Origin of the sequence: Streptomyces sp. NPDC060366, assembly GCF_042725135.1 — a bacterium.
In the GTDB taxonomy this organism is placed as follows: domain Bacteria; phylum Actinomycetota; class Actinomycetes; order Streptomycetales; family Streptomycetaceae; genus Streptomyces.
Genome location: NZ_JBHXDC010000014.1, coordinates 1 through 110,840, shown reverse-complemented (window position 1 = coordinate 110,840; position 110,840 = coordinate 1). Strand labels below are relative to the sequence as shown.

Below are 110,840 nucleotides of genomic sequence, written 5' to 3'. Positions count from 1 at the left end.
TCACAGGTCACCCCGCGCTCGGCCATCTTGCGCAGCAGCCGCGGATCCTCGGCCGCCCGTACGCCGTGCCCGACCCGGGTCGCGCGCAGATCGTCCAGGCAGTCCCGTACGGACGAGGGCCCGCTCAGCTCGCCGCCGTGCGGCGCCGCGAGCAGCCCGCCCTCCCTGGCGATCGCGAAGGCCCGGTCGAAGTCCCGTGCCATGCCCCGGCGTTCGTCGTTCGACAGGCCGAACCCGACGACGCCCCGGTCCGCGTACCGCACGGCGAGCCGCGCCAGCGTGCGGGCGTCCAGCGGATGCTTCATCCGGTTCGCCGCGACCACGACCCGTATGTCGAGCCCGGTGTCCCTGGCCGCCGCGTCGACCGCGTCCAGGATGATCTCCAGCGCCGGGATCAGTCCGCCCAGCAGCGGGGCGTACGAGGTGGGGTCGACCTGTATCTCCAGCCACCCCGAGCCGTCCCTGACGTCCTCCTCGGCCGCCTCGCGCACCAGCCGCTGGATGTCCTCGGCGGAGCGCAGGCAGGACCGGGCGATGTCGTAGAGCCGCTGAAAGCGGAACCAGCCCCGTTCGTCGGTCGCGCGCAGTTCGGGCGGCTCGCCGCCGGTGAGGGCGTCGGGGAGGTGGACGCCGTACTTGTCGGCCAGCTCAAGCAGGGTCGTCGGGCGCATCGAGCCGGTGAAGTGCAGATGCAGGTGGGCCTTCGGCAGCAGGCGGATGTCGCGGGTGGCGCGGTCGACAGGCGGGGGGCCGGAAACGTTCTCCATCCATGGATCTTGCCGTACTCGGGCGGACTCCGGGAGTCCCTTTCCACCTTCGGGTGGTTGCCCGAACGGAAGAACGGGCCCCCGGACGGCGCCGGGGACCCGTTTTTACGTCTGTGACTCTCAGTCGCGGGCCTCGGCCAGCAGCTTCTGGAGCCGGGCCACACCCTCGACCAGATCCTCGTCGCCCAGCGCGTACGACAGCCGCAGATATCCCGGCGTACCGAATGCCTCACCCGGTACGACCGCGACCTCGGCCTCTTCCAGGATCAGGCCGGCGAGGTCGACCGAGCTCTCGGGGCGCTTGCCGCGGATCTCCTTGCCGAGCAGCGCCTTCACCGACGGGTACACGTAGAAGGCGCCCTCGGGCTCCGGGCAGACCACGCCGTCGATCTCGTTGAGCATCCGGACGATGGTGCCCCGGCGCCGGTCGAAGGCGACCCGCATCTCGTCCACCGCGTCGAGGCTGCCGGTGAGGGCGGCCAGCGCGGCGGCCTGCGAGACGTTCGCCACGTTCGACGTCGCGTGCGACTGGAGGTTGGTCGCGGCCTTCACCACGTCCTTGGGACCGACGATCCAGCCCACCCGCCAGCCGGTCATCGCGTACGTCTTGGCGACACCGTTGACCACGACGCACTTGTCGCGCAGCTCCGGCACGACCGTGGGCAGCGAGGTGAACTCGGCGTCCCCGTAGACGAGGTGCTCGTAGATCTCGTCCGTCATGACCCACAGGCCGTGCGACACGGCCCAGCGGCCGATGGCCTCGGTGTCCTCGCGGCTGTAGACGGCGCCGGTCGGGTTGGAGGGCGAGACGAAGAGCACGACCTTCGTACGCTCCGTGCGCGCCGCCTCCAACTGCTCGACGGAGACCCGGTAGCCGGTGGTCTCGTCGGCCACGACCTCCACCGGGACACCGCCGGCCAGCCGGATCGACTCGGGGTACGTCGTCCAGTACGGCGCCGGGACGATGACCTCGTCGCCCGGGTCGAGGATCGCGGCGAACGCCTCGTAGATCGCCTGCTTGCCGCCGTTGGTCACCAGGACCTGGGCGGGGTCGATCTCGTAACCGGAGTCACGCAGCGTCTTGGCGACGATGGCGGCCTTGAGCTCGGGGAGCCCGCCGGCCGGGGTGTAGCGGTGGTACTTCGGGTTGTGGCAGGCCTCGCTCGCGGCCTCGACGATGTAGCCGGGCGTCGGGAAGTCGGGCTCGCCCGCACCGAAGCCGATCACCGGCCGGCCGGCGGCCTTGAGGGCCTTGGCCTTGGCATCGACGGCGAGGGTGGCGGACTCGGAGATTGCGCCGACTCGGGCGGAGACCCGGCGCTCGGTCGGAGGGATTGCAGCGCTCATGCGGGCCATGGTCCCAGACCGTCCGAGACCTGAGCACAGGTGTTTCGCCGACCGGACAGCTCGCGGACGGAGAGTGGACAGGTTCTGACAAGACCCGGTCCGGTGTTACCTGTTCGACGCCGGGCGCCCGAGCACGTACACTCACTGGTCGTTGGCCCTCACCCGCCACCACCGATCCGCACACACCGTGCTTCCGGTCGGATGCGGTAGGTTGGGGAAAACGCAAAGGGTCGTAGCTCAATTGGTAGAGCACTGGTCTCCAAAACCAGCGGTTGGGGGTTCAAGTCCCTCCGGCCCTGCTACACACTCCTCCGCCAGGATGTGTGCGCATGTACGTACTTCAAAAGCACTGCCGTGCGGCTCCACCGGGCGCGGCACGGCCACGACCCGGAATCAGGTGAGAGAGCGTGACGGACGCCGTGGGCTCCATCGACAAGCCTGATGCTGACGATGACGAGACAGCAGAGTCGAGCAAGAAGACCCGCAAGGGTGGCAAGCGCGGCAAGAAGGGCCCCCTGGGCCGTCTCGCGCTCTTCTACCGTCAGATCGTCGCAGAGCTGCGCAAGGTCGTCTGGCCGACTCGCAACCAGCTGACGACCTACACGACTGTCGTGATCGTCTTCGTCGTCGTCATGATCGGTCTGGTGACCGTGATGGACTACGGCTTCCAGAGAGTAGTCAAGTACGTCTTCGGCTAGAGCCGCGGAGGCGGAGGGCGCCCATCAGGCGTCCCTTTCCGCATGTTCCACCCATCGTGAAGCCAGGAAGAAGCAGCCAACGTGTCTGACCCGAACCTGAACGACGCCAACGAGGCGGTCGAGTCCCGTGCGGACGAGACCGACATCGTGGAGGCGGCGGACGCTGTCGAGCCAGACCAGGCCGAAGCCGCTGACGCCGAGGCCGGCGAGCCGGCCGAGGAGTCGGCGCTGCACGTCGAGGACGATGACGACGCCGCTGACGCCGAGCCCAAGGCTGAGGACGCGGACGCGGACGAAGCTGACGCCGAGCCCAAGGCTGAGGACGAAGACGCGGACGAGGCCGGCGAGGACGACGACATCGAGCTCGTCGAAGAGCCCGCCGCCGCGGCCGACCCGGTCGCCGCGCTCCGCGAGGAGCTGCGCGGGCTGCCCGGCGAGTGGTACGTCATCCACACGTACGCGGGCTACGAGAAGCGCGTGAAGGCCAACCTGGAACAGCGCGCCGTCTCGCTCAACGTCGAGGACTTCATCTACTCGGCCGAGGTGCCCGAGGAAGAGATCGTCCAGATCAAGAACGGCGAGCGCAAGAACGTCCGCCAGAACAAGCTTCCGGGCTACGTCCTGGTGCGGATGGACCTGACGAACGAGTCCTGGGGTGTCGTACGGAACACCCCCGGCGTCACCGGCTTCGTCGGCAACGCCTACGACCCGTACCCGCTGACGCTGGACGAGATCGTCAAGATGCTCGCCCCCGAGGCCGAGGAGAAGGCCGCGCGCGAGGCGGCCGAGGCCGAGGGCAAGCCGGCTCCGTCCCGCAAGGTCGAGGTCCAGGTGCTGGACTTCGAGGTCGGCGACTCGGTCACCGTCACCGACGGTCCGTTCGCGACGCTCCAGGCGACGATCAACGAGATCAACCCCGACTCCAAGAAGGTCAAGGGCCTCGTCGAGATCTTCGGTCGTGAGACTCCGGTCGAGCTGAGCTTCGACCAGATCCAGAAGAACTAGCCCGCAGAGACGCAGAAAGAGGCCCTGACCAGCGGCTTAGCCGTCGGTCAGGGCCTCTTTCATGCCGCTTGGGCCGTCCCAGGGCCGTCATGTGCTTCACCGGCCGCCCGATACATGCTGTCGACCGCCTTCCGGGTGCGTCCCTCACTGCTCGGCATGAGGTGCGTGTACACCCGCAGGGTGAAGCCGGGATCGGCGTGCCCGAGATACGTACTCAGGGCCTTGATGTTCTCCCCGGCGTCCAGCAGAACGGACGCGTAGAAGTGCCTCAGCGCGTGCATGCCATGCTCGCGCGCTGCGTCGTGGCGCTGCCCCTTCTTCGGCTCCGGGATGACGCCAGCGCCCACGAGGGCGGGCTTCCATACGTACGAGTTGAAGTCGTTCCGCCGGACCGCGCTGGCGTCAGGGTTGCTGAACAACAGGGTCTTGGTCACCTTCGGCCCGTCCGACGCCAGCCACGGCAAGGTGACCTTCACGGGCGGGTTCGCCTTCATGTGAGCCGCGAGCACTGCCCGCACCTCGGCGGGCAGCGGCACGTCTCGCACCTTGCCACCTTTCGGAGGGGCGAATACGGGATGGCCGTTGATGAGCTTCACCTGGAAGCCCACGTGCAGCCATCCAGTGAGGAACCCCACCTCGTCCACGGGCAGACCGAAGATCTCCCCCTGACGCAGACCGCACCCCACACCGAGATCCGTCATCGCCTGGAACCGATCGGGCAGGCCAGCCCGGACGGCAAAGACGCGATCGGCCGGCCACGGCTTCACCCGCGCAGGGGCCGACTTCGGCGCCTTGACCGAGTCCGCCCGGCAAGGGTTCTTCGGGATGAGCCCATCGTCCACGGCAGCGGTGAACACTGCCGAGACGTTCCCGAAGATGACCCGGCGATAGGAAGCCGCGGGGAGGGAATCCTCCAGTTCGCGGGACCACATCTTGATGTGGGAGGGCTGGAAGGAACCGAGCGGGCGCGAGCCGATGTACGGGAAGGCGTGCAACCGGAGTCGCATCTCCACGGCGCCGCGCGTCGTCGGGTCGGTGGTCTGGGCGGCAACGAAGCGCTCTCCGTACTGCTGGAAGGTGATCCGGCTCGCCTTCGGGTCGACGTACGAGCCGCGCGCCATGTCCGCCTCGATCTCAGCGAGCCACTGTTCAGCTCGCCGCTTCTGGCGGTCGGGGAAGCTCTTGGACTTCTCGGTCCCGTCCGGGCCGACGTAGCGGGCGCGGTAGCGCATGCCGGTTCCGTGGCGGTCGGTCTTGACGCGGGTGGTTCTGCCGTTGGCGTCGGTTTCGGTCTTGAACCAGCGGTCTTGGATATGGCCTGCCATCTGGTGATGCCTCTCGGTGTCGATTCAGTTGAATTCCGGGGATCGGACGGGACCCCCCTGACTTCGGGGGTCCCGTCCGAGTCACGCGGCTTCGCTAGCCGTCTGTTGGGTGATCCAATCGGCGACGGTGCGGGGGTCGTAGCGGACGTGTCGGCCGACCCGGAAGCCGGTTGGGCCGGTGCGTTTCTTGCGCCAGCCGTAGACGGTTTCGATCGGCACGGCGAGCATCGCGGCGAGGTCTTCGGGGGTCAGGTAGCGGTCGGGGAGTCCGGCGCGCAGGATCGCGCGGGGGTCGGTCGGGTCGGGCATGTGGTCGCTCCTGCGGGTTGTCGGGTCGGGGTGGAGCCGGGGGCGGGGGCTGGTGAGCGCTCACCGCTCACGGGCGCTCACCGGTCGGTGCGGTGAGCGCTCAGGCGTGCTCACGGGCGGGCTGTGAACAGCCCCTGTGCTCACGGGTGTTCACGTGCGCTCACCACAGGGCGCGCGCAGGTCGGGGACATCGGCCGTTCAGGTCGGGCGGTGGGGTCGTGCCGAGGGTGAACGTGCCGTCGTCCAGCCGGACGACCAGCGGGAGCGGCTGCGTGGTGTGCTTCCGGACCTGGTCCAGGCACGCCTTACGGCGGTGGTGGTCGGGAAGTGCCTGGCGGTAGAGCCAGCCGTGGGGTTCCATGCCGGCCGGTCCCGTGTGGTCGGCGCCCAGGTCCCGCCCGAGGTGGATGAGCACCCGTGTGGGGACGCGGGCCGCGCCCTGGCGTACGGCGCGGGACAGCAGCACGGGGTGGGATGCGGTGTGGTGGCGGTGAGCGTCGGAGAGGTAGAGCGCGGCGGCGGCTTCCGGTGTCGTCATGGGGCGGGCGCGGGCGCCCTCGTACCAGAACGACAGGGCGAGGCGGTAGGCGAAGGAGCGGCAGGCGCCCACCTCCCAGAACTCCCCGGCGTCCAGCCCGGCGAAGACGGTCACCGCTTCGGCGAGACCGCCCGGACCGAGTGCGTGAACTGCCCCTAGGAGCGCGGCATACAGGGTGTCGGTGCCGGGCGTCCCGCTGTCGAACAGGTCGTCCGCGCTGACCTCGAACAGGGCGGTGGCCATCTCGGTCGGGGTCAGGTCCAGCCCTCCCGCCGGGACGGTCGGGAAGATTTGCCCGTCCCGGCGGCGGTCGCGGGCGCTCAGCTCGGGGGCCCGCTCGGGTGCGACGTGGGCGAAGATCGCCCGGAGTTGGTCGGTCGCGGTGTTCACGCGGCCACCCCCCAACCGGTCGGGTTGGTGGTGGCCGACTCGTGGCCGTTGGCGGTCGGACTGAGCGGACCGTCCGGTCGGGTGTGACGCGGGGTGTGACCCTGCTCGTCACGCAGGTCAGGGGTCGACCGAGCGGCCGACTCACGGCCCGCCGCGAGTCGGGCCAGCATGAGCCATCCGGCGAGCGTCACGGGGCTGACGGTCGGGCGGTCGGTCGGCCGACTGCGAGCGCCGTACGCGCACAGGATCAGCGCGATCGACAGCGGCAGTCGGTCGGCCTTCGCGTGGTTGCACGGCTGGCACGCAAGCACGACATGGGCAAGAGCGTTGGTGCGGAACAGCGAGCGCGGGACGACGTGGTCGATCGTCGCGCCCACCAAGAGCCGGGTGAACGGCCGGTAGCAGTAGAAACACCGCCTGCCGTCCCGCCGCCACAGCTTGGCCTTCCGGTACCTCTTGAGCTGAGACGGAGTCAGCTTCGGCCGCTCAACGGCCGCGATCTCGCCGCACACGATGACGCTCATGCGCGGACACCGAAACGCTGCGCGTGGATCCTGGCGCGCTCGTGGACCGGGCACAGCATGTCGACCGGCCCGCAGTCCTCGTCGTAGAAGGCCGGGATGGCCCCCGTGCCACGGCAGGGGCACCCTCCGTCGACAGCGATGTCCTCGTCACGGTCGGCGTACGGCTCCGTCATGCCGTCACGGCACACGCTGTTCGCGGCTTCCTGCCTGGCCACGTTCAGCCGCCGGGGCTTGGGGAACCGCACCTCGTGGCGCCGCTGAACCTCGGCCGGAACCAGGCCGCCCATGTCCAACAGTTTGTGCGCGTGAGTAAACGACGCCTGCCGTGCCACCTCCTCATGGCCCATACGCTCGACGCCCTGCGCGATCCACGCCCGACGCTGCTCGGGGGTGTGGTGACGGCGGCCGTTCGGCATGTCCGACGCGTACAGGGCCACAACCCGCTCCCACGTCGTCAGGTCCGCGACGTCGACCCGTACCGAAGGAAGTACCGCAGTCGTGACGTGGTCGGTGGCGCGCTCAAGAACGGTTCCAGGCATCATGGAAGGGCCCCTTCGAGGGTGAGGGGAGCGGCGGTCTTCTTGGCAGTAGGGCGCCGCTCCCACTGGCTTGAGCCAGTTACTGGCTTAAGCCAGTTGAGCACGCCGTGAGAGTGTGCGTCAACCCACTGGCTTGAGCCAGTCGTATGCTGGGGTCATGACGTCACCCGAGAACGCCAGCAGCCAGCCCCCCGCGAGCAGGCGCATCGCCGAAGCTCTGCGGTCGGCTATCGAGTCCGGTGAACTCCGCGCCGGCGACAAGCTCCCGTCGGAACGAACCCTCGCCGAGCAGTACGGGGCCGCTCGTAATACAGCACGCGAAGCGGTTCGCCTCCTGTCCGAGCAAGGGCTGGTGACGGCTCGACACGGTCGGGGCGTGTTCGTCCGGGAACCGCGTCGCCTCTTCCGCTTCGGCAGCGACCGCTACTCGTTGAAGAACCGGGCCACGGGGCTAACCCCCTTCCGCTTGGAGGCCAAGCGGCAGGGCAAAGAAGCGCGCATCGACGTTCCGTCGATCCTCCGCGAAGTGCCTCCGGCTGACGTTGCGGAGCGGCTGAACGTGTCACCCGACGAGCAGAGCGTGGTCCACAGAGAGAACCACTACTTCGCAGATGACGAACCGGTTCAGATCGTGTCCACCTTCGTCCGGTGGGCGGAGGCGCAGGGAACTCTGCTCATGCAGGCGAAGAGTGGTCCCAACGGCATCTACGGGCGCCTTGAAGATCTTGGCCACGTCATGACGTCCATCCGGGACGAGATCATCGCCCGCATGCCGACACCTCACGAAGCTACGGTGCTCCAGCTTCCGCCAGGTGTGCCCGTACTCGAAGTCCTGCACACAAGCCTTGATCAGCACGGAGAGCCGTTCGAGGTCTCCCGGTACGTACACCGGGCGGACCTCACGGGCCTTAAGTACGAATTGCCAGTGCAGTGACGAAGGGGAGGCCATGAATCGCAGCGTTGAAGACTGGGTGGTTGTTCGCCCGCGCACCAGCGCGGATATTGCTCAGGCGTCTTCCGCCTTGGTCGCCGTCCATAATGCCGATGGCTATCCGGTCGAAGGTGTGGATGACCCAGAGGCTTGGCTCTCCCCACCTGGGCTATTGGGCGCGTGGGTCGCCGAGGCTGAAGACCGGGTGGTCGGCCATGTCGCAGTGAGTCGAGCTGCGGGAGAAGGCGCCGTGGCACTGTGGACCGATCGCAGCGGAGCTTCGGAAGACGCTGTTTGTGTACTGGCCAGGCTGTTCGTTCTCTCCCAGGTGCGGAAGCGTGCCGTAGGTGAACACCTTGTCAGGGCCGCCGAGAAGTACGCGAACGATCACAGGCTTAGGCTGGTGCTTGACGTGATGAGGAAGGACACTTCAGCGATCCGCCTGTACAGGCGTCTTGGGTGGCTTGAGATTGGCACCGTTGCTCACCGTTTCGGGGAGGGGCGGCAGCAAGAGGCATTGGCCTTCGTCTCTCCAGAGAGCTAAGTAACGAAGCGTACGGCCCCCCCACCCTCTCAGGTCCGCTACTTCCGCTACCGCCGCTACCGCGCAGGTCAGGGGCATGATCGAGGTAGCGGGAAGGGGTAGCGGTAGCGGCTACTGGACTGCTCCCTTGACCGAACCCGGAGCCGTAGCGTGCGGCTCACAGCGGAAGGGCAGGAAGGACCGCCCTGCCGGGCGGGCGACCTTCGGACGCCCACGCTGGGAGCTCCCGCCGGCGCGTCGGCGGCTGCACCTGAGCGGCCGGACAGGAACACTCTTAGGGGAGTTGCCCCACCCTCCCTAAGAGCCTCACCGCACTGCCTGATGGGCCGTCAGATGGGTGTGTGGCCGGTCTGAGTCGCGGTGAGTCGCGGTGTGCGACTCAGGCGCGCCCCCTCTGACCTGCGATGAGAGTCGTTGAGTCGCGTTGATTCGCGACGCTCAGGAATGTGGGGCGGCCTTCCAAGAGGGTGGCGGTAGCCGCTACCGCTCCCCCTTCCCGCTACCTCGATCATGCCCCTGACCTGCGCGGTAGCGGCGGTAGCGGAAGTAGCGGACCTGGGAAGGTGGAGGGGTGGGTGGCTCATGCCCGTACGACCCGAACGTCTGGGCCGGTCATGGCCAGTGGCAGGTGCAGGGCTGGCCGACTGGTGATCGGTGATCACGGGTCGCTGACCGCGTGTGTCCGAGGTTCGGATTTCTGCGTCACCGCGTCATCAGCGTCATCCAGGCTTCTGAACTGCCGCTTTGCGTGACGCAGCGGTCCAGGGCTGCGTCACCCCCGCGTCATCGGCTGCGTCACCAGGTGACGCAGGATGACGCAGATGACGCAGGATGACGCACAGATTGACGTCTGCGTCACCGCCCGTCGTCGCAGGTCAGGCCCCGTTTTTCGACCCCCAGATGACGCAGTGACGCAGACCTTCCCTACTTAAGACAAAAAGAGGGGCGTCTGTAGTAGTGCGCTCAGCCGTTTCGGAATGAGCAAGAGGAGCACCTGGGCCCTGGGTGCTCCTCTTGCTCATGAGCCCTCAGAGAGAGGCAGTCCCCTCCCGGTTGGGTGCCGACTACTGAGCGTGTGGGGGGAGGCAGAAGGGCCCCGCCGGGATGCTGTTTTCCGGGGTTTCCCGAGGTCAGGCGGGCATGCCTCCCTGTCTCCCTAACCGGGGGTTACCGCAGATCAGCGCCAGAGATGTGACCCAGGGAGGCGGTCAGGGAGCTCTCCCTGTCTCCCTGCCGCCCTCCTTCACTCTGCGTGCCGAGAAGCGGCGGCCACTGCTCCTCTTAAGAGGGGCAGTAGCCCACCAGGTTGCGCAGTCGCCGACGAACGCCGGGAGCTCCCGGCGTGGGCGTCCGACAGTCGCCCGCCCGAAGGGCGGTCCTTCCAGCCCTTCACCCACAACAGCGATTGCGGCGCCCTCCCGAACCCCCTCTACCCCCACTACCTCGCAGCTCAGACCCCACTACCGGCCCCACTATCTCGGTAGAGGGGCCCCGCTACTCGTGAGCCCGCAGTGAGGCTCTGACTGGGAGGCAATGGCCGCCCGAACGTCTAGGTTGGCCAGAGCCAGTAGCACGTCCAGAGCTGACCGACTGGATCATCGGGGATCACGGCTCGGTGACCAAATACGGGACCCTCCAGGCCCGGTCGGGGCCGTCTGTGGGCCGTACGACGCTCGCCAGTGCTGACCAACGACGACCAACGATGACCGCCCGACCGCTGGTCAGGAAGCTGTCCGATAGAGTCTTCCGAGCTGATCGCCGGGCTTCATCAGTCCCAGAAGAACTGACGCGCGGTTCCGCGCGCTCGTAAGCCACTTCCGACCAGGTCAGACAGGCTCTCGCAGGGGGTTTCCGCCCCCTCGCGGGAGAAGGTCTGACCTGCTCGGTTTTTGGCCGTGCAGCTATACCCGTTATCGTTGCGCGGTATGCCCGCATCCGGATGACCGGATGACTGGGCCGGAACACTCTCACTAGGACCCGGAGAGAGCAATGCCTCCCAAGAAGAAGAAGGTCACGGGGCTCATCAAGCTCCAGATCTCGGCCGGCGCGGCCAACCCGGCTCCGCCGGTCGGGCCCGCGCTGGGCCAGCACGGCGTCAACATCATGGAGTTCTGCAAGGCCTACAACGCCGCGACCGAGTCGCAGCGTGGCATGGTCGTGCCGGTGGAGATCACGGTCTACGAAGACCGCTCCTTCACCTTCATCACCAAGACTCCGCCGGCCGCGAAGCTGATCCTCAAGGCCGCGGGTGTGGACAAGGGCTCCGGCGAGCCGCACGTCAAGAAGGTCGCCAAGCTCACGCGTGCGCAGGTCCGTGACATCGCCACGACCAAGATGCCCGACCTGAACGCCAACGACCTGGACGCCGCCGAGAAGATCATCTCCGGCACCGCCCGTTCGATGGGCATCACGGTCGAGGGCTGAGACCGGCCCGGCGAGCCCACTCGGGCACGCCAAGTGGAAGGGCCATGCGCGGCCCGCACCACGAACTCCACACCTGAATGAATCACCAGGAGCAGAAGTGAAGCGCAGCAAGGCACTCCGCAGCGCGGACGCGAAGATCGACGCGGAGCGTAACTATCCTCCGCTCGAGGCCGTCCGTATCGCCAAGGACACCAACACCACCAAGTTCGACGGCACCGTCGAGGTCGCCATGCGTCTGGGCGTCGACCCGCGCAAGGCGGACCAGATGGTCCGTGGCACCGTGAACCTTCCGCACGGCACCGGCAAGACCGCCCGGGTCCTGGTCTTCGCGACCGGTGACCGTGCCGAGGCAGCGCGCGCCGCGGGCGCCGACATCGTCGGCTCCGACGAGCTGATCGAAGAGGTCCAGAAGGGCCGTCTCGACTTCGACGCCGTCGTCGCCACCCCGGACCTCATGGGCAAGGTCGGCCGGCTCGGCCGCGTCCTCGGCCCGCGTGGTCTGATGCCGAACCCGAAGACCGGCACCGTCACCCCCGATGTCACCAAGGCCGTGACCGACATCAAGGGCGGCAAGATCGAGTTCCGCGTCGACAAGCACTCGAACCTGCACTTCATCATCGGCAAGGTCTCCTTCGACGAGACGAAGCTGGTCGAGAACTACGCCGCGGCGCTGGAGGAGATCCTCCGTCTCAAGCCGTCCGCCGCGAAGGGCCGTTACATCAAGAAGGCGACCCTGGCGACGACGATGGGCCCCGGCATTCCGCTGGACGCCAACCGCACTCGTAACCTCCTTGTCGAGGAGGACCCGGCCTCCGTCTGACACTGACGGCGGTCGCGCATTCGCGTGTCAAGAGCCGGTCCCGGCACCTCTGTTGAGGTGCTGGGGCCGGTTTTCGCATGCGCGGGCTGTCAGATGTGTGCGTTACCGTTCAACCAGGAACATCGAAAAAAGGGGTGGGGTATGACCATGTCGACATGGGGGCGTGTTGGCGTCTCGCTGACGGCACTGGCCGTTGTGGCGGGTGTGGCCGGTTGTCAGAGCGACGACGCGGACACGAAGAAGACCGGCAGTTCCTCTGCCAACGGCGGGGAGCCGCAGTCCCGTTCGGCCGTGACCGAGGTCCTGACGGCGGCGTACGAGAAGACGGCGGCGGCCAAGTCCGCCAAGGTCGGCATGACGATGTCGATGCCCGCCGGCGCGGCGGGGGCCGCCGGGGGCGGCGAGATGGAGATGTCCGGCGTCATGGGCTGGGATCCCATGGTGATGGACATGACCATGACCGGCTCGATGATGCAGGCCGAGCCCGAGGCCCCGGACAAGATCCGGATGGTGTGGGTCGAGAACGCGATGTACATGGACATGGGCGCCGAGGCGGCCAAGGACATGGACGGCAAGCGCTGGATGAAGCTGGACCTCGCCGCGGCGGCGGAGGCCTCGGGTGACCCCGCGGCCGCCAGTGAGCTCACCGGCGGCATGGAGAACATGAACCAGGACCCGGCCCAGCAGCTCGCGCTGCTGCTGGACTCGCCGAACGTGAAGCACGTCGGCTCCGAGAAGGTCGACGGGGTGGACGCGCAGCACTACAAGGGCACGCTCACGGTCGCCGAGATGGTCGAGTCGAACGAGTCGCTCGACGTCCTCAGCGCGAAGGAGCGCAAGGACCTGCTCGCCGGCATCGAGAAGTCGGGCATCGAGGGGTACGACATCGAGGTCTGGGTCAACGAGGACGACTACCCGGTCAAGATGGACGTCGCGATGGACTCCCCGCAGGGCGAGATCAAGATGAGCGCGCGGTACAGCGACTACGGCGCCAAGGCGTCCGTCCAGACGCCGCCGGCCGCCGACACCGTCGACCTGTTCGAGATGCTGGGCGACCTCGGCGGCGAAGCCGGCGCCGGCGCGGACGACTCCGGGATCTGACCCCGGAGTCCGGCCCGCGAACCCGGTTCCGGGAATCCCTTTCCCGGGGCCGGTTTAGGGGCCTGTCCGACGGATTTGCCTGACGCCGACCCCGTCCCGTACTCTTCCGAAGAAGCCAAAGACCGCTGGTCGTCGCCGTGCTCTCGCAAGAGGGTGAGGCGACCGAAGGATCCGCTGGAAGCGGACGACCCGCGTAGGTGACCGAGGAGAGTTCCCAGGTTCGTCCTGGTTGAGCTACGCCCCGTGCGCCTGCGCCGGGGCGTTTCGCTTTGTTCGGCCCCTTCTGAGCGGTCCTCATCACCCGGAAGGAGGCCGACGCTCATGGCAAGGCCCGACAAGGCTGCCGCGGTGGCCGAGCTGACGGAACAATTCCGCAGCTCGAGCGCCGCAGTGCTGACCGAGTACCGGGGTCTCACCGTGGCGCAGCTCAAGGAGCTGCGCCGTTCCCTCGGTGCGAACGCCCAGTACGCCGTGGTGAAGAACACGCTGACCAAGATCGCGGCCAACGAGGCCGGGATCAACACGCTGGACGACCTGTTCGCGGGTCCGACAGCGGTTGCCTTCGTCACCGGTGACCCGGTGGAGTCGGCGAAGGGTCTTCGTGACTTCGCCAAGGACAACCCGAACCTCGTCATCAAGGGCGGTGTCCTTGATGGCAAGGCGCTCAGCGCCGACGAGTTCAAGAAGCTCGCGGACCTCGAGTCCCGCGAGGTGCTGCTCGCCAAGGTGGCCGGTGGAATCAAGGCGTCGATGGCCAAGGCCGCGGCGACATTCCAGGCCCCGCTGTCGGAGTTCGTCCGTACCGCGGACGCCCTTCGCGCCAAGCGTGAGGCCGAGCAGGGCGGTGCCGGTACGCCGGCTCCCGCCGAGGCCGACGCCGAGTAGTTCGGCGCCGCGTCGCGGCGGGCCCGTACGCCCGCCGTTCACATTCATCCGGCACCTGCCGAAATTAGTGGAAGGACCGCCACCATGGCGAAGCTGTCCCAGGACGACCTGCTCGCGCAGTTCGAAAGCCTGACCCTCATCGAGCTCTCCGACTTCGTGAAGGCGTTCGAGGAGAAGTTCGACGTCAAGGCCGCCGCGCCGGTCGCCGCTGCCGCCGCCGGTGGCGCCGCTGTCGTCGTCGAAGAAGAGGTCCAGGACGAGTTCGACGTCATCCTCACGGGTGCCGGCGAGAAGAAGATCCAGGTCATCAAGGTCGTGCGTGAGCTCACCTCGCTGGGCCTCAAGGAGGCCAAGGACCTCGTGGACGGCGCCCCCAAGCCCGTCGTCGAGAAGGTCGCCAAGGAGGCCGCCGAGAAGGCTGCCGAGTCCCTCAAGGCCGCCGGCGCCTCCGTCGAGGTCAAGTGACCTCGTAGGACCCCGCTGACACCCGTTTCCGGGAGCCGTCCAGGCGCCCGGAAGCCGGAGTGACAGCGACCGCACCGCGAGGTGCACAGCATTGACGAGAAGGACGGTCCCCCGTACGGGTGACCGTCCTTCTGCGTTGCCGCGAGGGGTTCCTTGCTCTTCGGTGGGCTGCGAGTATGGTGATCATCGCTGTGCCTTTCGTACGACCGGTGACGATCCGTACGGGACGGGGGGCCTTGACGAACCGCACGCAGCGCGCAATTCTCAGGACGCGTCGCCATATCGATCCGAATCCGAGGCATGGATCGGCGACGAAGAGGGCAGGATCGCTGTGCGCCTACGGCGTGGGTCGATACGCAGTTGAGACAAGGTGTTGAGAACAACGAGGGTCTCGCAAAACCCGGCCTGGACATCAGTGTGCCAAGTGGCTACACTGACCCTTTGCGCTGCCTGTTAGCTGCTCCCTGCCCGTCACCAGGGGCACCCCCATGCATGACATCGTCGGCTGATCAGCCCTTTCCGGGCTTGTCATCCGCTCTGTCCAGCTCGGGACCGGTACGCGCGTAGTGAGTCCGAGCCCTCGGAAGGACCCCCTCTTGGCCGCCTCGCGCAACGCCTCGACCACGAATACGAACAACGGCGCCAGCACCGCCCCGCTGCGCATCTCTTTTGCAAAAATCAAGGAGCCCCTCGAGGTTCCGAACCTCCTCGCGCTGCAGACCGAGAGCTTTGACTGGCTGCTCGGCAACGCCGTCTGGAGGGCTCGTGTCGAGGCTGCTCTGGAGAACGGGCAGGACGTCCCCAGGAAGTCCGGTCTGGAAGAGATCTTCGAGGAGATCTCGCCGATCGAGGACTTCTCCGGGTCGATGTCGCTGACTTTCCGCGACCATCGCTTCGAGCCTCCCAAGAACTCGATCGACGAGTGCAAGGAGCGCGACTTCACGTACGCGGCCCCGCTCTTCGTCACCGCCGAGTTCACCAACAACGAGACCGGCGAGATCAAGTCCCAGACGGTCTTCATGGGCGACTTCCCGCTCATGACCAACAAGGGCACCTTCGTCATCAACGGCACCGAGCGTGTCGTGGTGACCCAGCTCGTGCGCTCGCCGGGTGTGTACTTCGACTCCTCGATCGACAAGACGTCGGACAAGGACATCTTCTCTTCCAAGATCATCCCGTCCCGGGGTGCCTGGCTGGAGATGGAGATCGACAAGCGCGACATGGTCGGTGTCCGTATCGACCGCAAGCGCAAGCAGTCCGTCACCGTCCTACTCAAGGCTCTCGGTTGGACGACCGAGCAGATCCTGGAGGAGTTCGGCGAGTACGAGTCGATGCGCGCCACCCTGGAGAAGGACCACACCCAGGGCCAGGACGACGCGCTGCTCGACATCTACCGCAAGCTGCGTCCGGGCGAGCCCCCGACCCGCGAGGCGGCCCAGACGCTGCTCGAGAACCTCTACTTCAACCCCAAGCGCTACGACCTCGCGAAGGTCGGCCGCTACAAGGTGAACAAGAAGCTCGGCGCGGAAGAGCCGCTGGACGCCGGTGTGCTCACCACCGACGACATCATCGCCACGATCAAGTACCTGGTGAAGCTGCACGCCGGTGAGACCGAGACGGTCGGCGAGAGCGGCACGCAGATCATCGTCGAGACCGACGACATCGACCACTTCGGCAACCGCCGTCTGCGCAACGTGGGCGAGCTCATCCAGAACCAGGTCCGTACGGGTCTGGCGAGGATGGAGCGCGTCGTGCGTGAGCGCATGACGACCCAGGACGTCGAGGCGATCACGCCGCAGACGCTGATCAACATCCGGCCGGTCGTCGCCTCCATCAAGGAGTTCTTCGGCACCAGCCAGCTGTCGCAGTTCATGGACCAGAACAACCCGCTCTCGGGTCTCACCCACAAGCGCCGTCTGAACGCGCTCGGCCCGGGTGGTCTCTCGCGTGAGCGGGCCGGCTTCGAGGTCCGTGACGTGCACCCGTCCCACTACGGCCGCATGTGTCCGATCGAGACGCCGGAAGGCCCGAACATCGGCCTGATCGGCTCGCTCGCGTCGTACGGACGGGTCAACCCGTTCGGCTTCATCGAGACGCCGTACCGCAAGGTCGTCGAGGGCCAGGTCACCGACGAGGTCGACTACCTGACCGCCGACGAGGAGGACCGCTTCGTCATCGCCCAGGCCAACGCGACGCTCTCCGAGGACATGCGGTTCACCGAGCCGCGCGTCCTGGTCCGCCGTCGTGGCGGCGAGGTCGACTACATCCCCGGCGACGACGTCGACTACATGGACGTCTCTCCGCGCCAGATGGTGTCGGTCGCGACCGCGATGATCCCGTTCCTGGAGCACGACGACGCCAACCGTGCCCTCATGGGCGCGAACATGATGCGTCAGGCCGTACCGCTGATCACGGCCGAGGCGCCGCTGGTCGGTACCGGCATGGAGTACCGCTGCGCGGTCGACGCGGGTGACGTCATCAAGGCGGAGAAGGAAGGTGTGGTCCAGGAGGTCTCCGCGGACTACATCACCGTCGCCAACGACGACGGCACGTACACCACGTACCGCATCGCCAAGTTCTCCCGCTCCAACCAGGGCACCTCCGTCAACCAGAAGGTCGTCGTCTCCGAGGGTGACCGGGTCGTCGAGAGCCAGGTGCTCGCCGACGGTCCCGCCACCGAGCAGGGCGAGATGGCGCTCGGCAAGAACCTCCTCGTGGCGTTCATGCCGTGGGAGGGCCACAACTACGAAGACGCGATCATCCTCAGCCAGCGGCTGGTGCAGGACGACGTCCTCTCCTCGATCCACATCGAGGAGCACGAGGTCGACGCCCGTGACACCAAGCTCGGCCCGGAGGAGATCACCCGGGACATCCCGAACGTCTCCGAAGAGGTCCTCGCGGACCTCGACGAGCGCGGCATCATCCGTATCGGTGCCGAGGTCACGGCCGGAGACATCCTCGTCGGCAAGGTCACGCCCAAGGGCGAGACCGAGCTGACGCCGGAGGAGCGCCTGCTGCGCGCGATCTTCGGTGAGAAGGCCCGTGAGGTCCGCGACACCTCGCTGAAGGTGCCGCACGGCGAGACCGGCAAGATCATCGGTGTCCGCGTCTTCGACCGCGAGGAGGGCGACGAGCTGCCTCCGGGCGTGAACCAGCTGGTCCGCGTCTACGTCGCCCAGAAGCGCAAGATCACCGACGGTGACAAGCTCGCCGGCCGTCACGGCAACAAGGGCGTCATCTCCAAGATCCTGCCGATCGAGGACATGCCGTTCCTCGAGGACGGCACCCCGGTCGACATCATCCTCAACCCCCTCGGCGTCCCGTCCCGAATGAACCCGGGCCAGGTCCTCGAGATCCACCTCGGCTGGCTCGCCAGCCAGGGCTGGAAGGTCGAGGGCAGCGAGGACTGGATGGAGCGGCTGAAGGTCATCGGCGCCGACGAGGTCGCGCCCGGTACCAACGTCGCGACACCCGTCTTCGACGGCGCCCGCGAGGACGAGATCTCCGGTCTCTTCGAGGCCACGATCCCGAACCGCGACGGCGAGCGGATGGTCAAGGCCTCCGGCAAGGCCAGCCTGTTCGACGGCCGCTCCGGTGAGCCGTTCCCCGAGCCGGTGTCCATCGGCTACATGTACATCCTCAAGCTCCACCACCTGGTCGACGACAAGCTCCACGCCCGCTCGACCGGTCCGTACTCCATGATCACCCAGCAGCCGCTGGGTGGTAAGGCCCAGTTCGGCGGCCAGCGCTTCGGTGAGATGGAGGTGTGGGCGCTGGAGGCATACGGCGCCGCTTACGCCCTCCAGGAGCTGCTGACCATCAAGTCCGACGACGTGACCGGCCGCGTGAAGGTCTACGAGGCCATCGTCAAGGGCGAGAACATCCCCGAGCCCGGCATTCCCGAGTCCTTCAAGGTGCTCATCAAGGAAATGCAGTCGCTCTGCCTCAACGTGGAGGTGCTGTCCTCGGACGGCATGTCCATCGAGATGCGTGACACGGACGAGGACGTCTTCCGCGCGGCGGAGGAGCTCGGTATCGACCTGTCCCGGCGAGAGCCGAGCAGCGTCGAAGAGGTCTGACGGGTTGGCCGGCCGGATCCCGTATCCGGCCGGCTCTCCCCGGACCCTCCCCCCGCGCCCTGGTGGCGCGGGTGGGAACCCCTCAGACCATTGACTGAAGCGCCCCATATTTCTCGCTCACGCGAGGGGGCTCGAACCCCCGAAAGAGGGATTGACGACAAGTGCTCGACGTCAACTTCTTCGACGAGCTGCGGATCGGCCTCGCCACCGCGGACGACATCCGGACCTGGTCCCACGGCGAAGTGAAGAAGCCGGAGACCATCAACTACCGCACGCTCAAGCCCGAGAAGGACGGACTCTTCTGCGAGAAGATCTTCGGCCCCACCCGGGACTGGGAGTGCTACTGCGGCAAGTACAAGCGTGTCCGCTTCAAGGGCATCATCTGTGAGCGCTGTGGCGTCGAAGTCACACGTGCCAAGGTGCGCCGTGAGCGGATGGGCCACATCGAGCTTGCCGCTCCCGTCACCCACATCTGGTACTTCAAGGGCGTTCCGTCCCGGCTGGGGTACCTGCTCGACCTCGCGCCGAAGGACCTCGAGAAGGTCATCTACTTCGCCGCGTACATGATCACGTTCGTGGACGAGGAGCGCCGTACGCGCGACCTGCCCTCGCTGGAGGCGCACGTCTCCGTCGAGCGTCAGCAGGTCGAGAACCGTCGCGACTCCGACCTCGAAGCCCGCGCCAAGAAGCTCGAGACCGACCTGGCCGAGCTGGAGGCCGAGGGTGCCAAGGCCGACGTGCGCCGCAAGGTGCGCGAAGGTGCCGAGCGTGAGATGAAGCAGCTGCGCGACCGTGCGCAGCGCGAGATCGACCGTCTCGACGAGGTGTGGAGCCGCTTCAAGAACCTCAAGGTCCAGGACCTGGAGGGCGACGAGCTGCTCTACCGCGAGCTGCGTGACCGCTTCGGCACGTACTTCGACGGCTCGATGGGCGCCGCGGCGCTCCAGAAGCGCCTGGAGTCCTTCGACCTGAACGAAGAGGCCGAGCGGCTCCGCGAGATCATCCGTACCGGCAAGGGCCAGAAGAAGACCCGTGCGCTCAAGCGCCTCAAGGTCGTCTCCGCGTTCCTGCAGACCAGCAACAGCCCCAAGGGCATGGTGCTGGACTGTGTGCCGGTGATCCCGCCGGACCTGCGTCCGATGGTGCAGCTGGACGGTGGCCGCTTCGCGACCTCCGACCTGAACGACCTGTACCGCCGTGTGATCAACCGCAACAACCGCCTCAAGCGTCTCCTTGACCTCGGTGCCCCCGAGATCATCGTGAACAACGAGAAGCGGATGCTCCAGGAGGCCGTCGACGCGCTGTTCGACAACGGCCGCCGCGGTCGCCCGGTCACCGGTCCCGGCAACCGGCCCCTGAAGTCCCTCAGCGACATGCTGAAGGGCAAGCAGGGCCGTTTCCGCCAGAACCTGCTCGGCAAGCGAGTCGACTACTCGGCCCGTTCCGTGATCGTCGTCGGACCGCAGCTCAAGCTGCACCAGTGCGGTCTGCCGAAGGCCATGGCGCTGGAACTCTTCAAGCCGTTCGTGATGAAGCGCCTGGTGGACCTGAACCACGCGCAGAACATCAAGTCGGCCAAGCGCATGGTCGAGCGTGGCCGCACCGTCGTGTACGACGTCCTCGAAGAGGTCATCGCCGAGCACCCGGTGCTGCTGAACCGTGCTCCGACCCTGCACCGCCTCGGCATCCAGGCCTTCGAGCCGCAGCTCGTCGAGGGCAAGGCCATCCAGATCCACCCGCTCGTCTGCACCGCGTTCAACGCGGACTTCGACGGTGACCAGATGGCCGTCCACCTGCCGCTCTCCGCGGAGGCGCAGGCCGAGGCCCGCATCCTGATGCTGTCCTCGAACAACATCCTCAAGCCGGCCGACGGCCGTCCCGTCACCATGCCCACCCAGGACATGGTGCTCGGCCTCTTCTTCCTCACCACGGACGAGGAGGAGCGCGAGGTCGTGGGCGCGGGCCGGTCCTTCGGTTCCAGCGCCGAGGCCACGATGGCGTTCGACAACCGGGAGCTCTCGCTCCAGGCGAAGATCGACATCCGCTTCCCGGTGGGCACCATCCCGCCGCGCGGCTGGACCCCGCCGGTCGGCGAGGACGGCGAGACGAACGCCGAGTGGCAGCAGGGCGACCCGTTCCGGCTGCGTACGACCCTGGGCCGCGCGCTCTTCAACGAGCTGCTGCCCGAGGACTACCCGTTCGTCGACTACTCGGTGGGCAAGAAGCAGCTCTCCGAGATCGTCAACGACCTCGCCGAGCGCTACCCCAAGGTCATCGTGGCGGCGACGCTCGACAACCTGAAGGCGGCCGGCTTCTTCTGGGCGACCCGCTCCGGTGTCACCGTCGCCATCTCCGATGTCGTCGTGCCCGAGGCGAAGAAGGCGATCGTCCAGGGTTACGAGGCGCAGGACGAGAAGGTCCAGAAGCAGTACGAGCGCGGTCTGATCACCAAGGACGAGCGCACGCAGGAGCTCATCGCGATCTGGACCAAGGCGACCAACGAGGTCGCCGAGGCGATGAACGCGAACTTCCCGAAGACGAACCCCATCTTCATGATGGTGAACTCGGGTGCGCGCGGAAACATGATGCAGATGCGTCAGATCGCCGGTATGCGTGGTCTGGTGTCCAACGCCAAGAACGAGACGATTCCCCGTCCCATCAAGGCGTCCTTCCGTGAAGGTCTGTCCGTGCTGGAGTACTTCATCTCCACGCACGGTGCCCGTAAGGGTCTGGCCGACACCGCCCTGCGTACCGCCGACTCGGGTTACCTCACCCGTCGTCTGGTGGACGTCTCGCAGGACGTCATCATCCGCGAGGAGGACTGCGGCACCGACCGCGGCCTCAAGCTGCGGATCGCCGAGCGCGGCGCCGACGGTGTCCTGCGCAAGGCGGAGGACGTCGAGACGTCCGTGTACGCGCGGATGCTCGCCGAGGACGTCGTCGTGGACGGCAAGGTCATCGCACCGGCCAACGTCGACCTGGGCGATGTCCTGATCGACGCGGTCGTGGCGGCCGGCGTGGAGGAGGTCAAGACCCGCTCGGTCCTGACCTGTGAGTCCGCGGTCGGCACCTGTGCCTTCTGCTACGGACGTTCGCTGGCCACCGGCAAGCTGGTCGACATCGGTGAGGCGGTCGGCATCATCGCCGCCCAGTCCATCGGTGAGCCCGGCACCCAGCTGACGATGCGTACCTTCCACACCGGTGGTGTGGCGGGCGACGACATCACGCAGGGTCTGCCCCGTGTCGTCGAGCTCTTCGAGGCCCGTACGCCCAAGGGTGTCGCGCCGATCTCCGAGGCCGCGGGCTCCGTCCGCATCGAGGAGACCGAGAAGACGAAGAAGCTCGTCGTCACCCCGGACGACGGAAGCGAGGAGACGCCGTTCCCGATCTCCAAGCGCGCCCGTCTGCTCGTGGGCGACGGTGACCGCGTCGAGGTGGGCCAGAAGCTCACCGTGGGTGCCACCAACCCGCACGACGTGCTGCGGATCCTCGGTCAGCGCGCGGTCCAGGTCCACCTGGTCGGCGAGGTCCAGAAGGTCTACAACTCGCAGGGTGTGTCGATCCACGACAAGCACATCGAGATCATCATCCGGCAGATGCTGCGCCGCGTGACGATCATCGAGTCCGGCGACGCGGAACTGCTGCCGGGCGAGCTCGTCGAGCGCTCGAAGTTCGAGACGGAGAACCGTCGTGTGGTCACGGAAGGCGGCCACCCGGCCTCCGGCCGTCCGCAGCTGATGGGTATCACCAAGGCCTCGCTGGCCACCGAGTCGTGGCTGTCGGCGGCGTCCTTCCAGGAGACGACCAGGGTCCTGACCGACGCGGCGATCAACGCCAAGTCGGACTCCCTGATCGGCCTCAAGGAGAACGTCATCATCGGAAAGCTCATCCCGGCGGGTACGGGTCTCTCCCGCTACCGCAACATCCGGGTGGAGCCGACCGAGGAGGCCAAGGCCGCGATGTACTCGGCAGTGGGCTACGACGACATCGACTACTCACCGTTCGGCACGGGCTCCGGCCAGGCCGTTCCGCTGGAGGACTACGACTACGGTCCGTACAACCAGTAAGACGTGAGTTCGGTCCGATGGGCGGTCACCCCGGTTGGGGAGGCCGCCCATCGGCCGTGTGTGAGGTATCCGAAACCAGGTGCGGCGCATCTTTTTTGACCGGAGTCGATGAGGTAGGTACGCTCAGACCTTGTGCCTGGGGTGTGCCTGGGCTCCTGTGCGTGTCCTCAACCGCATGGCGAGTTCGGACAAAGGCCACCGCGATCTGCGCTTTCCTCGCCTCCAGCGGGATCTTGCAGTATTCGACACACCCGACCGCGTGGGTCGGCGAATGTTCCAGGTTAGTTTTACCGACGGCACACAGAAACCGGAGAAGTAGTGCCTACGATCCAGCAGCTGGTCCGGAAGGGCCGGCAGGACAAGGTCGAGAAGAACAAGACGCCTGCCCTTGAGGGCTCCCCTCAGCGCCGCGGCGTCTGCACGCGTGTGTTCACGACCACCCCGAAGAAGCCCAACTCCGCCCTGCGGAAGGTCGCGCGTGTGCGTCTGACCTCCGGCATCGAGGTCACGGCTTACATTCCGGGTGAGGGACACAACCTGCAGGAGCACTCCATCGTGCTCGTGCGTGGTGGCCGTGTGAAGGACCTGCCGGGTGTTCGTTACAAGATCATCCGCGGCTCCCTTGACACCCAGGGTGTCAAGAACCGCAAGCAGGCCCGCAGCCGCTACGGCGCCAAGAAGGAGAAGTAAACAATGCCTCGTAAGGGCCCTGCCCCGAAGCGCCCGGTCATCATCGACCCGGTCTACGGTTCTCCTCTTGTCACGTCGCTGATCAACAAGCTTCTGCTCAACGGCAAGCGTTCCACCGCCGAGCGGATCGTCTACGGCGCCATGGAAGGCCTCCGCGAGAAGACCGGCAACGACCCGGTCATCACGCTGAAGCGCGCGCTTGAGAACGTCAAGCCGTCTCTCGAGGTCAAGTCCCGCCGCGTCGGCGGCGCCACCTACCAGGTGCCGATCGAGGTCAAGCCCGGTCGCGCCTCCACCCTCGCGCTGCGCTGGCTGGTCGGTTACTCCCGCGCCCGTCGCGAGAAGACCATGACCGAGCGCCTCATGAACGAACTGCTCGACGCCTCCAACGGCCTCGGCGCTTCGGTCAAGAAGCGTGAGGACACGCACAAGATGGCCGAGTCCAACAAGGCCTTCGCGCACTACCGCTGGTAGTCAGCGCCCACATCGAGACCGAGAGAAGATTGAGCCTTATGGCCACCACTTCGCTTGACCTGGCCAAGGTCCGCAACATTGGGATCATGGCCCACATCGACGCGGGCAAGACGACCACCACAGAGCGGATCCTGTTCTACACCGGTGTGAGCTACAAGATCGGTGAGGTCCACGACGGCGCAGCCACGATGGACTGGATGGAGCAGGAGCAGGAGCGCGGCATCACGATCACGTCTGCCGCGACGACCTGTCACTGGCCGCTCGACGATGTCGATCACACGATCAACATCATCGACACCCCGGGTCACGTCGACTTCACCGTCGAGGTGGAGCGTTCGCTCCGCGTCCTCGACGGCGCTGTCACCGTGTTCGACGGTGTGGCTGGCGTCGAACCCCAGTCCGAGACCGTCTGGCGTCAGGCGGACCGCTACGGCGTGCCGCGTATCTGCTTCGTCAACAAGCTCGACCGGACCGGCGCGGAGTTCCACCGCTGCGTCGACATGATCTCGGACCGCCTCGGCGCGGTCCCGATCGTGATGCAGCTTCCGATCGGTGCCGAGGCCGACTTCAAGGGCGTCGTCGACCTCGTGACGATGAAGGCCTTTGTCTGGTCCGCCGAGGCCACCAAGGGCGAGATGTACGACGTCGTCGACATCCCGGACACGCACACCGAGGCCGCCGAGGAATGGCGCGGCAAGCTCCTCGAGGTCGTCTCCGAGAACGACGACGAGATGATGGAGCTGTACCTGGAGGGCCAGGAGCCCACCGAGGAGCAGCTGCACACGGCGATCCGCCGTATCACGCTCGCCTCCAAGGGTGCGGCCGACTCCGTCACCGTCACGCCCGTCTTCTGTGGTACCGCGTTCAAGAACAAGGGTGTTCAGCCCCTGCTCGACGCGGTCGTGCGCTACCTGCCTTCCCCCCTCGACGTCGACGCCATCGAAGGCCACGACGTCAAGGACCCGGAGAAGGTCATCAAGCGCCGCCCGTCCGACGACGAGCCCTTCGCCGGGCTCGCCTTCAAGATCGCGAGCGACCCGCACCTGGGCAAGCTCACCTTCGTCCGGATCTACTCCGGTCGCCTGACGGCCGGCACCGCGGTGCTGAACTCCGTGAAGGGCAAGAAGGAGCGCATCGGCAAGATCTACCGTATGCACGCGAACAAGCGTGAGGAGATCGAGTCGGTGGGCGCCGGCGACATCGTCGCCGTCATGGGCCTGAAGCAGACCACCACCGGTGAGACGCTGAGCGACGACAAGAACCCGGTGATCCTGGAGTCCATGGACTTCCCGGCGCCGGTCATCCAGGTCGCGATCGAGCCCAAGTCCAAGGGTGACCAGGAGCGTCTGGGTGTCGCCATCCAGCGCCTCGCGGAGGAGGACCCCTCCTTCCAGGTTCACTCGGACGAGGAGACCGGCCAGACCATCATCGGTGGTATGGGCGAGCTTCACCTCGAGGTGCTTGTCGACCGCATGAAGCGCGAGTTCCGCGTGGAGGCGAATGTCGGTAAGCCGCAGGTCGCTTACCGTGAGACGATCCGCAAGGCCGTCGAGCGTATCGACTACACGCACAAGAAGCAGACCGGTGGTACCGGCCAGTTCGCGAAGGTGCAGATCGCGTTGGAGCCCATCGAGGGCGGCGACGCGACCTACGAGTTCGTGAACAAGGTGACCGGTGGCCGTATCCCCCGTGAGTACATCCCCTCGGTGGACGCGGGCGCGCAGGAGGCCATGCAGTTCGGCATCCTGGCCGGCTACGAGATGGTGGGCGTGCGCGTCACCCTTCTCGACGGTGGCTACCACGAGGTCGACTCCTCGGAACTCGCCTTCAAGATCGCCGGTTCGCAGGCGTTCAAGGATGGTGCCCGCCGGGCGTCGCCCGTGCTTCTCGAACCGATGATGGCCGTCGAGGTCACCACGCCCGAGGACTACATGGGCGATGTCATCGGCGACCTCAACTCCCGCCGTGGCCAGATCCAGGCCATGGAGGAGCGCAGCGGCGCTCGCGTCGTGAAGGGCCTCGTGCCCCTCTCGGAGATGTTCGGCTACGTCGGAGACCTCCGCAGCAAGACGTCGGGTCGCGCAAGCTACTCGATGCAGTTCGACTCCTACGCCGAGGTTCCCCGGAACGTCGCCGAGGAGATCATCGCGAAGGCCAAGGGCGAGTAGCTCGTCCCGAGCACGCTTTAGGCTTGTCACCGGCAAGCCCTGGGCCGCCGGACACCGCGTACGGGAGACCGTGCGGGGTGACCGGTGTCCCGGGCCCCGGCATCCCAGCAAAGATCACCTGGCGCCGATGAGTAAGGCGTACAGAACCACTCCAGGAGGACCCCAGTGGCGAAGGCGAAGTTCGAGCGGACTAAGCCGCACGTCAACATCGGCACCATCGGTCACATCGACCACGGTAAGACGACCCTCACGGCCGCCATTACCAAGGTGCTGCATGACGCGTACCCGGACCTGAACGAGGCCTCGGCCTTCGACCAGATCGACAAGGCTCCCGAGGAGCGCCAGCGCGGTATCACCATCTCCATCGCGCACGTCGAGTACCAGACGGAGTCGCGTCACTACGCGCACGTCGACTGCCCCGGTCACGCGGACTACATCAAGAACATGATCACGGGTGCGGCGCAGATGGACGGCGCCATCCTCGTTGTCGCCGCGACCGACGGCCCGATGCCGCAGACCAAGGAGCACGTGCTCCTGGCCCGCCAGGTAGGCGTGCCGTACATCGTCGTCGCGCTGAACAAGGCCGACATGGTGGACGACGAGGAGATCCTGGAGCTCGTCGAGCTCGAGGTCCGTGAGCTCCTCTCCGAGTACGAGTTCCCGGGCGACGACCTGCCGGTCGTCAAGGTCTCGGCGCTCAAGGCGCTCGAAGGCGACAAGGAGTGGGGCCAGACCGTCCTCGACCTGATGAAGGCCGTCGACGAGTCGATCCCGCAGCCCGAGCGTGACGTCGAGAAGCCGTTCCTCATGCCCATCGAGGACGTCTTCACGATCACCGGCCGTGGCACGGTCGTCACCGGTCGTATCGAGCGTGGTGTGCTCAAGGTCAACGAGACCGTCGACATCGTCGGTATCAAGACCGAGAAGACCACCACCACGGTCACCGGCATCGAGATGTTCCGCAAGCTGCTCGACGAGGGCCAGGCCGGTGAGAACGTCGGTCTGCTCCTCCGTGGCATCAAGCGCGAGGATGTCGAGCGCGGCCAGGTCATCATCAAGCCCGGTTCGGTCACGCCGCACACCGAGTTCGAGGCCCAGTCCTACATCCTGTCGAAGGACGAGGGTGGTCGTCACACCCCCTTCTTCAACAACTACCGCCCGCAGTTCTACTTCCGTACGACTGACGTGACCGGCGTCGTGACCCTCCCCGAGGGCACCGAGATGGTCATGCCGGGCGACAACACCCTCATGACGGTCTCGCTGATTCAGCCGGTCGCCATGGAGGAGGGCCTGAAGTTCGCCATCCGTGAGGGTGGCCGGACCGTGGGCGCCGGCCAGGTCACCAAGATCAGCAAGTAATTGCCGATCTGACGGTCTGCCGCTCGTCGGCCGGCTGTCCGACCTGGTAGCTCCAACACGAGCAACCAAGAAGTGGGCCCCGCACCGAAGTTGGTGCGGGGCCCACTTCTGTTCGGTCGCCGCTTCTCGTCGCTGGGCCTGAGGACCCGATCGGGGTGTCGGTGGCAGCACCCCCCGGTCCGGGGGCCGGAGCCCCCGCCGTTAATCGATGGATCGGGTTACGCCGCGCTCCTAGGGTTGGCGGGCAAGCAAGCACGGGGGCCACGGGGGAGTGGGCATGCGTACGGCGTATCCGAGGACAGCCCATTTGCCGTGGTCGCCCGGGGTTGCCTCCGACGATGTGCGGGTCGGGGATCTGGGTGGGCTGCGGGGGCGGGAAGTCGTCGTCACCGAGAAGATGGACGGGGAGAACACCACCCTGTACCGCGACGGGGTGCACGCCCGGTCGCTGGATTCCGGGCATCACCCGTCGCGGGCCTGGGTCAAGGCGTTGCAGGGGCGGATCGGGGGGTTGATCCCGGACGGGGTGCGGGTGTGCGGGGAGAACATGTATGCCCGGCACTCGATCGCGTACGAGGATCTGGAGAGCTGGTTCTACGGGTTCTCCGTGTGGGACGGCGAGTGGTGTCTCGGCTGGGACGAGACCGTGCGCGTGCTGCGGGGGCTGGGGATTCCAGCGCCGCCGGTGTTGTGGCGGGGAGTCTTCGATGAACGCGCCCTGCGCGCACTGAAGTTGGACCCCGCGCGGCAGGAGGGGTACGTCGTACGGAGCGTCGAGGGCTTCGGACGCGAGGAGTTCGGGCGGCGGCTCGCCAAGTGGGTCCGGCCGCACCACGTACAGACCGATACGCACTGGATGCACGCCGCCGTCGTGGAGAACGGGCTCGGGGCGGGTGCCGCGCTGTGGGACGTGCGGTCGGGGGGCCCGGTGGACGCGGGGGCCCTCGCGAGGGTCGTGGGCCTGGAGGGGGACGAGCGCGCGGCCCGGGAGGTCGCCGGGCGGCTCGACGCCGGCGGGCGGCGCGGGGACGACCGGCTGGGCGGGGTCCTCGCGGCGCTGTTCCACGACGTACCGCGCGGCCGGCTCGCGGGCTCGCTCGTCGCACCGCTCGGAATGGCGCAGGCCCGGCGCGTCGCCGACCTGGTGGGTCTCCAGGCGGGGTTGCAGCGGCCGTTCCCCGACGACGGGCGCCGGGCCGGGCTCGCGCGGATGGCCGTCGCCGCCGACCTGGGGGTGCTGCACGCCGTCGCCGGTGTGCTCGCCGAGGACGCCCGCGCGCGGGAGCAGGTCGAGTGGTCCGCGCTGCACGCCGAGGAGGCCGGGCTGCTGGACCGCGAGCCGCTGGAGGCACTGCGGCGCGGGCTGCGGGCCGCGCTCGAAGGGCTCGGTGGAGAGGTCGTCGAACGGTGCTGGGCGCAGGCGAGGGACGCCTGGGTCGAGGGGCGCATCCGTACGGTGGAGGAGGCGGTGGCCGCGACCTGGCGGTGGCGGTCGGGGGACTTTCCGCGGCTGATCCAGCTGGTGGGGCCGTCGGGGAGCGGGAAGAGCACCTTCGCAGGAGGACTGACCGGGGTCGGGGCGCGGGTCTCGCTCGACGAGTTGCGGGAGTCCCGTGGCTCCCGCGCCGATCAGCGGGCCAACGGGGACGTCCTGCGGGACGGCCTCGACCGGCTCGACCGGGCGCTCGCGCGGGGCGGTACCGGCGGCACGGTGGTGTGGGACGCCACCTCGCTCAACCGTCAACAGCGTTCCCTGGTCGGCGCGTTGGCGCGGCGGCGCGACGCGTTGGTCACGTACGCCGTGCTGGTCGTGGACGAGGGGGAGCTGGTCAGGCGTAACTCCGTACGCCCGCACCCGGTGCCGTCCGACGTACTCGCGGGCCAGGTACGGCGCTTCGCGCCGCCGTATCCGGGAGACGCGCACCGGACGTGGTACGTCGGAGCGGGCGGCGACATCGAGGACATGGACAGCATCGAGAGCGGGGGAGTCTGATGCGGACCAGCGATCAGCTGTACCACCAGGTGCGTTGGGACCCGCGCTTCGATCCCGCGCGCTTCGTCCTCGGCGTCAGCCGGCGCGGTACGACCCCCGGGCGGATCCCGCTGCCCGCGTTCGTGCCCGGCGGCGACATCCCCTGGCACCGTGTGCTGTTCGTGGAGGCGGACGGCGAGCTGGTCTGGGACCGGGCCACGGGCGTCGACCGGATCGACGCGACGGACGCGGGGCGGGTACGCCAACCACGCCTGCTGCGGGCGCCGTTCTTCACCGCGGGCACTCCTTGTGCGTACGGCTCCGAAGGCTGGCGCCCGGCGCGGGGCGCGCCGTCGACTTCACCCGTCGGCTCGATTCGGGTTCTGACCTGGAACACCCTCTGGGACCGCTACGACAGCGACCGCGTCCGCACCGCCGAGCGCCGCCCCATGCTGCTCGCCGCCCTCGCCGAATCGGACGCCGACGTCATCGCGCTCCAGGAGGTCGAGCTCGATCTGCTCGCGATGCTGTTGAACGCTCCTTGGGTGCGGGCGAGTTACACCGTCAGCAGCGACCCGCGCGGGCGCGACGTGGACGACAACGGGCTGCTGCTCCTCAGCCGGCTGCCCGTGCGCGAGGCGGGGCACCATGTCCTCGGCTCGCACAAGGCCGTCACCGCGCTCACCGTGGAGACCGCCGCCGGTCCGCTCGTCGTGGCCGCCACGCACCTGAGCAGTGACCATTCCACGGACGGTGCGGTCCGGCGCCGTGGCGAACTGGCCTCCATCGCCGAGGGGTTGGGTGGTGTCGACGCTGACGTGATCCTGCTGGGCGACTTCAATGACGGCGCCGGTGGGGGCGAAGGGCCGGCCGCCGCGCTCGGGCTGCGTGATGCCTGGAGCGAGGTGTACGGCTCCGAGGACCACACGCCCACCTTCGATCCGGTCGCCAATCCGCTCGCCGCGGTGGCCTCGCTGTCAGGGCGTGCCGGACGGCTGGACAGGGTGCTGCTGCGCGGGAGCGCGGTGGTGACCGGGGCCGCGCTGCGGGGCGATACGCCGGACGCGAGCGGGCTCTACATCTCCGACCACTACGGGGTGGAGGCGGAAGTCGATCTCGTTGCGGTGGAGGGGAGTTCACCCGCGGACGACGTGCTCGACGTGGCCGCCACCGCCCGTACGGCCGTCGCCTGGATACCGCCCCGCGAGCTGTGGGCTCCGCTCCAGGCCGTACGGCGGGAGCACGACCCGCAGGTCGACCGCTGGCCGCCGCATGTGAACGTGCTCTTCGGCTTCGTCCCGGAGTCCGACTTCGACCGCGCGGCGCCGCTGTTGGCCGCTGCCGCCGCCGAGACCGCGCCCTTCACGGCGCGGCTGGCCGGCGTACACACCTTCGGGCACCGCGAGGACGCCACGCTCTGGCTCGACCCGGCGGCGGACGGCGACGCGGAGTGGACGGCGCTCCGGCAGGCGCTGGAGCGGCGGTTCCCGGGCTGCGGCGGGCGGCGGGCCGAGGGCTTCACCCCGCATCTGACCCTCGGGCGGAGCCGCGATCCGCAGCGGGTCGCGGCGGGCATCGGGGCCCGGCTCGGGGAAGTGTCGTCCCCCGTAGGCGAGTTGGCGCTGCTGTCGCGCAGAGGCGACGAGCCGATGCGCGTGCGGGCGACGGTCGCGCTCGGTACGGGGGAGATCAGTTGGCTCGCTGATCATCAGCCACCGGGGAAGCTGACCGCTGACATCGATGAGACCGCGCGACTGCTCGCGCGCATCCTCGCCGAAGGCGCCGTACACGTCGTGGGATCCCGCCGCATGGGCTGCGCGTCCGCCGGTGCCGATCTGGACCTGGTGGCGGCGCTGCCGGGCGCGGCGCCTGACATGGGCGAGATCCGGCGGCGGGTGACGGCCGCGCTCCCGGTCGGAGCGTCCCCCGTACGCGAGGTGGTCGGGGCACGCGTGCCCGGACTCCGGTTCACGGTGGGTGAGTTGGAAGTCGACCTGGCCGTGGTCGCGACCGGGGACCTGGACCCGGCGCGGGCTGCGGACCGCCGCGCCGGACTGGGCGAGGCGGCGGCCGTCGCGCTCAGCGCGGTGAGCGACGCGGCGGCCGTACGGGACGCGGTCGGCGACCGCCACGGTGCCTTCGCCGCGCTGGCGAGGGAGGTGAAGACCTGGGCGGGCGCCCGTGGCCTGGACTCCGCACCCTTCGGCGGGCTGCCCGGCCTGGCCTGGGCGGTTCTGGCGGCGCACACGACGCGCGAGGCCGGCACCCTCGTGGGCGACGACCTGCTCAGGCACTTCTTCGGGACCTGGGCGGCCTGGGACTGGCGCGTACCCGTCGACCTCACAACGGGCCCATCCAGTGCGGCAGTTGCTGCGCCCGTGACCGTCCTGACCCCGACCGAACCGATCCGCAGCTGCACGGAACAGGTCGGCCCCGGCCACCGTGACCTGCTGGTCCAGGAGCTGTACCGGGCCTGGGAACTCCTGGAGACCGGCGCCGCGCCCACCGCACTGTCGGCAGCGCCACCCCTGCACCGCAGGCACGCCGCCTGGGCGGTGGCGACCGTGGACACGCGCCGCCCCGACACCCTGGGCCGGTTCCGCGGCCGCGTACGGGCGCTGCTCACCGCTCTCGAAGCGGCCGGGGTACGGGACGCGCACGCCTGGCCGCGCCCGTACGCGACGGAGAGGGGCCGTGTGCGCTACGCGATCGGCCTCGGCGCGAACCCGCCGGACGCGGCGGCGCTCGCGGGGATCGTGGGGATCGTGGAGGCGTGGGGCCGGGGTCTGCGGGACGTGGACGTGGTGTGGGCAGGGGGCGGCGACGTACCGACGCTCACCTGACCCGCCTCACCAGCGTTGTCGCAGTCGCGGCAGCACCCCGGTTCCGGGGCGCGGAAGGCGCGTTCGCAGCGGTCGCAGGTCTGGAACGGGTGCGGGCGTGCGACGGCGGGTGTGGGTGGAAGCGGTGGCGGGAGCAGTGCGGTGAGGCGATGGGCCAGCAGGGCGGCCGGGTGGCGCGGGGCGTCGGGGAGGTTCGTGGTCAGGGCGCGGCGTACGGAGTCGGGGGCCGCGCCGCGCTCCAGCCAGGTGGCGACGCCGGGTGCCAGCCGCTGTACATCGCGCTCGGCGAGCAGCAGGCGCGGGTCGTGGCACCGCAGCCCGGCGAGCAGATCGGCGGCGACGCGGTGGCGGTCCGGGTCGGTGGAGAGCGGCTGGGGGAGGGGCGGGGGCGGGGGCTTGTCGGGCGTGGGTGCGGGTTCCGGAGCTGGAAGGTGTACGGGCGCGGGCTTCGGAACCGGTACGCGTACGGGCTCCGCCCTCCGTACCACCCGCGGCGGCTGGTTGTACGACACCGTGTGCGTGACGATCCGCCCGCTCGGCAGCCGCTCGCGCGTCCGCTCCAGATAGCCCGCCGCCTCCAACTCCCGCAGCGCGGCGGCGATACGCGCCTCGCTCTCCGGGAAGCGCGCTGTCAGGCACTTGATGCCGATCCGCGCCCCGGCGGGCAGCGACTGGATGTGGACGGCGAGCCCGATCGCGACGAGAGTCAGCTCACGGTGCTGCGCGAGATGGTTGCCGACGACCGTGTAGCGCTTGGTGTGCCGGGTGTTGGCGTGTACGACGCCGGATCGGGCGACGGGCCGGGGAACTCCGGACGTGGCGCGCGAGGGCGCGCTAAGGTGCTGAACATCCATTGGGAAGGTAGTGCTTCCTGAGTGGTGAGGCCCTCGTTCGGGATGCCAGTCCCGGCCGGGGGCCGCTGTCTGTATTGAGCTGTCGCCGCGAGCATATGCCCGCCAACCCGTAAGAAATCCAGCCCAGTTGAACGAGTTCACCCATGCGGGTGACGGGAGGCTGGTGGGGTTGGGAAGGGTCTTCTGCTCTCCAAGTCATTGAAGGTTCTTTACGTCGCGGACCGCCTCGTCGCGGTCTACCACGTCGCGGCCCACCGGGTCGCGGTCCGCCACGATCCGGTGGCCACGACCCGGTCTAGACCGCGCCCAGTAGGGAGTTTCCGGATGAGTTTCCGGCTGGCGGCCTACGCCGTGTGTGTCGAGGACGGGCGGGTGCTGCTCGCCCGTCACGTACCGCCGAAGGGTGAGAGCAACTGGACCCTTCCGGGTGGCAGGGTCGAGCACGGGGAGGATCCGTTCGACACGGTGATCCGGGAGGTCGCCGAGGAGACGGGCTGTGACGCGGTGGTCGAGCGTCTGCTCGGCGTGGACTCAAGGATCATTCCCGCGGCCGAACGCGCGGTCCCCGGCGGACCGGAACACCAGAACGTCGGCGTCTTCTACCAGGTCCGTATCACCGGTGGCCGGCTCCGGCCCGAGCCTAACGGCGAGATCGCCGAGTCGGTCTGGACTCCGATTCCCGACGTCGCCGGCCTGCGCCGGTCATCGCTGGTCGACATCGGCCTGACCCTGGCGCGGACCCTTCCGGCGACCGGCCACGTCGCTCCCGTCGCGGTCGGCGGCCTGGTCCGGCACTGAGGGCGACGGATGACATGTGTCATGAACAGTGATGACACGCCGCCACTGCTCCCTCCGTCCGTTCCGGCCTAGCTTGGCGGCACAGGGCCCGGTCCTGACGGCCCTCCCGATGCCAACGGATGGAAAGAGTCCATGCGGAACGAGATGCTCATCGTCGAAGACCTGCTGCTCCTGATGTTCGACGACGATTCCGGTGCGATCGCGGGAGAGGGCACGCTGTACTACACGCTCGGCGGCGCCGTTCTCGTGGAGCTCGGCCTCGGGAAGTACGTCAGGGTCGACGAGAACGACCAGGGGTTCAACGGTCTGAAGGTGCACGCCGTCGCCGGTGATCCGCCGGCGGATCCTGTGCTCCGGGCCGCGCATGAGAAGGTCGCCGACCGGAAGCGAGGTGTGCAGACCCTTCTCATCGAGATCGGCACCGGGTTGCGGGAGACCGTGCTCGACCGGCTCGTCGAGCGGGGCATGCTGCGCCAGGAGACGAAGAAGACGCTGGGGCTGTTCCGTACGACCGCGACGAAGGCCGCGGACACCGGGCACAAGAAGGCCCTCATGGAGAAGGTCCGCGCCGTCCTGGTCGACGGCGCGGAGCCCGATGCCCGTACGGCGTCGTTGATCGGACTGCTGCTCGCGAGCGGCACCCTGCCGAACCTGCACCGGTCCATCCCGTGGTCGGGCAAGGTCTACAAGCGCGCGAAGGAGCTGGAGCAGGGCAGTTGGGGCGCCGAGGCGGTGAACGCGGCGGTGATGCGGACCGTGGCGGCGACGTCCGTGGGGACGGTCATCGCGGTCACCAGTTAGAGCCCTCGGGTCGGGACCCGGCCCACCTGACCCCGCTCGCGGAAAACCCAGGAGCCCTCGGCAGGCATGCCATGGAAGGATCTGTCCGACCTACAGGGGGGTGGGGCGTATGGGGCTCGACTACGGATACGAGATATTCGTGCCCGCACAGAACGTCGGCCGGGCACTGATCGCCCTGGCCGAGCTGGCGCCACGAACCGATCGGGTACCGCCGCTCGCGCTCACCCTGCCCGGCGGTCACCGGCTCTCCGTCCCGTTCACGTCCAACTTCAAGAGCGAGCCCGTCGACTGCTCCGCGAGCGGCACGCTCGAACTCGACACCTCCATCATGTTCCGCGCGGACGACGCGGTTCGTGAGTACGTGGAGGGCCGTGGCCTCGAACCCGACGAGCTCGGGAGAGTCCAGATCGGGTACATCTACCTCACGGTGCGGTTCGCGCCCGAGGAGCACCCTGGCTACGCCGGGCTGGAGTTCACCGCGGCCACCTCGGGGATGAGCAGGATGTTCGAGCGGTCCTCGGCCGTCAGAGAGGTGTTCACCGGCCTCACCTCCGCGAGTGGCGGGGTGTGCTGTCTGCTCGACACCGAGAGCGACACCTTCCAAATCTGCTGGCTCAACGGCCGGCCGGTTCAGGACACGGTCCCCGGGCCCAACTTCCCGGGCCACGCGGACCTTGTGGCGACTTGGCCGGGCTGAGACGCGGCCTTCGCCTTGCTCGGGTTGGGTCGGCGGGTCATGCTTGGGTGGTGCCGGGGCAGCGGAAGAGGAAGCGGGAGCGGCAGGCGCGGGGGCGTGACCGGGGGAACGAGGCCGGGCGCTGGGAAGTGGTCTTCGAGACCCAGGACCAGTCGGAGTGGCGTACCCGTCTCCATGAACTCCGCACCGCCGACGAGCCGATCGACTGGGAGTCGGCCCGGATCGACACGCTGTGCGGCCGGCTGACGTATCCGACCACCTACCGGTTGAGCCTGTTCGTACCGGATGCGCGCCCGGCCGGTCCCGGCGTGGGCTGACCGCGAGGCTCACCACCGACGCCCTTAGTCCGTGTCTTCAAAGTCCCGTCTGGCCCGCAGCGGCTGGCACGGCACGCCGCATGCCGCGGGGATCGATGTTCTTCACCATGCTCATGCCGCTCACTTCTCACTGGACGTCGTGCCCGCGCGTCAGATCGCGTACGCGCCCGTGTTCGGCCTTCCGTGTTCGCGGGCGTACGGGGTGAGCGCCACCGCCCCGACCCCGCGCACCGTGTTGTGCGGGCCCAAGTCCAGGGGACTTACGCCCAGTTGATCCGCGAGCTGCGGCGCGAGATACGCGGCGAGATCCGTCCACTCCTCGTCGTCGGCCCCGGCATCCCCCAGGGTGATGCCCTCCTCGACGCAGGCGGCCCGCTCCTCGGGCAGGGGCTCGCCCACCGTGTACCGCGCGCCGTCGTCGTCCCAGTAGGAGCCGAAGCGGCGTACGACGGTCTCGTCCTCGACGACGAGCCACCCCGACCCGCCGCCCTGCTCGCCGAAGTAGTACGCCTGGGCCCGGCGGTATCGGCGGCTCAGCTCCGTGACGACGCGCAGCACGTCATCCGCGCGCTCCGGATCGACCGGATTGCACCAGGGGCCGACCACCAAGGTCCATCCGTCGACCTCCGGGGTGACGTAGACCCTGCCGTACTCGGCGCCGTCGTGACTGTCGTGCATCCCGACGCTCAGGCCCAGCCCGAACGTCGCGGGCCGCGCCTCGAAGAGGTCGAGCGCCTCCACGATCCCCTGCTGATCGCCGGTGGGGACGGCTATCCAGGAGGTGAAGCAGGTGTCCAGGGGCAGCGCCTGGTCGTCCAGCGCCTTGATACGGATCAGCCGCTCCACGGCGGCACGGTCCGCCGGCGACAGGGCCTCCTCGCCGCCGACCGACGCGAGGACGGACAGGGCGCGCGACCGCAGATTCGCGGGTCCATGAACGCGTACCTCGCGCATGCGTTCCACGACACCGGGGCCGAGCATCGTCAGCACCCACTCGGCCCGCTGGGCGACCTCCGGGTCCGGATCCGCGAGCAAGGGAGTCAACGCGTCGATCACCAGGGCGTAGTCCACATCGGGATTCGGCTCCCGGCCGAAGGCCACCGAGCAGGCGCTCTGGATTCCGTACGCGGCGGAGTTCCGTACCTCGGCGAAGGGGTGCGACAGCGCCTCGACGTAACGGTCGACCGCGCGGAAGGAGGTGAACACGCGGCTGACACGGCGGCGCGACTCCTCGTCCTCGGTCGCGGCCAGCGCCGTCAGCACCTCGTCGAAGGCGACCGGTCCGATCCGCTCGGTCAGCACGAACTCGATCTGCCCGTGCGGGACCGGCGAGTTCGCGTCCAGCAACTCGTCGAGCAGCGACCCCACCGCCGCGCTGCCCCTCGCGGCCAGTTCGTCCCGCGCCGCCTCGCGCAGGCCGGGGTCGGCAAGGGCCTTGATCGCATCCACCACGGTCTCCTTCTCGGGCGCGAGCGCTGTTCCAAGAACCCATGGTGGTGCACGGCACTGACAGTCCGTGTCGCGAGGCAGGGCCGGCCGCGGGGTGCGGCCGGCCCTGCCGGGTGTGTCAGCGCGAGCGGGCTACTCCGGGTTCACGCCGCTCGGGGAGGCGCCGCCGTCGTCCCCCAGTTCGAAGTGGAAGACGCCCCAGGTGATGTGCTCCCTGCGGCCGCCGTCGATCCAGTGGCCGAGGCCCTTCTTCATCTGGGCGAGGTAGTCGTGGCTGACCTTCCTGGCCAGCCCTTCGGCCTCCTGACGCCCCGTCTCCTCAAGGACGCGCGCGTAGTGGGTCACCAACTGCCCGCGGTGCTCCTCGAAGCCGCCGTCGACGGGGGAGAAGCCGAGCCGGGTCAGCTCGCGTGTGTAGAAGGCGGGCGAGCCCATGTCGTCCAGGTGAATACGGTCGAGGATCGGCTGAAGGACGCCGGCGGGGCAGCCGTCCGCCGCCATCGGATCGGTGAAGATGAGCCGGCCTCCGGGCCGCAGCACCCGCGCGATCTCCGCCAGCACCTGGACGCGGTTCCCGCTGTGCAGGAACGCGTCCTGGGACCAGACGACATCCACCGAGGAGTCCGGGTACGGGATGTCCTCGAAGGACCCGTCCACGACCTCGATCCTGCCGGTGAGAGCGCGGGCCGAGTTCAGCTCCCTGTGGCGCCGGTTCTCCACCTCGCTGAGGTTGAGCGCGAGGACCCGGCAGCCGTACGTCTCAGCCAGATACCGTGCCGAACCGCCGTAGCCCGATCCGAGGTCGAGCACCACGGACTCCGGTGTCAGCGTCGGCTCCAGCTTCGAGGCCATCCGCCGGACGGTGCGCGCGCTGGCGTCCGCGATGGGCTCCCCAGGGCTCTCGTAGAGGCCGATATGGATGTCCTCGCCGCCCCACACCGTGGCGTAGAAGGTATCGGCGTCGGACGAGTTGTAGTAACTGCGGGCGGTATTGACCGCGCCGGAGTATCGCGCTTCCTCCGCGTCGTCCATCCGATATTCCTTCTCCGCCACATGTACGAGGAAGTCGGGCTCCTCGCCCCGGTAGGTGTGCTGGAAGTCACCGTAAGTCTCGATGCGCTGAAAGCCCACGTCGGACATGAGTCGACGAGCGTACTCCTTGCGCAGCGGGAACATATTGAGGTGATAGACCGAGTCGTCCGCGAAGCTGTACCGCATTCGGCACAGACCCTCGTCTACGTACTCCGGCTCCACGGTGACGTCGTCACCGCAGTAGTAATACGTGTGCTTGCTCGTGTACCCGTCGTCCAGAATCGCATCGTAATTGCGCTGGTCCAGAACGAGGATTCCGTCGTGCTTGAGCATCGCGTAGAATTCGGCCAGCGCCTTGCGCCGGTCGCGCTCCGAGAAGAGATGTGTGAACGAGTTGCCGAGGCAGACGATGGCGTCGTACTCGCCGTGGACGTCCCTGTTGAGCCAGCGCCAGTCCGCCTGTACGACGCGCAGGATATGACCACCCTGCTTGGTGCCGTTCTCGAAGGCCATCGCCAGCATTTCCGCGCTGCCGTCCGCGCTTACTGTTTCGAATCCGGCCGACAGCAGCCGCACGGAGTGAAATCCGGTCCCCGTCGCGACGTCGAGCACGCTCTTCACTCCCCGCTTGCGCAGCAGGTCGATGAAGAAATTTCCCTCGCTCTCCGCCCTCTTCTCCCAGTCTATGAGCGAGTCCCACTTCTCGACGAAGCTGGGAACGTATTCCTCTGTGTAGTGCCCGGTTTCTCGTACTCCAACAGGGTTGTCGCCGAACTCTTGAGCCGGTGGCACAGTGGTGGAACCCTTCGGTTGCGGGGAATCACGCCCGGCGCGGCAGCCCCGCACGGCTCGGGCGACTGCCTCAGGAACCGCACGGTCTGAGCGCATCACTGTCCAGGGCGGAGAGTTCTAAGCGTCCGAAGTTCGTATACATAGGCGAAGTCGACGGGAATCGCCGCGCCGGCCAGCGTTTTTCCGCCCTGAGATTCTTTGGGCGGCAGGAGTCCCAGCTTTTTCCTATATCGGATGCCAAATACCCAACTGGGCCGTCGATGGTGTCCGGCCGGCCGAGGGGGCACCGCGAGGCCCCCCGCACCGGGCGGGCTACGTCGTTTCGAAGATCTCCTCGGCGGAGTCGGCCGTGACGGCATGCTCGAACCATGACTTCATGAGGGCGGAGTCCCGGCAACTGCCAATGCGTTCCCGGACGTCGTCGGAGACCGCGATGCCTCGGACTTCCAGGACGAGGAGGATGTCTCTGGCCCGGCCCTCTGCCCGGCCCTCTTCCCGGATCTCCTCCGCGATGAAGGACGTGTAGAGAGCGATGGGCATGTGAACCCTCACATGCCCATCTCGGGGGGCGGGACTACTCACCCGCGAAGATCTCCTCGACGGAGGACGCGGTGATGGAGCGCAGGAACCACTCCCTCAGGGAATCGGAATCCTCGCAGCTCGTGACGCGCTCGCGAGCGTCGTCCGAGATGTCGATGCCGCGCTGCTCGAGGATCAGCAGGATGTCCTCGGCCCGGGTCTCGGCCCGGGCTTCGGTCCGGGCTTTGGCCCGCGCCTCTTCGCGGATCTCTTCCGAGAGCGGCGAGGTGTAGAAAGAAAGGTCCACGGCCACCAGGTTCCTCCACTGTTGTGCGGCTGGGCGCTTGCCCATGCCCTGTGCGGTGAGTTCGACGAGCGGGCCGGTGAGAGATTCCGGCGCCTCCCGCAGTGCGGCGGACAGCGATTTCAGTATGGCACCGATGTCCGGATCGTCGGCGTGTGTGATCGCCGAAAGGGTGGCAAGCGCCAGGTCCTTGCGCGCCTCGGCAGTGTTCGTGATCAGCGGCATGTTGTGCGGCCCCACGACGAGCGGGCGCAGCGTGAGCGACGCCCACTGCCTGGGCCCGATATGCACCGGGCGGGTCGCCCATTCCGCCGTCGCGCGGTCCTGGCATACGACCAGGAGCACCGGCGGCACTCTGTATTTCGCGTACAGGTACGACAGGTAGTACGACCAACTGGCGTGCTTGTCCAAGTCCTTCTTTCCCTGTGCCTCGACGGCGAGAAGTAAGGGCTGGTCGTCCTCGGTGTCCAGACGCAGGAGCGTGTCCAGCCGGCGCTCCACCGGTCGGGACTCGGTGAGGTCGGTCGGCAGGATCGTGACCGAGGTGGGCGGGGAGAAGGTGACACCCAGCACCTCGGAGACGCGGGAGAACAGTCCCGGATGCTCCTGAAAGATGCGATGCATCGCCTCATGGGGCGAGCTGACCATGCGGGTTCCCGTGGGGTGAGTGGAGTTTGCCTCTGGCACATGCCATGGCTTCGATCCCGTTGAGCATAAGCAGACAATCCGCCCTGTCCGTAGCTCAGTTGGGCATATTCACCCGCAAGGGTGAGGGCGGCCGTACGAGGTCCAGCTCCGCCCACACCGTCTTGCGCGGCACCGGCCCCGGCGTCACCCCCCACCGGTCCGCCAGCACGTCGACCAGCAGCAGCCCTCTGCCCGACTCGGCGTCCGGGGGCGGAGGTTGGGGGTCGAGTCCGGGGAGACGGTCGCCTCGGGTGTCGGTCACCTCGATGCGGAGAACCCGCCCGTCGTCCGTCCTGCACAGCTCCAGCAGGAAGTCCCGCCCGGACAGCCGTCCGTGCGTGGCCGCGTTCGTCGCCAGCTCGGCGGTCACCTGTTCCGCCGTCTCGATCGTCCGGGGCGGCAGGTCCCAGGCGAGCAGATGCGCGGTGGTGAGCCGTCGGGCGAGACGGGCGCCGCGTGGCGTGGGTGACAGGAGTACGCCGAAGTGGCGGTCCGAAAGACCGAGTTGGGTGATTTCTTGATTCACGTCACTCAGCGTGGCGGTCCGTGCATACGCTGACCAGTGATGACTCCGGTACGTACGGTGACTGTCCGGGGCTTGTCCAGTGCTGTCCAGCCTGTCCGGAGGGGACAGCGGTACCAAGGAGGCGGGTGTGCGATGAGCGTGGACACGGACGGTACGGAGCCCAGGACCGAGACGGACGAGCCGGGTTGGGAGGTCGACCCCGACGACGAATCGGGCGCGGCGGTCGTCGCGACGGTCGGCAGGCAGCTACGGATGCGCCGCGAGGCGGCCGGCATGCGGGCGGCGGAGTTCGGCCAGGCGATCGGCTACGGCGAGGACCTGGTCTACAAGGTCGAGTCGGGCACGCGGATTCCCCGCCCTGAGTTCCTGGACAAGGCGGACAAGATCCTGCGGGCAGGTGGATTGATCTCCGCGATGAAGGAGGACGTGGCGGAGGTCCGCTACCCGAAGCGCGTTCGGGATATGGCGCGGATGGAGGCCAGGGCAGTTGAGCTGTTGTCGTACGGCAGCCACAACCTGCACGGTCTGCTTCAGACGGAGGAGTACGCGCGTGCGCTGCTCTCTACGAGGAGGCCCGCACTGTCGGACGGCGAATTGGCGCAGGCAGTTGCGGCGCGAATGGCCCGGCGTTCCATCCTCGACCGTTCGCCGGGCCCCGAGTTGAGTTTTGTCCAAGAAGAGGTCACGCTCCGCCGCCCAGTGGGTGGCAAAATGGTGTTGCGCAGGCAGCTCCAACACCTGCTGCAAGTAGGGCAGTTGCGCAACGTCGAGATCCAGGTGATGCCGACCGCTCATGGGGATCATCCCGGGACGAGCGGGCGGATCCAAGTGCTCAAGTTCGGGGATGGCACGTCGGTCGGACGCACTGATGAGGAGTTCGGTGGCCGACCTGTCTCCGATCCGAGGCAACTAAGGATCTTGGAACTGCGTTATGGCATCATCCGGGCCGAGGCTCTTAACGCGCGTGAGTCTCAGGCCTTCATCGAGGAAGCCCTAGGGGAGACATGATCCGCAGCACCTCAGCCGAGGACGCGAACGAACTGGCGTGGTTCAAGAGCAGCTACAGCGACAGCAGCAACCCCAACGACTGCGTCGAGGTGGCCACCACCGCCACCGCCGTGCTCGTCCGTGACTCCAAGAACCTCCAAGGCCCCCGCCTCGGCCTCTCACCCACCGCGTGGGCGCGCTTCGTGTCGTACGCGTCGGAGCGCTGACAGCCGTGCTCCCCGAGCCGGCGTGGTTCAAGAGCAGCTACAGCGACAGCAGCGACGGCAACGACTGCGTCGAGGTCGCCGCCACCCCCGTCACGGTTCACGTCCGTGACTCCAAGAACCCCCACGGCCCACGCCTGACTGTCCGCCTCGCCGCGTGGGCCGGATTCGTCGCCCATACCGCTCAGCGCTGAGCGTCACGCGTGCTGCGGCATCTCGTCCTTCAGGTTGGACCGGATCTGGGCCCGTAGTTCCGCCGTGTTCTCGTGGCCGTGTGCCGATACCGCGTGTTCGCTCGCGGCGCGGACGACCTCATCCTCCTCGCCGGTGATGGCGAGGGTGCAGTTCGTCTCGCTCGGCATGTCACGGCAATCGACTACTTTGCGCATGATCCACACCTCCATGTACCAGTATCCTCCCGTTCGGGTGGCTATGGCCATGGTTCACGCGGGCCCCGCGTCAGCCCCAGGGTTCGCCCGTCACCCCGTGGGGTACGCTCTCCGGCCGCGATTGGCCAGGGCTCCAGGCCATATGGCACACTGCTCAGGTTGCTCGGTTGAGTGCCGATGCTGCGCGCCTCCCGCCGGGAGGACCGGAAGCGAGTCCCACAGTACTCGTCGGCCCATCTGCCTCTCACGGCAGCGCTGGGACGGACGTACGGGAATCTTCCGGGAAGTGTCAGTGCGGTACCGGCCAGGCACCCGGTGGGCGTTCGTCCCCGGACTCGCGGTTTCAGGCCCGCACCCCTTGGCAGGGAAATCCTTCGGGATCTCTAGGTAAAGGGAATGCGACACGCCCGACCGCGTGGGTCGGAGACAAGCAGTGCGTGGACACATGGCGCACACCCCACCAGGGGGCCAGAGCGTTTCGAGAGAACAGGACTACTGAGTAGCCATGGCGGGACAGAAGATCCGCATCCGGCTCAAGGCCTACGACCACGAGGTCATCGACTCTTCGGCGAAGAAGATCGTCGAGACGGTGACTCGCACTGGTGCGTCGGTCGCGGGCCCGGTGCCGCTGCCCACTGAGAAGAACGTGTACTGCGTCATCAAGTCGCCGCACAAGTACAAGGACTCGCGCGAGCACTTCGAGATGCGCACGCACAAGCGCCTGATCGACATCCTCGACCCGACGCCCAAGACCGTTGACTCGTTGATGCGCCTGGACCTTCCGGCGGGCGTCGACATCGAGATCAAGCTCTGAGAGGCGCGGAAGAGATGGCAAAGCAGATCAAGGGTGTCCTGGGCGAGAAGCTCGGCATGACCCAGGTCTGGGACGAGAACAACCGTGTCGTCCCGGTGACCGTGGTCAAGGCCGGACCCTGCGTTGTAACCCAGGTCCGTACGAATGACTCCGACGGCTACGAGTCGGTCCAGATCGCCTTCGGCGAGATCGACCCGCGCAAGGTGAACAAGCCCCTCAAGGGCCACTTCGCCAAGGCCGACGTGACCCCCCGCCGCCACCTGGTGGAGCTCCGCACCTCCGACGCGTCCGAGTACACGCTCGGCCAGGAGGTCACCGCCGCTGTGTTCGAGTCCGGCGTCAAGGTTGACGTCACGGGCAAGAGCAAGGGCAAGGGCTTCGCCGGTGTCATGAAGCGTCACAACTTCAAGGGACTGGGCGCCGGTCACGGAACCCAGCGCAAGCACCGCTCCCCCGGCTCCATCGGTGGCTGTGCCACCCCGGGCCGTGTGTTCAAGGGCATGCGGATGGCCGGCCGGATGGGCAACGAGCGGATCACCACTCAGAACCTGACCGTCCACGCCGTTGACGCGGAGAAGGGCCTGCTCCTCATCAAGGGCGCGGTCCCCGGTCCGAACGGCGGCCTTGTCCTGGTCCGCACCGCGGCGAAGGGGGCCTGAAGCCATGAGCACCATCGACATCATGTCGCCCTCGGGCGACAAGTCCGGGACCGTTGAGCTCCCGGCCGAGATCTTCGACGCCAAGGTCAGCATCCCGCTGATCCACCAGGTCGTCGTCGCGCAGCTGGCCGCCGCCCGTCAGGGCACGCACAAGGTCAAGCGCCGTGGCGAGGTCCGTGGTGGTGGCAAGAAGCCTTACCGCCAGAAGGGCACCGGCCGCGCCCGTCAGGGTTCGACCCGTGCGCCGCAGTTCGCCGGCGGTGGCGTCGTACACGGCCCCACCCCGCGTGACTACTCGCAGCGGACCCCGAAGAAGATGAAGGTCGCCGCCCTGCGCGGGGCCCTCTCGGACCGGGCCCGCAACGCTCGTATCCACGTCGTCTCCGACGTGGTCGAGGGCGCGGCGTCCACCAAGGCCGCCAAGTCCCTGCTCGGCAAGGTCAGTGAGCGCAAGCACGTGCTCCTGGTCGTCGAGCGGAGCGACGAGGCCGCGTGGCTGTCCGCGCGCAACCTCCCCGAGGTCCACCTGCTGGACCCGGGACAGCTCAACACGTACGACGTGCTTGTCTCCGACGACGTGGTCTTCACCAAGGCCGCCTTCGAGTCCTTCGTGTCCGGCGGGGCTGCGCGACAGACTGCCGAGACCGAGGGGAGCGAAGCCTGATGGCCGAGATCACCAGCAAGACCTTCACGGACCCGCGTGACGTTCTCGTCAAGCCCGTGGTTTCCGAGAAGAGCTACGCGCTGCTCGACGAGAACAAGTACACGTTCATCGTCGCGCCCGGCTCCAACAAGACCCAGATCAAGCAGGCCGTGGAAGCGGTCTTCTCGGTCAAGGTCACCGGGGTCAACACGATCAACCGGCAGGGCAAGCGCAAGCGCACCCGCACCGGTTTCGGCAAGCGCTCGGACACCAAGCGCGCCATCGTGACCCTCGCCGAGGGCGACCGTATCGACATCTTCGGCGGCCCGACTTCCTAACGGAAGTCGGATCGAATCGAAGTCCGGAATATTCCGAGGACTGAGAAATGGGTATCCGCAAGTACAAGCCGACGACCCCGGGCCGTCGTGGCTCCAGCGTCGCCGACTTCGTAGAGATCACGCGGTCCACGCCGGAGAAGTCGCTGGTCCGCCCCCTGCACAGCAAGGGCGGCCGTAACAACGCCGGTCGTGTGACCGTTCGCCACCAGGGAGGCGGCCACAAGCGCGCTTTCCGTTTGATTGATTTTCGTCGTCACGACAAGGACGGCGTGCCGGCCAAGGTCGCGCACATCGAGTACGACCCGAACCGCACCGCGCGCATCGCGCTCCTGCACTACGCGGACGGCGAGAAGCGCTACATTCTCGCGCCGCGTGGTCTGACGCAGGGCAGCCGTGTCGAGAACGGCCCGTCCGCCGACATCAAGCCCGGCAACAACCTGGCGCTGCGCAACATCCCGGTCGGTACGACCATCCACGCCATCGAGCTGCGTCCCGGCGGCGGCGCGAAGTTCGCCCGTTCCGCGGGCACTTCCGTACAGCTGCTGGCGAAGGAGGGCTCCATGGCCCACCTTCGTATGCCGTCCGGAGAGATCCGGCTGGTCGACGTCCGCTGCCGCGCCACCATCGGCGAGGTCGGTAACGCCGAGCAGTCGAACATCAACTGGGGCAAGGCCGGCCGCATGCGCTGGAAGGGCGTCCGCCCGACCGTCCGCGGTGTCGCCATGAACCCCGTTGACCACCCGCACGGTGGTGGTGAGGGCAAGACTTCAGGTGGTCGCCACCCGGTCAGCCCGTGGGGTCAGAAGGAAGGTCGTACGCGTTCGCCGAAGAAGGCGAGCAACAAGTACATCGTCCGCCGCCGCAAGACGAACAAGAAGCGCTAGGAGCGGGTTTAGATGCCGCGCAGTCTCAAGAAGGGGCCCTTCGTCGACGGCCACCTCATCAAGAAGGTGGACGTCCAGAACGAAGCTGGCACCAAGAACGTCATCAAGACCTGGTCCCGTCGCTCGATGATCATCCCGGCAATGCTGGGCCACACCATCGCGGTGCACAACGGCAAGATCCACGTCCCGGTGTTCGTCACCGAGTCGATGGTCGGCCACAAGCTCGGCGAGTTCTCGCCGACTCGCACCTTCCGCGGCCACGTCAAGGACGACCGGAAGTCGAAGCGCCGCTAACGGCGGGGTGGAAACGACTATGACTCACACCGAAGGGACAACCATGGAAGCCAGGGCCCAGGCGCGGTACATCCGCGTCACGCCCATGAAGGCCCGCCGCGTGGTGGACCTCATCCGTGGCATGGATGCCACGGAGGCTCAGGCGGTCCTGCGTTTCGCCCCGCAGGCCGCGAGCGTGCCGGTAGGCAAGGTGCTTGACAGCGCCATTGCCAACGCCGCGCACAACTACGACCACCCAGACGCCACTTCGCTGATCATCAGCGAGGCGTACGTGGACGAGGGTCCGACCCTCAAGCGGTTCCGGCCGCGCGCCCAGGGTCGCGCCTACCGGATCCGTAAGCGGACCAGCCACATCACCGTGGTCGTCAGCAGCAAGGAAGGAACCCGGTAATGGGCCAGAAGGTTAACCCGCATGGGTTCCGGCTCGGTATCACCACGGACTTCAAGTCCCGCTGGTACGCCGACAAGCTGTACGCGGACTACGTCAAGGAAGACGTCGCCATTCGTCGCATGATGACGAAGGGGATGGAGCGTGCCGGTATCTCCAAGGTGGAGATCGAGCGCACCCGTGACCGCGTCCGCGTCGACATCCACACCGCACGTCCGGGCATCGTCATCGGCCGCCGCGGCGCCGAGGCCGACCGCATCCGCGGCGAGCTGGAGAAGCTGACCGGCAAGCAGGTCCAGCTGAACATCCTCGAGGTCAAGAACCCCGAGGTGGACGCTCAGCTGGTGGCCCAGGCCGTCGCCGAGCAGCTGTCCTCGCGTGTCTCCTTCCGTCGCGCCATGCGTAAGAGCATGCAGTCGACGATGAAGGCCGGCGCCAAGGGCATCAAGATCCAGTGCGGTGGCCGCCTCGGCGGCGCCGAGATGTCGCGCTCGGAGTTCTACCGCGAGGGCCGCGTGCCCCTGCACACGCTCCGGGCCAACGTCGACTACGGCTTCTTCGAGGCCAAGACGACCTTCGGCCGTATCGGTGTGAAGGTCTGGATCTACAAGGGCGACGTCAAGAACATCGCCGAGGTGCGCGCCGAGAACGCCGCGGCGCGCGCGGGCAACCGTCCGGCCCGTGGTGGCGGCAACGACCGTCCCGCCGGCCGCGGTGGCCGCGGTGGCGAGCGTGGCGGTCGCGGTGGCCGCAAGCCGCAGCAGGCTCCCGGCACCGAGGCCCCCAAGGCCGAGGCTACGGCTGCTCCGGCCGCGGAGGCCGCGCCCACTTCTACCGGCGGAACGGAGGCCTGACCGAAATGCTGATCCCCCGTAGGGTCAAGCACCGCAAGCAGCACCACCCGAAGCGCAGCGGAATGTCCAAGGGTGGCACGCAGGTTGCGTTCGGCGAGTACGGCATCCAGGCGCTGACCCCGGCATACGTGACGAACCGTCAGATCGAGGCCGCTCGTATCGCGATGACCCGCCACATCAAGCGTGGCGGCAAGGTCTGGATCAACATTTACCCGGACCGTCCCCTCACGAAGAAGCCCGCCGAGACCCGCATGGGTTCCGGTAAGGGTTCTCCCGAGTGGTGGATCGCGAACGTCAAGCCCGGTCGGGTGATGTTCGAGCTGTCCTACCCGAACGAGAAGGTTGCCAAGGAGGCGCTCACCCGCGCCGCCCACAAGCTTCCGATGAAGTGCCGCATCGTTCGGCGCGAGGCAGGTGAGTCGTGATGGCGGCCGTTACCAAGGCGTCCGAGCTGCGTGAACTGGGTGGCGAGGAGCTTGTCGCCAAGCTTCGCGAGGCCAAGGAAGAGCTGTTCAACCTCCGCTTCCAGGCGGCGACCGGTCAGCTCGAGAACCACGGCCGGCTGAAGCTGGTCCGGAAGGACATCGCGCGGATCTACACCCTGATGCGTGAGCGCGAGCTGGGCATCGAGACGGTGGAGAGCGCCTGATGACTGAGAGCAACGTGACTGAGACGACCGAGAAGAGCGAGCGCGGCTTCCGTAAGACCCGCGAGGGTCTCGTCGTCAGCGACAAGATGGACAAGACCGTCGTCGTCGCTGTCGAGGACCGCGTGAAGCACGCCCTGTACGGCAAGGTCATCCGCCGTACGAACAAGCTCAAGGCTCACGACGAGCAGAACGCCGCCGGGATCGGCGACCGTGTCCTCCTCATGGAGACCCGGCCGCTGTCCGCGACGAAGCGCTGGCGCATCGTCGAGATCCTTGAGAAGGCCAAGTAATCCAGGCCAGGTAATCCCTCCCAGGGCATTCCCTAGGAGTAGTTCCGCCAGGCTCGGTGGGGGCCGTACGTACGTCACGGCCCCCACCGGGAACCGGCAGACGATCAGGAGATAGACGTGATCCAGCAGGAGTCGCGACTGCGTGTCGCCGACAACACTGGTGCCAAGGAGATCCTTTGCATCCGTGTTCTCGGTGGCTCGGGTCGCCGCTACGCGGGTATCGGTGACGTCATCGTCGCCACCGTCAAGGACGCGATCCCCGGTGGCAACGTGAAGAAGGGTGACGTCATCAAGGCGGTCATCGTTCGCACCGTGAAGGAGCGCCGCCGCCAGGACGGCTCGTACATCCGCTTCGACGAGAACGCCGCCGTCATTCTGAAGAACGACGGCGACCCTCGTGGCACCCGTATCTTCGGCCCGGTGGGCCGTGAGCTGCGCGAGAAGAAGTTCATGAAGATCATCTCGCTCGCGCCGGAGGTGCTGTAAGCATGAAGATCAAGAAGGGCGACCTGGTTCAGGTCATCACCGGTAAGGACAAGGGCAAGCAGGGCAAGGTCATCGTGGCCTACCCCACGCAGGACCGCGTTCTCGTCGAGGGTGTCAACCGGGTCAAGAAGCACACCAAGGCCGGCCAGACCGCACGTGGTTCGCAGACCGGTGGCATCGTGACGACCGAAGCCCCTGTTCACATCAGCAATGTTCAGCTGGTCGTGGAGAAGGACGGCAAGAAGGTCGTTACCCGCGTCGGCTACCGCTTTGACGACGAGGGCAACAAGATCCGCGTTGCCAAGCGGACCGGTGAGGACATCTGATGACGACCACAACCGCACCGCGTCTGAAGCTGCGCTACCGCGAGGAGATCGCCGGCAAGCTGCGTGAGGAGTTCTCCCTGGAGAACGTCATGCAGGTCCCCGGTCTCGTCAAGATCGTGGTCAACATGGGTGTGGGCGACGCCGCCCGCGACTCCAAGCTGATCGAGGGTGCCATCAAGGACCTCACCACGATCACCGGTCAGAAGCCGGCCGTCACCAAGGCCCGCAAGTCGATCGCGCAGTTCAAGCTGCGCGAGGGGCAGCCGATCGGCTGCCACGTCACCCTCCGCGGTGACCGTATGTGGGAGTTCCTGGACCGTACGCTGTCGCTCGCGCTGCCGCGTATCCGTGACTTCCGCGGCCTGTCGCCCAAGCAGTTCGACGGCCGTGGCAACTACACCTTCGGTCTCACGGAGCAGGTCATGTTCCACGAGATCGACCAGGACAAGATCGACCGGGTCCGGGGCATGGACATCACCGTGGTCACCACGGCGACCAACGACGACGAGGGTCGTGCCCTCCTTCGTCACCTCGGCTTCCCGTTCAAGGAGAACTGACCGTGGCGAAGAAGGCTCTGATCGCTAAGGCCGCCCGCAAGCCGAAGTTCGGCGTGCGCGGTTACACCCGCTGCCAGCGCTGCGGGCGCCCCCACTCCGTCTACCGCAAGTTCGGCCTCTGCCGTGTGTGCCTTCGTGAGATGGCACACCGCGGCGAGCTGCCGGGCGTCACCAAGAGCTCCTGGTAATTCCCGCCCACCCGTCGTCCGACCACCGCCCCTCAAGGGCGGCCCACGGCCGGCGAATTGGATCGGAATCAACCAGGCGCTCTCGGTAAGTAACTGGTCGGCGAAAGCCCTCTCTCCATGCCGTAGGCTTGGAGGGTTGGGCGTTCGCCGCCCGTAACGCATGCGGGCGCAGCCCGCTAAGCAATGCTTACTACGCCGTAGGTCCCCGCACCGCACCCGTCCCGCCACCGAGTGGGGAGAGGGATGGCGCATACAGGAAACCCCGGCGAGAGAGGCCGAAGGCCAATTCATGACCATGACTGATCCCATCGCAGACATGCTGACCCGTCTGCGTAACGCGAACTCGGCATACCACGACGATGTCGTGATGCCGCACAGCAAGATCAAGTCGCACATCGCGGAGATCCTCCAGCAGGAGGGCTTCATCACCGGCTGGAAGGTCGAGGACGCCGAGGTCGGCAAGAAGCTGACCCTCGAGCTGAAGTTCGGCCCGAACCGCGAGCGTTCGATCGCAGGCATCAAGCGCATCTCGAAGCCGGGTCTGCGCGTGTATGCCAAGTCCACCAACCTGCCCAAGGTGCTCGGCGGCCTGGGCGTGGCGATCATCTCCACGTCCCACGGTCTTCTGACCGGCCAGCAGGCAGGCAAGAAGGGCGTAGGTGGGGAAGTCCTCGCCTACGTCTGGTAGTCGGGAACGGAGGAAAAGCTCATGTCGCGAATCGGCAAGCTCCCCATCCAGGTTCCCACCGGTGTGGACGTCACCATCGACGGCCGTACGGTCGCGGTGAAGGGCCCCAAGGGTTCCCTCACGCACACCGTCGCAGCGCCGATCGAGGTCTCCAAGGACGATGACGGCACCCTCAAGGTGCTGCGTCCGAACGACGAGCGTCAGAACAAGGCCCTGCACGGCCTGTCCCGCACGCTGGTGGCGAACATGATCACCGGTGTGACCCAGGGATACACCAAGGCGCTCGAGATCAGCGGTGTCGGTTACCGCGTCCAGGCGAAGGGCTCCAACCTGGAGTTCGCGCTCGGATACAGCCACCCGATCGTCGTCGAGGCCCCCGAGGGCATCACCTTCAAGGTCGAGTCCCCGACGAAGCTCAGTGTCGAGGGCATCGACAAGCAGAAGGTCGGCGAGGTCGCGGCGAACATCCGCAAGCTGCGGAAGCCCGACCCGTACAAGGCCAAGGGCGTCAAGTACGCCGGCGAGGTCATCCGCCGCAAGGTCGGAAAGGCGGGTAAGTAGCCATGGCATACGGTGTAAAGATCGCCAAGGGCAAGGCCTACAAGGCCGCTGCCATCAAGCGCCGTCACATCCGCGTACGCAAGAAGGTCTCGGGCACGGTAGCGCGCCCCCGCCTCGTTGTGACGCGTTCCAACCGCCATATGGTGGCTCAGGTCATCGACGACATCGCGGGCCACACGCTCGCTTCGGCGTCGAGCCTGGACACGTCGATCCGCAGTGGCGAGGGTGACAAGAGCGCCCAGGCACAGCAGGTCGGTGCCCTGGTCGCCGAGCGCGCCAAGGCCGCCGGCGTCGAGGCTGTCGTGTTCGACCGTGGTGGCAACCAGTACGCCGGGCGGATTGCCGCTCTGGCTGACGCCGCCCGTGAAGCCGGGCTGAAGTTCTAAGCCCCGGTTCCGGAGCTAGCGGACGTAACAGAGAGAGGTAATTCCAATGGCTGGACCCCAGCGCCGCGGAAGCGGTGCCGGTGGCGGCGAGCGGCGGGACCGGAAGGGCCGTGACGGTGGCGGTGCTGCCGAGAAGACCGCGTACGTCGAGCGTGTCGTCGCGATCAACCGCGTTGCCAAGGTCGTCAAGGGTGGTCGTCGCTTCAGCTTCACCGCGCTGGTCGTGGTGGGCGACGGTGACGGCACCGTAGGTGTCGGTTACGGCAAGGCCAAGGAGGTGCCGGCCGCCATCGCCAAGGGTGTTGAGGAGGCCAAGAAGCACTTCTTCAAGGTCCCCCGTATCCAGGGCACCATCCCGCACCCGATCCAGGGTGAGAAGGCGGCGGGCGTCGTCCTGCTCAAGCCCGCGTCCCCCGGTACCGGCGTCATCGCCGGTGGCCCGGTGCGTGCGGTGCTCGAGTGCGCCGGCGTCCACGACATCCTGTCGAAGTCGCTCGGTTCGTCGAACCCGATCAACATCGTGCACGCGACCGTGGCGGCCCTCCAGGGCCTGCAGCGTCCCGAGGAGATCGCGGCCCGCCGCGGTCTGCCCCTCGAGGACGTCGCCCCCGCGGCTCTGCTTCGTGCGCGTGCGGGAGCGGGTGCCTGATGGCCCGTCTCAAGATCACGCAGACGAAGTCGTACATCGGCAGCAAGCAGAACCACCGCGACACCCTTCGTTCGCTGGGCCTCAAGCGGCTCAACGACGTGGTTGTCAAGGAGGATCGTCCCGAGTTCCGCGGCATGGCGAACACCGTGCGGCACCTCGTGACGGTTGAGGAGGTCGACTGACATGGCGGAGCAGAAGCCGCTGAAGGTCCACAACCTCCGTCCCGCCCCGGGAGCCAAGACCGCCAAGACCCGTGTGGGCCGTGGCGAGGCGTCCAAGGGTAAGACGGCCGGTCGTGGCACCAAGGGTACGAAGGCCCGTTACCAGGTTCCGGCACGCTTCGAGGGCGGGCAGATGCCCCTCCACATGCGACTGCCGAAGCTGAAGGGCTTCAAGAACCCGTTCCGTACCGAGTACCAGGTCGTGAACCTGGACAAGCTGGCCGAGCTCTACCCGCAGGGTGGCGAGGTCACTGTGGCCGATCTGGTCGACAAGGGTGCGGTCCGTAAGAACAGCCTCGTCAAGGTCCTGGGCCAGGGCGAGATCTCCGTAGCGGTGACGGTTTCGGTTGACGCCGCTTCCGGCTCCGCCAAGGAGAAGATTGCCGCCGCCGGCGGCTCCGTCACCGAGCTCGTCTGAGACGACTCGGACAAGTTGATGGACTGAACACCCAACCGGGGATGCCTCTCATAAGGGGCATCCCCGGTTGGTCGTTCCTAGGGGGGCAGGTACGCCGGTAAGGTGGCGTGCACTGTTGCTGTATTGAACCCGGGGGTCCGCCCCCGGACCCCGAGCCACGCGGACTGTCCGCAGGGGTGGTCGCGTGGCTTTTTGCCTGATATGTATCCGTCGATCCTCAAGACCGTCACCCTTGACGCGCGAGCGCGGGGGTCGCAGGAGGCACCGTGCTCACCGCGTTCGCCCGGGCGTTCAAGACGCCCGACCTGCGCAAGAAGCTGCTCTTCACGCTGTTCATCATCGTGCTGTACCGGTTCGGGGCACATATCCCCGTACCGGGCGTCAGCTACGAGAATGTCCAGACGTGCGTCGATGCAGCCCAGAAGGGCAATAACAGCCTGTTCGGCTTGGTGAACATGTTCAGCGGCGGAGCGCTGCTGCAGATTACGATCTTCGCGCTCGGCATCATGCCGTACATCACGGCAAGCATCATCCTGCAGCTGCTGACTGTGGTCATCCCCCGACTCGAAGCCCTCAAGAAGGAAGGGCAGTCCGGCCAGGCCAAGATCACTCAGTACACCCGATACCTGACAGTCGCCCTCGCGGTGCTCCAGGGCACCGGTCTGGTGGCCACCGCCCGCAGCGGCGCGCTCTTCAGCGGCTGCCCGGTCGCCTCGGAGATCGTTCCCGACCAGTCGATCTTCATCACCGTCACGATGGTCATCACGATGACCGCCGGTACGGCCGCCGTCATGTGGCTCGGTGAGATGATCACCGACAAGGGCATCGGCAACGGCATGTCCATCCTGATGTTCATCTCCATCGCCGCCGGGTTCCCGGGCGCGCTGTGGGCCATCAAGGAGAGCGGCAAGCTCGCTCAGGGCTGGATCGAGTTCGGCACGGTCATTCTGATCGGCTTCGTGATGGTGGGTCTCGTCGTCTTCGTCGAGCAGGCGCAGCGCCGGATCCCCGTCCAGTACGCGAAGCGGATGATCGGCCGCAGGTCCTACGGCGGTACGTCCACGTACATTCCGCTCAAGGTCAACCAGGCGGGTGTGATTCCCGTCATCTTCGCGTCGTCGCTGCTCTACATCCCGGCGCTGATCGCGCAGTTCTCCAGTTCGCAGTCCGGCTGGAAGACGTGGATCGAAGCCCACTTCATCAAGGGTGACCATCCGTACTACATCGCGACCTACTTCGTGCTGGTCGTGTTCTTCGCCTTCTTCTACGTGGCCATCACGTTCAACCCCGAAGAAGTCGCGGACAACATGAAGAAGTATGGTGGCTTCATCCCGGGCATCCGGGCAGGTCGACCTACTGCCGAGTATCTGAGTTACGTACTCAACCGGATCACTTGGCCGGGCTCGCTGTACCTGGGGTTGATCGCTCTTGTCCCAACGATGGCGTTGGCAGGCTTCGGCGGCGCGAACCAGAACTTCCCGTTCGGCGGGACAAGCATCCTGATCATCGTGGGTGTGGGTCTGGAGACCGTGAAGCAGATCGAGAGCCAGCTCCAGCAGCGTAATTACGAAGGGTTCCTCCGCTGATGCGAATCGTCCTCGTCGGACCGCCCGGTGCCGGCAAGGGAACGCAGGCTGCGTACCTCGCCCAGAACCTCTCCATTCCGCACATCTCCACCGGTGACCTCTTCCGCGCCAACATCAGCCAGGGCACCGACCTCGGCAAGCAGGCGAAGAGCTACATCGTCAAAGGGGACCTGGTCCCCGACGAGGTCACCATCGGGATGGCGCTGGATCGGATGGGGCAGCCGGACGCCGAGAACGGCTTCCTTCTGGACGGCTTTCCCCGCAACGTCTTCCAGGCCGAGGCGCTCGACAAGGCGCTCACGGCCGAGGGGTTGCACCTGGACGCCGTGCTGGACCTGGAGGTCGACGAGGACGAGGTGGTCAAGCGGATCGCCGGTCGGCGTACCTGCCGCAACGACAGCTCGCATGTCTTCCACCTCACATACAGCCCGCCGAAGAAGCAGGGTGTGTGCGACGAGTGTGGTGGCGAGCTGTATCAGCGGGACGACGACTCGGAGGAAACGGTCCGCACCCGGCTGGAGGTCTACCACACGCAGACCGAGCCGATCATCGACCACTACCGTGAGCAGGGGCTCGTGGTCACCATCTCCGCGCTGGGCAAGGTCGCCGAGGTGACCAAGCGCGCGATGGCGGCCCTTGAGGAGGGCGGCCGGGCGGCCTAGGCCGGTCCGGTTCACCCACCACCCGCAAGACGCAGGACCCGTACCACCAGCACCACCCAGCACGGCACAGTGATACGGCCGGGGCGCCCCGAGGGGCACCACGGCCGTACTGCTGTCCGGGGACTACCGTAGATGTCCCGGCGGACGCCGCCGGGGCGACAGCGTTTCATCGACCGAGTGAGGCAGGCCGCCGTCATGGTGGAGATCAAGACCCCCGAGCAGATCGCGAAGATGCGTGAGGCGGGACTGGTCGTCGCCGCGATCCACGCGGCCACCGGCGAGGCCGCGGTGCCCGGCGCCACCACGAAGGACCTGGACGAGGTCGCGCGCAAGGTCCTCGCGGACCACGGCGCGAAGCCCAACTTCCTCGGCTACGGCGGGTTCCCCGCGACGATCTGCACCTCGGTCAACGAGGTGGTCGTGCACGGGATCCCGGACACCAAGACCGTACTGAAGGACGGCGACATCATCTCGATCGACGCCGGCGCGATCGTGGACGGCTGGCACGGCGACGCGGCCTTCACCGCGTTCGTCGGCGACGGTCACGCACCGGAGCTGGTCGAGCTCTCCCGTGTGACGGAGGAGTCGATGTGGGCGGGGATCGCCGCGATGCGGGTCGGTAACCGGCTGGTCGACGTGTCGCGCGCGATCGAGACGTACATCCGCCGCCAGCCGAAGCCGGGCGGCGGCAAGTACGGCATCGTCGAGGACTACGGCGGCCACGGCATCGGCACCCAGATGCACATGGAGCCGCACCTGCTGAACTACGTCGCGCGCAAGCGCGGCAAGGGTCCGAAGCTGGTGCCCGGCTTCTGCCTGGCGATCGAGCCGATGGTCTCGCTCGGCACCCCGCACACCGAGGTCCTCGCCGACGAGTGGACGGTCATCACGACCGACGGCACCTGGTCCTCGCACTGGGAGCACTCGATCGCCCTGACGGAGGACGGCCCGCTCGTCCTGACCGCGGTCGACGGGGGCAAGGCGAAGCTGGCGGAGCTGGGCGTCACGGCGGCGCCGGACCCGCTGGGCTGACGGACGGCTCCGTCGGCCGGACGGAGTCCGGGGCGTCGGGGGATCAGACCCGTTCGAGGGATCGGGGGGTTGACGATCTCCAGTGGTGGGCAAACTCAACGGATTCGTCTTTTCGGGAGCCCTGCCGTAGACTGACTCGTCGGCTCTGGTGTACCCGTGTGTCCACATACGGCGGTCCAGAATCGACCAAGGTAGCCGATTCGAAGGGCGAAGCGTGGCCAAGAAGCAAGGTGCCATCGAAATTGAGGGCACCGTGATCGAGTCTCTCCCGAACGCCATGTTCAAGGTGGAGCTCCAGAACGGTCACAAGGTCCTCGCGCACATCAGCGGCAAGATGCGGATGCACTACATCCGAATCCTGCCCGATGACCGGGTAGTGGTGGAGCTGTCTCCCTACGACCTGACGCGTGGCCGGATCGTCTACCGATACAAGTAGATCTTGCCTCACCCCGGTTCCGGGGTGCAGGCACTGACCCGGAGAACCTCACACCATGAAGGTCAAGCCGAGCGTCAAGAAGATCTGCGACAAGTGCAAGGTGATCCGCCGTCACGGCCGGGTCATGGTCATCTGCGACAACCTGCGCCACAAGCAGCGCCAGGGCTGACGCAGCACCACCTGCATCTCGCAGTACTTCGCGCGACGCGAGCGAACACGTATATACGCAGTGTCCGACGTCATCCGCATCAGCTGATGGCGCCGACACCCCCGGCGGAGGCCGGGGACCCGGAGAGAGCACCGATGTCCGGGACAGTCACTGCGGAAGACCTCCGAAATCACTCAGGAGCCATGAATGGCACGCCTCGCAGGCGTTGACCTCCCGCGCGAAAAGCGCGTCGAGGTCGCCCTCACCTATGTCTTCGGCATCGGGCGCACCCGGTCCAAGGAGACCCTCGCCGCCACCGGCGTGGACCCCAACGTCCGCGTCCGCGACCTTGCCGAGGAAGACCTCGTCAAGCTCCGCGAGTACGTGGACGGCAACCTCAAGACCGAGGGTGACCTCCGTCGCGAGATCCAGGCCGACATCCGCCGCAAGGTCGAGATCGGCTGCTACCAGGGTCTGCGTCACCGTCGCGGCCTGCCGGTCCACGGCCAGCGCACGAGCACGAACGCCCGTACCCGCAAGGGTCCGCGTCGCGCCATCGCCGGCAAGAAGAAGCCGGGCAAGAAGTAGTCCTCAGCGGACGCTCATCAGCGGTCTTCGCTGTAGGACCGACCACCTCCCGTAGGAGTAATAGATGCCCCCCAAGGGTCGTCAGGGCGCTGCCAAGAAGGTGCGCCGCAAGGAAAAGAAGAACGTCGCTCATGGGCACGCCCACATCAAGAGCACGTTCAACAACACCATCGTCTCGATCACGGACCCCTCGGGCAACGTGATCTCCTGGGCCTCCGCCGGCCACGTCGGCTTCAAGGGCTCGCGCAAGTCCACCCCCTTCGCCGCGCAGATGGCCGCCGAGTCGGCCGCCCGCCGCGCGCAGGAGCACGGCATGCGCAAGGTCGACGTCTTCGTCAAGGGTCCCGGCTCCGGCCGTGAGACCGCGATCCGCTCGCTCCAGGCCACCGGCCTGGAGGTGGGTTCGATCCAGGACGTCACCCCCACCCCGCACAACGGCTGCCGCCCCCCGAAGCGTCGCCGCGTTTGACCCTCTGTACCCCCTGGGGGTACGGATCGCGGGCGGTACGGGGCCTTTGCTCCGTACCGCCCGTACCCTTGTCCTGTTGGCATCAAATAGTGGGTGCCAAGACTGGAGGCATTTTCCATGCTTATCGCTCAGCGTCCGTCGCTGACCGAAGAGGTCGTCGACGAATACCGTTCGCGATTTGTCATCGAGCCCCTGGAGCCGGGTTTCGGCTACACGCTCGGTAACTCCCTGCGTCGTACGCTCCTCTCCTCGATCCCCGGTGCCGCTGTCACCAGCATCCGGATCGACGGGGTCCTGCACGAGTTCACCACCGTGCCGGGCGTCAAGGAGGACGTCACCGACCTCATCCTCAACATCAAGCAGCTCGTCGTCTCCTCGGAGCACGACGAGCCGGTCGTGATGTACCTGCGCAAGCAGGGTCCCGGCCTGGTCACCGCCGCCGACATCGCGCCCCCGGCCGGTGTCGAGTGCCACAACCCGGACCTCGTCCTCGCCACGCTCAACGGCAAGGGCAAGCTGGAGATGGAGCTGACCGTCGAGCGCGGTCGCGGCTACGTCTCCGCCGTCCAGAACAAGCAGGTGGGCCAGGAGATCGGCCGTATCCCGGTCGACTCCATCTACTCGCCGGTGCTCAAGGTCACGTACAAGGTCGAGGCGACCCGTGTCGAGCAGCGCACCGACTTCGACAAGCTGATCGTCGACGTCGAGACCAAGCAGGCCATGCGCCCCCGCGACGCCATGGCGTCCGCCGGTAAGACGCTGGTCGAGCTGTTCGGTCTGGCGCGCGAGCTCAACATCGACGCCGAGGGCATCGACATGGGCCCGTCGCCGACGGACGCGGCGCTCGCCGCCGATCTCGCCCTGCCGATCGAGGAGCTCGAGCTCACCGTTCGGTCGTACAACTGCCTCAAGCGCGAGGGCATCCACTCCGTGGGTGAGCTCGTGGCGCGGTCCGAGGCGGACCTGCTCGACATCCGTAACTTCGGCGCCAAGTCGATCGACGAGGTCAAGGCGAAGCTGGCCGGCATGGGCCTGGCGCTCAAGGACAGCCCGCCCGGATTCGACCCGACCGCCGCGGCTGACGCGTTCGGCGCGGACGACGACGCGGACGCCGGTTTCGTGGAGACCGAGCAGTACTAGGACCCCGGGCCCGGGGTTGAGGCTCTGTCCTCAGACGCCGGACGGGCTTGATTCGCCTTTCCGCAGACGACCGTCTGCGGGGAACTGACATCGGTACCTGATACGGCCGGTGCAGATATGAAGGAGTAACACCATGCCGAAGCCCGCCAAGGGTGCCCGTCTGGGCGGCAGCGCCGCGCACGAGCGGCTGCTTCTCGCGAACCTCGCGAAGGCGCTGTTCGAGCACGGCAAGATCACGACGACCGAGGCCAAGGCCCGCCGCCTGCGTCCGGTCGCCGAGCGTCTGGTCACCAAGGCGAAGAAGGGCGACATCCACAACCGTCGCCTCGTTCTCCAGACGATCACGGACAAGAGCATCGTGCACACGCTCTTCACCGAGATCGCTCCGCGTTACGAGAACCGCCCCGGTGGCTACACCCGTATCACCAAGATCGGCCCCCGTCGTGGCGACAACGCCCCGATGGCGGTCATCGAGCTGGTCGAGGCGCTGACCGTGGCGCAGAAGGCCACCGGTGAGGCCGAGGCCGCGACGAAGCGCGCCGTCAAGGAAGACGCCCTCAAGAAGGAGGAGTCCTCCAAGGAGGACGCCCCCGTCGAGGCCGTCGAGGACGCCGAGCCGGCCGCCGCGGAGTCCAAGGACTCCAAGGACGCCTGACCGTTTTTTCGAGGTCGCAGAACGGGCCCGCATCACCCTCAGGGGCGGTGCGGGCCCGTTCCGCGTGAATGGGGTGAGTGGTGAGCGAGGAGACCGAGGGTGCGGCGCCCGGGTTCGTACGGGTACGGCTCGACCTGAGTTACGACGGGAAGGACTTCTCCGGGTGGGCGCGGCAGGCCACCCGGCGGACCGTCCAGGGGGACATCGAGGACGCGCTCAAGGTCGTGACGCGGTCCTCGGAGTCGTACGACCTCACCGTCGCGGGGCGCACGGACGCCGGTGTGCACGCGCGCGGACAGGTGGCGCACGTCGATCTGCCCTCCGAGCTGTGGGCCGAGCACCGGGAGAAGCTGCTGAGGCGCCTCGCGGGGCGCCTGGCGCACGACGTACGGGTGTGGAGGGTCGAGGAGGCGCCACCGGGCTTCAACGCCCGTTTCTCGGCGATCTGGCGGCGGTACGCCTACCGCGTCACCGACGATCCCGGCGGTGTCGACCCACTGCTGCGCGGCCATGTCCTGTGGCACGACTGGACGTTGGACGTGGACGCCATGAACGCGGCGTCGGCGGGACTGGTCGGGGAGCACGACTTCGCCGCGTACTGCAAGCGGCGCGAGGGCGCGACGACGATCCGCACGCTCCAGCGGCTGGAGTGGGAGCGGGACGCGCACGGTGTCATCACAGCGACGGTGCGGGCCGACGCCTTCTGCCACAACATGGTGCGCTCGCTGGTCGGCGCGCTGCTGTTCGTGGGCGACGGGCACCGGCCCGTGGAGTGGCCGGCGAAGGTGCTGGCCGCCGGGGTGCGGGACTCGGCCGTCCATGTCGTACGGCCGCACGGCCTCACCCTGGAGGAGGTCGGCTACCCGGCCGACGACCAGCTCGCCGCGCGCAACCGGCTGGCCCGCAACAAGCGGACCCTGCCGGCTGCCGGGGGGACCAACTCAGTCGACGGGTGCGGTGGCTGCTGCTGACGCCTGCGTCTCGCCGCGACGGCGGATCTGGAGGAAGGTGAACTCCGCCACGTCGTCACCGGTGGTGTAGACGTCCTTGTCGGACTTCACGACGTCCTTGCCGTTGGTGAAGCCGCCGACGGTGAAGTACACGTACCTGCCGTACGAGTTGGTGGTCTTGCGGCAGATCGTGCCGCCCCGGCAGAACGTCGCGACACCCGACCCGGAGAGCGAGGCCAGACCGCCGCGCGCCTCCTTCTTCGCCTTCAGCGCCTGTGTCTCGGTGGAGAAGACGGCGACGCCGACGGTCACCGCCGTGCCGCCACGGGTGTACGTGGCGCGGATGACCTGGTCACAGGTGTTGGCGGCGAGGATCGAGCCGAGGTCGCCCTGGGTGGCGCCCGCGCAGTTCGTGGTGCTGTTCGTCGCGCCCTTGGTGTACTCGCGGTCGCCCATCGTCAGCTTCGCGCCGGGGAAGAGGGTGTCGGCGCCCAGCGGCAGCTTGTCCTTGTCCTCGGTGGAGATGAAGTCCTTCGGGTCCGGCGGCGGCAGCGGCTCGGCGTCGGAGAACGACGGCTCGGGCTCGGCGCTCTCGCTGGGCAGGTCGGGCGCCGCGGGCAGCTCGCTCGTGTTCTTGCCGTTCGCGCGGTCACCGCCGTCGCCGTTCGCGGAGACGACGGCCGTGGCGACGATCGCCGCGACGGCGGCGGTCGCGAGTACGCCGCCGCCTATCAGCGTCCACCGCCTGCGGCGGGCCCGCTGTGCCGAGGCGTCGGCGAGCGCGGCCCAGTCCGGTGTCTGCCCCTGCGGGTCCCGCGATCCGTACGGCCCCTGTGGGGGCGGCCCGTAAGGCCCCCCTTGACCAAAGCTCATGGCGGGAGTTTAGACGGCGCGAAGGGGGTTCAGGTTCCGGGCCGGGAACGGAATTGGGTTGGGAGAGTGGGGTTCCGGCCCCCACAATGCGAGGCATGGGACATCTGGAGGCCGCGCACCTGGAGTACTACCTACCGGACGGACGGGTGTTGCTCGGCGACGCCTCGTTCCGGGTGGGCGAGGGCGCCGTCGTGGCGCTCGTGGGAGCCAACGGCGCGGGCAAGACGACGCTGCTGCGGCTGATGGCGGGGGACCTCCAGCCGCACGGCGGGACGGTCACCGTGTCCGGCGGGCTCGGCGTGATGGAGCAGTTCGTCGGCTCCGTACGGGACGAACGCACCGTCCGTGACCTGCTGGTCTCCGTCGCGCAGCCGCGGATCAGGGAAGCGGCACGGGCCGTGGACCGCGCCGAGACCGCGATCATGGAGCGCGACGACGAGGCCGCGCAGATGAGTTACGCGCAGGCGCTGAGCGACTGGGCGGAGGCGCGTGGGTACGAGGCCGAGACGCTGTGGGACATCTGCACGGTCGCGGCGCTCGGCGTCCCGTACGAGAAGGCGCAGTGGCGCGCGCTGAAGACGCTGAGCGGCGGTGAGCAGAAACGGCTCGTGCTGGAGGCGCTGCTGCGCGGGCCGGACGAGGTGCTGCTGCTCGACGAGCCCGACAACTACCTCGACGTGCCCGGGAAGCGGTGGCTGGAGGAGCGGCTGGGGGAAACCCGTAAGACCGTGTTGTTCGTCTCCCACGACCGGGAGCTGCTGGCGCGCACCGCGCAGCGGATCGTGAGCGTGGAGCCGAGCCCGGCCGGGTCGGACGTATGGGTGCACGGCGGCGGTTTCGGTACGTACCACGAGGCCCGCAAGGAGCGGTTCGCGCGCTTCGAGGAGCTGAAGCGGCGCTGGGACGAGGAGCACGCGCGGCTGAAGGCGCTGGTCCACCGGCTGCGGCAGCAGGCGGCGATCAGCCCCGACATGGCGTCGCGGTACCACGCGATGCAGACGCGCTTCAAGAAGTTCGAGGAGGCGGGGGCGCCGCCGGAGCCGCCGCGCGAGCAGGAGATCCGAATGCGGCTCAAGGGTGGCCGGACCGGGGTGCGGGCGGTGACCTGCGAGAACCTGGAGCTGACCGGTCTGATGAAGCCGTTCTCGCTGGAGATCTACTACGGCGAGCGGGTCGGGGTGCTCGGGTCGAACGGATCGGGCAAGTCGCACTTCCTGCGGCTGCTGGCGGGCGATCCGTCGGTCGCGCACACGGGGCGGTGGAAGCTCGGCGCGCGGGTCGTGGCCGGCCACTTCGCGCAGACGCACGCGCATCCGGAGCTGCTGGGACGGAGCCTGGTCGACATCCTGTGGACCGAGCACGCGAAGGACCGGGGCGGCGCGATGAGCGTGCTGCGCCGCTACGAGCTGGAGCGCCAGGGGGACCAGCCGTTCGACAAGCTGTCGGGCGGGCAGCAGGCGCGCTTCCAGATCCTGCTGCTCGAGCTGCGCGGGACGACGGCGCTGCTGCTGGACGAGCCGACGGACAACCTGGACCTGGAGTCGGCGGAGGCCCTCCAGGACGGTCTGGAGGTGTACGAGGGGACGGTGCTGGCCGTGACCCACGACCGGTGGTTCGCGAAGACCTTCGACCGCTATCTGGTCTTCGGTTCGGACGGGGTGGTGCGGGAGTCGTCGGAGCCGGTCTGGGACGAGCGCCGGGTGGTGCGCGCGCGGTAGGGCTCGCGCGGGGCGCATCCGTGGGCGGGGGCCTCGTTTTGACCCGTACGGCGCACCCTGGGTATCCTTCTGGTTCGTTATGCGTATTGGCTTGTTCATTCTCACGTGAGAGGCCCTTACGCCGGTCCACCGGGCCGATGATCCAGCGGCAGGCACGGGTTGCGTCCCCGTATGTCTGCCAGGGCTGTCGTGATCGTCCGGGTGGCCTTGTCAGGACCCACTCACTGAAGAAGCGAAGGCTACGACCGTGCGTACGTACAGCCCCAAGCCCGGCGATGTCACGCGCCAGTGGCACATCATCGACGCGCAGGACATTGTCCTGGGCCGTCTGGCGACTACGGCAGCGAACCTCCTCCGGGGCAAGCACAAGCCGATCTACGCCCCTCACATGGACATGGGCGACTTCGTCGTCATCATCAACGCCGACAAGGTCCACCTGTCCGGCAACAAGAAGACCCAGAAGATGGCGTACCGCCACTCCGGTTACCCGGGTGGTCTGCGTTCCGTCCGCTACGACGAGCTGCTCGCGAAGAGCCCCGAGAAGGCCGTGGAAAAGGCCATCAAGGGCATGATCCCCAAGAACACCCTGGGCCGTCAGATGCTCTCGAAGCTGAAGGTCTACGCGGGGGACCAGCACCCGCACGCCGCTCAGCAGCCGGTCCCGTTCGAGATCACCCAGGTCGCGCAGTAATTCCGGCCACCGCCTAAGACGAAAAGAAATCTGAGGAACATCGTGGCCGAGACCACTGCAGAGACCCCCGTGGACGCCCCCGAGGCGGAGGAGACCTTCGCCGAGGTGACGACCTTCGAGTCGGAGACCCCCGTCGAGGGCGAGTACACCTCCGAGTCGCTGGCGTCCCGCTTCGGCGACCCCCAGCCGGCCGCCGGCCTGGGCCGCCGTAAGAACGCCATCGCCCGCGTCCGGATCGTTCCGGGCACCGGCAAGTGGAAGATCAACGGTCGCTCGCTCGAGGACTACTTCCCGAACAAGGTTCACCAGCAGGCTGTCAACGAGCCCTTCAAGGTGCTCGAGCTCGACAACCGCTACGACGTCATCGCCCGTATCTCGGGTGGCGGCGTCTCCGGCCAGGCCGGCGCGCTGCGCCTCGGTGTGGCCCGCTCGCTGAACGAGGCGGACGTGGACAACAACCGCGCCCCGCTGAAGAAGGCCGGCTTCCTGAGCCGCGACGACCGCGCGGTCGAGCGCAAGAAGGCCGGTCTCAAGAAGGCCCGCAAGGCGCCGCAGTACAGCAAGCGCTAAACGCTGGCTCCGCCCTACCGCGCCATGGCCCTTACGGTCGTACGGCGTTTGTATGGCATATGTTCGCCCCGGCGGCACTCTGTGCTGCCGGGGCGTTCGTTTTCCGGGCTCTTCGGGGCAATTTCTGAGCACTTTTCGGAGGGACAGCTGTGGGACGACTCTTCGGCACGGACGGCGTGCGCGGCATCGCCAACGCGGATCTGACGGCGGAGCTCGCGCTCGGCCTGTCGGTCGCCGCGGCGCATGTACTCGCCGAGGCGGGCACGTTCGAGGGCCATCGGGCGACAGCGGTCGTCGGGCGCGATCCGCGTGCGTCGGGCGAGTTCCTTGAGGCCGCCGTGGTGGCGGGTCTCGCGAGCGCGGGCGTGGACGTCCTGCGCGTCGGTGTGCTGCCCACCCCGGCGGTGGCGTATCTCACCGGGGCGCTGGGCGCCGACCTCGGCGTGATGCTCTCCGCGAGCCACAACGCCATGCCGGACAACGGCATCAAGTTCTTCGCGCGCGGCGGTCACAAGCTGGCCGACGAACTGGAGGACCGGATCGAGAGTGTGTACGACGAGCACCGCACCGGTGCCCCGTGGGAGCGGCCGACCGGCGCGGGCGTGGGCCGGGTCCGTAACTACGACGAGGGCTTCGACCAGTACGTCGCGCATCTCATCGGCGTGCTGCCGAACCGGCTCGACGGGGTCAAGGTCGTCCTGGACGAGGCGCACGGCGCCGCCGCCCGCGTGTCGCCGGAGGCGTTCACCCGCGCGGGCGCGGAGATCATCACGATCGGCGCCGAGCCGGACGGCCTGAACATCAACGACGGCTGCGGATCCACGCATCTGGAGCTGCTGAAGGCCGCGGTCGTCGAGCACGGCGCGGACCTCGGCATCGCGCACGACGGCGACGCCGACCGCTGCCTCGCCGTGGACGCGGCGGGCGAGGAGGTCGACGGCGACCAGATCCTGGCCGTGCTGGCCCTCGCGATGCGCGAGGCGGGCACGCTGCGCGGCGACGCGGTGGTGGGCACGGTGATGTCCAACCTCGGCTTCAAGATCGCGATGGAGCGGGAGGGCATCAGCCTCGTACAGACGGCGGTCGGCGACCGCTATGTACTGGAGTCGATGAAGGAGCACGGTTACGCGCTGGGCGGCGAGCAGTCCGGGCACGTCATCGTCCTCGACCACGCGACGACCGGCGACGGCACGCTGACCGGCCTGATGCTGGCGGCGCGCGTGGCGAGCACGGGCCGTTCGCTGGCGGACCTCGCGGGCGTGATGCGACGGCTGCCGCAGGTGCTGGTGAACGTGCCCGACGTGGACAAGTCGCGCGTCACGACATCGGCGGAGCTGGCGACGGCGGTGACGGAGGCCGAACAGCAGCTCGGCACGACCGGCCGTGTACTGCTGCGCTCCTCGGGTACGGAACCGCTGGTCCGCGTGATGGTGGAGGCGGCCGACATCGAGCAGGCGCGCGCGGTGGCGGGGCGGCTGGCGGACGTGGTGAAGTCGGCGCTGGGATAGGGGAATCGGGGCGGGGCGAGGGCGGCCGGCGCCCCCGCCTCACTCCTCGGCGGCGCCGAGCCTGTCCCGCACGCGTGCGACCTCCCGCGGGGCGTCCTCCACGGGCCAGCTCGCGCTCAGTTCCTCCAGCATGGGGCGATGGTCCTCGATGACCTCGTCCCACATCAGCCCCCATGCCGCGGCGGCTTGAACCTCTACCTCGGGGCAGCGCGTCGCCCGGACGAGCGCGTCCACGGAGTTGGTCCCCGGAGACTCGTCCAGCGCTTCCAGTGCCCTGACACGGTCGTACAACGGCACGTTCTCGTCGCAGGCGACATTCCCGAGCGCCTCGACGAGCCGGCGGTCAGCGTGCTGCGCATCGTTGAACACCGCTTCCACCGCATCGAGAGCCCGGCGGCGAACGTGATCGCTCGCGGCGGTCTCCACGACCTCGGCCAGCAGGGACGGCTCTTCCCCTGCCACGACGTCCAGCGCGGACAGCGCGGTGAGATGCATGGCCTCGGGCCCGTACTCCCGGCTGAAGCCGGCCGATGAGGGAGGCCGCCGCAGAGTCTCCCGGATGCGGTCCAGGACGAGTGCCCTCTCGGGTTCACGTGCTTTGTCGCCGCCCCGCTTCACGGCGCCGTCGGGACTCCACCAGTGGTCGAGGGCGATGCCCACGGCCGCCTGATCGTCGCTTTCCAGCAACGTGCGAAGCGCCCGGTGATACGACTCGTCCACCGTGGGAGCCCTCAGCCGTTTGTGGGCGTGATAGAGGTCCGGGTCCGCCAACCGGTGTCCTTCCCAGTGGACGCTGTGCGGCTTTCCGAAGATCAGCTCGATGGGGTCCTGGCCCCAGGGATGCTGGGGAGCCCGGTCGCCCCAGCTCTCGGCGACCTCCTCCAGGACGGCGCGGTGCCGATCCAGGCCTCCCGTCCCGATCAGGTAATAGGACGCGTAGGCCTGCACCTCCGGCTCACACTCGCGGAGTGCCCGCAGGAGAATGTCGTCCGCGTCCGCGCCGAGGCTGTCGGCCAGGACGCGGATCGCCGTCTCTGTCGTGCCGGACGCGTCGAAGATCAGGTCGCCGAGGGCGGCGACGAGCCCCTCGTCTTTCACCTCGGCCTTGTCGAGCACTCCCCGGGCTGCCCAGACGGCCTCGTTGCGCACCGCGTCCGAGTCCGTACGGGTGAGAACACCCCGCAGGAGGCCGGCGTCGCCGGGCTCGGCGTGCAGGCTCCCGATCATGTTCAGGGCGCTCGCCTCGGCGGGAGACATCGGCCGCCGGAGCACCTCACGAGCGCGGGCCAGCACCTCCGGCAGGTAGGCATCGGCACGTTCCTCGTCCTCCAGGACATGACGCAGGCCTTCCGAGGACTCGTAGTGGTCGAGCGCGATGCCCACGGCGACCGGGTCCTCGCTGCGGAGCAGGGTGGCGAATGCCCGCAGGCATCCCTCGTCGCTGAGCGGGAACCTCAGCTCGTCATGAGCCTTCCGGAGTGCCGGATCGTCCGGTTCGGTGTCTTCCCAGTAGATGCTGTGGAAGCCCTCGAGCGCTTCGCGAACTTGCCCGGCCTCCCAACCCGCGTCCTCGGGCCAGGACTTGGCGAGCCGACCGAGGCGGTCGCGGTGGGCGCGGAGCCGCACAGGCGTCGCGAGGCAAGCCGCCGCGTACATCTGGAGTTCGAGTTCGGACGACTCACTCTGACGGACGATGAGGTTCTCGACCTCCGGGAGATCGAGATCGTCCAAGGCGTGCAGGGCGTCCTTGCGATCCCGCACATCCAGTCTCTCGTCCAGCACCATGGCGGTGATCAGCGCGAGCAGCCGCCGGTCCGGCTCCTCGCTCTCGGTGAGAGCGGTGCCGGCCGCGAGAAGCGCCATCTGTCGCACGCCGGCGTCGGGGGCGCCTTCGAGGGCGTCGGCGATCAACTCCGCGTCCTGCTCCTCGGCGAGATGCCACATCATGGTGAGAGCGCTCTCGTGGCTGTGGCCGGACGGAGGCTGCCCGAGGAGGTCTCGGGCGGCGAAGCGTACTTCGTCGGCCAGTGGCAAGTAGGGGTTGTCCACGCCCCACCTGGTGTCCGCCTGTGCCGACCGGTAGTCGTCGAGAGCCTCCCGGACGATGTCGATGTCGTCGCTCGCCAACCGGGCACTGAACTCGCCGAGCCGGGACTTCTCGTCGTCGCTCACAAGGCCTTCTTCATCGTCGTCATCTCTTCAGGCGGACCGCGCTCAGAGCTTCCGCAGTGACAGCCGCTGGACCTTGTGGTCCGGTCCCTTGCGGACGACCAGGGTGGCACGGCCGCGGGTCGGCGCCACGTTCTCCAGCAGGTTGAGGCGGTTGACGGTGCGCCAGGTGGTGCGCGCGTAGGCGAGGGCCTCGTCCTCCGAGACCTGGGTGTACTTCCTGAAGTACGAGGACGGATTCTGGAACGCCGTCTCGCGCAGCTCCCGGAAGCGGTTCAGGTACCAGGTCTCGATGTCCTCGGCGCGCGCGTCGACGTACACGCTGAAGTCGAAGAAGTCGGCCAGCCCGACGCGGGTGCGGCCGTCCTGGCCGGGGAGGGCGGGCTGGAGGACGTTCAGGCCCTCGACGATGAGGATGTCGGGGCGCCGTACGACGAGCCTCTCGCCCGGCACGATGTCGTACTTCAGATGCGAGTAGACGGGCGCGGTCACCTCGTCCTTGCCGGCCTTGATGTCGGCGACGAAGCGGGTCAGCGCCCGGCGGTCGTACGACTCCGGGAACCCCTTGCGCGACATCAGACCGCGCGCCTGCAACTCCTTCATCGGCAGCAGGAACCCGTCGGTGGTCACCCGCTCCACGCGCGGGTGCTCGGGCCAGCGGGCGAGCAGCGCCTGGAGGAGCCGCGCGACGGTCGACTTCCCGACGGCCACGCTCCCGGCGACCCCTATTACGAAGGGCGTGCCGAGCTGGGCGCCCTGCCCGTTGCCGGCCTCCCCGAGGAAGGTGTTGAGGGCGCCCCGCAACTGGCCGGTGGCCTGCACGTACAGATTGAGCAGCCGGGAGAGCGGCAGATAGACGTCCCGCACCTCGTCCAGATCGATGACGTCCCCGAGCCCGCGCAGCCGCTCGACCTCCTCGGCGCTGAGCGGCAGGGGTGTCTTGTCGCGCAGCGCGCTCCACTCGGCGCGGCTGAGATCGACGAAGGGTGTCGGCCCATGCTCGGCCCGACGCTGGACGCTGCTCCGTGACGGCGAAGACGGTGTGATCACGTCGCCATTGTCGGGGGTGGGGGGTGGTTGTGGGGGGTGGGGTGGATCACGCCGGCCCTGGACACACCGGAACCCCGGCCTCGCAGGCGCTCGGCGCTCTCGCGGCCCGACCGGGCCGCGAGAGCGGTCAGTACGCGAACCGGTTCACCTTCTCCGGGTGGATCACCAGGCGGACCTGGTCCTCGGCCAGGATCCCGGCGAGGTCGGCGGCGCGGGTCGGGTCGCCGAGGTCCCAGTAGCGGGCGGCCAGGCGGGAGGCCAGGTCGTGCGCTCCGTCGGGTTCGATCGTGACGCCGCCCGCGACCGACACCCAGCGCTCGCGTTCACCCACCGGGGCCGCGACGACGATCGAGGCGCGGGGATCGCGGCGCAGGCGCCGTACCTTGACCGTGTCCGGGCCGGTGAACAGCTGGACCGTGCCGTCGGCGGTGGCCTCGAACCACACCGGTCGTGGCTGCGCCGGGATCGGGCCCGCGGCCACGGACAGGAGCCCGTGCAGGGGGCGTTGGAGGAACTCCAGGTCCTCGGTGGTCAGCGAACTGGCGTCGGTGCTCATCACGGGTCCTTCCGATGGGTTTTCGGTTCACACCTGCCTTGTCAGCATGGACCAACGCGCGCGGCACCGCGGAGTGCCGTGCGGATCTCCACCGCCGACGTAGGGACCGCGCCCCCGCCGGGCCGGGCCGGGCCGACACCGGCGTCAGCCCTTCCTGATCCGCCCCCGCCGCCGCCACGCGCCCGTCAGCTGGCCCGCGATGTAGCACGTCGCGATCGTCGACAGTGACGCGCGGAACCAGCCGATGTCCGGGGACCACCAGGCGTACGCCATCACCGGGACGAACAGCAGCAGTGCCGCGACGCGCAGTACCCACCAGCGGGGTCGGCGCGGGAGTGTCGGGCGGCCCGCCGGGTCGCCCGAGAGGGTGTCGACTATGCCGCCGAAGAAGCCGCGCCGGGCCAGGACCCGGGCGTCGGCGAGGGTGGTGAGGACCTCGTCGCGGGTGCCGAAGTCCGCCGGGAGCGGGGGCAGTCCGAGTGCGGCGAGCAGGGCGGACTGGCGGCGGGCCGGATCGTCGGAGCCGCGCAGGAGGTTGGTGACCGGGCGGGTGTCGGCGACGCCGTACACCGTCGTCAGGGTGCCGGCCGTGGCCGCGACGGCGGCGTGGTCCGGGACCGGCGCCGCCGGATCCCAGTCGTGGTCGGCGACCTTCTTGCCCTTGTGGAGCAGTGTGAAGCCGTACCGGTCGCCCGTCCGCCGCAGGACCAGCGCGGGCCAGGGTTCACCGGTGGTGAAGTTGTCGGCGGCGGCCGTGAGCCGGTCCTCGCCGAGGAGTGTGGCGCGCAGGCCGGGCTCGGGGCCGGCGGCGAGCTCGACGTACGAGGACCGACCGGGCGCCGGGGCTATGCGCAGCGGGACACCGCACATGAGCGCGGCGTCGGCGACGGTGTGGGGCGGGGCCGCGACCAGCGCGAGGCAGTGCGGGGTGACAGGGGAGGCCGGAGCGGGGTGGGGGGAGGGCGCGACCGCCTCCGTACGAGCCCCCGGCACCGGCGGTCTCGGCCGCGAGAAGAACGGCACCCGCGCCGCCACATGCATCCGCACCCCCGACCGGAACTCCAGGAACTCCTCCCGCGCGTCCCCGAGATACGCCCACGGGTACTCCGTCGCGTGCACCCCCACCGCCCGGAACTGCTCCAGCGCCTCCCCGTGCCGGTCCGCCAGCACCAGCATCAGCGTCAGATGGTTACGGAGACCCGCCACCTCCGGATCACCCTGCGGGTACGCGTCCGACAGCTCCTGCGCCCGCTTCAGCGCGGCGTGGATCCGCGACCGGTCGATCCGGTCGCCCTCCGCCGGAGTGCCGTCGGCCACCACGTCGTACTCGACGGCCGCCAGCAGCGGCAGCGCGTGCAGCTTGGAGCCCGGCAGAGCGTGCTCCGCCGCGCGCTCGGCGAAGTCGAACATCTCCGTGTGCGAGCCGTACCACTTGTCGCACAGGTACTGGAGCGCCGAGAGATGGCAGCCGTAGTGGTGCGGCGCGCGGGTGGTCGCCTCGGCCCAGTACGCGTCGAAGACCTCGCGCGGCGCCTGGCTGCCCCGCGCGTGGGTGAGCGCGACCTGCCACGGCACCGGATCGGTGGGGTTCAGCTCGGCCGCCGCGCCGATCACCGGGACCGCGTCGTCGAGCAGCGCGAAGAACGCCTGGAACTGGTCGCGCGAGACGCTGCTCGCCCGCGCGCTCGTCCGTATCTCCCACGCCTGCTGGACACAGTGCTCGGCCTTCACCAGTACGGCGTCCGGGTCCCGCGGCGACTCGGCGAGCCAGGCGTCCAGCCAGCCGGGGCTGTGCAGCGCGCTCTCGGCCAGCCGTGGGACGTATCCGCCACGCCGCTCCCATTCGGCGCCGACGCGGGTCGCCGCGAGCAGATCCCTGGCGGGCCCGTGGTCACCGGCGTACGCCGCGGTGAGCGCGGCGCGCAGCTCCGGCGCGGGCGGGTCGAGGACGACGGCCGCGTCGGGGGGCAGATGGGCGCCGACGGCGGCCCCGTGGCGGAGCATCCGCGGCAGGGTGATCAAGGTGCGTAGCGTCGCGGTCATCGTCACGGTCATCCATTGAAAGCTGTCGGGGGTGGCCGCCACCAGAGGCTTTCGGTGACAAAGCCGTATCGCATGGAGTAGCCGCGTCCGGCGGTCGCCCCAGGTGGGACCGGGTGGGCCGAGGTGGCCGGGTGTCGCGCGCGAGCGCTGCCGGGGCCGCGGGACCGGCCGCCGTAGGGTGCCGACCATGTGCGGAATCGTGGGTTACGTCGGCGGACAGTCGGCGCTCGATGTGGTCATCGCCGGTCTCAAGCGGCTCGAATACCGCGGCTACGACTCGGCCGGTGTCGCGGTCCTCGCCGATGGCGGACTGGCCTCGGCCAAGAAGGCGGGCAAGCTCGTCAATCTGGAGAAGGCGCTGGTGGAGGGGCCGTTGCCGAGCGGCAACACCGGCATCGGTCACACCAGATGGGCCACGCACGGCGGCCCGACCGACGCCAACGCCCACCCGCACGCCGACAACGCGGGCCGCGTCGCCGTCGTGCACAACGGGATCATCGAGAACTTCGCCGCGCTGCGCGCCGAGCTGACCGACCGCGGGCACGACCTCGTCTCCGAGACGGACACGGAGGTCGTGGCGCATCTGCTCGCCGAGGCGTTCTCCTCGTGCGGCGAGCTGGCGGAGTCGATGCGGCAGGTGTGCGGGCTGCTGGAGGGCGCGTTCACGCTGGTCGCCGTGCACGCGGACGAGCCGGACGTCGTCGTGGGCGCGCGCCGCAACTCGCCGCTCGTGGTGGGCGTGGGCGACGGCGAGTCGTTCCTCGCCTCCGACGTCGCGGCCTTCATCGCCCATACGCGCTCCGCGATCGAACTGGGCCAGGACCAGGTGGTGGAGCTGCGCCGCGACGGTGTGACGGTGACCGGCTTCGACGGCGCGCCGGCCGATGTGCGCGCCTACCACGTCGACTGGGACGCCTCGGCGGCCGAGAAGGGCGGCTACGACTACTTCATGCTCAAGGAGATCGCCGAGCAGCCGAAGGCCGTCGCCGACACCCTCCTCGGCCGTATCAACGCCGAGGGCTCGCTGACCCTGGACGAGGTACGGATCCCGTCGCGTGTGCTGCGGGCGGCCGACAAGGTCGTCATCGTGGCGTGCGGGACCGCCTTCCACGCCGGGCTGATCGCGAAGTACGCCATCGAGCACTGGACGCGGATTCCGTGCGAGGTGGAGCTGGCGAGCGAGTTCCGCTACCGCGATCCGATCCTGAACACCCGCACCCTCGTCGTCGCGATCTCGCAGTCCGGCGAGACGATGGACACGCTGATGGCGCTGCGGCACGCGCGCGACCAGGGCGCCACGGTCCTCGCGATCTGCAACACCAACGGCTCGACCATCCCCCGTGAGTCGGACGCCGTCCTCTACACGCACGCGGGCCCCGAGGTCGCGGTCGCGTCCACGAAGGCGTTCCTGACGCAGCTCGTGGCCTGCTACCTGGTCGCGCTGTATCTGGGGCAGTTGCGCGGTACGAAGTACGGCGACGAGATCCGGGCCGTGATCCGCGAACTGTCGCGCATCTCGTGCGAGGTCGAGCGCGTGCTGGAGACGATGGAGCCGGTACGGGAGCTGGCGCGCTCCCTCGCCGACAAGCGGACGGTGCTCTTCCTGGGGCGGCACGTCGGCTACCCGGTGGCGCTGGAGGGCGCGCTGAAGCTGAAGGAACTGGCGTACATGCACGCCGAGGGCTTCGCGGCCGGCGAGCTGAAGCACGGACCGATCGCGCTGATCGAGGAGGACCTGCCGGTGGTGGTCGTCGTACCCTCACCGCGCGGGCGTTCGGTGCTGCACGACAAGATCGTGTCGAACATCCAGGAGATCAGGGCGCGGGGAGCGCGGACGATCGTGATCGCGGAGGAGGGGGACGAGGCGGTGGTGCCGTACGCCGACCATCTCATCCGTATCCCGGTGACGCCGACGCTCCTTCAGCCGCTGGTCGCGACGGTGCCGTTGCAGGTCTTCGCGTGCGAACTGGCGACGGCGCGCGGCAACGAGGTGGACCAGCCGAGGAATCTGGCGAAGTCCGTGACGGTGGAGTGAGCCACGGCGAGTGAGGGATGGGGTTGTGCAGTGATCATCGGGGTGGGGATCGATGTCGCGGAGATCGAACGTTTCGCGGCGTCGCTGGAGCGGACACCGGCCATGGCCGACCGGCTCTTCTCGGAGCGGGAGTTGCTGCTGCCGAGCGGCGAACGGCGCGGTATCGCCTCACTGGCCGCCCGCTTCGCGGCCAAGGAGGCGCTGGCCAAGGCGCTGGGCGCACCGGGCGGGCTGCACTGGACGGACGCCGAGGTGTACGTCGAGGAGAGCGGGCAGCCCCGGCTGCGGGTACGGGGGACGGTGGCGGCGCGGGCGGCGGAACTCGGCGTACGGGCCTGGCATGTGTCGCTCAGCCATGACGCGGGGATCGCGTCGGCGGTTGTGATCGCGGAGGGGTGACGCCGCGTCCGGTGCGGCAGACTCGTGCCATGCGTACTGCGTACAGCGTGGAGAGCGTACGGACCGCCGAGCGGGAGCTGATGGACCGGCTCCCCGAGGGCGTATTGATGCAGCGCGCGGCCGCCGGACTGGCCGCCGCGTGCGCGGATCTGCTGCGGCGGAGAGGGCGGGTGTACGGGGCGCGGGTCGTGCTGCTCGTCGGGAGCGGCGACAACGGCGGCGACGCGCTGTACGCCGGTGCCCGGCTGGCGCGGCGCGGGGCCGGGGTGTCGGCGGTGCTGCTGGCGGCGGGGCGCGCGCACGAGGGCGGGCTCGCGGCGCTGTCGGGCGCGGGCGGGCGGGTGGTGGACGACCCGTTCGACGTACTGGCCGCCGCAGATCTCGTCCTGGACGGCATCACCGGCATCGGCGGGCGCGGCGGGCTGCGGCCCGACGCCGTACCGGTGGCGCGGGCCGCGCGCGGCTCGGACGCGGTGGTGGTGGCCGTCGACCTGCCGAGCGGGGTCGAGGCGGACAGCGGCGAGGTGGTGGGGGAGGCGCTGCGCGCGGACGTGACGGTGACCTTCGGTACGTACAAGCCCGGCCATCTGATCGACCCGGCACGCGAGTACGCGGGGGCCGTGGGGCTCGTCGACATCGGGCTCGGCGCCGTGCTGCCGTCGGTGCCGGAGCTGGAGGCGCTCCAACACGCGGACGTGGCACGGCTGTTGCCGGTGCCGACGGGTGAGAGCGACAAGTACCGGCGCGGTGTCGTCGGTGTCGTCGCAGGATCGGCGCGCTATCCGGGGGCGGCGGTGCTCGCGGTGGCGGGCGCGCTGCGCGGGGGCGCGGGGGCGGTGCGGTACGTGGGGCCCGCCGGGGACGCGGTCATCGCCCGCTTCCCCGAGACGCTGGTCCACGCGGGTCCGCCGGCGAAGGCGGGCCGCGTCCAGGCGTGGGTGGTCGGTCCCGGTCTGGGCGAGGAGCCGGGCGTACGGGACGCGCTGGCGTCCGACGTGCCGGTCCTGGTCGACGCGGACGGTCTGCGCGGGCTGGACGCCGGTGTCGTACGGGCGCGTACGGCCCCGACGCTGCTCACCCCGCACGCGGGGGAGGCGGCGGCGCTGCTGGAGGTACCGCGTGAGGAGGTCGAGTCGGCCCGGCTGACGGCGGTACGGGAACTGGCGGCGCGCTACGGCGCGACGGTGCTGCTGAAGGGCTCCACGACCCTGGTGGCCGACCCGGACACCGCGCTCCCCGTCCGGGTGAACCCCACGGGCACCCCCTGGCTGGCCACGGCGGGCAGCGGCGACGTCCTCTCGGGCCTGACGGGCTCCCTGCTCGCGGCGGGCCTCGGGGCGCGGGACGCGGGGTCGGTGGGGGCGTATCTGCACGGTCTGGCGGCGCGGAGTGCGGCGCGGGGGGCGCCGGTGAGCGCGGAGGACGTGGGGGCGGCGCTGCGGATGGCGTGGCGGGACGTGTCGGCGGAGGGCTGAGCCTTCCCCGGTCCCGACCCCGACCCTTTCCGAAACCGGGGCGCCGCCCCCGGTTTCACTTCGCCATGGCGACATCGTGTCGCAGGAGTTCGACTCCGTGTTCGGAGCCGTACGCCGAGAATCTGCCGGACAGGTCGCGGATCTGCTGGACGCAGCGCGATGCGCCGATCTGTCTGGCGAGGGTGAGGGAACGGCGAGCCAGCTCCGCTGCCTGTTGGACCTCGCCCCCGGCCAGCAGGCTTTCCGCTTCATAGGCGAGGAAAACCGCCTTTGTCTTGTCCCGGGCGCTGGGCAGGAGACTGACGCCCTGGGTGATCTGATCATGCGCGCGGCGCGGGCGGCCAAGATCGATCAGGCATCTGCCGGTGTCCACCGCCAGGTCGGCGGGGCTCATCCAGACGCACCATCTGGGTGCCTCCTCGGTGGTCGAGTTGAGGAGCTTTTCGGCTTGCGCGAGTTCGCGGTAGCAGTCTCGGGCTTCGCCGAGCATCGCGTGCGCTCGCGCTTTTCGCAGAGACAGCAGGGAGCGGGCCGTGGGGTTCGTGGCACGCGAGAGTGCGTGGCCCAGGCACTCCACAGCGGCGCGGGGCCGGCCGAGCCAAATGCTCTGGTAGGCCATATCGGAGAGTGCCCCGGCGCCCATGTCGGTGTTTCCGGCCTCATGGGCGGAGTGCACGGCCGCATGCCAGTAACGGTTGGCCGCCGCGTGGTGCTCGTGATCGAACCGGTGCCAGGCGACGGTCTGGGCGAGGGCTGAGGCCAGGGTGTGCAGACGTTTGCCCAGGGCGCGGTTGTAGCTGCTGTGCTCCAGCAGGTTCACGACGGTTTCGAGGTGCCCGTCCAGAAGGGGACTTGTGTTCTGACGGTGCGCCGTAGGCAGGCTGGTGAGGCCTTGGGCCGATTCCTCCAGCCAGCCGACGAACGCGGGATCCACCGGACGTCCGCCGGTGACGCCGTCGGCCGGCGCCGGTTCGATCGTGGCCCACTGGAGGGCGAGGGAGCCGACGGCGGCCGGAGTGAGGGCCAAGAAGGTGCGGCGGTCGACGGCCATCAATACGGCCTTTCTGAGAACGGCGACGGTCAGCCCTGCCCCGAGGGAGGCGGGCGTCTCGTGGCCGGGCAGCCAGTGAGGCCAGCCCAGAGCCGTTGCCTGTTCGTCGGGGATGTCGAAGACATCGGACAGGAGCGTTTGGGAGAACTCGTCCGGGACGACGCGCTTCTCCCACAGGGACACACGCTGACGGGACGTACCGGCGCGCAGACCGCGTTGCCGGGCGGCGTTCTTCATCTGCTGGGCGAGGTCGGACTGGGACCAGCCGTGCAGGCCTCGCGCGTATGCCAGAGGATGCCGGATGAGTTCGTCCACCCTCCTATGAAAGCAGTCGGGTGGCCGCCCCGTCGGTCGATCGGTGGGAGGGAGATGACAGGGGGATGACACCCGAATGATGGTGCGAACAGGGCCCGTTGCTCTGTAATCGACAGGTTGCCGGATCCGCCCGGCTGACCGTCACTGGCACAAAGGGGAAGGGGACAACCCATGGCGACACGTGCACTCCGGGCTCCGTGGGCGATGGGGCTCGTCACCGACCGGCTTCGGGCCGGCCCGCCGTCGTACGCGACGGTGACGCTCGACCCGGTCACGCAGACCGCCCGCTACACCGACTCCGCCGGCCAGGTGGTCGAGATGGGCAAGCACGGCACCTCGAAGACGACCGGCACCGCGCCGATGTCCGGGGGCGGTGACGGGCAGAGCCCGCCGGAGCAAACGCAGGACGACCACACCACCGACTACGAGTCGGACTGACCGATGGCTTCCACCGTCCTGGTCGTCACCGCGCTGGAAGACGTCACCGCGGACTGGGTCATCGACGCGCTGAACGAGCGTGAGGTGCCCGTCGCGCGTCTCGATCCCGCTGACATCGGGCCCGGCCTGACCTTCGGGTTTCGCATCGGTGCGGACAGCCCTGGGTGGGGTGGCCGACTGCGTACGGTGAGCCGGGAGGTGAAGCTTGGGGAGGTGGCGGCGGTGTACTACCGCCGCCCCACCCCGTACGCCGCGCGGTTCGAGCACCTGCCGCAGCAGCAGCGCGAGTTCGCCGCGACCGAGGCAAGGCATGGGCTCGGTGGCGTCCTGAACCACCTGCACGGCGCGATGTACGTCAACCACCCCTCGGCGGTGGCCCACGCCGACTTCAAGCCCTTACAACTCCAGCGGTTCATCGAGCTGGGCCTGACGATCCCGCCGACCCTTGTCACCAACGACGTCGAGGCGGCGCGGAAGTTCGCCGCCGAACACGAGCGCGTCATCTGCAAGACGTTCCGCGGCCTGCCCCCCGGCGGGGATGGGTACACCGGAGCGATCTGGGCCCAGCGCGTCGATCCGGATACCTTCGACGCCGCACTGGCGGTGACCGCACACCTTTTCCAGGCCGAAGTCCCCAAGACGGCCGATGCGCGGGTGACCGTGGTCGGCCGCCGGGTATTCGCCCAGCAGCTCGCCGCCCCGAACGGTGCCCTGGACTGGCGCAGAGGCGACTGGGACGAGCTGGTTCACGCCCCGATCACCGTCCCGTCCCCCATCGAGGCCGCCCTGCACAGCTATCTGGCGTCGTTCGGCCTGCTCTTCGGCTGCTTCGACTTCGCCCTGACCGGGGACGGGGACGACCCGGCGCACTGGACCGCGATCGAGTGCAATCCGAACGGCCAGTGGGGCTGGCTTCCGGACGCGCCGGCCATCACGACCGCGTTCGCCGACATCCTGAGCACGGAAGGAGGCGGCAGGCGATGACGATGCCCGCCGATCTGGAGAAGGACGCCTTGCTGCTGCGGGAAGCGATGGCGAAGGCCCTTGCCCAGGACGGTGTCCTTGCCGATCCGGCCTGGCGGCAGGCCGTGGAGACGGTGCCCAGGCACCGGTTCGTGCCAGGCTTCTATCTGCCCACCGTCGAACGGGACGGGCACGGGCTGACGGTGTGGGAGCCGGTCAGCGCCGCACTCGACCACGGTCGATGGCTGGCCACCGCGTACTCCGACACGACGCTCATCACGCAGTTCGACGGCGACGAACCCGACTGGACACAGCCGGCCGTACGCCACGGTGGAGCGCCGACCTCCTCTTCCACGCTGCCGTCCCTGGTCGTACGCATGTGGGCAGACGCCGAGATCGCCGAGGGGCACACGGTGTTGGAGATCGGCACCGGGACCGGCTATTCGACCGCGCTCGCCTGCGAACGGCTCGGCTCCCGCGACATCACTAGCATCGAGGTGGACCCGCGCCGACTGGAGACAGCCGCGAACGCGCTGTACGGGTGCGGCTACACCCCGACCCTCGCCGTGGCCGACGGACTGTACGGGTACTGGCCCGAGGCGAAGTTCGACCGGATCGTCGCCGCCTGCTCCTTCCGCGCCGTGCCCCCGAGCCTGCTCGCGCAGGCCCGTCCGGGCGGGAAGATTCTGCTCATCCTGTCGGGCTGGCTCTACGGGTACGCTCGTGTCCTGCTCGCCGTCGCCGAGGACGGCACAGCCGAGGGGCATCTGCTGGGCGGCACCGTGTCCTTCATGTCGGCCCGCGCGCACGCGGCTCCGGCATTCGGCAACCCCGCCCACTGGGCCGCGGGGCTGCCCGAGAAGTCCCGCAGCGCGCGGCACAGCCCCGAACGGGTCAGCGCCGCGACCGAGGAGGCGTTCCACCTGCGGTTCCTCGCCCAAAGCGCCGTGCCCGACGCCCAGATGACCACCGTCGGCGAGGTCGTGCACCTGATCGACGTCGTCACTGGCTCGGCCGCCACCCTCACCCCTGACGACGGTGCGTGGCAGGTACGCGAGGGCGGTCCGGTGAAGCTGTGGGAGTGCGTCGAGCGTGTCCTTGATGCCTACGACGCGGCCGACCGGCCGGGGCCGGAGACGTTCACGCTGCACGTGCACGACGGCGGGCAGCACCTGCGGCACCTGCGGATGCCCGGCCTGCCGTTACCCCGGCCCTGAGCACCGCTTGTCCGTCCGCTCCCGGTGCAGTCCGGAATCGGGTACGGCGCTGCTTCGGCGACGGCGAGGACGACGTGTACGAGATGTGGCTCGCCGACTGCATAGCCGAGGAGATCGCCGAGCAGATCAAGGCTCCATGATCGTCACGCCCCGCAACTCGCGGTGGAGGCGGGAGGCGGGCATGCCGGGGTGTGTCGTAGGGGTGAGTGCGTCGTGCCGGGAGGTGTGCCAGCCGTGTGACGGCGCCAAGTGGTTCACAGGGCGTATCGCCCCCACCGAACGGGCCGACGGCCCCGCCGTCCCAGGGGCGCCCCAGGTGCTCTGAGAGACTGGGGGGGATGACCGGAACCGTACCCACCTCGCCCCTTCGTGCCCGCGCCGAGATCGATCTCGGGGCGCTCCGCGGGAACGTCCGCGCCCTGCGGGCACGCCTCGCGCCCGGCGCCGGCCTCATGGCCGTCGTGAAGTCCGACGCCTACGGGCACGGCGCGCTGCCCTGCGCACGGGCCGCGCTCGACGCCGGGGCGGACTGGCTCGGGACCGCGACACCCCACGAGGCGCTCGCGCTGCGTGACGCCGGGATCCGGGCCCCGATCCTGTGCTGGCTGTGGACCCCCGGCGACCCCTGGCGCGAGGGCATCGAGGCCGGTCTCGACATGTCCGTGTCCGCGATGTGGGCCCTGCGCGAGGTGACCGAGGCCGCGCGGGAGGCCGGGCGGACCGCACGGATCCAGCTCAAGGCCGACACCGGGCTCGGCCGCAACGGGTGCCAGCCCGCCGACTGGCCCGAACTCGTCGCCGCCGCCCGCGCCGCCGAGGTCGCGGGCACCGTCCGCGTCACCGGCCTGTGGTCGCACTTCGCGTGCGCGGACGAGCCCGGCCACCCGTCGACCGCCGCGCAGCTCGATGTGTTCCACGAACTGGTCGCGTACGCCGAGAAGGCGGGTATCGAGCCCGAGGTCCGGCACATCGCGAACTCCCCGGCCGCCCTCACCCTCCCCGATTCGCACTTCGATCTCGTACGGACCGGCATCGCGCTCTACGGCATCTCCCCCAGCCCCGAACTGGGCAGCTCCGCCGACTTCGGGCTGCGGCCCGTGATGACGCTCGCCGCGTCCGTGGCCCTGGTGAAGCGGGTCCCCGAGGGACACGGCGTCAGTTACGGCCACCGGTACCGCACCTCCGCCGAGACGACCCTCGGCCTGATCCCCCTCGGGTACGCGGACGGCGTCCCGCGCCACGCGTCCGGCCGGGGCCCCGTGCTCGTCGGCGGGGCGGTGCGGCGGGTGGCCGGGCGGATCGCCATGGACCAGTTCGTGGTCGACCTCGGTAACGGCCCGGACGCCGACGCCGTCCAGGAGGGCGCGCCCGCCGTCCTGTTCGGGCCCGGGGACAGGGGTGAGCCGACCGCCGCCGACTGGGCCGAGGCGGCCGACACCATCGCGTACGAGATCGTGACCCGTATCGGTCCCCGCGTTCCCCGCGTCTATGTGGACGGGGCGGATGGGCATGAAGAGGGTGTCGGCGGAGACGGACGAGGAGCGGGACGTTGAGCGAGAGCAGAGCGGGGGACCTGGCGTCGGCCGCCGCGAAGGCGGCCGACGCCGCCAACGGCGCGGGCAACTGGCGGCTGGCCGGTATCGCGGGCACGGCGATAGGCGTGATCGCCGCCGGCGCCGCCGCGGGCGTCGCCATCGAGCGGCTGACCGTGGGCCGCGGCATACGGAAGAAGGCCCGGCTCGCACTCGACTCGGCGGGTCCGTACGGCGCGCTGCGCGGCACCCCCGGTACGGCCGTCGCCGACGACGGCACCGAGTTGTACTTCGAGGTCGACGACATCGACCCGGAGACCGGCGCGGGCGCCCCGCGCCGCCGGCGGCTCTTCGGCCGCAAGGCCCCGGCGCCCGTCACCGTCGTCTTCAGCCACGGCTACTGCCTCAGCCAGGACTCCTGGCACTTCCAGCGTGCCGCGCTGCGCGGTCTGGTGCGGACCGTCTTCTGGGACCAGCGCAGCCACGGCCGCTCCGCCCGGGGCGCGGCGCAGCAGGGCCCGGACGGCGTGCCCGTCTCGATCGACCAGCTCGGCCGCGACCTCAGGGCGGTCATCGACGAGGCCGCGCCCGAGGGCCCCGTCGTCCTCGTCGGCCACTCCATGGGCGGTATGACGATGATGGCCCTCGCGGGCCACTGCCCCGAGCTCGTACGGGACCGGGTCGTCGGCGCCGCGTTCGTCGGGTCCTCCAGCGGCAGGCTCGGCGAGGTCAGCTTCGGGCTGCCGGTGGCGGGGGTGAACGCCGTACGCCGCGTACTTCCCGGCGTACTGAAGGCGCTCGGCTCGCAGACCGAACTGGTCGAGCGGGGCCGGCGGGCCACCGCCGATCTCTTCGCCGGGCTGATCAAGCGCTACTCGTTCAGCTCGAAGGACGTGGACCCGGCCGTCGCACGGTTCGCCGAGCGGCTGATCGAGGGGACCCCGATCGATGTGGTCGCGGAGTTCTACCCGGCGTTCACCGAGCACGACAAGTCGGACGCGCTGCCGGTCTTCATGGACATCCCGGTTCTGGTACTGGCCGGGGACCGCGATCTCGTCACCCCCAGCTCGCACAGCGAGGCCATCGCGGACCTGCTGCCGGACTCCGAGCTGGTGATCGTGCCCGACGCCGGCCATCTGGTGATGCTGGAGCATCCGGAGGCGGTCACCGACCGGCTCGCCGACCTGCTGGTACGGGTGGGCGCCGTCCCGGCAGCCACTAACGTGGGTTCGTATGGAAGCACCGCACAGCCCGGCAGCTGAGACCGGCGACCGCACGGCCGCGACGGCCCGTATCACCGCCCGTGTCACCGTCGACTCACCTGAACGCATGAGCGAGCTGGGCCGGAGGCTCGCCGCTCTGCTGCGCCCCGGCGACCTGGTGATGCTCACCGGCGAACTCGGCGCCGGGAAGACGACGTTGACCCGTGGACTGGGCGCCGGGCTCGGCGTACGCGGCGCGGTCACCTCGCCGACCTTCGTCATCGCGCGGGTGCACCCCTCCCTGACCTCGGGACCGCCGCTCGTGCACGTGGACGCCTACCGGCTCGGCGGCGGTCTGGACGAGATGGAGGATCTGGACCTCGACGTGTCGCTGCCGGACTCGGTGGTGGTCGTGGAGTGGGGCGACGGGAAGGTCGAGGAGCTGTCGGACGACCGGCTGCACGTGGTGATCGACCGTCTCGTGGGGGCCGTGGATCCGCTCGCCGCCGAGGACGACCGGCGTGAGGTCACCCTGACGGGCATCGGCGGACGCTGGTCGGGCGTCGACCTGGCCTCACTGGCCGTCTGAGACGTTCACCGCGACCGGGCGTCCGTGCTTTCCGACAAGACGTCGGTAAACTCTTGCGTGTGCCGTGCGGCCCGTGGTCACATGGTAAACGAGATTTGGTTAGGTCTACCTAACCAAGCTTGCCCCCGGAGCCTCAGGAGGCATCCATGCCGGCATCAGAGAGCACCGAAACGCGACCGTCGGAGCCGACGGTCCAGTCTCCCGATCCCTCGTCCGTGTCGATGAGCGATCTGCTGGCATCGTGCGCGGCGGCCAGCGCCCTATCGACCCCGCCGACCGAGATCCCGGCCGGGGTGCGCGAGGCCACGGACGCCGAGGACGCCGCGTAGCGCCGTACCGCGAAGCGTTACGGGGACCACGGGACTGCGGGACGCGACTACGGGCCTGCGGACTGCGGGACGCGACTACGGGACCACGACGATCTTCGATCCGACGGTTGTGAACGTCCACATCGCGTCGCCGTCCGCCGTCCTCATCCGCACGCCGCCCGTCTTCAGCGTCGGGTCCGGACTCGCCATCGATCCGTCGACCGCCGAGCTGAACCCGATCGCGACCTGGTCCACGCTCGCGAACCGCACCACGTGCTCGATGTCCACGCCGTCCGACCCGGTGACCTTCTCCGACCGCGACGTGACCTTGTACGTGCCGGGCGGCGGGCTCACCGTGCTCGGCATGACCACGAAGGTCCGCGGCTTCTGCCCCGGCCCGCCCGCCAGCCACACACGCTTGGCGTCCAGCGCGTAGACGACACGAATACCGGTGCCCGACTTCGCGGGCACCGCGTGCGCTTCCTTCGACTTCTCGGGTGCGGGGGAGGCGGAGGCCGAGGAGCTGGGCTTCTTCGGCCCCGCGAACCGGTCCGGCACGTTCGCCGACGCCTGGTACGCGAGGAAACCGACGCCGGCGACGGCCAACGCGGTGAGCCCGGCCACGAATCCCGAGCTGCTCCTGGACACCTTGATCCACCTCTCGTACGTACGTCTCGGTGGTGACGGTAGCAGCAGGCGGGAGAGGGGACAGGGCGCCGTGCCCGGTGCCGGGAGCCGTAGGCTGTTTGTGTGCTCCTGCTCGCCGTTGATACCGCCACGCCAGCCGTCACCGTCGCCCTCCACGACGGTGTCTCCGTCCTCGCCGCCGAGAGTCAGGTGGACGCGCGCCGGCACGGGGAACTGCTGCTGCCCGCCGTCGACCGCGTGCTCGCCGAGGCCGGTCTCGCGCTCGGCGCCGTGACGGACCTGGTCGTCGGTGTCGGCCCCGGCCCGTACACCGGACTGCGCGTCGGCCTCGTCACCGCCGCGGCCTTCGGCTCGACCCTCGGGGTGCCGGTCCACGGGCTGTGCACGCTGGACGGACTCGCGTACGCCGCCGGACTCGACGCGCCCTTCGTGGTCGCGACGGACGCGCGCCGCAAGGAGGTCTACTGGGCGCGGTACGCGGACTCCCGTACGCGGCTGACCGAGCCCGCGGTCGACCGGCCCGCCGACATCGCGGCGGAGCTGGCCGGACTGCCGGTCGTCGGAGCGGGCGGCGCGCTCTACCCGGACGCGTTCCCCGACGCCCGCACCCCCGGGCACCAGTCGGCCGCCGCGCTCGCGTCCCTCGCCGCGGAGAGACTCGCGGCGGGCGACACCGACGGCTTCCTGCCGCCGCTGCCGCTCTATCTGCGCCGCCCCGACGCGCAGGTGCCCAAGAACTACAAGGTGGTCACTCCCAAGTGATCGACGCCACCGACACGACCGAGCGGAGCGGCCGGAGCGGCCCCGCGCTGCGCGAGATGCGCTGGTGGGACATCGAGACCGTGCTCGCCCTGGAGTACGACCTGTTCCCCGAGGACGCCTGGTCGCCCGGCATGTTCTGGTCCGAGCTGGCCCACGCGCGCGGCCCGGCCGCCACCCGCCGCTACGTCGTCGCCGAGACCCCCGAGGGCCGGATCGTCGGCTACGCCGGACTCGCCGCCGCCGGCGGCCTCGGCGACGTACAGACCATCGGCGCCGCCCGTGACCAGTGGGGCACCGGGCTCGGCTCGCGACTGCTCACCGATCTTCTCCAGCACGCCACCGCCTTCGAGTGCGAGGAGGTGCTGCTCGAAGTACGGGTGGACAACCCCCGCGCGCAGAAGCTGTACGAGCGCTTCGGCTTCGAGCCCGTCGGCTTCCGCCGGGGCTACTACCAGCCGGGCAATGTCGACGCGCTCGTCATGCGCCTGTCGTTGCTGGAAGGCCCCCACGGACAAGGAAGAACTGAGATCCATGGCTGACGAACCTCTCGTCCTCGGCATCGAGACCTCGTGCGACGAGACGGGCGTGGGCATCGTCCGCGGTACGACCCTGCTCGCCGACGCCATCGCCTCCAGCGTCGACGAGCACGCCCGCTTCGGCGGCGTCGTCCCCGAGGTCGCCTCCCGCGCGCACCTGGAGGCGATGGTGCCGACCGTCGAGCGCGCCCTGAAGGAGGCGGGGGTGAGCGCCCGCGACCTCGACGGGATCGCCGTCACGGCCGGCCCCGGACTGGCCGGCGCGCTGCTGGTCGGGGTGTCGGCGGCGAAGGCGTACGCGTACGCGCTCGGCAAACCGCTCTACGGCGTGAACCACCTCGCCTCGCACATCTGCGTCGACCAGCTGGAACACGGGCCGCTGCCCGAGCCGACGATGGCGCTGCTCGTCAGCGGCGGGCACTCGTCGCTGCTGCTCGCGCCGGACATCACCGCCGACGTACGCCCCATGGGCGCGACCATCGACGACGCGGCGGGCGAGGCCTTCGACAAGATCGCGCGCGTGCTCCAACTCGGCTTCCCCGGCGGCCCGGTGATCGACCGGCTCGCACGCGAGGGCGACCCCGGGTCGATCGCCTTCCCGCGCGGACTGACCGGTCCGCGCGACGCGCCGTACGACTTCTCCTTCTCCGGGCTCAAGACGTCCGTCGCCCGCTGGATCGAGGCCAAGCGTGCGGCGGGCGAGGACGTGCCCGTACGGGACGTGGCCGCGTCCTTCCAGGAGGCGGTGGTGGACGTACTGACGCGAAAGGCCGTACGCGCCTGCAAGGACGAGGGCGTCGACCACCTGATGATCGGCGGCGGCGTCGCCGCCAACTCCCGGCTGCGCGCGCTGGCCGCCGAGCGGTGCGAGCGGGCGGGCATCCGGCTGCGGGTGCCCCGGCCCGGTCTGTGCACCGACAACGGCGCGATGGTCGCGGCGCTCGGTGCGGAGATGGTGGCGCGCGGCCGGCCCGCGTCGGACTGGGACCTGTCGGCGGACTCCTCGCTGCCGGTGACCGAGACGCACGTACCGGGCCAGGGCCACGCGCACGACCACGACCATGTGCACGAGGTCAGCAAGGACAACCTCTACTCATGACCGTCGCGCTGATGTGGGAGGCCAAGGCCGCGCCGGGGAAGGGCGCCGAGCTGCTGGCGTGGGCACGGTCGCGGGCTCTCGCCCCGGCCCCCGAACGCCGCGAGACGCTCACCGCGCCGGGCGGCCGGGTGCTGGTGATGACCTGGTGGGACGCCCCGTACGACGCGGACCTGCCCGAGATCCCGGCCCCGGCCGACGAGTTGGTGGCCCGCCCGGTGCACCGCTGGCGGTTCGAGACGGCGGAGTAGCGGCCGGGCCCGTCCGGTCACGGGAAGCGGACGGTGACCGTGAGGCCGCCCGGCCGCCCCGGTTCGGCCGTGGCCTCGGTTCCGTGGGCCTCGGCGATGGAGCGGACGATGGCGAGGCCGAGCCCGTGGCCCGTGGTGCCGGTGCGGTCCCGGGCGAGGCGGCGGAACGGCTTGAACAGGCTCGGGACCCGGTCGGCGGGAACGGTGGGCCCGGTGTTGGTCACGGTGAGCGTGCGGCCTTCGAGCCGTACGCTGACCCGGCCGCCCGCATGGTTGTACTGAATGGCGTTGCCGACGAGGTTCGTCAGCAGGTGGCGCAGCAGCAGAGGATCTCCGAGGACGGTCAGTGGCCGGTCCCGGTCCGACGTCACCGCCACCTCCACCCGCTCCTCCCGGGCCCGCGGGGCGAGTTCGGCCGCCACCAGCCGGGCGGTGGCCGACAGATCCACGGTCTCGGTCTCCTCCACGCCCCGGTCGCTGCGGGCGAGCAGCAGCAGCGAGGTGATCAGTTGCTCGGCTTCGCGGTTGGCGGCGAGCAGGTCCTCGCGCACTTCGGCGAGGCCGTCGGGGAGAGGGTCGGCGAGACCCACCTCCAGGCTGGTGCGCTGGACCGCGAGGGGGGTCCTGAGCTCGTGGGAGGCGTTGGCGACGAAGCGCCGCTGGCTCTCGAACGATTTCTCCAGCCGGTCGAGCATGGTGTCGAAGGTGTCGGCGAGACGGTGGAGTTCGTCGTCGGGGCCGGTGAGAGCGAGCCTCTGGTGCAGGTTCTGTTCGCCGATGCGCCGGGCCGCCTCCGTCATCGCGGAGACCGGCCTGAGCGCCCGCCCGGCCAGCCACCAGCCGAGCAGGCCGGCCAGCAGCGCCATGACGAGCAGTCCGACGGCCGACCAGAGGACCATCTGCCGCAGGGCGGTGTCCTGCACGGCCTGTACGGTCCAGTCGATCTGCCGGATCGCCGCGAAGTCGTCGCCGTTCCCGGCCGGCTGCCGGGTGGTTCCCCCGGAGGGCAGGGGCCGCGTGGGGGAGAACTCGCCGCTGCCCGACCAGTCGCCCTTCGTGACCTCGATGCCCCGGACCTGTTCGGCCGTCCCGTAACGGGCGAGCAGCACCACGAACGCCAGCAGCGCCGCGCCCGTCAGCAGGAAGACCGCGGAGATGGCCGCGGCGAGCCGGGCACGGAACGGCATGCCCCGCAGCAGCGTCCGCGGGCTCAGTCGCACAGCCGGTACCCCTGCCCCTTGTCGGCGGTGATGAGGACGGGGTCGCCCAGTTTGCGGCGCAGCCGGCTGACGGCGGCCCGTACCGCGCCGGTACGCGGGTCGAGGTGCTCGTCCCACACGGTCCGCACGAGTTCGTCGTGCGGCACCGCCGCGCCCCGCGCCTCCATCAGCAGTTGCAGGACCGCGAACTCCTTGGGGGTCAGTTCCAGCGGCCGGCCGTCCACGGACACCTCGCGCCGGGCCCGGTCCAGGGTGATGCCTTCGTGCCGCAGCGCGACCGGTGGCTCCTTGGGCGCCCGGCGGCTGAGCGCCCGTACCCGGGCGACCAGTTCGGCGAAGTCGAAGGGCTTGGCCAGATAGTCGTCGGCGCCCAGAGCCGTCAGCCCGTAGACCTTGTCCGTGATCTCACCGGCCGCGGTCAGCATCAGGATCCGCGGCGGACGGTTGAGTTCGCGCAGCCGTCGGCACACCTCGTCGCCGGTCATGACTGGCAGATCCCGGTCGAGGATCAGTACGTCGTAGTCGGTGAGCAGGCACATCCGCTCGGCCTCGTCACCGGAGCCGGCGACATCGACGGCCATCGCCTGCCGGCGCAGACCGGTGGCGATCGTACGCGCGAGGATGTGATGGTCCTCGGCTACCAGAACTCTCATGAGCCCCATGCAACATGGCGCGGCATTGCGGCGGGATAAGGACTCCGGAGCGGCACGCTCCCGGCATCGCGGGGACGGCGTCCTTATGGCCCCGTAACGCGCTTATCCCGCCGCACAGAGCGCCCTGCTTCTGTCGGGGCCATGAACTTCGTCAAGCGCGCCGGGATGAGCCTGCGTGCCAGGAGAGCCAGGACCGCGGTCCTGCTGGGGATCTTCGTCGTCATCTGCACCCTGCTGCTCGGCGGCTTCCTGCTGCAAGGCGCCACCGCCCGTCAGGAGGCGGACGCGGGGCGGACGATCGGCGTCGATGTGACGCTGAAGGCCAAGGGCCTCACCCCGGCGCTGGCGGACCGGCTCGGCTCGTCGCCGCAGGTGCACCGGTACAACCCGCGGCTCGCGCTCGACGCCCGGGTCCGCGGCATCGAGCCGCTGGAGTCCGGCGTACCGAGGCCGGGCGGCGAGCGCGCCGACGCGCGGACACGGCCGTCCCTGGCGCTGAACGGCGTACGGGACTCGGGGCTGCTGCTGCCTTTCTCGTACGGCTCGAACAAGATCACGTCGGGGCGTGGGATCACCCCCGAGGACGCCGGCCGGGGGGTCGCCGTGGTGGAGCGCCGGCTGGCGGAGAAGAACGGCCTCGAGGTCGGTGACACCTTCCGGGCGCTGTCCGCCGACGGGAAGCGCACCGTGCGGCTCACGGTCGTCGGGATCTCTCAGGACTCGACGCCCGATCCGGCGAGGTGGACGCCGCCGCATCAGCTGCCCGGCAACGCGCTCCACGTACCGGTCCGCGCGGTCCAGCGGTTGAGCCCCGGCCAGGCGGACCTCGCCGAAGCGGTCTTCAGGATCGGCTCACCGGAACAGGCCGAACCTCTGCACGCCGAGGCCCGGCGGCTGCTGGGGACGGGGTCGTTCGACTTCCGCGTCAACGACAAGGCGTACAAGGACCAGGTCCGCCCGATCCAGCGGGTCGGCACCTTCGCGGGGCTGGTCCTCTGGCTCATCACCGTGGCCGGCGCGCTGATTCTCGGGCTCATCGTGATGCTCCAGATCCGGGAGCGCCGCGACGAGCTCGGCATGCTTCTGGCGCTGGGCGAGAAGAAGTGGAAGCTCATCGGCCAGCACACCGTGGAAGTGGCCGCCGTCGCCCTGCCCGCCGTGGCCGTCGCCGCTCTGGCCGGTCAGGTCACCGCGCAGCGGGCGGGCGACGCGCTGCTGGGTCGCCAGGAGCCGGCCGCTTCCCTGCGGCCCAACTCCCCGGAGCTACCGGCCGATTCGCCCGAGATGCGGGTCCAGGCCTCCGATCTCGGCAAGGTCGCGGGCATCGGCCTCGGGATCTCGCTGGTCTCCACCCTCGTCCCCGGCATCGGCATTCTCCGCCTCCACCCCCGCTCCATCCTCACCGACAGCGAATAGATGCCGCACCGGCGGCGGACAAGCGCCGCACCGGCACGGATCCGCACCGACGAACGCCGACGAACACAGACCGAGAGAGCCGACCGATATGAACTTCGTCAAACGCGCGGGACTCAGCCTGTGGTCCCGCAGGGGAAAGACCCTGATCACCCTGTGCACCTTCCTCGTCATCTCCGTGATGGTGCTGGCCGGCGTACTGATCAAGGACGCGACCGCCCGGGCCGAGACCGAGGCCAAGCGCTCGGTGGGCGCCGAGGTCAACCTGGAGATGGACCCGGAAGGGCTGAGCGCAGGTGGTGGTCTCATGGCCCCTCGGATCAGCGCCACGGCGGTCGACAAGCTGGGCGCCTCCGAGCTGGTCCAGAAGTACAACTACTCGATGTTCGACCGGGGCATCGTCAAGGGCGACACCGAACTGGTCACCGGGGGCGCGGACAGCGCCGCCTCGGGCATGGGGCCCGGTGGCACCGCGACCGTCGGACTCCTCGACTCCGCACTGCTGCCCGACTTCCGCAGCGGCAACTTCAAGCTGCTGTCCGGCGCGCACATCACCGCCGCCGACATGGACAAGCGCCTGCTGCTGATCGAGGAACGCCTCGCCCGGAAGAACGGGCTCGGGACCGGCGACAAGATCACCCTCGGGGCGAACGAGGGCAAGGCCACGGCCGAGTTCACCGTGGCAGGTGTCTACCAGGACCCGCGTCCCGGTTCCGAGCCCGATCCGGAGTACTTCACCAACCCGGCCAACACGCTGTACGCGTCCGTGGGCGGCTTCACCGAGCTCAACGGCGCCGGGGACGGGCCCCCGCAGGCCGGCAAGGCGACCTTCCTCCTCAAGAACGCCGACGACCTGGAGAAGTTCAAGGAGGAGGCCGAGCGGGTCGCGGGATCCGCGCTCGACGGGTTCCGGCTGGCCGCGAACGACAAGGCGATCCGGCAGATGACGGGCCCACTGGACAGCATCACGTCCACCGCCACCGTCGCGATGTGGCTGACGGGCATCGCGGGCGCCGCCGTCCTCGCCCTCCTCGTCAACCTCGCCGTCAAGCAGCGCCGCAAGGAGTACGGCGTACTGCTGGCCTTGGGTGAGAGGAAGTGGAAACTCATCGCCCAGCAGGCGCTGGAACTCGTCGCGGTCGCGGCCCTCGCCATCGGCCTGAGCTCCCTGTTCACCCAGAGCCTCACCCAGAGCGCGAGCCGGTCGCTGCTCGGCCAGGAGGCCGCGGCGGCCCAGCGCAAGCTCGATTCCTGGCAGCCGCCCGCTCCCGGCAGCACCGGCATCGACCAGGGCATCGACCCGAACGACAGGCCGGTGGAGAACGCCGACCCCATCGACAGGATCGATGTGCGCCTCTCCCCGGCGGCCGTCGCCACCGTGGGCGGCGTCGGCCTCGGTATCGGCCTGCTGGCCACCGCGATCCCGGCCGCCTCCGTACTGCGTCTGAGCCCCCGCACCATCCTTACGAAGGGCAAGTGACAGCCACCATGACCAGCGCCACCGAAACCCCGCCCGTCCTGAAGCTCGACGGTGTCATCCACACCTACGCCGGCCAGCGCCGCAGGACCACCGTGCTCAAGAACATCGACTACGGCTTCCGGCGCGGCACCTTCTACACGATCCTGGGGCCCTCGGGCAGCGGCAAGACCACTCTGCTCAGCCTCGCCAGCGGCCTCGACGTACCCACTCGGGGCACCATCAGCTTCGACGGCCAGGACCTGACGCGACTGGGCCTCGGCCGCTACCGGAACAAGCACGCCGCCACGATCTTCCAGCACTACAACCTGCTCACCTATATGACCGCCCTCCAGAACGTCACCACGGCGATGGAGATCACCGGAGTGAAGCCGGCCCGTGGCGGCCGCAGGGCACACGCTCTGGAACTCCTGGCGCGCGTCGGCCTCGACAAGGACACGGCCACCCGCAACGTCATGCGGCTCTCCGGCGGCCAGCAGCAGCGCGTCGCCATCACCCGCGCCCTGGCCTGCGACGTCGACATACTCTTCGCCGACGAACCCACCGGAAACCTCGACGAGGACACCGCCCAGGGCATCATCGACATCTTCCGCGAACTGGCCCACGAACAGGACAAGTGCGTCGTGGTCGTCACCCACTCCCAGCACCTGGCCGCCCAGTCCGATCGCGTCCTCACCCTGCGCAAGGGCAAGCTCGCGGACGAGGTGGGACCACGATGAGAGGTTCCGGGAGGAGCCCCGGGAAGAGACCCGACACGAGATCCGGGAAACTTCCGGGAAAAGTCGCGGCGTGTGTCGATCCGGGCCCCGCCCGTTCGACGCAAGGGTGAGAGGCGGGGAACATCCCGCCCGCACGCACACCGAGGAGTCACCATGCCGCGCTATCTGACCACCATCCACCTGGACGAGAACAACGTTCCTTCCGACGGCCCCAGCCCCGAACTGATGGACCGCATGGGCGCGCTCATCGAAGAGATGAACAAGGCCGGGGTGATGCTGGAGACCGCCGGGCTCACGCCGTCCGCGCAGGGCACCCGCGTCCTGTGGTCCGGCGGGAAGATCTCCGTCACCGACGGGCCCTTCACCGAGGCCAAGGAGGTCATCGGCGGGTACTCGATCCTCCAGGCCAAGAACCAGGCCGAGGCCGTCGAATGGAGCAAGCGGTTCCTCCAGATCCACGAGGACACCTGGACGATCTCGGTCCAGGTGCGCGAGATCGGCGAGTAACCGCCGGCCCGCGCGACGCTCCCGCGTTGGCGTCCGTCGGCCCCCGGTGTTCTGATGGGTGGCCGTGACGGCAGACAGCGGCAGCGCGGGCGCGGTGGAAGCGGTATTCAGGATCGAGCAGGCGAGGATCATCGCCGCCGTCGCGCGCGTCGTGCGGGACGTCGGCATCGCCGAGGAACTGGCGCAGGACGCCCTGGTCGCCGCGTTGGAGCAGTGGCCGGGGTCGGGCGTCCCGGACAGACCGGGAGCCTGGCTCATGGCCACGGCCAAGCACCGCGCCATCGACCTCGTACGCCGCCGCGAGACGTACAAACGCAAGCTCGCCGAGGTCGGCCGCACCCTGGAGGAGACGGCGCCGCCGCCCGAGCCGTCCGAGCCGGACGACATCGACGACGACCTGCTGCGGCTCGTCTTCGTCTCCTGCCACCCCGTGCTGTCCACCGAGGCGCGCGTCGCGCTCACCCTGCGGCTGCTCGGCGGACTCACCACCGACGAGATCGCCCGCGCCTATCTGGTGCCGGAGCCGACCGTCGCCCAGCGCATCGTGCGCGCCAAGCGCGCCCTCGCCAGAGAGGGCGTGCCCTTCGAGGTGCCGTACGGCGCGGAGCGCGACGCGCGCCTCGCGTCCGTGCTGGAGGTCATCTACCTCGTCTTCAACGAGGGCTACTCCGCCACCGCCGGGGACGACCTGCTGCGCCCCGGCCTCTGCGAGGACGCGCTGCGGCTCGCACGCGTACTGAGCGCGCTGATGCCCGACGAGCCCGAAGTGCACGCCCTGGCAGCCCTGTTGGAACTCCAGGCGTCCCGTACGGCCACCCGGACCGGACCCGACGGCGCGCCCGTCCTGCTCGCCGACCAGGACCGCTCGCGCTGGGACCGGCGGCTGATCCGGCGTGGCGTCGAGGCCCTGACCCGGGCGAGCACGCTGGACGGTGCCCCCGGTCCGTACGCCCTCCAGGCCGCGATCGCCGCGTGCCACGCGCGGGCGGCGACGTACGAGGACACGGACTGGGCCGCGATCGCCTCGCTGTACGGGCGTCTCGCCGCGCTCACCCCCTCGCCGGTCGTGGAGCTGAACCGCGCGGTCGCCGTCTCGATGGCCGAGGGGCCCGAGGCCGCCCTGGCGCTGGTCGACGCGCTGGCGGCGGAGCCCGCCCTCAAGGGCTACCACCTGCTGCCGAGCGTGCGCGGGGATCTGCTGGCCAGGCTGGGGCGTACGGAGGAGGCGCGGGCCGAGTTCGTACGGGCGGCCGGGCTGACCCGCAACGAACGCGAGCGCGTGCTGCTGGAGGAGCGGGCGGCCCGGACCGGGTGGGACGGGGCCGGGCAATAAGCTCGCCGCATGTCTCGCCGTGCACCCACGCTGCCACCGCCTCCGCCGCCCGTACACATACGCACCTGGCCCGACGACCAGGCTCTGCTCGCCGACCGCGCGGGCATCCTCGGCTGGCTCGTGGGGCGCAGCATGGGGTTCGCGCGGCTCGCGCAGTTCCTGCTGCTCGTCGCCGGGGTGCAGTTCGGCTGGCTGATGGCGGGCCAGGCGCTGCGGGCGCTGGCCGAGGAGGTCGTCGATCCGCTCGGCATGATCATGGGCGGGCTCCTCGCGGCCTTCGGTCTCGGCGTCATGACCGCCGCCGGGATCGTCCTCGGTCTGCTGCTGCGCCGGGACGGCGCGATGCGGAGTCTGACGCGCCAGTGGGCGGCGCTGGCGAGCGATCCGGTGCGCGACGCGCGCCTGCGGCTGCCGGGCGTGAGTCTGTGCTGGCTGTTGATCTCGTTCCTGGTCGGGGCGTTCGGTCTGTGGCTGTCCCTGGATACGCCCGCGACCGCGCGCCAGGGGCAGGACACGTACGCGGAGGTGGTGTACCTGATGGGCGCGGGCACCCTGTTCTGGATCGCCGGGCTGATCGGCGTCACGAAGGCCGTCGGACACTACCGGTGGGCCGTCCGGCTGGTCACGGCCAAGATCTCGCCGGGTGACCCGGCCGGGGTGGCGCCCGCCGGCTGATCCCGCCCGCCGGGCGGGGCCCGACCGTCCCACGGCTGCTGCTGCTCCGGACGTACGGGGTGGTCGCGGTGCTGGGGTGGGCCCTGTTCAGCCTGGGGCTCGGCGCCGTCGTGGACCGGAACGCGGACTACGTCACCGGACTGGTCGAACTGGTGCGGTCCAGCCCGGCTCCGCGCGCGTCGGAGAGACGGCGCATTTCGTCGGTACCGGGGTGATCGTGCTGGTCATCGGCGTGCTCGGCGCGGTGCGGGCGGTGGGCCGCCGGCGCTGGGCCGGGCGTGTACCGAGCCCCGTGCCCCCGCCGGGACCTGGCGGCGCCCACCGCTGAAACCACGAAAATCGTGGTATTTGGGGGACGCGAGTTATGTGTGTTGTCCCGATGTGTCCCGAAGTCGCCCCCCGCTCCCTGAGGCCGTTCCTACGCCACCCGTTCTATCCTGGGTGGAACGCATGCGCCATTTCATGGGGTGAAGGGGCGGCGGATGAACTGGCTCTGGTGGATATTCGTCTTCTTCATGGTCGGTGGCTTCAGCTGGGTCGCCGATACGGGCCGGACTGCGCTGCGCACCCGGCACGAGCGAAGAGTGGAGCGTCTCAAGCTCGTCGAGGGTGGCCGGCTCGCCCTGGAGGAGTCACACAAGCCGCCGGAGCCCGTCTGCGGGTGCACGCACCATCTCGCCAAGCATGACAAGCAGGGCAAGTGCCACGAGCGGGTGGAAGTGGCGACGGCCTGGGACGAGAACAAGAAACCGAAGCGGTACGAGCTCGCGCAGTGCAACTGTCAGCAGTACGTCGGCCCGCAGCCGCTCTCGCGGATCTACGCGGACGACATCACCGACCTGGACGCGGCGATCCTGGACGCCCAGCTCAAGGCCACCGAGCCGAAGAAGCCCGCCGAGCCGCAAAGGCCGACGGAGCTGAAGAAGGCGACGGAGCCGACGGAGCCGAAGTCCGAGGGGCCACGGATGGAGAAGGACGAGGACTGACCCCGGCCGGCGCCGTATGGAGGCTCCGTCGGCGCGCCCTCAGTCGGCCTGGTCCGGCTGCGGCGCGCCGCTGACCGCCCCGAACAGCACCACGGGCTCCTCCGCGTCCTGCTGTCCCACCCCCACGGCGACCAGCCGTTCGCCGACCCGCCAGGTCTCAAGGTCACCGAAGTAGCCCAGCTCGCAGAGGGACGCGTAGAACGGCGGCACCGGCTCGTCGGCCAGATACCGGTCGGCGTACGCCGTCAGCTCGACGGTCCGGTGCGCGCCCCACCGGGCGTCGAGGGCGTGGACGACGCCCCACAGTTCTCTCTCGTACTCGTCGAGGACGGCGTCGTGGAGCTCGTGGTCCTCGTCCTCGTAGAAATCCGCGCTGACCCGCAGCGCGACGATCGCGAAATCCGCCCCCGGCCCGGACCGGCCCGGGTCCACGCCGTCCGGCCAGGGCGGGGCGTAGGGGGCGGTGGCGAGGCGCTCCACGGCGGCGGCCCGCGCGTCGACCGCCGCCTTGAAGGCGAGCGCGTCGCCTCCCGCCCCCTCCGAAGCTCCGGAAGCCCCCGGAGTCCCCGAAGCCCCGGAGGTCACAGCTTCGGCCGGTCCGCCGGGGTGGCCAACGGCGCCAGCGCCCCCGCGTCGGCCAGCGTCTTGTGTGCCGCGAGCACCGCGTCCGTGGTGGCACCCACATTCAGTACGACTCCGCCCGCCCCGGCCTCCAGGCGTGGCGCGGCGAAGTCCGCGGGCACCCGGGCGGCCCGGTTCGCCGACAGGAAGACGGACCAGCCGGCACGCGGGTGCGAGGCCCGCAGACCGTAGGCGGACTTCACCGCGCCGAACAGCTCACGGTCGTGGGCGCTGCCGGTGTCCGCGTCCCAGACGCCGGCCACGGCGGCCAGCGCCTCCGGGAGCCGGTCCGCGAGGGGCGCGGCGGCGTCCGGGGAGCCGGGGAAGAGCAGCAGCGTCGCGTTGAACGGGGTGTATCCGTCCGTACCGCCCGCCCCCACCTTGAGCTGCGCGTACCCGCCGTCCTGCCGCCGGGCCACGACGACGGCCGTGCGGCCGACGATGTCCGCGTCGTCGTGCGGGTTCGCCGCGTCCACCGCCGCAGCGAAGGCGTCGACGTCGCGTGGCACGGCCTCGCCCGGAGTGGCGCCGTCGGTGTCCCACCGCCAGTCCGCCAGGTCACCGGCCGACAGTTCGGTCAGCCGCCCCAGCAGGTCCAGCCAGCGGCCGGCCAGCTCGTCGCAGGACTCGGGCCTGGGGCCCCAGGACGCCTTCACGATGGTTTCGCTCGCCATGCCCGTCACTCCCGAGACTCCGATGGTGCTTCTGCCTGTCGCTTCTCACCGCTTCGCGCCGCCACGAACGCACCGCTACGGCTTCCAGGGCGTGTGTACGACATCCACGTCCACCCCAGCATCGTCGAACGCCTTCTGCGCGGCGTCGGCGGCCTTCTGGTTGGAGAAGTTCCACTCGACCGGCTTGCCGTTCGCCGCCCGCACCTGGCGCCGTGCCTGATCGACCCACTTGGTGGCCTGTGCGGGTTCCAGGGTGCCATCAGGACGGACCTTGCCCCCGTACCCGAACTTCGCCTCCTTGTACTTCTGCCCGGCGGAGTCCCAGCCGTCGAAGTCGACGTCGCGGCCGGTGTCCGGGTCCTTCACCCCGTACTCCTTGCCGCGTTTCACGCCGGAGACCTGCTCCTGGAATCGCATCCAGCGCTCCATCGCGGGGCCGTACGCGACCGACTTCTTCGTCTTCCACTTGCCGTCGCCGAGGTCCTTGGAGCCCTTGCGCGGATTCTTCAGATCGCCGTACCAGGACGGCTTCTTCCACTTGGCGACCGCCTTCTGGCCGGCTTCCCGCTTGGCCGCCTGCGCGTCGGCTGCGTCCTTCTTCGCCTGCTCGGCGGCGTCGATCTCCTCCTGGCTCGCGCCTTCGCACTTCTTCTCGAACGGCAGGAGTACGGGGACGCCGCCCGCCCGGTAGACCGCCTCGGTCCGCCCGGCCGCGTTGACGCCGCCGCCGAGCGAGGGCCGCTGGGCGGCCGGGCCGCCCGGCGCGCCCGGTCCGCCGGAGCCGCCCGTACCGCCCGGGAGCCGGCCGCCGATCGGGCCGGAGCTGATCAGACAGCCCTTCTCCGCCAGCTCCTTCTGGGCGTCGTCGGCGTGCTTCTGCGCCTCCTTCGCCGCGTCGTCGGCGGCCTTGACGTCGCCCTTCTCCGCGGCCTTGCGGGCGCGGTCGGCGGCCTCGCGAGCCTTGTCGGCCGCCTTGCCCAGTTTCCCGAGCTTGCCCAACTTGCCGATCTTGCCGAGTTTTCCGCCGACCTTCGCCGCGTTGTAGCCGGGGATGAAGATCGATCCGACGTTCCACACGACGTCGGTGACCGCACGGGTCTTCTCGCCGTTGTTCCACCGGTCGCGGACCTCGTCGCCGACGAACATGTCGTCGCCGGCCGTGACGACCGTGTTGACGGACGCGCCGCCCCAGTCGGTCAGGGCGTCGAGGTAGTCGCCCTTCGCCCACTTGTCACCGGCGTCCTTGGAGTCCTCGGACCACTTGTCGCCCAGGCCGCTCCCGTAGTCCTTGAGTCCGTCCCAGGTGCCGCCCGGGTCGGTGACGAGGTCCCAGACTCCGGTGACGTCGCCCCAGACGCCGTCCACGAACAGGCCCTTGACGACCTGGCCGCCACGGTCGGCCGCGCAGGAGAAGAAGCTCCAGCCCCCGCAGTCCTCCGCCTTCTCCCCGCCGTCGTCGCCGTCGTCGGCCGCGGCCTCGTCGCCCTCCCAGCCGGGTTCGTCGGCGGCGCCCTCGTTGCGGTCCTCCTCGGTCTCGACGCCCACGGGGACGGTGCCGCCGTTGTCGTCGTTACGCGAACCGCCCGGATCTCCCGGATCTCCCGGATCGGCCGGGCCGCCGTCGGCGCCGTCCTGGCCGTCGCCCGCCTCGACGGAGTCGCCGTCGCCGGCCGGGCACGCCGCGCCCGTGATCGAACAGACCGCGGACTGGAGGCCGTTGGATATCTGCCCGCCGACGCCGCTCGCCGTGAGGCCCACGATGATCGCGGCGACGAGGACGAACAGGCCGAGGTATTCGAGCGCCGTCTGGCCCCCGTCGCTTCGCCACCTGATGAACCGGGCAAACGAGAACGGCCGGTGCTCCGCTCGCTGTTGGACGTCGAGCCGTATCCACTCCCGGCTCTCGGGGTGCCACAGGAAGACCAGGATCAGCACCGGCAGCACGAGTTGGGTGAAGCCCTGGAAGGAGCCCTCGGTGATGTTGGAGATGCCGCCCAGAACCAGCCACGCCTGTACGGCGATCAGGCCCCGCCACTCCCACACACCGCCGGTCCACAGCCGCCGGGACAGCAGCCAGCCGACGGTGCCGGGCGCCGCCGCCCACACGGTCAGTCCGACGAGTTCGGCGTCCACCGCGTCCGCCGCGGCGGCCGAGAGGAACAGGCCGACTCCGCCCAGCACGGTGAAGCCGAAGAGTGCGTGGATCAACCACCGCGCGACCTGCATCAGTTGAGGCATCTCGCGCCGCCCGGAAGGATCGGGCGGCGCCCATGCGCCGTCGTACGCCGGTGTACCCCCGTAAGAAGCCATTTCTCGCCCCAACCACCCTCGCGATACGCGGCGTTCCGGCGGCCACGCGTCAAACCGCCCCGACAGCGGAGCTTATGACCGGAACATGTCGGAAGGCATGGGCCCAGGGACCTAAAATCGGCTCAAATACGTTCTGACGTAAGGCGATTCGCGAGGATTGGCCGGGATCGGGACGGCTCAGGCCGGTCGGCCGAGCAGCATCGTGGGCGCGCCGGCGACCCGGGTCAGGAAGACCGTGGCCGATTCCCGCCCCTGGAGCTTCATCCTCCGCCGCAGCTCCTCCGGTTCGACCGGCGAGCCGCGCTTCTTGACCGTCAGGATGCCGACGCCGCGCTCGCGGAGCAGGGCCTTGAGCCGCTTGAGGTTGAACGGCAGCTCGTCGGTGATCTCGTACGCCGTCGCGTACGGCGTCGGGCGCGGTTCGTCCGCCGTGATGTACGCGATCGTCGCGTCGATCAGCCCGCCGTCCAGCTCGTCGGCGACCTCGGCGACCAGATGGGCGCGGATGACGGCGCCGTCCGGCTCGTACAGATAGCGGCCGACCTCTCTGACCGGCGGGTCCGGCAGGCCGCGGCCGGTCAGGGTGAGGCCGGCGGGGAGCAGGGTGGCGCGCCGGGCGCCGGGCGTGATCGCGCCGGGACCGGACCCCGGACCCGGACCGGCCCCCGGACCGGCCCCCGGATCGGTCGCGTGGTGCCAGAGCACCGCCTCCTTGACGTCGCCGCCGTCGGAGATCCACTCGGCCTCGAAGTCGTCGGGGACCAGCTCGTGCGGGATGCCGGGCGCGATCTTGATGCCGCCGGCGCCGACCGTACGGACCGCCTCGATCGCCCAGGACAACGGCGGCGAGTACGCCTCCGGATCGAAGATCCGCCCCCGGCCGCCGCGTCTGGCCGGGTCGATGAAGAGGGCGTCGGGGGCCGGCGCCGCCGCCAGGTCGTACGTCATGACGTCCGCGCGCACGACCGTCGCGGGCGGGGCGTCCGGCGCCAGCGTGCGGACGTTGAGCGCGGCGATCTCGCAGGTCACGGGGTCGCGGTCGACCGCCGTCACGGCGAACCCCGCGCGGGCCAGCTCGATCGCGTCGCCGCCGACGCCGCAGCACAGGTCGGTGATCCGCGCCGGGCCGCCGTCCCGGAGGCCGATGTCCCGGAACCGGCCCGCCCGGTGGGCGGCGACCGAGGTACGGGTGGCCTGCTCGACGCCATGAGGCGTGAAGTACATGCGGTACGCGTCCCGTTCGCCGAACTTCGCGACCGCCCGCTGGCGCAGCCGGGCCTGCGCGAGGGCCGCGGAGACCAGTTCGGCGGGGTGGTCGCGGCGCAGCCGGGTCGCCAGGGCCAGCTCCTGCGCCGGGTCGTGGTCGCGGAGGGCGGCGAGCAGGGCCTGGCCCTCGTCGGAGAGCAGCGGGGCGAGCGACGGTGCGGGAGAAGGGGTGGGGTCGGTCACCGGGCCATTGTGGGCCAGGCGGGGGACCGCCGGCGCTCCCCGGCGGTGTCGGCCGGGCGCGTGGACCGCGCGCTGACAGGATGCGGCGCCATGCAACTAGTACGACAAAACGAAGAAAAGGCCGCAGAGCGGCGCAAAAGTCACTCCGGCGGGCGGGCGCGCGCGGTCGTCGCCGTACTTCTGATCGCCGTGCTCGGCTCCGCCTGTGCGGGAGAGTCCGGCGACCGGGGCGGCGGAGACCGCGGCGGTCGCAGCGGGGACGGCGGCGGCGGTGGCGGTGGACCTGTCGAGTCCGCCTCCACGAAGCCGGGCCGGGCGGGTCCCGACGTCGTGAAGAAGGCCGAAGCGAAGAAGGCCGAGGTGAAGAAGGTCGACGCCGCGAAGAAGGCGGACGTGAAGAAGGCGGAGGCCGCGAAGAAGGCCGAGGCCGCCGTCGCCAAGGCCCAGGCGCTGCGAGCCGTGGCCGCCAAGAAGTGGAAGCTCGCCAAGACCCCGCTCGCCGCGCCCCCGCCGCCCGCGGTGAAGCCGAAGATCACCACGCGCAAAGGCTTTGAGGTCACGGGCGGCGCGACCCTCCCGCCGGTCTTCACCAGCGTCCCGACGAAAGAGAAGGTCGTCTTCCTGACGATCGACGACGGCGCCGAGAAGGACCCCGAACTGCTGCGCATGATGACCGAGTTGAAGATCCCGTACAGCGCCTTCCTCAGTGACTACGTCATCAAGGACAATTACGCCTACTTCAAGAAGATGCAGGCCCGCGGCGTCTCCCTGCACAACCACACGCTCACCCACCCCTACCTCCCCGGACTCTCCTACGAGAAGCAGAAGCGGGAGATCTGCGGCCAGCAGGAGAAGATCAAGAAGCGGTACGGAAAGCGGCCCGAGCTGTTCCGGCCGCCGTACGGCAACTACAACGCCGGCACCCTCCGCGCCGCCAAGTCCTGCGGCGTCAAGGCGGTGCCGCTGTGGTCGTCCGAGGCGTTCCCCGACCACATGGAGTGGCGCGAGTGGGACCGGGACCTGCACCCCGGCGACATCGTCCTCACGCATTTCCGCGGGAAGGGGGAGTGGAAGGGCTCGATGCCCGACATGATCCGGCACGTCATGAAGACGATCACGGACAAGGGTTACGCGGTGGCGAAGCTGGAGGACTACGTCTAGAACACGGCCACCCGATCGCGTTGCAGCCGGGCCTCGACTGGCACTCAGCTTGACCGAGTGCTAATCGCGGTCATAGTGTCATGTCTGGCACTCCCCACTGGAGAGTGCCAAATGCGTGACAGGTCAGGTCCGGCACCCGCGACGACGGATCGAGCCCGGTCACGCGACCCAGACAGTTAACCCCGTGAGATCTCCGAAGGGGGAGGTCGGATCGTGACGACCGCCAGCACCAAGGTTGCCATCAAGCCGCTCGAGGACCGCATTGTGGTCCAGCCGCTCGACGCAGAGCAGACCACGGCCTCTGGCCTGGTTATTCCGGACACTGCCAAGGAGAAGCCCCAGGAGGGCGTCGTCCTGGCTGTCGGTCCGGGTCGCTTCGAGAACGGCGAGCGGCTTCCGCTCGACGTTTCCGTCGGCGACGTCGTTCTGTACAGCAAGTACGGCGGCACTGAGGTGAAGTACAGCGGCGAGGAGTACCTCGTCCTCTCGGCTCGCGACGTGCTCGCGATCATCGAGAAGTAAACCTCACAGTTCCGCTGTGAAACTGCGCCCCTGGCCCCCGCATCGCCGGGCGGTCCGGGGCGTAGTTCGTTGTTCGTTCGAGAGGACAAGAGAAAGCTCCCATGGCGAAGATCCTGAAGTTCGACGAGGACGCCCGTCGCGCCCTTGAGCGCGGCGTCAACAAGCTTGCCGACACGGTGAAGGTGACGATCGGCCCCAAGGGCCGCAACGTCGTCATCGACAAGAAGTTCGGCGCCCCCACCATCACCAACGACGGCGTCACGATCGCCCGCGAGGTCGAGCTCGACGACCCGTACGAGAACCTCGGCGCCCAGCTCGTGAAGGAGGTGGCGACCAAGACCAACGACATCGCGGGTGACGGCACCACCACCGCCACCGTGCTGGCCCAGGCGCTGGTCCGCGAGGGCCTGCGCAACGTCGCCGCCGGCGCCTCCCCGGCCGCCCTGAAAAAGGGCATCGACGCCGCCGTCGCCGCCGTCTCCAAGGAGCTCCTGGACACGGCCCGCCCGATCGACGACAAGTCCGACATCGCCGCCGTCGCCGGGCTCTCCGCCCAGGACTCGCAGGTCGGCGAGCTCATCGCCGAGGCGATGGACAAGGTCGGCAAGGACGGTGTCATCACCGTCGAGGAGTCCAACACCTTCGGCCTGGAGCTGGAGTTCACCGAGGGCATGGCCTTCGACAAGGGCTACCTCTCGCCGTACATGGTGACCGACCAGGAGCGTATGGAGGCCGTCCTCGACGACCCGTACATCCTGATCAACCAGGGCAAGATCGGCTCCATCCAGGACCTGCTCCCGCTGCTGGAGAAGGTCATCCAGGCGGGCGGCTCCCGGCCGCTGCTGATCATCGCCGAGGACGTCGAGGGCGAGGCGCTCTCCACCCTCGTCGTCAACAAGATCCGCGGCACGTTCAACGCCGTCGCGGTGAAGGCCCCCGGCTTCGGTGACCGCCGCAAGGCCATGCTCGGCGACATCGCCACCCTCACGGGCGCGACCGTCATCGCCGAAGAGGTCGGCCTCAAGCTCGACCAGGCCGGTCTCGACGTACTGGGCTCCGCCCGCCGCGTCACCGTCTCCAAGGACGACACGACGATCGTCGACGGCGGTGGCGACAGCACCGAGGTCGCCGGCCGCGTCAACCAGATCAAGGCCGAGATCGAGTCCACGGACTCCGACTGGGACCGCGAGAAGCTCCAGGAGCGCCTCGCGAAGCTGGCCGGCGGCGTGTGCGTGATCAAGGTCGGCGCCGCCACCGAGGTGGAGCTCAAGGAGAAGAAGCACCGTCTGGAGGACGCCATCTCCGCGACCCGCGCCGCGGTCGAGGAGGGCATCGTCTCCGGTGGTGGCTCCGCCCTGGTGCACGCCGCCAAGGTGCTGGAGGACGGCCTGGGCAAGACGGGCGACGAGGCCACCGGTGTCGCGGTCGTCCGCCGCGCCGTGGTCGAGCCGCTGCGCTGGATCGCCGAGAACGCCGGCCTCGAGGGCTACGTCATCACCGCGAAGGTCGCCGAACTCGACAAGGGTCACGGCTTCAACGCCTCGACCGGCGAGTACGTCGACCTGGTGAAGGCCGGCGTCATCGACCCGGTCAAGGTCACCCGCTCCGCGCTGGAGAACGCCGCTTCCATCGCCGCGCTGCTCCTCACGACCGAGACCCTGGTCGTCGAGAAGCCGGCCGAGGAAGAGGGCGACGCCGGTCACGGTGGCCACGGCCACAGCCACTGACCCTCACCGGTCACCGGCAGAGCACGCGGTACGCGACCGAGGCCCGGCGCCCCTTCGGGGGAGCCGGGCCTCGGCGCGTTCCGCCGCGGGTGCCCCGCGGTTACGCCGAGTGCGGCAGCGACGACGGGTGTACGGGATCCTCGAACGGCAGGCCCTTCGCGTACCGCTCCACCTCGTCCAGCGCCTGATCGGTCATCCGGTGGATCTCACCGCCCAGCGAGCCCGCGACGTGCGGCGTCAGCAGCACGTTCGGCAGGTCGTACAACGGCGAGGCGGGCGGCGGCAGTTCGGGGTCCGTCACATCCAGCACCGCGTTCAGCCGGCCGGAGACCAGCTGCGGCAGCAGAGCGTCCTCGTCGATCAGCGAGCCGCGCGCGGTGTTGATCAGCGTCGCCCCGTCCTGCATCGCCGCCAGTTGGGCGCCGCCGATCATATGGCGGGTGGCGGGGACCTGCGGCGCGTGGACCGACACCACGTGGCCACGCGCGCACAGCTCGATCAGCGACACCGATTCGACGCCGAGCGCCGCGGCCTCGTCGGCGGACACGTACGGGTCGTAGAGCAGTACGTCGAGGTCGAACGGCCGCAGCAGTTCGATCACCCGGCGGCCGATCCGGGACGCGCCGACGATGCCGACCGTACGGCGGTAGTTGCCCGCCCCGCCCAGCTCCTGGTGCCAGTCGTGCGGGCCGCGCAACTCCCGGTAGCGGTGCGCCGAGCCGAGGACCCGCTTGCCCGCGAAGAGGATCGCGGCCAGCGTGTACTCGGCGACGGGGCGGGCGTTGGCCGCCGCCGCCGAAGCCACCGTGATGCCCCGCTCCCAACACGCTTCCGTGACGTGGTGCTTGACGGTGCCCGCCGCGTGCACGACCGCGCGCAGCCGGGGCGCGGCGGCCAGCACCTCCGCGTTGAGCGGCGGGGCGCCCCAGCAGGTGATCAGCAGTTCGGCGTCCGCGAGCGCGGTGGCGACGGCGGGGTCGAGACCGGGCCCCGTCAGGGTGTGCGCGACAAGACCCGGATCGGTCCGCACGAGACCGGTCAGCCGGGCGAGATGAGCGGGGGAGAACAGCCGTTCCGCGATGCCCGGACTCATCGAGAGCAGCGCGGACGGCCGATTGTCAGTGGCGTCGTGCATGGTGGAAGTCGGTCTCCTCGTGGGTCGTCCGCATGGGTCGTTCACGCGTCACAGGTGGCGCTATTTGACGCTGCCGGCGGTGAGTCCGGCCTTCCAGTGTCGCTGGAGGGTGACGAAGGCGATGATCAGCGGGGTGACGGCGAGCAGGGAGCCGGTGACGACCATGGGGTAGAAGGCCGGGTCGGCGTTGGCGTTGCTGTGCCAGTTGAACAGGCCGAGGCTCAGGGGGTAGAGCTCACGGTCCGAGAGCATCACGAGGGGGAGGAAGAAGTTGTTCCAGATCGCGGTGAACTGGAAGAGGAAGATGGTCACGAAGCCCGGCATGATCATCCGCAGACCGATGGACCAGAAGGCGCGCAGCTCGCCCGCACCGTCGATACGGGCGGCCTCCAGTGCCTCGTCGGGGATGTAGCCCGCGCTGAAGATCCGGGCGAGATAGACACCGAACGGGTTGACCAGTGCCGGGATCAGCACGGACCAGTAGGTGTTGACGGTGCCGGTCTCCACGGCCAGCAGATACAGGGGGAGCGACAGCGCCGTGGACGGCAGCAGCACACCCAGCAGCACGAGCGCGAACAGCTTCTCCTTGCCGCGGAATCGGTATTTGTCGAAGGCGTAGCCCGCAGCGACGCTCACCAGCGAGCAGCCCAGGGCGCCGACTCCCGCGTAGAGCAGGGAGTTTCCGTACCACTGGAAGTAGATGCCGTCCTGGTAGGACGTCAGCTCGGAGAGGTTGTGGCCGAGGTCGAAGCCCTCGAAGGAGAAGACATCGCCGCCCAGCAGATTGCCCGCGTCCTTGGTGGCCGCGGTGACCAGCCAGATCAGCGGGAAGAGCGTGTAGACGGCGGCGATCAGCAGCACCCCGTTGACCGCGGTCTTCGACAGCCAGCGGTTGGCCCTCGGGCGGCCGGCCGGTACGGGGGCGCGGCCGTCGCGGCGGCCGTCGCGGTGGTTCGGTGTCTGGAGCTGGGTGGCCGGGTCGACCACGGTCGGGGACGTCATGCCCGTGCCCCCTTCCGGTTGGAGAATCGGGTGACGACGAAGGAGAGCAGGGCGGCGACGAGCGCGATGAGCACGGAGGCCGCGGCGGCGAGCCCGTAGTCGTTGCGTTCGAACGCGGCGCTGTAGGCGTACATGTTGGGCGTCCAGGTGCTGGTCACGGCCGATCCGCTGCCGCGGTTGAGGATCAGCGGCTCGGTGAAGAGCTGGAGCGAACCGATGATCGTGAAGAGCAGGACCAGCATCAGCGAGGAGCGGATCAGCGGGATCTTGATGCTGAGGGCGAGCCGCCAGTTGCCCGCGCCGTCCACGGTCGCCGCCTCCAGCAGGGACCGGTCGACGGCCTGGAGCGAGGCGTAGAAGATCACGACGTTGTAGCCGAGCCACTCCCACAGCGCGATGTTGACGATCGCGGGCAGCGTGCCCTCGGACGAGAAGAAGTCGAAGCCGATGCCGCCGGACTCCATGGCGGAGACGACCGGGCTGAGTCCGGGTGTGTAGAGGTAGATCCAGATCAGCGCGGCGATCAGGCCGGGGATCGCGTGCGGCAGGAAGAGCGCGAGCTGGAAGAACCGGCGGGCGCGGGCCATCGCCGTGTCCAGCAGCAGCGAGATGACGAGCGCGCCGCCGACCATCAGCGGTATGTAGAGGGCGCAGTAGCCGAGCAGCACCCAGAAGCCGTCGCGGAACGCCTCGTCGCCGAGGGCGGCCGTGTAGTTGCCGAGGCCGTGGAAGACGGTCGTCGGGCCGTCGAAGCCGAGGCCCGACTGTTTCTCGGTGAAGAGGCTGAGGTAGACGGCGTAGCCGACCGGGACGATCATCGCGACGGTGAAGAGGGCGAAGAAGGGGGCGAGGAGGATGCCGGCGGCGAAGCCGGTACGGGCCTTCGAGGTACCGGCTTTCGGGGTTAGGGCGTTGGGGTCACGGAACTTGGGTGTGCGCGCCCTGGGGGTGCGGATCTCGCTCATGAGGCGTCCTCGACCTTCAGTCCGCGCTTCTTCGCGTCGGCGACGGTGGCGTCGTGCGCCGTCCCGAGCGCCTTTCGGAGAGTCGAGCCGCCACCGACCACATCGCTGAGTTCGTCACCGAGCGCGCTGTTGGTGGCGCCGGTGCTCGGGCCCCAGAGCCAGTTGGGACCGACGGACGCGCCTGCCTTCTCGTACAGGCTGTACAGGTCCTGACCACCGAAGAAGCCGGTGTCGAACGCCTTCCTGGCGACCGGCACCAGGGCGGGCGCGGCGGGCATGGCGCTCGATGTGCTCGCGCCGATCCGGGCTTTGATACCGGCCTCGGTGGTGGACATCCACAGGGCGAACTCGACCGCGGCGGCGGTTTTCTCGCTGCCCTTGCTGACGGCGAAGGTCGAGCCGCCGATCATGCCGCTGGCCGGTTTCCCGGCGTCCCAGCTCGGCACCTGTACGGCCGCCCACTTGCCCTTCTGCTCGGGCACGATGCCCGACAGGACACCGGCGCCCCACGAGGCGCCGAGATAGCCGACCGTCGTGCCCTGCTTGAGCGAGCCGGTCCACTCGGGGCTGAACGAGGAGGCGGTGGTGACGAGCCGGTCGTCGATCATCCCCTGCCAGTAGTCGGCGGCCCTGGTGCTGGCCGGGTCCGTGGTGTCGACCCGCCAGGCGTCCTTCTCGGTGCTGAACCACTGGGCGCCGGCCTGCCAGGCCATCGCCTGGAAGAAGGTCGGGTCGTCGGGGAAGAAGGTGCCGATCCGTGTCCTCGGCTCGGCCTTCCTGACCTGCTCGGCGGCGGTGCGGAACTCGTCCCAGGTCCGCGGCGGCGCGATGTCGTGCTTGTCGAAGAAGTCCTTGCGGTAGTAGAAGACCTGCGGTGACGCGTCGAACGGGACGGCCCAGTTCCGGCCGCCCATCGTGGTCAGCTCCACGGCCTGGGGCAAGAACTTCTTCTTGATGTCCTCGGTGAGATGGCCGCTCAGGTCCTGGAGCGAGCCCTGGCTGACGAACTGCGACAGCTGCGGGTACTCGATGGAGAGCAGATCGGGCGCGATGCCCGCCTTCACCGCGTTGGCGATCTTGGGATAACCGCCGAGACCGCCGGACGGGATCTCCTCGAACTTCACCTTGATCGTGTCGTGGGAGGCGTTGAACGCGTCCACGACCTCCTTCGATCCCTTGGTCCAGGCCCAGAACGTGAGGGTCACGGGGTCTTCGGCGGTACCTCGGGCGGGTGCCTGACCGCCGCCCCCGCTGCACGCCCCGAGGGCGGCGAGAGCGGACAGCGCGGTGAGGGCGCTGACGGCGGCGCGGATGGGACGGGACCACGGGTGGCTCACGGCTCGGGCTCCTGTACGGCGGGGGAACAGGCGATGTGGCCGTGATACTTCGAGCCGCGGTGAGCGAAGTCAAGAGCGAAAGATTGATTGATCGAAAAATGATCGAACCAGCCGTCTACCCCGCCGCCCCGCACGACGCGCGGACGCGCAGGCTCGGGAGCAGGTCCAGATGCGTCCGCGGCTGTGCCTCGGCGCCCGGTTCCGTCAGCCGCTCCACCAGCAGCTCCGCCGCGCGCCGCCCCACCGCGCGCTTCGGCGGCGCGACGGCGGTCAGCGGGGTGTCGGCGAGCGCGGCGACCTCGTCGTCGTACGTGATCAGCGCCAGGTCGTCGGGCACCCGTACGTCCAGCTCGGCCAGGCGCCGCACCATCCAGGTCGCGTCCTCGTCGTTGTGCATCAGCGCCGCCGTGGCCCGGCCCTCCCGCACCGCGGCGGCCAGCGCCCGCGCCGCCTCCTCGAAGAGCGCCGGATGCCGTTCGGCCGACGCCGAGTCCAGTACGGGCAGCTCCGCCCGCAGCCCCAGTACGGCCAGCGCCCGCTCGTACCCCGCGCGTACGGCCATCGCCGTCGGGCTGTCCGTCCTGGCCAGCAGCAGCGGCGTCCCGTGCCCGAGCCGCACCAGGTGCCGTACGGCCAGCAGCACCCCGTGAGCGTGGTCGGAACGGACGCGGTCCAGATCGTCCAGCGGCCCGCCCGGCACCCCGAGCCTCTCGACGAGCACCGTGGGAACCGGCAGCCCAGCGACCCAGGCGCCGTAACGCTCCGGGTGGTCCGGCGCCGTCCAGCTGGGGGCGACCAGCAGCCCCTCGGCACCGGCGGCGAGCAGCCCGGCCGCGTGCGAGGCGTCGTCCTCGGACCGGTAGTCGGAGACGCGCAGGATCAGCCGGGCGCCCAGCCGGGCCGCCGCCTCGTGGGCCCCCCGGATCACCTCGGCGAAGTAGTACGCGGCGGCCGGCGCCAGCATCCCGATCACCGGGCTCCCCGCCCCCGGCGCGGTCCCGGCCGGCCCCTGCCCGCGCGGCCAGGACACCGAGCCGTGCGCGCGGTCGAGCAGCCCGCGCGCGGCCAGCGCCTCCACGTCACGGCGCGCCGTGACCGGCGCGACGCCCAAGCGCTCGGCGAGGTCCGACACCCGTACGGTGCCGCGCTCGCGCACCAGATTCAGCAGTCGGTCATGACGTTCGGCGGCACCTTCGCGCACGGTGGCAGTCCCTCCGCAGGGTGATGAAGTGATGGCCCGGCGCGAGGACTCTAATGCAGCGTGATCGAACGACGGAAGTTCCGATCATTCGATCACCGCGTGATCGTGACCGGAGCGCCCCCCCGCTACTGCGGGCCGTACTTCCGCCCCGTCTTCGACGTGATCCCGCCGAGCAGCCCGCGCGGCGCCAGCTTCACCGCGCTCATCAGCGCCTTGTAACGCGGATCGGGCACCGACACCGTCTTGCCGCGCGCCAGGTCGGCCAGCGCGGCCGTCACCAGTTTGTCGGCGTCCAGCCACATCCAGTTGGGGATGTTGTCCGTCCCCATCCCGGCCCGGTCGTGGAACTCCGTGCGCGTGAAGCCGGGGCAGAGCGCCATCAGCCGCACCCCGGTCCCGGCCAGATCCCGCGCGGCCCCCTCGGTGAACTGCACGACCCATGCCTTCGACGCGCCGTACGTCCCGCGCGGCAGGAACGCGGCCACCGACGACACGTTCACCACACCCCCGCGCCCGCGCTCCCTCATCCCGGTGACCGCGGCCGACGTCAGCCGCAGCACCGCCTCGCAGTGCACCTTCAGCATGGTCAGCTCGTCGGCCATCGAGACGTCGAGGAACCGGCCCTTGTTCCCGAACCCCGCGTTGTTGACCAGCAGATCGATGGGGTGCTTACGGTCGTCGAGACGCTTCTCGACCGCCTCGATGCCCTGGTCCGTGGCGAGGTCGGCGGTCAGCACCTCCGCCTCGATGCCGTGCAGGTCGTGGAGTTCGGTGGCCTGGCGCCGCAGGCGTTCGGTGTCGCGGGCGACAAGCACGAGGTTGTGGCCGCTTCCCACCCCGCCGGACTGGGAGGTACCGCCCGCGGCGAGCCGCCGGGCGAAGGCGGCGCCGATCCCCGCTGTCGCGCCCGTAATCAAAGCAGTCGTCATAGGGCGCACGTTAGACGGTCGCACGACCGGTGCGAGCGACCGTCCGACCATCGGAAGCACGTACCGAACCGCACGTCGAGCACATGGGAGTTACCCGTACGAGGTCCTCGTTACCTGCCGGACAGGACCTAGGGTCTGTCGTTCGGATCTTGCCGGGCTCGCGGTCCCTGGCACGCACGCCCGCCGCGTTGTCGTCGGTCGCCAACGCTCCGCGTTGTCTCCCTCCTCCG

The 110,840-nt window shown here is 69.1% G+C and carries 115 protein-coding genes, 1 tRNA gene and 1 pseudogene (1 of these 117 running past the window's edge); 85 read left to right on the top strand and 32 right to left on the bottom strand.

Annotation, left to right across the window (positions count from 1 at the left end):
* Together ACFWHU_RS28765 and ACFWHU_RS28760 are read right to left on the bottom strand one after the other, a co-directional pair.
* Positions 1-767, bottom strand: partial view of an adenosine deaminase gene (locus ACFWHU_RS28765; protein WP_385791656.1) — the 5' portion only. Its footprint begins 286 nt before the window's first position; only the first 767 of its 1,053 coding nucleotides appear in the window; it begins with the start codon at positions 765-767; the stop codon falls past the left edge of the window.
* A gap of 120 nt (positions 768-887) precedes the next feature.
* The gene (locus tag ACFWHU_RS28760) at positions 888-2,114 is read right to left on the bottom strand and encodes a pyridoxal phosphate-dependent aminotransferase (protein ID WP_385791654.1); all 1,227 of its coding nucleotides are present in this window, start codon (positions 2,112-2,114) and stop codon (positions 888-890) included.
* Positions 2,115-2,340: 226 nt separating this feature from the next.
* On the opposite strand from ACFWHU_RS28760, the gene ACFWHU_RS28755 reads away from it, so the two are divergent.
* The 3 genes from ACFWHU_RS28755 (at position 2,341) to nusG (ending at position 3,817) form a co-directional block, all read left to right on the top strand.
* Positions 2,341-2,413 (top strand) — tRNA-Trp (locus ACFWHU_RS28755).
* Positions 2,414-2,521: 108 nt separating this feature from the next.
* Entirely contained in the window at positions 2,522-2,812 is a 291-nt protein-coding gene (gene secE / locus ACFWHU_RS28750; protein WP_385791652.1) for a preprotein translocase subunit SecE, read from the top strand.
* 81 nt (positions 2,813-2,893) lie between these two features.
* Entirely contained in the window at positions 2,894-3,817 is a 924-nt protein-coding gene (gene nusG, locus ACFWHU_RS28745; protein ID WP_387228336.1) for a transcription termination/antitermination protein NusG, read from the top strand.
* 59 nt (positions 3,818-3,876) lie between these two features.
* Here nusG and ACFWHU_RS28740 read toward each other — a convergent pair whose 3' ends face one another.
* The 5 genes from ACFWHU_RS28740 to ACFWHU_RS28720 all read right to left on the bottom strand — a co-directional run bounded on the left by ACFWHU_RS28740 (position 3,877) and on the right by ACFWHU_RS28720 (position 7,445).
* Positions 3,877-5,142, bottom strand: a complete 1,266-nt coding sequence (locus ACFWHU_RS28740) for a tyrosine-type recombinase/integrase (protein WP_387228334.1) — start codon at positions 5,140-5,142, stop codon at positions 3,877-3,879.
* 81 nt (positions 5,143-5,223) lie between these two features.
* Positions 5,224-5,451 (bottom strand): helix-turn-helix domain-containing protein, encoded by a 228-nt coding sequence (locus ACFWHU_RS28735; RefSeq protein WP_387228332.1) that lies wholly within the window; start codon positions 5,449-5,451, stop codon positions 5,224-5,226.
* Between the two features lie 160 nt (positions 5,452-5,611).
* Entirely contained in the window at positions 5,612-6,379 is a 768-nt protein-coding gene (locus tag ACFWHU_RS28730; protein ID WP_387228330.1) for a hypothetical protein, read from the bottom strand.
* Positions 6,376-6,903, bottom strand: coding sequence for an HNH endonuclease (locus ACFWHU_RS28725; protein WP_387228328.1), 528 nt, complete (start codon positions 6,901-6,903; stop codon positions 6,376-6,378). The genes ACFWHU_RS28730 and ACFWHU_RS28725 overlap by 4 nt, the downstream gene beginning before the upstream one ends.
* Positions 6,900-7,445: a hypothetical protein gene (locus ACFWHU_RS28720; protein ID WP_387228326.1), complete on the bottom strand. Its 546-nt coding sequence runs from the start codon at positions 7,443-7,445 to the stop codon at positions 6,900-6,902. The genes ACFWHU_RS28725 and ACFWHU_RS28720 overlap by 4 nt, the downstream gene beginning before the upstream one ends.
* Positions 7,446-7,599: 154 nt before the next feature.
* On the opposite strand from ACFWHU_RS28720, the gene ACFWHU_RS28715 reads away from it, so the two are divergent.
* The 19 genes from ACFWHU_RS28715 (at position 7,600) to ACFWHU_RS28625 (ending at position 35,731) form a co-directional block, all read left to right on the top strand.
* The gene (locus ACFWHU_RS28715; RefSeq protein WP_387228324.1) at positions 7,600-8,376 is read left to right on the top strand and encodes a GntR family transcriptional regulator; all 777 of its coding nucleotides are present in this window, start codon (positions 7,600-7,602) and stop codon (positions 8,374-8,376) included.
* A 13-nt stretch (positions 8,377-8,389) separates the two neighbouring features.
* Positions 8,390-8,917, top strand: coding sequence for a GNAT family N-acetyltransferase (locus ACFWHU_RS28710; RefSeq protein WP_387228322.1), 528 nt, complete (start codon positions 8,390-8,392; stop codon positions 8,915-8,917).
* 1,989 nt (positions 8,918-10,906) lie between these two features.
* Entirely contained in the window at positions 10,907-11,341 is a 435-nt protein-coding gene (gene rplK / locus ACFWHU_RS28705; protein WP_078075574.1) for a 50S ribosomal protein L11, read from the top strand.
* 97 nt (positions 11,342-11,438) lie between these two features.
* Positions 11,439-12,161, top strand: coding sequence for a 50S ribosomal protein L1 (rplA, locus tag ACFWHU_RS28700; protein WP_078075573.1), 723 nt, complete (start codon positions 11,439-11,441; stop codon positions 12,159-12,161).
* 141 nt (positions 12,162-12,302) lie between these two features.
* Positions 12,303-13,262 (top strand): hypothetical protein, encoded by a 960-nt coding sequence (locus ACFWHU_RS28695; protein WP_387228320.1) that lies wholly within the window; start codon positions 12,303-12,305, stop codon positions 13,260-13,262.
* 321 nt (positions 13,263-13,583) lie between these two features.
* A complete protein-coding gene (gene rplJ / locus ACFWHU_RS28690; protein ID WP_385791645.1) occupies positions 13,584-14,147 on the top strand; it encodes a 50S ribosomal protein L10 in 564 nt (187 codons plus the stop codon).
* Between the two features lie 84 nt (positions 14,148-14,231).
* Positions 14,232-14,612: a 50S ribosomal protein L7/L12 gene (gene rplL / locus ACFWHU_RS28685; protein WP_078075570.1), complete on the top strand. Its 381-nt coding sequence runs from the start codon at positions 14,232-14,234 to the stop codon at positions 14,610-14,612.
* Positions 14,613-15,208: 596 nt separating this feature from the next.
* Positions 15,209-18,691 carry a DNA-directed RNA polymerase subunit beta gene (gene rpoB / locus ACFWHU_RS28680; protein ID WP_385791643.1) on the top strand — a complete coding sequence of 1,161 codons (3,483 nt, stop codon included), beginning with the start codon at positions 15,209-15,211 and terminating at the stop codon, positions 18,689-18,691.
* 161 nt (positions 18,692-18,852) lie between these two features.
* The gene (locus ACFWHU_RS28675; protein WP_385791641.1) at positions 18,853-22,758 is read left to right on the top strand and encodes a DNA-directed RNA polymerase subunit beta'; all 3,906 of its coding nucleotides are present in this window, start codon (positions 18,853-18,855) and stop codon (positions 22,756-22,758) included.
* Between the two features lie 318 nt (positions 22,759-23,076).
* A complete protein-coding gene (gene rpsL, locus ACFWHU_RS28670) occupies positions 23,077-23,448 on the top strand; it encodes a 30S ribosomal protein S12 (protein ID WP_003948652.1) in 372 nt (123 codons plus the stop codon).
* Positions 23,449-23,451: 3 nt separating this feature from the next.
* A complete protein-coding gene (gene rpsG, locus ACFWHU_RS28665; RefSeq protein ID WP_023539364.1) occupies positions 23,452-23,922 on the top strand; it encodes a 30S ribosomal protein S7 in 471 nt (156 codons plus the stop codon).
* Between the two features lie 38 nt (positions 23,923-23,960).
* Positions 23,961-26,090 carry an elongation factor G gene (fusA, locus tag ACFWHU_RS28660; RefSeq protein ID WP_385791629.1) on the top strand — a complete coding sequence of 710 codons (2,130 nt, stop codon included), beginning with the start codon at positions 23,961-23,963 and terminating at the stop codon, positions 26,088-26,090.
* Positions 26,091-26,255: 165 nt separating this feature from the next.
* Complete coding sequence (tuf, locus tag ACFWHU_RS28655; protein ID WP_069627353.1) at positions 26,256-27,449, top strand: elongation factor Tu; 1,194 nt, start codon at positions 26,256-26,258, stop codon at positions 27,447-27,449.
* A 277-nt stretch (positions 27,450-27,726) separates the two neighbouring features.
* A complete protein-coding gene (locus ACFWHU_RS28650) occupies positions 27,727-29,442 on the top strand; it encodes an RNA ligase family protein (RefSeq protein ID WP_387228315.1) in 1,716 nt (571 codons plus the stop codon).
* Positions 29,442-32,264, top strand: coding sequence for a poly(A) polymerase (locus tag ACFWHU_RS28645; protein WP_387228313.1), 2,823 nt, complete (start codon positions 29,442-29,444; stop codon positions 32,262-32,264). The genes ACFWHU_RS28650 and ACFWHU_RS28645 overlap by 1 nt, the downstream gene beginning before the upstream one ends.
* A 1,178-nt stretch (positions 32,265-33,442) precedes the next feature.
* Positions 33,443-33,916 (top strand): NUDIX hydrolase, encoded by a 474-nt coding sequence (locus ACFWHU_RS28640; RefSeq protein ID WP_387228311.1) that lies wholly within the window; start codon positions 33,443-33,445, stop codon positions 33,914-33,916.
* 132 nt (positions 33,917-34,048) lie between these two features.
* Complete coding sequence (locus ACFWHU_RS28635; RefSeq protein ID WP_387228310.1) at positions 34,049-34,717, top strand: GPP34 family phosphoprotein; 669 nt, start codon at positions 34,049-34,051, stop codon at positions 34,715-34,717.
* Positions 34,718-34,826: 109 nt separating this feature from the next.
* Positions 34,827-35,414: a hypothetical protein gene (locus ACFWHU_RS28630; protein ID WP_387228308.1), complete on the top strand. Its 588-nt coding sequence runs from the start codon at positions 34,827-34,829 to the stop codon at positions 35,412-35,414.
* A 50-nt stretch (positions 35,415-35,464) separates the two neighbouring features.
* Complete coding sequence (locus tag ACFWHU_RS28625; protein WP_385791617.1) at positions 35,465-35,731, top strand: hypothetical protein; 267 nt, start codon at positions 35,465-35,467, stop codon at positions 35,729-35,731.
* Positions 35,732-35,881: 150 nt separating this feature from the next.
* Here ACFWHU_RS28625 and ACFWHU_RS28620 read toward each other — a convergent pair whose 3' ends face one another.
* The 5 genes from ACFWHU_RS28620 to ACFWHU_RS28600 form a co-directional block, all read right to left on the bottom strand.
* Positions 35,882-37,180 (bottom strand): HEAT repeat domain-containing protein, encoded by a 1,299-nt coding sequence (locus ACFWHU_RS28620; protein WP_387228306.1) that lies wholly within the window; start codon positions 37,178-37,180, stop codon positions 35,882-35,884.
* A gap of 132 nt (positions 37,181-37,312) precedes the next feature.
* On the bottom strand, positions 37,313-39,004 hold the full coding sequence (locus ACFWHU_RS28615; RefSeq protein WP_387228304.1) for a methyltransferase domain-containing protein: 1,692 nt from the start codon (positions 39,002-39,004) through the stop codon (positions 37,313-37,315).
* Positions 39,005-39,316: 312 nt separating this feature from the next.
* Complete coding sequence (locus ACFWHU_RS28610) at positions 39,317-39,544, bottom strand: hypothetical protein (protein ID WP_387228302.1); 228 nt, start codon at positions 39,542-39,544, stop codon at positions 39,317-39,319.
* A gap of 34 nt (positions 39,545-39,578) precedes the next feature.
* Positions 39,579-40,475: a hypothetical protein gene (locus ACFWHU_RS28605; protein ID WP_387228300.1), complete on the bottom strand. Its 897-nt coding sequence runs from the start codon at positions 40,473-40,475 to the stop codon at positions 39,579-39,581.
* Positions 40,476-40,569: 94 nt separating this feature from the next.
* Positions 40,570-41,040, bottom strand: a complete 471-nt coding sequence (locus tag ACFWHU_RS28600; protein ID WP_387228298.1) for an ATP-binding protein — start codon at positions 41,038-41,040, stop codon at positions 40,570-40,572.
* Between the two features lie 132 nt (positions 41,041-41,172).
* Here ACFWHU_RS28600 and ACFWHU_RS28595 point away from each other — a divergent pair, with 132 nt between their 5' ends.
* From ACFWHU_RS28595 to ACFWHU_RS28585, 3 genes are read left to right on the top strand one after another with little or no spacing between them, the layout of a single operon-like run.
* Complete coding sequence (locus ACFWHU_RS28595) at positions 41,173-42,048, top strand: helix-turn-helix domain-containing protein (RefSeq protein ID WP_387228296.1); 876 nt, start codon at positions 41,173-41,175, stop codon at positions 42,046-42,048.
* Positions 42,045-42,254: a DUF397 domain-containing protein gene (locus ACFWHU_RS28590; RefSeq protein WP_387228294.1), complete on the top strand. Its 210-nt coding sequence runs from the start codon at positions 42,045-42,047 to the stop codon at positions 42,252-42,254. Before ACFWHU_RS28595 ends, ACFWHU_RS28590 begins: the two co-directional genes overlap by 4 nt.
* Positions 42,255-42,259: 5 nt before the next feature.
* Complete coding sequence (locus ACFWHU_RS28585) at positions 42,260-42,445, top strand: DUF397 domain-containing protein (RefSeq protein ID WP_387228292.1); 186 nt, start codon at positions 42,260-42,262, stop codon at positions 42,443-42,445.
* 3 nt (positions 42,446-42,448) lie between these two features.
* On the opposite strand, the gene ACFWHU_RS28580 is transcribed toward ACFWHU_RS28585, so the two are convergent.
* Positions 42,449-42,640: a DUF1059 domain-containing protein gene (locus ACFWHU_RS28580; RefSeq protein ID WP_385791603.1), complete on the bottom strand. Its 192-nt coding sequence runs from the start codon at positions 42,638-42,640 to the stop codon at positions 42,449-42,451.
* Between the two features lie 505 nt (positions 42,641-43,145).
* On the opposite strand from ACFWHU_RS28580, the gene rpsJ reads away from it, so the two are divergent.
* From rpsJ to truA, 31 genes are all read left to right on the top strand, one after another.
* The gene (gene rpsJ, locus ACFWHU_RS28575; protein WP_003948644.1) at positions 43,146-43,454 is read left to right on the top strand and encodes a 30S ribosomal protein S10; all 309 of its coding nucleotides are present in this window, start codon (positions 43,146-43,148) and stop codon (positions 43,452-43,454) included.
* A 14-nt stretch (positions 43,455-43,468) separates the two neighbouring features.
* A complete protein-coding gene (gene rplC, locus ACFWHU_RS28570; protein WP_381904643.1) occupies positions 43,469-44,113 on the top strand; it encodes a 50S ribosomal protein L3 in 645 nt (214 codons plus the stop codon).
* A 4-nt stretch (positions 44,114-44,117) separates the two neighbouring features.
* Positions 44,118-44,777, top strand: a complete 660-nt coding sequence (gene rplD / locus ACFWHU_RS28565) for a 50S ribosomal protein L4 (protein WP_385791601.1) — start codon at positions 44,118-44,120, stop codon at positions 44,775-44,777.
* The gene (gene rplW, locus ACFWHU_RS28560; RefSeq protein WP_078075546.1) at positions 44,777-45,094 is read left to right on the top strand and encodes a 50S ribosomal protein L23; all 318 of its coding nucleotides are present in this window, start codon (positions 44,777-44,779) and stop codon (positions 45,092-45,094) included. The genes rplD and rplW overlap by 1 nt, the downstream gene beginning before the upstream one ends.
* Positions 45,095-45,141: 47 nt before the next feature.
* Positions 45,142-45,978: a 50S ribosomal protein L2 gene (gene rplB / locus ACFWHU_RS28555; RefSeq protein WP_023539343.1), complete on the top strand. Its 837-nt coding sequence runs from the start codon at positions 45,142-45,144 to the stop codon at positions 45,976-45,978.
* Between the two features lie 12 nt (positions 45,979-45,990).
* A complete protein-coding gene (gene rpsS, locus ACFWHU_RS28550; RefSeq protein ID WP_023539342.1) occupies positions 45,991-46,272 on the top strand; it encodes a 30S ribosomal protein S19 in 282 nt (93 codons plus the stop codon).
* Positions 46,273-46,315: 43 nt separating this feature from the next.
* On the top strand, positions 46,316-46,663 hold the full coding sequence (rplV, locus tag ACFWHU_RS28545; RefSeq protein ID WP_031230021.1) for a 50S ribosomal protein L22: 348 nt from the start codon (positions 46,316-46,318) through the stop codon (positions 46,661-46,663).
* Entirely contained in the window at positions 46,663-47,514 is an 852-nt protein-coding gene (gene rpsC, locus ACFWHU_RS28540) for a 30S ribosomal protein S3 (RefSeq protein ID WP_387228287.1), read from the top strand. The genes rplV and rpsC overlap by 1 nt, the downstream gene beginning before the upstream one ends.
* A gap of 5 nt (positions 47,515-47,519) precedes the next feature.
* Complete coding sequence (gene rplP / locus ACFWHU_RS28535; protein ID WP_023539339.1) at positions 47,520-47,939, top strand: 50S ribosomal protein L16; 420 nt, start codon at positions 47,520-47,522, stop codon at positions 47,937-47,939.
* Complete coding sequence (rpmC, locus tag ACFWHU_RS28530; protein WP_078075545.1) at positions 47,939-48,163, top strand: 50S ribosomal protein L29; 225 nt, start codon at positions 47,939-47,941, stop codon at positions 48,161-48,163. The genes rplP and rpmC overlap by 1 nt, the downstream gene beginning before the upstream one ends.
* Positions 48,163-48,453, top strand: coding sequence for a 30S ribosomal protein S17 (gene rpsQ, locus ACFWHU_RS28525; protein WP_078075544.1), 291 nt, complete (start codon positions 48,163-48,165; stop codon positions 48,451-48,453). Before rpmC ends, rpsQ begins: the two co-directional genes overlap by 1 nt.
* Before the next feature lie 117 nt (positions 48,454-48,570).
* Entirely contained in the window at positions 48,571-48,939 is a 369-nt protein-coding gene (rplN, locus tag ACFWHU_RS28520; RefSeq protein WP_023539336.1) for a 50S ribosomal protein L14, read from the top strand.
* Positions 48,940-48,941: 2 nt separating this feature from the next.
* Positions 48,942-49,265, top strand: a complete 324-nt coding sequence (gene rplX, locus ACFWHU_RS28515; protein ID WP_023539335.1) for a 50S ribosomal protein L24 — start codon at positions 48,942-48,944, stop codon at positions 49,263-49,265.
* The gene (gene rplE, locus ACFWHU_RS28510) at positions 49,265-49,822 is read left to right on the top strand and encodes a 50S ribosomal protein L5 (RefSeq protein ID WP_023539334.1); all 558 of its coding nucleotides are present in this window, start codon (positions 49,265-49,267) and stop codon (positions 49,820-49,822) included. Before rplX ends, rplE begins: the two co-directional genes overlap by 1 nt.
* A 2-nt stretch (positions 49,823-49,824) precedes the next feature.
* Positions 49,825-50,010, top strand: a complete 186-nt coding sequence (locus tag ACFWHU_RS28505; protein ID WP_003948630.1) for a type Z 30S ribosomal protein S14 — start codon at positions 49,825-49,827, stop codon at positions 50,008-50,010.
* A gap of 289 nt (positions 50,011-50,299) precedes the next feature.
* A complete protein-coding gene (rpsH, locus tag ACFWHU_RS28500) occupies positions 50,300-50,698 on the top strand; it encodes a 30S ribosomal protein S8 (RefSeq protein ID WP_382561741.1) in 399 nt (132 codons plus the stop codon).
* 21 nt (positions 50,699-50,719) lie between these two features.
* The gene (gene rplF / locus ACFWHU_RS28495; protein ID WP_385791594.1) at positions 50,720-51,259 is read left to right on the top strand and encodes a 50S ribosomal protein L6; all 540 of its coding nucleotides are present in this window, start codon (positions 50,720-50,722) and stop codon (positions 51,257-51,259) included.
* A 2-nt stretch (positions 51,260-51,261) separates the two neighbouring features.
* Complete coding sequence (gene rplR / locus ACFWHU_RS28490) at positions 51,262-51,645, top strand: 50S ribosomal protein L18 (protein WP_078075539.1); 384 nt, start codon at positions 51,262-51,264, stop codon at positions 51,643-51,645.
* A gap of 46 nt (positions 51,646-51,691) precedes the next feature.
* Positions 51,692-52,294: a 30S ribosomal protein S5 gene (rpsE, locus tag ACFWHU_RS28485; RefSeq protein ID WP_078075538.1), complete on the top strand. Its 603-nt coding sequence runs from the start codon at positions 51,692-51,694 to the stop codon at positions 52,292-52,294.
* Positions 52,294-52,476: a 50S ribosomal protein L30 gene (gene rpmD, locus ACFWHU_RS28480; protein ID WP_041985698.1), complete on the top strand. Its 183-nt coding sequence runs from the start codon at positions 52,294-52,296 to the stop codon at positions 52,474-52,476. The genes rpsE and rpmD overlap by 1 nt, the downstream gene beginning before the upstream one ends.
* A 1-nt stretch (position 52,477) precedes the next feature.
* Complete coding sequence (gene rplO, locus ACFWHU_RS28475) at positions 52,478-52,933, top strand: 50S ribosomal protein L15 (RefSeq protein ID WP_381904640.1); 456 nt, start codon at positions 52,478-52,480, stop codon at positions 52,931-52,933.
* Positions 52,934-53,199: 266 nt separating this feature from the next.
* A complete protein-coding gene (gene secY / locus ACFWHU_RS28470; protein WP_078075536.1) occupies positions 53,200-54,519 on the top strand; it encodes a preprotein translocase subunit SecY in 1,320 nt (439 codons plus the stop codon).
* Positions 54,519-55,181, top strand: coding sequence for an adenylate kinase (locus ACFWHU_RS28465; RefSeq protein WP_385791591.1), 663 nt, complete (start codon positions 54,519-54,521; stop codon positions 55,179-55,181). The genes secY and ACFWHU_RS28465 overlap by 1 nt, the downstream gene beginning before the upstream one ends.
* 195 nt (positions 55,182-55,376) lie before the next feature.
* Positions 55,377-56,213 carry a type I methionyl aminopeptidase gene (gene map, locus ACFWHU_RS28460; RefSeq protein WP_387228405.1) on the top strand — a complete coding sequence of 279 codons (837 nt, stop codon included), beginning with the start codon at positions 55,377-55,379 and terminating at the stop codon, positions 56,211-56,213.
* 214 nt (positions 56,214-56,427) lie between these two features.
* Positions 56,428-56,649 (top strand): translation initiation factor IF-1, encoded by a 222-nt coding sequence (gene infA, locus ACFWHU_RS28455; protein WP_003956442.1) that lies wholly within the window; start codon positions 56,428-56,430, stop codon positions 56,647-56,649.
* A 55-nt stretch (positions 56,650-56,704) separates the two neighbouring features.
* Positions 56,705-56,818 carry a 50S ribosomal protein L36 gene (gene rpmJ / locus ACFWHU_RS28450; protein ID WP_003956441.1) on the top strand — a complete coding sequence of 38 codons (114 nt, stop codon included), beginning with the start codon at positions 56,705-56,707 and terminating at the stop codon, positions 56,816-56,818.
* A gap of 186 nt (positions 56,819-57,004) precedes the next feature.
* A complete protein-coding gene (gene rpsM / locus ACFWHU_RS28445) occupies positions 57,005-57,385 on the top strand; it encodes a 30S ribosomal protein S13 (protein WP_164252337.1) in 381 nt (126 codons plus the stop codon).
* Between the two features lie 64 nt (positions 57,386-57,449).
* A complete protein-coding gene (rpsK, locus tag ACFWHU_RS28440; protein WP_003956432.1) occupies positions 57,450-57,854 on the top strand; it encodes a 30S ribosomal protein S11 in 405 nt (134 codons plus the stop codon).
* 117 nt (positions 57,855-57,971) lie between these two features.
* Entirely contained in the window at positions 57,972-58,994 is a 1,023-nt protein-coding gene (locus tag ACFWHU_RS28435) for a DNA-directed RNA polymerase subunit alpha (RefSeq protein ID WP_147874337.1), read from the top strand.
* Positions 58,995-59,127: 133 nt separating this feature from the next.
* A complete protein-coding gene (rplQ, locus tag ACFWHU_RS28430; RefSeq protein ID WP_385791588.1) occupies positions 59,128-59,649 on the top strand; it encodes a 50S ribosomal protein L17 in 522 nt (173 codons plus the stop codon).
* Positions 59,650-59,729: 80 nt separating this feature from the next.
* On the top strand, positions 59,730-60,620 hold the full coding sequence (gene truA, locus ACFWHU_RS28425; RefSeq protein WP_387228280.1) for a tRNA pseudouridine(38-40) synthase TruA: 891 nt from the start codon (positions 59,730-59,732) through the stop codon (positions 60,618-60,620).
* Here the strand turns inward: truA and ACFWHU_RS28420 are convergent.
* Entirely contained in the window at positions 60,591-61,472 is an 882-nt protein-coding gene (locus tag ACFWHU_RS28420; RefSeq protein ID WP_387228278.1) for a hypothetical protein, read from the bottom strand. The two genes, truA and ACFWHU_RS28420, sit on opposite strands and share 30 nt — an antisense overlap.
* Before the next feature lie 95 nt (positions 61,473-61,567).
* Between ACFWHU_RS28420 and ACFWHU_RS28415 the strand changes: the two genes are divergently transcribed.
* The 4 genes from ACFWHU_RS28415 (at position 61,568) to glmM (ending at position 65,959) form a co-directional block, all read left to right on the top strand.
* Positions 61,568-63,190: an ABC-F family ATP-binding cassette domain-containing protein gene (locus tag ACFWHU_RS28415; RefSeq protein WP_385791582.1), complete on the top strand. Its 1,623-nt coding sequence runs from the start codon at positions 61,568-61,570 to the stop codon at positions 63,188-63,190.
* A 247-nt stretch (positions 63,191-63,437) separates the two neighbouring features.
* Complete coding sequence (gene rplM / locus ACFWHU_RS28410; RefSeq protein WP_147874332.1) at positions 63,438-63,881, top strand: 50S ribosomal protein L13; 444 nt, start codon at positions 63,438-63,440, stop codon at positions 63,879-63,881.
* Between the two features lie 42 nt (positions 63,882-63,923).
* Complete coding sequence (gene rpsI / locus ACFWHU_RS28405; RefSeq protein WP_385791580.1) at positions 63,924-64,451, top strand: 30S ribosomal protein S9; 528 nt, start codon at positions 63,924-63,926, stop codon at positions 64,449-64,451.
* Positions 64,452-64,600: 149 nt separating this feature from the next.
* The gene (gene glmM, locus ACFWHU_RS28400) at positions 64,601-65,959 is read left to right on the top strand and encodes a phosphoglucosamine mutase (protein ID WP_385791578.1); all 1,359 of its coding nucleotides are present in this window, start codon (positions 64,601-64,603) and stop codon (positions 65,957-65,959) included.
* Between the two features lie 39 nt (positions 65,960-65,998).
* On the opposite strand, the gene ACFWHU_RS28395 is transcribed toward glmM, so the two are convergent.
* From ACFWHU_RS28395 to ACFWHU_RS28380, 4 genes are all read right to left on the bottom strand, one after another.
* A complete protein-coding gene (locus tag ACFWHU_RS28395) occupies positions 65,999-68,131 on the bottom strand; it encodes a hypothetical protein (RefSeq protein ID WP_387228273.1) in 2,133 nt (710 codons plus the stop codon).
* A 42-nt stretch (positions 68,132-68,173) separates the two neighbouring features.
* Positions 68,174-69,175: a type I pantothenate kinase gene (coaA, locus tag ACFWHU_RS28390; RefSeq protein WP_385791769.1), complete on the bottom strand. Its 1,002-nt coding sequence runs from the start codon at positions 69,173-69,175 to the stop codon at positions 68,174-68,176.
* A gap of 130 nt (positions 69,176-69,305) precedes the next feature.
* On the bottom strand, positions 69,306-69,734 hold the full coding sequence (locus tag ACFWHU_RS28385; protein WP_385791575.1) for a pyridoxamine 5'-phosphate oxidase family protein: 429 nt from the start codon (positions 69,732-69,734) through the stop codon (positions 69,306-69,308).
* A 144-nt stretch (positions 69,735-69,878) separates the two neighbouring features.
* A complete protein-coding gene (locus tag ACFWHU_RS28380) occupies positions 69,879-71,789 on the bottom strand; it encodes a hypothetical protein (RefSeq protein ID WP_387228271.1) in 1,911 nt (636 codons plus the stop codon).
* Positions 71,790-71,964: 175 nt separating this feature from the next.
* Here ACFWHU_RS28380 and glmS point away from each other — a divergent pair, with 175 nt between their 5' ends.
* The 3 genes from glmS to ACFWHU_RS28365 are packed head-to-tail and all read left to right on the top strand — an operon-like array spanning position 71,965 to position 75,686.
* Entirely contained in the window at positions 71,965-73,812 is a 1,848-nt protein-coding gene (gene glmS / locus ACFWHU_RS28375; protein ID WP_387228269.1) for a glutamine--fructose-6-phosphate transaminase (isomerizing), read from the top strand.
* Positions 73,813-73,842: 30 nt separating this feature from the next.
* Positions 73,843-74,211, top strand: a complete 369-nt coding sequence (locus ACFWHU_RS28370; RefSeq protein ID WP_383838186.1) for a holo-ACP synthase — start codon at positions 73,843-73,845, stop codon at positions 74,209-74,211.
* A 29-nt stretch (positions 74,212-74,240) separates the two neighbouring features.
* A complete protein-coding gene (locus ACFWHU_RS28365; RefSeq protein WP_385791571.1) occupies positions 74,241-75,686 on the top strand; it encodes an NAD(P)H-hydrate dehydratase in 1,446 nt (481 codons plus the stop codon).
* A 55-nt stretch (positions 75,687-75,741) separates the two neighbouring features.
* On the opposite strand, the gene ACFWHU_RS28360 is transcribed toward ACFWHU_RS28365, so the two are convergent.
* Positions 75,742-76,974, bottom strand: coding sequence for an XRE family transcriptional regulator (locus ACFWHU_RS28360; protein WP_387228266.1), 1,233 nt, complete (start codon positions 76,972-76,974; stop codon positions 75,742-75,744).
* 282 nt (positions 76,975-77,256) lie between these two features.
* Here ACFWHU_RS28360 and ACFWHU_RS28355 point away from each other — a divergent pair, with 282 nt between their 5' ends.
* From ACFWHU_RS28355 to ACFWHU_RS28325, 7 genes are all read left to right on the top strand, one after another.
* A complete protein-coding gene (locus ACFWHU_RS28355; RefSeq protein WP_387228403.1) occupies positions 77,257-77,490 on the top strand; it encodes a putative ATP-grasp-modified RiPP in 234 nt (77 codons plus the stop codon).
* Positions 77,491-77,493: 3 nt separating this feature from the next.
* Positions 77,494-78,474, top strand: coding sequence for an ATP-grasp ribosomal peptide maturase (gene tgmB, locus ACFWHU_RS28350; protein ID WP_387228264.1), 981 nt, complete (start codon positions 77,494-77,496; stop codon positions 78,472-78,474).
* On the top strand, positions 78,471-79,670 hold the full coding sequence (gene tgmC, locus ACFWHU_RS28345) for an ATP-grasp peptide maturase system methyltransferase (RefSeq protein WP_387228262.1): 1,200 nt from the start codon (positions 78,471-78,473) through the stop codon (positions 79,668-79,670). The genes tgmB and tgmC overlap by 4 nt, the downstream gene beginning before the upstream one ends.
* A 338-nt stretch (positions 79,671-80,008) precedes the next feature.
* Positions 80,009-81,223, top strand: a complete 1,215-nt coding sequence (gene alr, locus ACFWHU_RS28340) for an alanine racemase (protein ID WP_387228260.1) — start codon at positions 80,009-80,011, stop codon at positions 81,221-81,223.
* Entirely contained in the window at positions 81,220-82,464 is a 1,245-nt protein-coding gene (locus ACFWHU_RS28335; RefSeq protein ID WP_387228258.1) for an alpha/beta fold hydrolase, read from the top strand. The genes alr and ACFWHU_RS28335 overlap by 4 nt, the downstream gene beginning before the upstream one ends.
* Positions 82,436-82,993 carry a tRNA (adenosine(37)-N6)-threonylcarbamoyltransferase complex ATPase subunit type 1 TsaE gene (tsaE, locus tag ACFWHU_RS28330; protein ID WP_385791559.1) on the top strand — a complete coding sequence of 186 codons (558 nt, stop codon included), beginning with the start codon at positions 82,436-82,438 and terminating at the stop codon, positions 82,991-82,993. Before ACFWHU_RS28335 ends, tsaE begins: the two co-directional genes overlap by 29 nt.
* A 146-nt stretch (positions 82,994-83,139) precedes the next feature.
* Positions 83,140-83,322, top strand: a complete 183-nt coding sequence (locus ACFWHU_RS28325; protein ID WP_387228255.1) for a hypothetical protein — start codon at positions 83,140-83,142, stop codon at positions 83,320-83,322.
* Positions 83,323-83,397: 75 nt separating this feature from the next.
* Here the strand turns inward: ACFWHU_RS28325 and ACFWHU_RS28320 are convergent, their stop codons facing one another.
* Complete coding sequence (locus ACFWHU_RS28320) at positions 83,398-83,925, bottom strand: hypothetical protein (protein WP_387228401.1); 528 nt, start codon at positions 83,923-83,925, stop codon at positions 83,398-83,400.
* A gap of 126 nt (positions 83,926-84,051) precedes the next feature.
* Between ACFWHU_RS28320 and tsaB the strand changes: the two genes are divergently transcribed.
* The 4 genes from tsaB to ACFWHU_RS28300 are packed head-to-tail and all read left to right on the top strand — an operon-like array spanning position 84,052 to position 86,594.
* Positions 84,052-84,711, top strand: coding sequence for a tRNA (adenosine(37)-N6)-threonylcarbamoyltransferase complex dimerization subunit type 1 TsaB (tsaB, locus tag ACFWHU_RS28315; protein WP_385791555.1), 660 nt, complete (start codon positions 84,052-84,054; stop codon positions 84,709-84,711).
* A 56-nt stretch (positions 84,712-84,767) separates the two neighbouring features.
* On the top strand, positions 84,768-85,250 hold the full coding sequence (rimI, locus tag ACFWHU_RS28310) for a ribosomal protein S18-alanine N-acetyltransferase (RefSeq protein ID WP_387228399.1): 483 nt from the start codon (positions 84,768-84,770) through the stop codon (positions 85,248-85,250).
* A complete protein-coding gene (gene tsaD / locus ACFWHU_RS28305; RefSeq protein WP_385791553.1) occupies positions 85,243-86,346 on the top strand; it encodes a tRNA (adenosine(37)-N6)-threonylcarbamoyltransferase complex transferase subunit TsaD in 1,104 nt (367 codons plus the stop codon). Before rimI ends, tsaD begins: the two co-directional genes overlap by 8 nt.
* Positions 86,343-86,594, top strand: coding sequence for a hypothetical protein (locus tag ACFWHU_RS28300; protein ID WP_387228251.1), 252 nt, complete (start codon positions 86,343-86,345; stop codon positions 86,592-86,594). The genes tsaD and ACFWHU_RS28300 overlap by 4 nt, the downstream gene beginning before the upstream one ends.
* A gap of 17 nt (positions 86,595-86,611) precedes the next feature.
* Here the strand turns inward: ACFWHU_RS28300 and ACFWHU_RS28295 are convergent, their stop codons facing one another.
* Positions 86,612-87,814 (bottom strand): sensor histidine kinase, encoded by a 1,203-nt coding sequence (locus ACFWHU_RS28295; RefSeq protein WP_387228249.1) that lies wholly within the window; start codon positions 87,812-87,814, stop codon positions 86,612-86,614.
* Entirely contained in the window at positions 87,805-88,467 is a 663-nt protein-coding gene (locus tag ACFWHU_RS28290; RefSeq protein ID WP_385791547.1) for a response regulator transcription factor, read from the bottom strand. The genes ACFWHU_RS28295 and ACFWHU_RS28290 overlap by 10 nt, the downstream gene beginning before the upstream one ends.
* Positions 88,468-88,608: 141 nt before the next feature.
* On the opposite strand from ACFWHU_RS28290, the gene ACFWHU_RS28285 reads away from it, so the two are divergent.
* From ACFWHU_RS28285 to ACFWHU_RS28250, 8 genes and pseudogenes are all read left to right on the top strand, one after another.
* Positions 88,609-89,883, top strand: a complete 1,275-nt coding sequence (locus ACFWHU_RS28285; RefSeq protein WP_387228247.1) for an FtsX-like permease family protein — start codon at positions 88,609-88,611, stop codon at positions 89,881-89,883.
* Positions 89,884-89,971: 88 nt separating this feature from the next.
* Complete coding sequence (locus tag ACFWHU_RS28280; RefSeq protein ID WP_387228245.1) at positions 89,972-91,360, top strand: ABC transporter permease; 1,389 nt, start codon at positions 89,972-89,974, stop codon at positions 91,358-91,360.
* A complete protein-coding gene (locus ACFWHU_RS28275) occupies positions 91,357-92,076 on the top strand; it encodes an ABC transporter ATP-binding protein (RefSeq protein ID WP_387228243.1) in 720 nt (239 codons plus the stop codon). Before ACFWHU_RS28280 ends, ACFWHU_RS28275 begins: the two co-directional genes overlap by 4 nt.
* 153 nt (positions 92,077-92,229) lie before the next feature.
* Positions 92,230-92,583 (top strand): YciI family protein, encoded by a 354-nt coding sequence (locus tag ACFWHU_RS28270; RefSeq protein ID WP_385791540.1) that lies wholly within the window; start codon positions 92,230-92,232, stop codon positions 92,581-92,583.
* 58 nt (positions 92,584-92,641) lie between these two features.
* Positions 92,642-93,916 (top strand): RNA polymerase sigma factor, encoded by a 1,275-nt coding sequence (locus ACFWHU_RS28265; protein WP_387228241.1) that lies wholly within the window; start codon positions 92,642-92,644, stop codon positions 93,914-93,916.
* Between the two features lie 9 nt (positions 93,917-93,925).
* Entirely contained in the window at positions 93,926-94,591 is a 666-nt protein-coding gene (locus tag ACFWHU_RS28260; RefSeq protein WP_385791536.1) for a hypothetical protein, read from the top strand.
* 68 nt (positions 94,592-94,659) lie between these two features.
* The gene (locus ACFWHU_RS28255) at positions 94,660-94,806 is read left to right on the top strand and encodes a hypothetical protein (protein ID WP_387228238.1); all 147 of its coding nucleotides are present in this window, start codon (positions 94,660-94,662) and stop codon (positions 94,804-94,806) included.
* Between the two features lie 267 nt (positions 94,807-95,073).
* Positions 95,074-95,430 (top strand): annotated as a pseudogene (locus tag ACFWHU_RS28250) (hypothetical protein); the annotation flags it as partial.
* A gap of 186 nt (positions 95,431-95,616) precedes the next feature.
* Here ACFWHU_RS28250 and ACFWHU_RS28245 read toward each other — a convergent pair.
* From ACFWHU_RS28245 to ACFWHU_RS28230, 4 genes are all read right to left on the bottom strand, one after another.
* Entirely contained in the window at positions 95,617-96,162 is a 546-nt protein-coding gene (locus ACFWHU_RS28245) for a hypothetical protein (RefSeq protein WP_387228236.1), read from the bottom strand.
* The gene (locus ACFWHU_RS28240; protein WP_387228234.1) at positions 96,159-96,872 is read right to left on the bottom strand and encodes a hypothetical protein; all 714 of its coding nucleotides are present in this window, start codon (positions 96,870-96,872) and stop codon (positions 96,159-96,161) included. The genes ACFWHU_RS28245 and ACFWHU_RS28240 overlap by 4 nt, the downstream gene beginning before the upstream one ends.
* Before the next feature lie 75 nt (positions 96,873-96,947).
* Positions 96,948-99,110 carry a Tox-REase-5 domain-containing protein gene (locus ACFWHU_RS28235; protein ID WP_387228232.1) on the bottom strand — a complete coding sequence of 721 codons (2,163 nt, stop codon included), beginning with the start codon at positions 99,108-99,110 and terminating at the stop codon, positions 96,948-96,950.
* Positions 99,111-99,359: 249 nt separating this feature from the next.
* Positions 99,360-100,727, bottom strand: a complete 1,368-nt coding sequence (locus ACFWHU_RS28230) for an SAM-dependent methyltransferase (protein ID WP_387228230.1) — start codon at positions 100,725-100,727, stop codon at positions 99,360-99,362.
* Between ACFWHU_RS28230 and ACFWHU_RS28225 the strand changes: the two genes are divergently transcribed.
* The 3 genes from ACFWHU_RS28225 to groL all read left to right on the top strand — a co-directional run bounded on the left by ACFWHU_RS28225 (position 100,722) and on the right by groL (position 104,041).
* Positions 100,722-101,792, top strand: a complete 1,071-nt coding sequence (locus ACFWHU_RS28225) for a polysaccharide deacetylase family protein (RefSeq protein ID WP_387228228.1) — start codon at positions 100,722-100,724, stop codon at positions 101,790-101,792. The two genes, ACFWHU_RS28230 and ACFWHU_RS28225, sit on opposite strands and share 6 nt — an antisense overlap.
* A 213-nt stretch (positions 101,793-102,005) precedes the next feature.
* Positions 102,006-102,314, top strand: coding sequence for a co-chaperone GroES (groES, locus tag ACFWHU_RS28220; RefSeq protein WP_023539274.1), 309 nt, complete (start codon positions 102,006-102,008; stop codon positions 102,312-102,314).
* 101 nt (positions 102,315-102,415) lie between these two features.
* Entirely contained in the window at positions 102,416-104,041 is a 1,626-nt protein-coding gene (gene groL, locus ACFWHU_RS28215) for a chaperonin GroEL (RefSeq protein WP_385791524.1), read from the top strand.
* 100 nt (positions 104,042-104,141) lie between these two features.
* On the opposite strand, the gene ACFWHU_RS28210 is transcribed toward groL, so the two are convergent.
* From ACFWHU_RS28210 to ACFWHU_RS28185, 6 genes are all read right to left on the bottom strand, one after another.
* Positions 104,142-105,176, bottom strand: a complete 1,035-nt coding sequence (locus ACFWHU_RS28210) for a hydroxyacid dehydrogenase (protein WP_387228226.1) — start codon at positions 105,174-105,176, stop codon at positions 104,142-104,144.
* A 60-nt stretch (positions 105,177-105,236) separates the two neighbouring features.
* Positions 105,237-106,178, bottom strand: a complete 942-nt coding sequence (locus ACFWHU_RS28205; RefSeq protein ID WP_387228224.1) for a carbohydrate ABC transporter permease — start codon at positions 106,176-106,178, stop codon at positions 105,237-105,239.
* Entirely contained in the window at positions 106,175-107,143 is a 969-nt protein-coding gene (locus ACFWHU_RS28200) for a carbohydrate ABC transporter permease (RefSeq protein ID WP_387228222.1), read from the bottom strand. Before ACFWHU_RS28200 ends, ACFWHU_RS28205 begins: the two co-directional genes overlap by 4 nt.
* Positions 107,140-108,480 carry an ABC transporter substrate-binding protein gene (locus tag ACFWHU_RS28195; RefSeq protein ID WP_387228220.1) on the bottom strand — a complete coding sequence of 447 codons (1,341 nt, stop codon included), beginning with the start codon at positions 108,478-108,480 and terminating at the stop codon, positions 107,140-107,142. Before ACFWHU_RS28195 ends, ACFWHU_RS28200 begins: the two co-directional genes overlap by 4 nt.
* Positions 108,481-108,595: 115 nt before the next feature.
* Complete coding sequence (locus tag ACFWHU_RS28190) at positions 108,596-109,681, bottom strand: substrate-binding domain-containing protein (RefSeq protein ID WP_387228218.1); 1,086 nt, start codon at positions 109,679-109,681, stop codon at positions 108,596-108,598.
* Between the two features lie 125 nt (positions 109,682-109,806).
* Complete coding sequence (locus ACFWHU_RS28185; protein WP_385791513.1) at positions 109,807-110,610, bottom strand: SDR family NAD(P)-dependent oxidoreductase; 804 nt, start codon at positions 110,608-110,610, stop codon at positions 109,807-109,809.
* Between the last annotated feature and the right edge of the window lie 230 nt (positions 110,611-110,840).

What these genes read in the sequence shown, in the direction of transcription:
- rpsE (WP_078075538.1), top strand. Translation starts at nt 51,692, where the DNA reads ATGGCTGGACCCCAGCGCCGCGGAAGCGGTGCCGGTGGCGGCGAGCGG.
- ACFWHU_RS28355 (WP_387228403.1), top strand. Translation starts at nt 77,257, where the DNA reads ATGGGGCTCGTCACCGACCGGCTTCGGGCCGGCCCGCCGTCGTACGCG.
- tsaE (WP_385791559.1), top strand. Translation starts at nt 82,436, where the DNA reads ATGGAAGCACCGCACAGCCCGGCAGCTGAGACCGGCGACCGCACGGCC.
- ACFWHU_RS28610 (WP_387228302.1), bottom strand. Translation starts at nt 39,544, where the DNA reads ATGCCCATCGCTCTCTACACGTCCTTCATCGCGGAGGAGATCCGGGAA.
- rplE (WP_023539334.1), top strand. Translation starts at nt 49,265, where the DNA reads ATGACGACCACAACCGCACCGCGTCTGAAGCTGCGCTACCGCGAGGAG.
- rplK (WP_078075574.1), top strand. Translation starts at nt 10,907, where the DNA reads ATGCCTCCCAAGAAGAAGAAGGTCACGGGGCTCATCAAGCTCCAGATC.
- rpsQ (WP_078075544.1), top strand. Translation starts at nt 48,163, where the DNA reads ATGACTGAGAGCAACGTGACTGAGACGACCGAGAAGAGCGAGCGCGGC.
- ACFWHU_RS28735 (WP_387228332.1), bottom strand. Translation starts at nt 5,451, where the DNA reads ATGCCCGACCCGACCGACCCCCGCGCGATCCTGCGCGCCGGACTCCCC.
- rpsH (WP_382561741.1), top strand. Translation starts at nt 50,300, where the DNA reads ATGACCATGACTGATCCCATCGCAGACATGCTGACCCGTCTGCGTAAC.
- ACFWHU_RS28240 (WP_387228234.1), bottom strand. Translation starts at nt 96,872, where the DNA reads ATGGCGAGCGAAACCATCGTGAAGGCGTCCTGGGGCCCCAGGCCCGAG.
- rplC (WP_381904643.1), top strand. Translation starts at nt 43,469, where the DNA reads ATGGCAAAGCAGATCAAGGGTGTCCTGGGCGAGAAGCTCGGCATGACC.
- ACFWHU_RS28645 (WP_387228313.1), top strand. Translation starts at nt 29,442, where the DNA reads ATGCGGACCAGCGATCAGCTGTACCACCAGGTGCGTTGGGACCCGCGC.
- ACFWHU_RS28300 (WP_387228251.1), top strand. Translation starts at nt 86,343, where the DNA reads ATGACCGTCGCGCTGATGTGGGAGGCCAAGGCCGCGCCGGGGAAGGGC.
- ACFWHU_RS28290 (WP_385791547.1), bottom strand. Translation starts at nt 88,467, where the DNA reads ATGAGAGTTCTGGTAGCCGAGGACCATCACATCCTCGCGCGTACGATC.
- ACFWHU_RS28325 (WP_387228255.1), top strand. Translation starts at nt 83,140, where the DNA reads ATGCCGGCATCAGAGAGCACCGAAACGCGACCGTCGGAGCCGACGGTC.
- ACFWHU_RS28225 (WP_387228228.1), top strand. Translation starts at nt 100,722, where the DNA reads ATGCAACTAGTACGACAAAACGAAGAAAAGGCCGCAGAGCGGCGCAAA.
- rpsC (WP_387228287.1), top strand. Translation starts at nt 46,663, where the DNA reads ATGGGCCAGAAGGTTAACCCGCATGGGTTCCGGCTCGGTATCACCACG.
- ACFWHU_RS28630 (WP_387228308.1), top strand. Translation starts at nt 34,827, where the DNA reads ATGGGGCTCGACTACGGATACGAGATATTCGTGCCCGCACAGAACGTC.
- ACFWHU_RS28415 (WP_385791582.1), top strand. Translation starts at nt 61,568, where the DNA reads ATGGGACATCTGGAGGCCGCGCACCTGGAGTACTACCTACCGGACGGA.
- rplW (WP_078075546.1), top strand. Translation starts at nt 44,777, where the DNA reads ATGGCCGAGATCACCAGCAAGACCTTCACGGACCCGCGTGACGTTCTC.
- ACFWHU_RS28710 (WP_387228322.1), top strand. Translation starts at nt 8,390, where the DNA reads ATGAATCGCAGCGTTGAAGACTGGGTGGTTGTTCGCCCGCGCACCAGC.
- tgmC (WP_387228262.1), top strand. Translation starts at nt 78,471, where the DNA reads ATGACGATGCCCGCCGATCTGGAGAAGGACGCCTTGCTGCTGCGGGAA.
- ACFWHU_RS28715 (WP_387228324.1), top strand. Translation starts at nt 7,600, where the DNA reads ATGACGTCACCCGAGAACGCCAGCAGCCAGCCCCCCGCGAGCAGGCGC.
- rimI (WP_387228399.1), top strand. Translation starts at nt 84,768, where the DNA reads ATGCGCTGGTGGGACATCGAGACCGTGCTCGCCCTGGAGTACGACCTG.
- rplX (WP_023539335.1), top strand. Translation starts at nt 48,942, where the DNA reads ATGAAGATCAAGAAGGGCGACCTGGTTCAGGTCATCACCGGTAAGGAC.
- rplQ (WP_385791588.1), top strand. Translation starts at nt 59,128, where the DNA reads ATGCCGAAGCCCGCCAAGGGTGCCCGTCTGGGCGGCAGCGCCGCGCAC.
- ACFWHU_RS28580 (WP_385791603.1), bottom strand. Translation starts at nt 42,640, where the DNA reads ATGCGCAAAGTAGTCGATTGCCGTGACATGCCGAGCGAGACGAACTGC.
- ACFWHU_RS28285 (WP_387228247.1), top strand. Translation starts at nt 88,609, where the DNA reads ATGAACTTCGTCAAGCGCGCCGGGATGAGCCTGCGTGCCAGGAGAGCC.
- ACFWHU_RS28605 (WP_387228300.1), bottom strand. Translation starts at nt 40,475, where the DNA reads ATGGTCAGCTCGCCCCATGAGGCGATGCATCGCATCTTTCAGGAGCAT.
- rplL (WP_078075570.1), top strand. Translation starts at nt 14,232, where the DNA reads ATGGCGAAGCTGTCCCAGGACGACCTGCTCGCGCAGTTCGAAAGCCTG.
- rplV (WP_031230021.1), top strand. Translation starts at nt 46,316, where the DNA reads ATGGAAGCCAGGGCCCAGGCGCGGTACATCCGCGTCACGCCCATGAAG.
- rplB (WP_023539343.1), top strand. Translation starts at nt 45,142, where the DNA reads ATGGGTATCCGCAAGTACAAGCCGACGACCCCGGGCCGTCGTGGCTCC.
- rplJ (WP_385791645.1), top strand. Translation starts at nt 13,584, where the DNA reads ATGGCAAGGCCCGACAAGGCTGCCGCGGTGGCCGAGCTGACGGAACAA.
- tgmB (WP_387228264.1), top strand. Translation starts at nt 77,494, where the DNA reads ATGGCTTCCACCGTCCTGGTCGTCACCGCGCTGGAAGACGTCACCGCG.
- rpmD (WP_041985698.1), top strand. Translation starts at nt 52,294, where the DNA reads ATGGCCCGTCTCAAGATCACGCAGACGAAGTCGTACATCGGCAGCAAG.
- ACFWHU_RS28385 (WP_385791575.1), bottom strand. Translation starts at nt 69,734, where the DNA reads ATGAGCACCGACGCCAGTTCGCTGACCACCGAGGACCTGGAGTTCCTC.
- ACFWHU_RS28740 (WP_387228334.1), bottom strand. Translation starts at nt 5,142, where the DNA reads ATGGCAGGCCATATCCAAGACCGCTGGTTCAAGACCGAAACCGACGCC.
- rpsG (WP_023539364.1), top strand. Translation starts at nt 23,452, where the DNA reads ATGCCTCGTAAGGGCCCTGCCCCGAAGCGCCCGGTCATCATCGACCCG.
- ACFWHU_RS28205 (WP_387228224.1), bottom strand. Translation starts at nt 106,178, where the DNA reads ATGACGTCCCCGACCGTGGTCGACCCGGCCACCCAGCTCCAGACACCG.
- ACFWHU_RS28590 (WP_387228294.1), top strand. Translation starts at nt 42,045, where the DNA reads ATGATCCGCAGCACCTCAGCCGAGGACGCGAACGAACTGGCGTGGTTC.
- ACFWHU_RS28725 (WP_387228328.1), bottom strand. Translation starts at nt 6,903, where the DNA reads ATGAGCGTCATCGTGTGCGGCGAGATCGCGGCCGTTGAGCGGCCGAAG.
- ACFWHU_RS28270 (WP_385791540.1), top strand. Translation starts at nt 92,230, where the DNA reads ATGCCGCGCTATCTGACCACCATCCACCTGGACGAGAACAACGTTCCT.
- rplP (WP_023539339.1), top strand. Translation starts at nt 47,520, where the DNA reads ATGCTGATCCCCCGTAGGGTCAAGCACCGCAAGCAGCACCACCCGAAG.
- ACFWHU_RS28435 (WP_147874337.1), top strand. Translation starts at nt 57,972, where the DNA reads ATGCTTATCGCTCAGCGTCCGTCGCTGACCGAAGAGGTCGTCGACGAA.
- fusA (WP_385791629.1), top strand. Translation starts at nt 23,961, where the DNA reads ATGGCCACCACTTCGCTTGACCTGGCCAAGGTCCGCAACATTGGGATC.
- ACFWHU_RS28200 (WP_387228222.1), bottom strand. Translation starts at nt 107,143, where the DNA reads ATGAGCGAGATCCGCACCCCCAGGGCGCGCACACCCAAGTTCCGTGAC.
- ACFWHU_RS28595 (WP_387228296.1), top strand. Translation starts at nt 41,173, where the DNA reads ATGAGCGTGGACACGGACGGTACGGAGCCCAGGACCGAGACGGACGAG.
- ACFWHU_RS28210 (WP_387228226.1), bottom strand. Translation starts at nt 105,176, where the DNA reads ATGCACGACGCCACTGACAATCGGCCGTCCGCGCTGCTCTCGATGAGT.
- ACFWHU_RS28360 (WP_387228266.1), bottom strand. Translation starts at nt 76,974, where the DNA reads ATGAAGAACGCCGCCCGGCAACGCGGTCTGCGCGCCGGTACGTCCCGT.
- ACFWHU_RS28720 (WP_387228326.1), bottom strand. Translation starts at nt 7,445, where the DNA reads ATGATGCCTGGAACCGTTCTTGAGCGCGCCACCGACCACGTCACGACT.
- groL (WP_385791524.1), top strand. Translation starts at nt 102,416, where the DNA reads ATGGCGAAGATCCTGAAGTTCGACGAGGACGCCCGTCGCGCCCTTGAG.
- tsaD (WP_385791553.1), top strand. Translation starts at nt 85,243, where the DNA reads ATGGCTGACGAACCTCTCGTCCTCGGCATCGAGACCTCGTGCGACGAG.
- ACFWHU_RS28760 (WP_385791654.1), bottom strand. Translation starts at nt 2,114, where the DNA reads ATGAGCGCTGCAATCCCTCCGACCGAGCGCCGGGTCTCCGCCCGAGTC.
- rplR (WP_078075539.1), top strand. Translation starts at nt 51,262, where the DNA reads ATGGCATACGGTGTAAAGATCGCCAAGGGCAAGGCCTACAAGGCCGCT.
- glmS (WP_387228269.1), top strand. Translation starts at nt 71,965, where the DNA reads ATGTGCGGAATCGTGGGTTACGTCGGCGGACAGTCGGCGCTCGATGTG.
- ACFWHU_RS28185 (WP_385791513.1), bottom strand. Translation starts at nt 110,610, where the DNA reads ATGACGACTGCTTTGATTACGGGCGCGACAGCGGGGATCGGCGCCGCC.
- map (WP_387228405.1), top strand. Translation starts at nt 55,377, where the DNA reads ATGGTGGAGATCAAGACCCCCGAGCAGATCGCGAAGATGCGTGAGGCG.
- rpsS (WP_023539342.1), top strand. Translation starts at nt 45,991, where the DNA reads ATGCCGCGCAGTCTCAAGAAGGGGCCCTTCGTCGACGGCCACCTCATC.
- ACFWHU_RS28235 (WP_387228232.1), bottom strand. Translation starts at nt 99,110, where the DNA reads ATGCCTCAACTGATGCAGGTCGCGCGGTGGTTGATCCACGCACTCTTC.
- rpmC (WP_078075545.1), top strand. Translation starts at nt 47,939, where the DNA reads ATGGCGGCCGTTACCAAGGCGTCCGAGCTGCGTGAACTGGGTGGCGAG.
- alr (WP_387228260.1), top strand. Translation starts at nt 80,009, where the DNA reads ATGACCGGAACCGTACCCACCTCGCCCCTTCGTGCCCGCGCCGAGATC.
- rpsJ (WP_003948644.1), top strand. Translation starts at nt 43,146, where the DNA reads ATGGCGGGACAGAAGATCCGCATCCGGCTCAAGGCCTACGACCACGAG.
- rplO (WP_381904640.1), top strand. Translation starts at nt 52,478, where the DNA reads ATGGCGGAGCAGAAGCCGCTGAAGGTCCACAACCTCCGTCCCGCCCCG.
- ACFWHU_RS28695 (WP_387228320.1), top strand. Translation starts at nt 12,303, where the DNA reads ATGACCATGTCGACATGGGGGCGTGTTGGCGTCTCGCTGACGGCACTG.
- ACFWHU_RS28380 (WP_387228271.1), bottom strand. Translation starts at nt 71,789, where the DNA reads ATGACCGTGACGATGACCGCGACGCTACGCACCTTGATCACCCTGCCG.
- ACFWHU_RS28640 (WP_387228311.1), top strand. Translation starts at nt 33,443, where the DNA reads ATGAGTTTCCGGCTGGCGGCCTACGCCGTGTGTGTCGAGGACGGGCGG.
- ACFWHU_RS28465 (WP_385791591.1), top strand. Translation starts at nt 54,519, where the DNA reads ATGCGAATCGTCCTCGTCGGACCGCCCGGTGCCGGCAAGGGAACGCAG.
- ACFWHU_RS28280 (WP_387228245.1), top strand. Translation starts at nt 89,972, where the DNA reads ATGAACTTCGTCAAACGCGCGGGACTCAGCCTGTGGTCCCGCAGGGGA.
- rpmJ (WP_003956441.1), top strand. Translation starts at nt 56,705, where the DNA reads ATGAAGGTCAAGCCGAGCGTCAAGAAGATCTGCGACAAGTGCAAGGTG.
- ACFWHU_RS28365 (WP_385791571.1), top strand. Translation starts at nt 74,241, where the DNA reads ATGCGTACTGCGTACAGCGTGGAGAGCGTACGGACCGCCGAGCGGGAG.
- rplF (WP_385791594.1), top strand. Translation starts at nt 50,720, where the DNA reads ATGTCGCGAATCGGCAAGCTCCCCATCCAGGTTCCCACCGGTGTGGAC.
- ACFWHU_RS28260 (WP_385791536.1), top strand. Translation starts at nt 93,926, where the DNA reads ATGTCTCGCCGTGCACCCACGCTGCCACCGCCTCCGCCGCCCGTACAC.
- rplD (WP_385791601.1), top strand. Translation starts at nt 44,118, where the DNA reads ATGAGCACCATCGACATCATGTCGCCCTCGGGCGACAAGTCCGGGACC.
- rpsM (WP_164252337.1), top strand. Translation starts at nt 57,005, where the DNA reads ATGGCACGCCTCGCAGGCGTTGACCTCCCGCGCGAAAAGCGCGTCGAG.
- ACFWHU_RS28420 (WP_387228278.1), bottom strand. Translation starts at nt 61,472, where the DNA reads ATGAGCTTTGGTCAAGGGGGGCCTTACGGGCCGCCCCCACAGGGGCCG.
- rpsK (WP_003956432.1), top strand. Translation starts at nt 57,450, where the DNA reads ATGCCCCCCAAGGGTCGTCAGGGCGCTGCCAAGAAGGTGCGCCGCAAG.
- ACFWHU_RS28635 (WP_387228310.1), top strand. Translation starts at nt 34,049, where the DNA reads ATGCGGAACGAGATGCTCATCGTCGAAGACCTGCTGCTCCTGATGTTC.
- ACFWHU_RS28650 (WP_387228315.1), top strand. Translation starts at nt 27,727, where the DNA reads ATGCGTACGGCGTATCCGAGGACAGCCCATTTGCCGTGGTCGCCCGGG.